This window comes from Paraburkholderia bryophila, from assembly GCF_003269035.1.
GTDB classification, from domain to species: Bacteria; Pseudomonadota; Gammaproteobacteria; order Burkholderiales; family Burkholderiaceae; genus Paraburkholderia; species Paraburkholderia bryophila.
Genome location: NZ_QLTK01000017.1, coordinates 57,245 through 154,007, shown reverse-complemented (window position 1 = coordinate 154,007; position 96,763 = coordinate 57,245). Strand labels below are relative to the sequence as shown.

The following is a 96,763-nucleotide window of genomic DNA, read 5'->3' as shown; positions in this document are numbered from 1 at the left end:
TGAACCAGTTTGCTATCCTGTTTGGCGAGCGCTTCACGCTCGCACGTGGCTAGAAATCTTTAAACCGCCTCGCACACAAAAATGCGGACAGGTTCGACGCCAGTGACACAGCAGTCATTTTTCCGACGGCGCTGCGCGCGCCGAACGGTAGGTCAAAAAACAGCGGGACCCGCCCCCGCGCATGACGGCATCTCGCCAAGGCGAAGCCGACGGCCCCACTCATTACGGCATCTCGCCGCGGCAAAGCCGACGGCCTCCGCGCGAAAACGGAGCCCCGGTTTCAATGCAGACCGTTCCGCCGAGCGCGCAGCGCGAGGCGGGATGTATGACGGCTTTGTCACGAGTGCGGAGTGTGCGAGAGCACGGATTCCAGATGCACCACTACCGCAACTGCGCGAGGAACCCACTTAAGAATTAGCGGTGTGAGCGGCTTTCTCTTGCTGACTTCTCTTTGCCGCGGCAAAGAGAAGTTAGTGCCGCCCCGCAAAGGGGCAACGCCAATAGACCACTACCAAATCAAGGAAAGGCCAACACCGACACCAACCCAAGCCCCCGGCCAGGCAAAAACCCTCACCGATCCCAACCGGAGCCCCAAACCATGCTCGACAGAATAACCGCAATGCGCACATTCATCCGAATCGTGGACACAAACAGCTTCACCCGCGCAGCCGAGTCCTTAAACATCCCACGAGCCACAGCAACAACAACAGTCCAGAACCTGGAAGCCCTACTAGGCACCGCCTTACTAGCCCGCACAACGCGGCGCCTAAGCGTGACCCCAGAAGGCGCAGCCTACTACGAACGCTGCACCCAAATCCTGGCCGACATCGACGACATGGAAGCCAGCATCCGCCATGCAACAGATAACCTCACAGGCCGCCTGCGCATCGAAATGCCCGGCGCGGTAGCCAACGCCATCGTCCTCCCCGCACTGGAAAATTTCCACGCCCGTTACCCCAATCTCGACCTGGCCATCAGCATCAGCAACCGCACCGTCGACCTGATCTCGGAAGCGATCGACTGCAGCATCCAGCTCGGCGAGTTACCCGACTCGAACCTGGTCGCGCGAAACCTGGGCACCCTCGAACACGTCACCTGCGCGAGCCCCGCCTACCTCGCCCGCTACGGCACCCCCACCGATCTCGACGATCTGCGCGGACACGTCGCGGTCAACTGCATGTCGCCGCATAACGGCCGTGAAGTGGATTTCGATTTCGAAGTGGACGGCGAAGCGCAACAGGTCAAGGTGAAAGGCTTCGTCAAAGTCAGCGACGAACAGGCCTACCTCACCTGCGGACTGCAAGGCCTAGGCCTGATTCAGCCCGCGCGGATCGCGGCGCAACCCTACCTCGACTCGGGCCTGTTGCGCGAAGTCCTGCCGCAGTGGCAACCGGTGCCGATGCCAGTCGCCGTCGCGTATGTGAAAAACCGCCGCGTGTCGCCGCGCGTGCGCGCCTTCGTCGACTGGCTCGCGGAGTTGTTCGAACAGGCCGAACACGTCGACCAGGACCTCACCCGCGTACGGCAACTGCTGCGTGGCCTGCATCCCGCCTAAGGCGGTGTCGATGCGGGTCCGCAGCGATACTGACAACACCCAACAACACCCAACAAAACCCAACAACCTCAACGATCGATCATCGATCAGTTCGGCAACGTCAGCGGCACCGGCCGCGTCAACAGATCCACGTAGAAATTGAAAAAGGCCGGATTGTCAAAGCGCTTGACGACCGTCATCTTCTGCAAACCCGCCGGCGGCGCACTCGTATAACCCGTAGCCTTGCCGTCATTGGCGCCGAAGCTCATATCCACATCCACCCATTCATCCACGGTTTGCGTGGCAAACGAAGGGTTCATCAGATACGCGAGCGTCAGCGTGTCCCAGATGTTCGTGGTGTAGTTCGGATTCGTCTCGAAGCCGTTCTTGCCATCGTAACCATAGCCGTTCAACGTCTTGAACAACTGCGTGATGATGGTCTGCTTCGCCGGATCATGCGCGACGCGATCGTATAGCGCCTTGTCCATCTTCACGGTGTTGGTCACGTCGAGCGGAATGACCACCTGTCTGATCGGCAGATGCAACACGGCCTTGGCCGCTTCCGGATCGAACCACCAGTTGAATTCCGCCGTGGGCGTGGTATTGCCCGGCACATCGATCGCACCGCCCATGTAGATGATCTGCTTGATCAACGGCACGATCTCGGGATGCTGCCGCGTGGCCAACGCGATATTGGTCAGCGGACCGATTGCCAGAATCGTCACTTCACCCGGATTCTGTTTCACCGAATCGACAATGAAATCGACCGCGCTTTTGCTCTGCACTTTGGTGTGCGTCGCGAAGCCGTCCGGCGGCGCGACGAGGTCGCTGTCCGATTTCGGCTCGGGGTTATTCCATGCGCCGAGGTAGCCGTCGCCACCGGGGAATTGCTTCTGCTCGGCCTGAATGGTCGCGAAGTCGTGCGACAGCGCGTAATTGGCGCCGGCATACACGCCGATCTGTTTCTCGACACCCAGACGCTCGACCGATTTCAAGGCGTCGGCAATGCCCTGCTTCAGCCATTGATTGCCGGACACGACCGTAATGCCCAACACGTCGAGCGAACCCTGCGCCTGCAGTTGCGCCGCCATCACGCCGAGCTGGCCGTCGTCGCTCAAGGTGTTGTAGTCGCTGTCGATAATCACTTTCGGCGCAGCGCTGGATGCATTCAGGGTGTTGCCGCCGCACGCGGAGACGGCCAGCACGGCCGTCACGCACGTCATTGCCAGAAGAAGTCTTTTCATTGATGTCTCTTATTTTTAAATCGCAGCATCGCGAGTCTCGAGAACCGGCGGCAACAAGGCCGCCCCGGCGAGGACGAACCGGTTCCCGCACGGTGACGCGCGTAGCTGGATTTTTTGTGGAAGCGCATGCGCGTCGCCTGACGCGCATGGCGGTCGATGCCGCCGCAACGGCACACACTCCGTTGCAGCGGGTAAAACTCGACGACGGGTTAGCGGCGCGTCACGATAAAGGTATGACGCGCGCGCCCCGAATTACGGCTGACGGGCTTGCGGCGCCGCACCCGGACACGCCGGGTCTTTACCCCAATGACCGTCGCACACGCGCCAGCGGCACAACTGGTCTTCAAAGAAGCCCCGCTGCCCGCACTCTTTCACGCGTTCCGCGAGTTTCGCACTGGCGGGCGCGGTGGCACTCACCTTGGTCGTGGCACTCCCGCCCGCGGCCTTGCTGTCGGCAGGCTTGGTGCGCGCAACCAGCGCCGCCAGCAGATCGGCATCCGAATCGTCTTTCGAAGCCGTGCCGCTCGCGCGCGGCTTCTTCGACTGCGCGACGGCGGTCGGCGTGCTCACATGACGGTTGCCCGCACTGGCGGTCGCGCTTTCCTTCTTGCCGTGCGCCGCTTCATGCTTGCTATTGCCGGCGAGCGCGGTTGCGCTCTTGCCGTGTTTGGCCGCGGGCACCGGCACCGCCGAAGCGGATGTCGCGGACGCCGCCGGCGTGGGTGCGCTGCTCGCCTCCGCGCCGTCGGCCAATGCACGCGACAGGCGGTCGGCGCCGCTGGCAGGTGGGGCGGCCGACGCCGCGGCGGCTTTGTTGTCGCTGTCGTCGGCAATAATGGTGGCCGCTTGCGACGAAGCCGGCACCGGCGCCGCCGGCGCTTTCGCGACGACCTGCGCGGCGCCCGGCAACGCTGCAGAGGCCGGCACGGCCGCAGTCGCGGCAGGCTTCTCCGCTTCGCCCGGGGTAGCTGACGTAGCCGATGCCAACGTCTCATCATGCTGACGCTGCTGCATATGCCACGCGCCCCAACCGCCGGCCGCGATCACCAGCAGCGCAACGAGTAAAAGTGGCGCCCTGGACCGGCGCGGTTTTTCGGTAGGCGGCGCAACGCGGCCTTCCAGGTTCGCGAGAATTCGCGAACCATTGGCATCAGCGCCTTTAGCCTTATCGGATAACAGGCTAGGCGGGGCTTTGGAATTCGAACTTTCCGGCGCACTCATTCACTGTCTCATTGAATCCTGGTTTATTTCGCCGTGATAATACCGTTCCGGCTCGTCTCCGAGCAGGCCTGATTCTAAGAGCAAGCATTACAAAATACAATTGTTTCCAATTTCCGGGGTCGCCTTTGATTGCCGTAGTACTTCTCGCCTATTTCGCCATCGCCGTCCTGATCGCCGCAATGCTGCTATTGCCGGCGGTACGCGCCTCTTTATTAGGCATTGCACTCGCCATTCATGTCCGGGTTATGCGCGGGGCATCGCTTAGTGCAACGCGTGCTCGCGGTCAATTAGCGCGCTCGGCAAAAATTTCGCAATCCACCGCAGTTGATATGCAAAAGTTACTGGTAAAGCGGCGCTTGCTGATTTTTACCACGACAGGTATTCTTGCGACGCCGCCATTGGTGGCATTGGCTTTACGCGGCCGGCAATTATTCCAATTCGATGACACTGCGCGGGTACCGGACGAGAAAATTGCTGCGTTATTGAACGGCGAACAGCTCGTGCCCCCGCCGCCGTTGCCGCCGGAGGTATTCGCCACGCAGGAAGTCGAACAGATTCGGCCCGCGCTGAAAGACGCGAGCCGCGACTGGAATTTGCTCGACGCGGACTTCAGAACACGCTTATTGCTGGTGTATAAAATCATGCACGAGCAATACGGGTATGAAATGGCTTTACTGGAAGGTTATCGCAGCCCGGAGCGGCAAAACCGGCTGGCGCAAATGGGGGGCAACGTCACCAATGCCGCAGCGTTTCAGAGCTATCACCAATACGGTCTTGCCGCGGACAACGCTTTTTTGCGCGACGGCAAGCTCGTCATTTCAGAAAAAGATCCCTGGGCCATGCGAGGCTATCAGTTATACGGTCAGACCGCCGAACAGGTCGGCCTGACCTGGGGTGGCCGCTGGAAAATGATGGATCTCGGACACGTCGAATATCACAAACCCGGCTTCGTCCTTGGGCGGGGACATTAAGGCGAAGCGGGTAATAAAGAGGTTGGCAATGGGGCGTTCAATCAATTTTTCCGGCAAAAAGCGGCAATGCCGTATGCATAGCGGTATTGCGCCACGCGCTTTTTTGTGCGCCCATCTGCGTGAATTTAACAATCCGGCCACAATCGCTTTCGCCTGAATATGCTTTCGTTTTATTTCAAACGCCGCACGCGCGCCCGGCTGACCGCCGCACCCCGCGCCACAACACACATCAACAAGACCTGACCGGCTTATGCGACGCATTCTCAACGTGTTGACCCATACACGCACGCTCTCGATCATCGGCCTGCTCGCGCTCGCCGCTGTTTTATTCGTCGGCGCGGAAACCCTGCAGGTCGACCTGATGTGGCCGGCCATCGCGTTCGGCGCGGTGCTCGCGCTGATCGTACTGGTCTGGGCGATCCGGCGCCTGCTCGCGCGGCGCGCCAACCGCAAGCTCGGCGAAATGCTCGAGCAGCAGGCGGAAAAGCAGTCCGAGACCGGTCCGGCGCCCACGCCGGCTCGCCAGGCGGAACTCGACGTGCTGCGCACGCGCCTCGTCGACGCGGTAAAAACCATCAAGACCTCGAAGATCGGCCAGGTCTCGGGCGGCTCGGCGCTGTACGAACTGCCGTGGTACATCGTGATCGGCAACCCGGCGGCCGGCAAGAGCAGCGCGGTGCTGAACTCGGGCTTGCAATTCCCCTTCGCCGACAAGAACAACGCGGTGATTCACGGCATTGGCGGCACGCGTAACTGCGACTGGTTCTTCACGACCGAAGGCATTCTGCTCGACACCGCCGGCCGCTATTCCGTGCACGACGAAGACCGCACCGAATGGCTCGGCTTTCTCGGCCTGCTCAAGCGATTCCGGCCGAAGGCGCCGATCAACGGCATCATCGTCACGGCGAGCATTGCCGAGCTGACCAGCAGCAAGCCCGAATTCGCGATCAACCTCGCGAAGAACCTGCGCCAGCGCGTGCAGGAATTGACCGAGAAGCTCGAAGTGTTCGCGCCGGTGTACGTGATGTTCACCAAGGCCGACCTGATTACCGGCTTCACCGAATTTTTCAGCGGCAGCGAGCGTCACGAATACGACCGCGTGTGGGGCGCCACCCTGCCCTACCAGTCCGATGAGAAGCGCGACGTGGTCGGCCTGTTCGACGAGCACTTCGAAGAACTATATGACGGCCTGAAAGAAATCAGCGTCGCGCAGATGTCGATCAATCGCGGCAACAAGCTGTCGCCGGGCCAGTTGAGCTTCCCGCTCGAATTCTCGACCATCAAGCCCGCGTTGCGCGCCTTCCTCGCCACGCTGTTCGAGACCAACCCGTTCCAGTACAAGCCGATTTTCCGCGGCTTCTACTTCACCAGCGCCTTGCAGGAAGGCGAAACCAACAGCGCCGCGGCCACCCGCATCGCCACCCGTTTCGGCCTGAGCGCCGACAGCCTGCCCAAGCCGCATAGCGCGTTCTCGAAGAACGGCTTCTTCCTGCGCGACCTGTTTTCGAAAGTGATCTTCGCCGACCGCCAGACGGTCCGGCAATTCGCGAGCCCCGCCAAGACGCGCCTGCGCTATGCGACGTTCTTCGGTTTCGTGGCCGTGCTGGCGCTGGCGCTCGGCGGCTGGACGTGGTCCACGGTCAACAACGAGCAGCTCACCGCGAACGTGCAGGCCGACCTCGATAACGTGGTGCGTCTGCAGCAGAACCGTAACGATCTGCAATCGCGCATGCAGGCCATGGACGTGCTCGAAGACCGCATCGACCAGCTCGAACAGTTCCGTCGCGACCGGCCGCTGGCGGTGTCGCTCGGCCTGTATCAGGGCGACCGTCTCGAACAGCGTCTGCTCACCGAGTACTACAACGGCGTGCGGCAGATCCTGCTCGACCCGGTCTCGCAGAATCTCGCGTCGTTTTTGAAGGACGTCAACGCGCATCCCGATCAGCTCGCGCCGCTGAACCGCACGCCGGACGCAGCCGCTATGCCGGTCTCCGCGCATGCGGCGATGGCCGCGAACGGCCAGGGCGGTCTGTATAGCGACGCCTCGCCGACCAATGTGGAAGACGCGTACAACGCGCTCAAGACCTACCTGATGCTGAGCGACAAGCGTCACGTGGAAACGGCTCACCTGACCGATCAGGTGGCCCGCTTCTGGCGCGGCTGGCTCGAAACGAATCGCGGCAACATGCCGCGCGACGAGATGATCCGCAGCGCCGAACGCATGATCACGTTCTACCTGTCGCGCGTGTCCGACGACGACTGGCCGATGATCGACGAGAACCTCGGTCTGGTCGACCAGACCCGTGAAAACCTGCGCCGCGTGGTGCGCGGCATGCCGGCCCGCCAGCGTGTCTACGAGGAAATCAAGGCGCGTGCCTCGACCCGTTTCGCGCCCATGACGATCGCCCGCATTGTCGGCGACAGCAACACGGCGCTGGTCGCGGGCAGCTACGCGATCCCCGGCACCTTCACGCGTGAAGCGTGGTTCCAGTACGTGCAGCCGGCGATTCGCGACGCCGCCACCAAGGAACTGCAGGCGAAGGACTGGGTGCTCAACACCTCCGCGCACGACGATCTGACGCTGGAAGGCAGCCCCGAGCAGATCCAGAAGGCGCTCGTCACGATGTACAAGACCGACTACGCCATGCACTGGCAGAAGTTCATGCAGGGCATCGCCGTGCAGAACTTCGGCAGCTTCGGCCAGGCGGTGGACGCGATGAACCGTCTCGGCGATCCGCAGGACTCGCCGATCCGCAAGGTGCTCGAAACCGCGTACGACCAGACTTCGTGGGATAACCCGTCACTGTTCAACGCGAACCTGAAGCGCGCGCAATCGGGCGCCACCAGCTGGTTCAAGAACCTGTTCTCGCGGGCCCCGACCGGTCAGCTGAACGCCAACATCGACATCAACGGCAATCCGGTCGAAATGCCGATGGGCCCGATCGGCCAGGAGTTCTCGGCGCTGGGCAGGATCGTCCAGACCGGCGACAACGGCTCGATGCTCAAGGGCTATATGGACACGCTGTCGAAGGTTCGCACGCGCTTCAACGTGATCAAGAACCAGGGCGATCCGGGACCGGGCGCGCGTCAGTTGATGCAACAGACGCTCGACGGCAGCGGCTCCGAACTGGCCGATTCGCTGAAGTACGTCGACGAGCAGATGCTCACCGGCCTCACCGACTCGCAACGCAAGGCGCTGCGTCCGCTGCTGGTGCGTCCGCTGATGGCCGCCTACGCGGTGGTGATCCAGCCCGCCAGCGTCGAAGTCAACAAGGTGTGGAACGCGCAGGTCTATCAGACCTTCCAGGGGTCGCTGGCAACCAAGTACCCGTTCGCGGGCGACGCCAAGGTCGAAGCGGGTGCGGGTGAAATCGCCCAGGTGTTCGGGCCGGACGGCGCGATCGCCAAGTTCGTCGGCACGACGCTCGGGCCGCTCGCGGTGCGCCGTGGCGACACGCTGACGGCACGCACGTGGGGCGACATGGGTCTGGCGCTGACGCCAGATTTCACCAGCGGCTTCGCGCGCTGGGTGGCGCCGCTTGCCGGCGGTGCGGCGGGTGGCGGTACGGGTGCGCAAGGTTCGGCCGAACCGCAGACCGTGTTCCAGATCCTGCCGCAGCCTAGCAGCGGCACCACGGAATACACGCTCGCGATCGACGGTCAGCAGATGCGTTACCGCAATACGCCGCCGCAGTGGACCAACTTCGTGTGGCCGAATCCGTCGGGTTCGCCGGGCGCGACACTGAACGCCACCACCTTCGACGGCCGCACGCTGCAACTGGTGAACGAGCCGGGCCGCTACGGTCTGGAGAAGCTGATCAACTCGGCGCAACGCAAGCGTCGTCCGGACGGCACCTTCGACCTGCAGTGGACCCAAGGCAACGTCACCGTGGCGGTCAGCATGCGCATCATCAGCACGTCGCAGGCGTCGAGCGCCAGCAGCGACGCGCCGCAACAACAGAGCCTGCGCGGCCTGCGTCTGCCGTCGTCGGTGGCGGACGTGAGCGCGGCGGCCAATTCGGTCAATGCAACGGCCGCGGGTGGACCGGGCGCCGCGCCCAGCCCCGCGCCCGTCAACGCGCCGGCGACCGCCGCCGCCGCGGTTTCGAATACAGGGAGTGCGCAATGACGCAGACCGTACAGGCGCAAATCGCCTATTTCGGCAAGATTCCGTCGCGCGGCGATTTCGTGAAGAGCGCGCATAACCCGCAGTTGCTGGCCACGCTCGACCGCTGGATCGCCGAAGCCATGGAACTGCTCACCGACGATCCACGCTGGAAGATCGTCTACGAAAACGCCAAGCCGATGCACTTCGCGTTCCTCGGGTCGCGCAGCAAGCTGGCGATCGCCGGCCATATGATGGCGAGCCATGACCAGTCGTCGCGGCGCTTTCCGTTTCTCGCCGCCACGGCGCTCGAAGTCGAAAAGCCGCTGACCTTCCTCGCGCACAGCCCGCTCGCCTTTGCGCGCCTCTGGTCGCGCATCGCCTCGCAAATGAAGCCGCTGCTCGGCCCTAGCGAGCCGGCCGGCGCGCTGCAGGCGCTCGGCGAAACGATGGTGCCGATCGAGATCGGCGGCGGTCCCGGCAATCCGCACGACGGCACCTTCAACGACTTCGTCGAGCATCAGACCCTTGCCGGTCTCGAACAGATGCTGCTCGCGAGCGGCCACCCGGTGCGTCTGCGCGGCGCGATGCTGGCGCTCGGCTCGCTACTGCGCCCGGTGATGCAAAGCGGCTCGTCGCATCTTGAACGCGGGCTCACGCTGCCGCTGCCGAACGACCCGTTCTACCGCAGTCTGGTGGCCGCGTTCTGGCTCGAACTGATCGCGCCGTTCGTCGCCCAGGCGGATTTCGAACTGGCCATTTTCATCGGCACGATTGCCGAGCGCGAGCGGCTCATCATCGGCTTTAACGGCGCTTCGGCCAAAACGCTGCACAGCGTGGTCGACCCGCAGTCGTATGCGGCACATAACATCGACATCGACGATCCCGAGTGGATCGACGAACATGCACAAAACGATCATGGCATCAGCAAGCTCGTCAGCTACCTCGACCAACCGCAACTGTCGCTGCGCGTCAGCATCGACACGTTCCGCGAAGCCTTCACGGGAGCGTGACACCATGCTGAATCCACGCATTCGCATGGCCGCGCTGCTCGCGGGGCTGATGCTCAGCGCCGCCGCCCAGGCCGACAACGACGGCCCGGCGCGCGTCACGCCGGTCGACAACAGCGGCATGGCGATTCACACCACGGTGCTGCCGGGCGCGGCGTCCGCGCAAACGGGCAGCGCCGGTCCCGCGGTGAACACCGCGGGCCTCGCCAGCGGCACGACCGGCGCCGGCACCGGCGCGATCACGGCCGCGCCGCCGCCCGCCAATGCCACGCCGGGCCAGGTGGTGGTCGGCGGCAAGGTGCCCGACGAAGCGACCAAAGCCGCCGTGCTCGCGAAATTGCGCGACACGTATGGCGCGGCCAACGTGGTCGATCAGATCGAAGTCGCCGACGTCGCGACGCCGCCCAACTGGTCAGCCAACGTGCAAAAGCTGATCGGCCCGCAGTTGAAGCAGATCAGCAAAGGCCAGTTGAAGATCGACGGCACGCAGATCGACGTGAAGGGCGAAGTGCATAACGAATCGCAGCGCCAGCAACTCGCGAGCGACATGGCCAATGCGCTGAACCCGACCTACACGATCAAGAACGGCCTGCGCGTGAGCGCGTCCGAACAGGGCCTGCTCGACCAGACGCTGGCCAACCGCACGATCGAATTCGAAACCGGCAGCGCGACGCTCACGCCGCAAGGCCGGCTGATTCTCGATCAGATGGCGGCGGCCATGCAGAAGATGACCACCCGGACCGTGGCGATCATCGGGCACACCGACAACTCCGGCAATCGCACGTCGAATATCGCGCTGAGCCAGGCGCGCGCGGATGCGGTGAAAGGCTATCTGGTCGCCAAGGGCATCTCTCCGCAGCAGATGACCACCACGGGTGTCGGTCCGGATCAGCCGATCGCGTCGAACGATTCGACGGATGGACGCGCACGGAACCGGCGCATCGAATTCCGCGCGGGGTCGTAATAGCGCGGAGTGGTGCGCTGACTCATTTAATCAGCGCGCCGCGCTCGCCCAGCAGTTGACGAAGTATTGTCCGGTGGCACCGGTTTTCGTCCTCGCAGTAACAGCCGACAGAAAAGTCGCTGCCTTTCGACAGGGCGGCCAGCAGGTCCAGCACCTTGCTGGCCTCGCCTTCGTTCATCTCCGCACGAAATTTGCGCTCGAAGTTTCGCCAGTCGGCCGGGCTGGTCGCCGCCTGAGCCTGCGCGACCAGTTCCGCGCTCGGCGACAGATTGGGTAGCCAGACATCGTAGAAATCGCGGCTCGCGAACTCCGCTTTAGGCACACCACGCGGTGGCCGCCTCACGGTACCGATACGCAATCCCTCATCAGCCGCGCGAGGGGAACCGAGCCGGACGATGCGGATGCTCATGGTTTGCTCCTGAGGATCGGCGGACGACGGGCTCGCCGGACCATGAAATCTTAACCGCTAGAACAGAGGTAATCCGTGGCGGCTTATCGAAATCAACACCACAGGGAGCAGAAGCACGCCACCCAGCATCAACACGCCGTCGGCGGCAACCGTGACGGGCGTGGCAAGCATCCGCACACCCTTATCGACCGGGGATAACGTCTCGGTCACTTCAACCGTATAGTTTTTATTGAGCGGTTGAGCTGTCAGTTTCTGCTCGAAGTCGGCGGCACTGTATCGTGTTCCCTGTATCTCACCCGAGAACCCCAGGTCGCCGAACGAACCGGATTCAAAGCCGTCGGCAATCGCCTGCTGCTTGTCCCCCACCGACGCGCTTTTAGGCAGAGTGAGATCGTAGCGCCCCGTTACCGCGGAATCGTTCACATGGAAGCTATAGAACGATGAATTTAGCGTCTTGCGATAGCCTGACTTGAGCACGGGCAACAGTTTGTCGGGCATGTCGAAGATGTAGTGATAGCGTTCTCCCAGCACGACCAGTTTCCTGCCATCCGCGGTAATCATGAAGCTCGATATGTGTTCGGTGTATTCCTTGTCGTTGAAAAGTTTGGGCGTGATGCACGCGCTGAGCGTGACGCAAGCAGCGGTCGCGCCGCAGATCAGGAATAGTCGTCGGTCCATGTCGTTCTTTATGAATCCCGGTGGGATCAGCTTTTCTCGTCCGGCTTCACGCCCAGCAACTCGCGAATATGGGCGAGCGAGCCGTCGTCTTTCACCACCGTCGAGAGCCATTGATGCAACGGCATATCCGCGGCCTCGGCGGCTTTCTCGGCAAAGTAGGCGGCCGGATTATGCGGCTCCGTGCCGCGAAAGAACCGGGCCACCGCGCGCAACTGCGCGACGGCTTGCGCACGGTTTTGAATTCCTGCAATCGGGCTGGTCGGCGTAGTCGTCAACACGGGTTCCTCGCGTTGCGGTGAAGTCTTGAAGGTCGGCTCGGCGCGTTCTTGCTCGCTCGGCGCGGGGGCTTTGGGTTGCGGCGTTTCCGCGCTCACGCCCAGTTCGCGTGCAAACCGTTCGACCAGGCGGAAGACGTTCTCATAGGCGTCTTTCGCCTGACGGAAACTCGGCGCGGCGTCGGCGGCGCGGCGGTCGAGTTCCTGTTCGAGCGCGAGCATGGCGGCCTCGAACGCTTTCAGATCCGCCAGCAGCGTCGTGTAGAACGCCGGCGGCGTGGCGCGCTTCGACGCTTCGATCTGCTCGATGGACGGCTTGCCACGCGCGATGTCGTCCGCGTGATCCGGGTCGCGCTTGACGGCTTGCGCGACGTGCGTGGCCACGTCCCAATCGATCGTGCTGTACGCGTTGCCTTGCGACGAGGTCAGCGGCATGGCGCGCAGCAGTTCGCCAGTGCGGCCCACGAGCCACGCCACATTGCCGAGCCGATACTCGGTGTCGTCGCCTTCCGGCAGCGGATGCACGGTGTCCCAATAGCGTTCGCACAGTCCGGTCAGCAGCGCATAGCCGTGCGTGAGACCGCTCATGCCCTCTTCGAGCGCGAGCGCCTCCGTCAGCCAGACGGCGAGCCGCAGGTCTTTGGTCTGCGTTTGCAGCAACGCGCTCGTGCGTTCCACCACGAACGGCCAGTCGGCCTCCTTGATGTCCGTAACCCACTCGCCCTGATCGAGCGAGGGATCTTCGAAACGGCGCGCGTGCTGGATTGCGTCGAAATCGGCGGAAAACAGCAGATCGTCGCCGCACGGCGAGGTTTCGCCGAGCGGCGCCAGCAGGGTGTCCAGATTAGTCGGCATGACAGAATGCAATAAGTGTCCGGTACGGCAGTTAAACAGAATGGCTAACGTGCGAGCGCGCCGCAGTGTGGCTGCGGCTCGTTACACGACGGTGTAGTCGAACTCGCCGGCTTCGCTCGCACGCACCGAAATGCGCTCGATTGCGGCGCCGTTCGCGATGCGCTCCAGCACCTGCTGCGCGACCTCGGGCAACAGCGTGCCGTTCAGAATATGGTCGACGTTGCGGGCGCCCGAATCCACCTCGGTGCAACGCGCGAGCACGGCGTCGACCAGCGACTCGTCCCACTCGAATACGGCCTTGTGATTCGCTTCGATGCGGCGGCGAATCCGCTCCAGTTTCAGCTCGATGATTTCGGCGAGCACGTCGTCGGAAATCGGGTAGTACGGCACCACTTTCATGCGGCCGAGAAAGGCCGGTTTGAACGTCTTGTACAGTTGCGGGCGCAACGTCTCGGCCAGTTCGTCGGCATCCGGCAGTTCCTCGGCGCTCTTGTTCAGGCAAGCCTGCATGACCGCCTGCGAGCCGACGTTCGAGGTCAGAATGATCAGCGTGTTGCGGAAGTCGATCTCGCGGCCTTCGGCGTCGTCCATCGTGCCTTTGTCGAACACCTGAAAGAACATTTCGAGCACGTCGGGGTGGGCCTTTTCGACTTCGTCGAGCAGCACCACCGAATACGGATTGCGCCGCACCGCTTCGGTCAGCACGCCGCCCTCGCCATAACCCACGTAGCCCGGCGGAGAGCCTTTCAGACCGGAGACGCTGTGCGCCTCCTGATACTCGCTCATGTTGATCGTGACCATCTTGCGCTCGCCGCCGTACAGCACGTCGGCCAGCGCCAGCGCGGTCTCGGTCTTGCCGACGCCCGAGGGGCCCACGAACATGAACACGCCGCGCGGCTTGTTCGGGTCTTCGAGACTGGCGCTGGCGGTACGCACACGCTGCGCGATCGCGTCGAGCGCGTGGTCCTGGCCGATCACGCGTGCGGCCAGCAGCGGCTGCAGGTTCAGCACGGTCTGGATTTCGTCCTTGATCATGCGGCCGAGCGGAATGCCGGTCCATGACGCGACGATTTCGGCGACCACGTGGCCGTCCACCTGCAGCGGCACCATCGGCTGGTTGCCTTGCAGCGCGCGCAGTTCGGCGACGCGCGCGGCGAGGGTTTCGCGTGCGGCTTGTGCCTTGCCGGCGTTATTCGTGTGTTCGGCATGTTCAGCAAGTTCGCCGTTCGCGCTGCTCGCGCGCGCCGCGTCGAGCTCGGCGCGCAAGCCGACGATCTCCGCGACCAGCGCGCGTTCCTTGTCGTAGCGGGCTTCGTCTTCCGCAAGCGCCTTGACATCTGCCTCGCGCAGTTCACGCAACTCCGCCAGCCGCTCGTCATGCACTGCGCCACTCACCACTTCGCGTTCCAGCGCGGCGATTTCGGCGTCGATCCGTTCGAGACTTTTCTTCGTGTCGTCGATCGCGGCCGGGGTCGAGCTATGCGCCAACGCCACCTTCGCGCAGGCCGTGTCGAGCACGCTGATCGCCTTGTCCGGCAGTTGCCGGCCGCTAATGTAGCGATGCGACAGGCGCACTGCCTCGGTAATCGCGTCGTCGAGCACGCGTACGTTGAAGTGCTTTTCCATCAGCGCCGCCATGCCGCGCAGCATCGCCGCGGCGAGCGTCTCGTTCGGTTCCTCGATCTTCACGACCTGGAAGCGCCGCGCGAGCGCCGCGTCTTTCTCGAAGTACTTCTTGTACTCGCTCCACGTGGTCGCCGCGATGGTACGCAATTCACCGCGCGCCAAGGCCGGCTTCAGCAGATTGGCCGCGTCGTTCTGACCGGCCTGGCCGCCGGCGCCAATAATCGTATGCGCCTCGTCGATAAACAGAATGATCGGATGCGGGCTCTTCTTGACCTCGTCGATCACGTTCTTCAGGCGGTTTTCGAACTCGCCCTTCACGCTCGCGCCGGCCTGCAGCAGACCCATGTCGAGCACGTGCAGCGCGACGCCCTTGAGCGGCGCGGGCACGTCGTCGGCGGCGATACGCAACGCGAGACCTTCCACCACGGCCGTTTTGCCGACGCCTGCCTCCCCCGTCATGATCGGGTTGTTCTGACGGCGGCGCATCAGGATGTCGATGGTCTGGCGAATTTCGGCTTCGCGGCCGATCACCGGATCGATCTTGCCGTCACGCGCGCGCTGCGTGAGGTTGCTGGTGTACGTGTCGAGCGCAGGCGTTTTCGACGGCGCGCCGGGCACGGCTTCGTTCGGCGCGGTATCGTTCGCGTCGCCACCGGCGTCACCAGCATTGCCGGCGGCGCTGCTGCGTTCCGCTTCGCGCGAGCCCGCGGTGAGTTCGTCGAACTTGTGCTTCAGGTCGGTCACGCGCACGTCGCGCAGCAACGGCGACATGCGCTCGGCAAACTGCGCGAGATCGGGCGCGCTCAACAGCGCCAGCAACAAATGCCCGGAGCGGATGCGGCCAATCTGCGAATCGAGCGACGCGATCAGCCATGCCTGCTCGAGCAGATCGATCAACTGCTTTGAAAACACCGGCGTGCGCGTATTGCCGGTTTTGAGCCGCTGCAATTCGCGTTCGAGATCCGCGCGCAACGCGTGCGGGTCGATCCGGCTCGCCCGCAGCACCAGCGCGACATCGCTCGCCGGTTCGTCCAGCAGCGCCAGCAGCAGATGCTCGAGGTCGACCTCGTAGTGACCGCGCGCGAGACAATTGTTCGCCGCCAGCAGGGCCGCCTGCCGGCAGGTCGGATTCAGTTTGGCGATCAGGGTGTTGAGGGACGTGCTCATGTCGTGCGATCCGGGTCCAGGTTCTATCGTTATGGTCAGTGAATCACGTGCAATTCGTAGCGGGCGTCCGTCCGGTCACGGTCGGCTTCCCGCGTGCACAGGAACGCGTCCCAACCGAGACGCGCGCCGTGGCTCAACTGGCTCGGCCCCACTTCCTTGCGGCGCAGCACCAGCGAGACTTCGTATTCCAGGGTGACGCCGGCCAGCAGCGTCAACATGCGCTCCAGCGCGACGGCGCGGTCGGCGCCGGGCAGGAAGGCTTCGTATTCGGCCTTGTCGAGCGGCCCGATCACGAGGCGGGCCCGCATGTCGCGCTGCCAGACGCGTTCGCCCGCCAGCGCGGTGGCGCCCAGCGTGGCGTTGACGCTGCCGAGCACGGTCAGTTGATCGGGCGGCACGTCGTACCATTTGCCGACGAACTGCTCGACCCGCACCCGCACCTTGAAGTACTCGGACAGCGTGCGCTGCAGATACGCCGCCGACACCGGCCGATGCCGCGCGGCCAGCGCGTAGCCGGCGATCGCTTCATCGAACAGCGCGCCCTCGCCGCTTTGCAGGCTGTTGCGCGTGTCGTCGTCGGCAACGCCGGCCAGCGCCAGCAACAGCGGCAGATAGCGTTCGTCACGATCCAGCTCGTAGTGAAACGGCAGGCGGTACTTCTTCCACGCCGCGTAGAACAGCGCGGTGGCGCGGTTCGAAAACACGTCGAAGAATTCACGCGCGGCGCGATCCCGCTTGATATGCTCGCGCGCCACGATCTGCTCGGTGTAATGCAGCGGCAACGCGCCCTGCCCGCCGAGCAGCCCGAAGAACGCCGGCGTGATATCCACCTTCTCCAGCGAGCCATCCGCGAGCGCCTCGCTGCGCTGCGCCTTGTCTTTCAGCGGTGCGCCTTCGCCGCCATAGGACTGCGCGTCGTGAATCTCGCTCGGCGGAAACGACATGGACAGCGTGTTGCGAAACGCAATGCGCTGCGCGACGATTTCGCCGGGACGCAGGTTGCCCGAATTTCCACTGTTTGACGGCGCTCGTTGTGCGAACCACTTCTCGAGAATCCGCACCGCCTGAAAAAATTCGAAGCGATGCGGCTCGTCGAGCAGTTGCTCGACTACGCCAGGATCGACTCGCCGCTGCGCGGTTTGCATCGCAGAATCTCCTCGCCCGTGCGCTTCGACACGACGACCAGTTGCACAAAGCTGTTCAGATGCACGTACAGCCCAAAAAACGTGTCGATGACCCGCACGAACGAAGCGAGACTCGTGCCGACGAAATGTTCTTCGTCGATCGTCAAACGAATCTCGATGCCGCGCACGAAGGTGGCGAACGGCTTGCCGGGCAGCCATTGCACGGCGGCACGCTGTTCGATGCCGACCAGTCCGTCGATATGCCGCGCCGACACCGCCGTGCGCCGCAAATCGTAGAGCACCAGCATTTCCTTCAACGCCGACAGGCCGCTATTGGCAAGCGACACATGATTCAGCGCCAGATGCGAAATCAGCCGCCAGTGCGAGGCGCGCCCGCGCTCGAAACGCACACTCGGCGTAGGCCGGCGCAGCATCGAAATGCTGCCGGTCAGCGAGCCGCCCTCGAGATACAGATCGCCGCCTTCCAGCCCCACCGCGAGGCCCGCGGGCAAGTCGCGATTCGTGCAGGTCAGATCGAGACTCAAGGTATCGGTCTGCGGCGCGGCGGGCTCGAAGTCGATATCGACGATCGAGATTTCCGTCTCGTAGCCGGGGCTTTTCTGCGCGACCCAGTCGTTGCGCCGCGCGAACCAGTAGTGGCCGGCACGCGCCGCTTCGCCGTGATGCAGCGAGTAAAACGGCCGGAACTCGATCACCGATTCCTCGTGCGCCTGCTGCCTGACGAGTTTCACCGAGTCGATCGAATAGACCTCGTAGGCGAAGGCACGGCGCGATTCCGCGATCACGGGATACGAAATCGCCTGATGGCTGATCCGGATCGGCTCGCCGTGCTGCTCGAACAGATTCACCACCGGCGAACAGAACAGCCGGAAATGATGCGCCGACAACGAATCGAGCAGGCGCGCCATGTGCGAATCGCTGCGCACTTCCTTGAGCACCACATGCAGCGTCAGACGCTGGCAGCGGCCGCTGGCGCGCGTCATCGCGGCCAGATCGAAGTCGGCGAAATTGAATTTCTCGGGGAACGCGAAGTATTCGGTCAGCAACCGGTAGGCCGGATGCGATTTGGCCGGATAGTCGATCAGCGCGTCGTCTTCGTCGAAACCGGCCTGCTCGAGCGGTGAAACGCGCAGCGGCGTCCACACGCCGCGCCGGTCGGCTTCCACGTAGGTGGCCATGGCATTGACGAACAGGCAGTCCGACAGCGCCGCGATGAACGACTGCTCGCCGTGCAGATGCGCGCGCAGCGTGCTCAGTTTCAACGCGGCCAGATCGAGCGGCGCGGTGGATTCGAAAGTGATCGACACGATCGCCGTGGCGTTGCCCGGCAGCACGGTCGCGCTCGGCGCCATGGCCACCGACGTGTACTTCGCCTCCGAGATGCGGATCGGCGCCAGCGTGACGTCGTAAGCGGTGCGGAACCGGCATTGCACGCCGCGAATGGGGCGCGACTTCAGTTCGGTGCCGCGTTCGATCAGCACCGGCTCGGTCAGATGGCTGAGTGCCGCCGAGGTGCCCAGTTGCGCGATCGAACACGACGGAAACGGCCTCAGGTAGTGGGGATACAGCACTTCCAGCAGCGCTTCGGTGAATTCGGGGTAATCGTCGTCGAGTTTCTTGTTGATACGCGCGCCCAGCAGCGCGAACGACTCGATCATCCGCTCGACGTGCGGATCCTCGCAGTGCTCGCCGGACATGGCCAGACGCGCCGCGATCTTCGGATAGCGCTCGGCGAAATCGCGCGAATAGCGCCGCAGAAATGATAATTCGCGCTCGTAATACGGCAGCAATTCTTCCATCGATCTATCCCCGGTCCTGAACCTTCCGCGCCCCGTCTCATCTCGCCGTTGCGCGTAACGGCGGCGGCGAGGCGCTACTCAAGATACTGCTAAACACTGATACGGCACACGTGCAGCCGTGCGCAGCGACTACAGCTTCGCGCGAGCGCGCGTCACCGAGTACTGCAAGGTGGACGGCTGCAACATGGCGTCGAAACTCACCGGTTCTTCCGCCGGGTGGACCACCAGCAGCGCCTGAATCGCAAAGTTCAGCGCGTTGGTGGATTGTTCATTCAACTCGAGCGTGACCGCCACCTGCTGCAGGCGCGGCTCATGCCGCGCGATGGCCTGTTGAATCGATTTGCAGATAAACGTGCGGTCGTAATGGCTCGCGAGACTCAGGCCCGCGAAATCGTTCAGCCCATACGTGAGCACCGATTGCTGACATTCCGGCAGCGCCGCGAGCTCATGCTCGGTCAGCGCGATCCGCGTATTCAGGATCGCTTCCACGTCGCGTGCAACCGTGCTCTTCAATTCTTCCAACGACAATTGCCGCATCGCCGGGGACGCCGGCAGATGCGGTTCGTCGTCGAACAGCTTGTCGAGAAAGCTGGGTTCGAAGCGTTTCATCAGAGTCCGAAGAATCCGGCCGATGCGAGGCGCGGTCGGCGCACGCCGGCGTTTTCACACCGTGCATGCCGCCCGCGCCGCGACATCAGACCGCGTACGTCTTGTCGTTCTTCGTCAGGCTCCACGCGCCTTGCGCGTTGCCGCCCTGATTGCCGCCGATCTTTTGCTGCGTGTACTTCCACTGCACGGCTGCGTACTTCAGCGAGAACTGTTCCGACGGCAGGCCTTCACCCACCACGCTCGGCGTGACGCTCGAAATGATCACGTACTTGAGTTTCACTTCCAGGTACTTGATGCGGTTGCCTTCACCATCCGAACGCATGAAGTCGATCGTGACTTCGTCGAACGTCGTGCCGCCCGATGCGTGTTGATAGATCAACGGGCTGACCACGTCGATGTCTTTCGTGAACTGCATGTCCGAATGCTCGCAACGCTCGGACGTGTGACCACCGGCCGTGGAAGCCGTTGCCGAACGCGGTTGCGTAATCGAGTGGCTCCACGAATCAATTTCGATCCAACCAGCGTGATCTTTATCGGCAGACTCGCCTTTGATCGCCGGATTGCCGAATTTTAAATAGATATCCTTCATAACTCATCGACTCCCCAAAGAGGTGGTTTTAACAGCCAACCCGTGCGGCCCGCACGGGTTTTCTGGACTTTCGTTTATGAATTTGCCGGTTTCGGCAGGTCAGCGACAAGCCGCAAAGAGATCGACAGCTCGTCCAGTTGAAAGTGCGGACGCAGGAATGCGACCGAACGATACGCACCAGGCTTGCCCGGAATCTCCGAGACCTGAATCGATGCCTCGCGCAGCGGGAACTGCGCCTTCTGTTCCTGGGTCGCGTTATCGTCGAGCAGCACGTATTGCGAGATCCAACGGTTCAGGAAAACTTCGACGTTCTGCGCCGACGCGAAACTACCGATCTTGTCGCGCATCATCGCCTTCAGGTAGTGCGCGACGCGCGACACCGAGAAGATGTATTGCAACTGCGCGGACAGCACGGCGTTCGCGTTGGCGCTGTCGGTGCTGTACTTCTTCGGCTTCTGCACCGATTGCGCGGCGAAGAACGCGGCGTAGTCCGAGTTCTTGCAGTGCACGAGCGGAATGAAGCCGAGGTCGCTCAGTTCCTTTTCGCGGCGATCGGTAATGGCGATTTCGGTCGGGCATTTCAGCGCGACTTCGCCGTCGTCGGTCTTGAACGTGTGAGTGGGCAGATCTTCGACCAGACCGCCGCCTTCCACGCCACGAATCGCCGCGCACCAGCCGAAGTCGTCGAATGCCGCGGTCAGGCGGGCAGCGAACGCCCACGCCGCGTTACACCACAGGTACTTGCTGTGATCGGTGCCGTCCACTTCCTCGACGAAGTTGAAGCCTTCCGCCGTGGCGCCGTCTTTCGGATTGAACGGCAGACGACCGAGAAAACGCGGCAACGTCAGACCGACGTAGCGCGAGTCTTCAGCGTCGCGGAACGACTTCCACTTGGCGTATTCGACCGTGTCGAACACCTTGCCGAGGTCGCGCGGCTTGCCGAGATCGGCGAAGCTTTCGAGGCCCATCAGTTCGGGCGACGCCGACGCGATGAACGGCGCATGCGCGGCGGCTGCCACGTGCGACATCTGCTCGATGAAGTACATGTCTTCCGGCTGACGCGTCACTTCGAAGTCGCCGATGATCGTGCCGAACGGCGAGCCGCCGAAGGTGCCGAATTCTTCTTCGTAGACCTTCTTGAAGAGCGCGCTCTGATCGAATTCGATCGCGGTCTTGAAGTCGCGCACCAGGTCGCGCTTGGGCGCATGCAGCGCCTTGATCTTGACCGTATTGCCGGTGTTGCTTTCCTTGCACAGGTAGTCGAGACCGCGCCACGTGCTTTCCATGCGCTGGAACTGCGGCGCGTGCATCACCGCGCTCAGTTGCGTGGAAATCAGGCGATCGAGTTCCGCGACGCGTGCGTCGATCGTGGCCGAAAGATTGTCGGACACCACCACCGTGCCGTCGAGCACTTCGCGCACGAGTTCGCCGATCAGGTCTTTCGCCCGCGCGTGCTCGGACTCGGACTTCGCCACGCGGCTTTTCTCGACGATCTGGTCGAGCAGCGTGGATTCCGTGCCGCCTTGCGCGGTGGCGAGTTGGGCTGCTGCCGTTTGCTGGTTCATCTCACACCCCGTACGTACTTATTCGCCCTGCTTGTCGTGGTCTGCCGCGTCGCCCTGGTCTTTCGCGAGGGTCTGCAACTGCTGCGTGTTGTTGAGCACTTCGCTCAGCAGGTCTTCCAGCTTGTCGTTGCCGGCCAGCTTGTTGCGCAGGTCGGCCAGCTTCGAACGTGCTTCGAGCAGGCGGCGCAGCGGCTCGATCTGCGAGACCACTTCGTCCGGATTGAAGTCGGCCATCGACTTGAAGCGCAGGTCGACGGCGAACTTGCCGCCCGCTTCGCTCAGGCGGTTTTCAACCTGGAACGCGGCGCGCGGTTCGATCGCCTTCATCACGTCGTCGAAATTATCGCGATCGATGTTGACGAACTTGCGGTCGCGCAGTTTCGGCTGCTCGACTTCCGACTGCCCGGCCAGATCGGCAACCACCCCGACGACGAACGGCAGTTCCTTGATTTCGATCGCATCGCCGCGTTCGACCTCATAGGTCAATTGAACGCGCGGCGGCCGCACTTTTTGCAAGCGTTTCTGAATGCTTTCTTTCTTCGCCATCGTCGGCTCCCGGATGCGAATGGATCAGGCTGCTACTACGCTCAACGCAACGCGCTGAACGGGTCGGACGCGCCGCCGCTTTGTGCGGCTTTGGCGGGTGCTGCCGGCGCTGCCGGAGCGGCAGGCGCCGCCGGCGTGGCGGCCGGCGCCGCGGCGCCGTTGTTCGCTTCCGCGGCGTCCGCCGGTTTGCCCTTCGGCGCATGGCGCACGTACTTTTTCTTTTTCACCACCGGCTTGTCGCTCGGGTCGGGCGGGAACAGCGTGGCTTCGCCGAGCGTGTCGCGCAGCTGCTTGGCGAGCGCCTGCGCGTCGGACTTCGCGTCACCCGCGAGCGACGCGTCCTGGCGCAATTCGCCGAGCGATTGCGTGGCGACGCGCAAGCCGGCCACCGCCAGCACGCTCTTCGCCTGACGGTCGGTCTGGTCGCGCTGGAGCGCTTCCTGGGCGGCGACGATCGCCTGGCCGTAATGGCCTTGCGTGAACTGGATCTGCGCAATGCGCGACCACGGTTCTTCACGCGTCGGATCGGATTTGGACAATTGCTGATAAAGCGAGATGGCGCGATCCTGATCGCCGCCCTTCGCGACCGTATCGGCGTCCGCGAGTTGCTTATTAAAAGCCTCGGGTGTGGTCGCCACGTTGTTGCCCTGTGTCGCGCAACCGGCCATCACGCCGCATGCCAACACAACCCCAGATAGTTTTACTAACAGACGCTCATTCATCGTTTTTCACCGACGTGCGAATTTTTTAATTCAAGGAGAAACCGGAGTTTTGCTTTGCTTCAAGTGCGCGGGTATAGTACCGGCCAATCTTCGATAATTCAACTTTCGTGTGAAGAAGCATTGCACAAAAAAAAGCATGCGGATCATTTAAACGAAACATGCAGAAATTGTTTCCTGATGCAATAGCACCATTGTTGAAAGCGGAAAAAATTTCCACTGCCCGTCGGCATGCAAGCCGCCAACCGGCAACACATGCGGTTTGCATAAAGCGGCATTGCGTGGATTTGGGTTGTTGCAAATAGCCGGATTGATTTCGTTATTGACGTATTGACGGGGGACGGCGCCAGGCCGGTCGATGTATATGAATTCGCGTTTTGTTCGCCATGCATCGTTATTGATTGCGAGCGCCGCCGTCTGCGCGCTGCTGGGCGGCTGCGCCGCGGCCGTGCCAGCGCTGGGCGCGGCCGCCAACGCGGTGCTGCAGGCCAGCGGCCTCGGCAAGCCGGAGCTGCCGGACGCGCAGAAGCCGCCGCGCAATGTCGGCCTGACCTTATACGCCGCGCCGAATCTGAATGCCGCGACCGACAACCGGCCATTGGCGCTGGTAGTGCGGCTTTACGTGCTGAAAGACCCCACCTCATTCCAGCAGGCGCCATTCGACGCATTTACCGATCCGGGTAAGGAAAAGACTACGCTGGGCGGGGATTTGCTGGGTGTGCGTGAAGTCACGCTGATCCCCGGACAGCGCTACACCGTTACCGAAAAAGTCTCGCGTGAAGCGCAGGCATTCGGTATCGTCGCGCTATTCCGCGACCCGGCCATGCAGCGCTGGAAATTCGCCTTCGATCCGGCGAAGTCGGAGAAATCCGGCATAATGATCGGCCTGCATAACTGTGCAATGACCGTGACCAACGGCACCGTGATCCCGCCGGAACAGGGATTGCCCGAGCAGCCGCTGAATATGCTTTCTTCGGTAAGCTGCGGATAAAGATGCCGCGCAAATACGATTTAACAGTTTTTAGACAATTAACAATGCGGCGCTCGAATCGGTAATGTCCGGGCGCGCCATACGCTGAACGCATATAACAGGTTTGAGATGAGTTATTCCGCAAAAGTGCTCTGGGGGGAAGGCCTGTTTCTGAGGCCTCAGCATTTTCAGCGTCAGGACGCCTATCACGAGGCGCGCCTGTTCGAATCGATCCAGGCGATCCAGCCGTACAACTGGGGCGTGCGCTCGGCGCGCTTCGACCGCGACGCGATCGGCAGCAACGTGCTGCGCCTGAGCGAACTGTCGCTGGTGTTTCCGGACGGCGCGCTCTACTCGGCGCCGCAAGCCGACGATCTGCCGCCGCCCATCGCATTGGACACCTTGCCCGACGGCATCAACGAATTCACGTTTTATCTGGCGCTGCATCCGCTGCGCGAAACCGGCGCGAACTACTCGCAGGACCGCAACGCGGGCTTCGTGTCGCGTTACGTGAGCGAGCAGACGCCGGTGGCCGATCATTTCACCGACGCCGCGGAAGCCGACATTACCTTCCTGAAGACCAGCGTCAAACTCATCGCGCATAGCGAGCCGCGCGACCAGTTGCTGTCGGTGCCGCTCGTGCGCGTGCGCCGCACGGCCACTTCGGGCTTCGAACTCGACGACAGCTTCGTGCCGCCGTGTCTTGCGATCGACGCCTCGCCGGTGCTGCATCAGCGGCTGCGGCAACTGATCGACGCGCTGCAGGCCAAGGTGAACGCGCTGTACGGCTTTCACCGCGAGCCGACCAAGAACATCATCGAATTCCGTTCCGGCGACATCGCGTCGTTCTGGCTGCTGCATACCGCGAGCGCGGCATTCGCGTCGCTCGCGCATCTGTACCAGCATTCGGCGCTGCATCCGGAGCGGCTGTTCCAGGAGTTGCTGCGCCTCGCCGGCCAGTTGATGACGTTTTCGAAGGGCTATGCGCTGTCCGATCTGCCGGCGTACCGGCATGACGATCCGGGCCCGCCGTTCGCGCGTCTCGATACGATCCTGCGCGATCTGCTCGAAACCGTGATCTCCACGCGCTACTTCGCAATCTCGCTCGAAGAAGTACGCCCGTCGTTCCATGCCGGTCGTCTCGACTCGGGCAAGATCGACGACAAGACCCAGTTCTTCATCGCCGTGTCGGCCGACATGCCGACCGCCGAACTCGTCGAAGCCGTGCCCGCGCGCTTCAAGGTCGGCGCGCCGGACGACGTCGACAAGCTGGTGCTCTCGGCCATGCCGGGCGTGCGGCTCGTCTACACGCCGCAGGTGCCACCGGCCATTCCGGTACGGCCGGGCGCTTGCTACTTCTCCTTCGAATCGCGCGGTGCGCTGTATGACCGCATGTTGCAGGCCCAATCGGCAATGATCTACGCGCCGTCGGGCATCAACGATCTTCAACTCGAACTGATCGCCGTCACATCATGAGCTACGCGCCCTCCCTGTTTGGCGGCAGCACGCCTGCCGCAACGCCCGCCCCCGCCAGCGAGCCGAGCTACCAGGTTCGCTCGCTGCTCGATCTGCTGTACGACGGCTTCTTCATGCTGTTCCTGCTGAAGAACGGCCGCGAGCCGGGCGACGCGCATGAGTTCAGTCAGCGCATCCAGCAGTTCCTCGGCGACTTCGAGCGCGGCGCGAAGAAGCTCAACGCGTCGGCGGAAGACGTCTATGCGTCGAAGTTTGCGTTCTGCGCGGCAATCGACGAATCGGTGTTGTCGTCCACCTTCAAGATCCGCACGGAGTGGGAACGCCGGCCGCTGCAATTGACGCTGTTCGGCGAACAGCTGGCCGGTGAAAAGTTCTTTCACTATCTCGAGGAATGTCGCGCGCAAGGCTTGCCACGCCTGCAATCGCTCGAAGTGTTCCACATGTGCCTGCTGCTCGGTTTCCAGGGCAAGTACCTGCTCGAAGGGCCCGAGAAGCTCGCGTATCTGACCGCCCGTATCGGCGACGAAATCGCGCACATGAAGGGCAAGCGCGCGCCGTTCGCGCCGCATTGGCCGCTGCCCGACCAGGTCGCGCACCGGCTCAAGCGTGAGGTGCCGCTGTGGTCGATCGGCGCGGTGTTCGCACTGGTGGGGTTGCTGGCTTATCTGGGGCTGAACACGTATTTGCGCGATCAGACGTTGCGTTCGCTTGCGCCGTACTCGCAGGTGGTGAAGCTCGGCCCGCAATCGGCCACGTTGACGATTTCGTTGCCTTGAGTCGTAGCGGCTGTCGTCGTAGGCGCGCACGACAGCATTCGTTTCAGGCAATAAAAAACGGCCCGCATTCATCATGCGGGCCGTTTTTCCCTGTGCTGCGTGAAACCAGAAAACCGCTTACTGCGACTCTTCCGCCCACACGCCATTTTCGCGCGCCATCAGCGCCGTCGAAGCCGACGGTCCGAACGTGCCCGCCGTATACGAGCGCGGCTTCTCGCCCGACTTGCCCCAACCTTCCAGAATCGGCTCGGCCCAGGCCCAGGCGGCTTCCAGCTCGTCGCGGCGCATGAAGTGCGTGAGGCGGCCGCGAATCACGTCGATCAGCAAACGCTCATACGCTTCCGCGCGGCGCTCGGTGAAGGCCTGCTGCAAATCCAGATTCAGATTCACCGGCAGCATGTGCATGCCGCTGCCCGGCTCTTTCGCGAGCACCTGCAACTGGATCGATTCTTCCGGCTGTAACTGGATCACGAGTTTGTTGCCGTAGTTACGCCCGCCGCTCGGAAAGATCGAGAACGGCAACTCGGAAAACTCGATGACGATCTCCGACACCTTCTTCTGCATGCGTTTGCCGGTACGCAGAAAGAACGGCACGTGAGCCCAGCGCCAGTTGTTGATATGCGCGCGCAACGCGACGAAGGTTTCGGCGCGGCTGCCAGCCGGCACGTTTTCTTCCTCGAGATAGCCCTTCACCGCCTCGCCGTCCACCGCGCCCGCGGTGTATTGGCCGCGCACCGTGTCGCGGGCGATATCCTCGGCGGTCATGGGACGCAGCGAGCGCAGCACCTTGAGTTTTTCGTCGCGGACCGCGTCCGGATCGAGCGAGACAGGCGGTTCCATGGCGACGATGCACAGCAGTTGCAGCAGGTGGTTCTGCACCATGTCGCGCAGCGCGCCGGTCTTGTCATAGAAGCCCGCGCGGGTGCCCACGCCGACCGTCTCCGCCACCGTGATCTGCACGCTCTTGATGTACGGCGCCTGCCACAGCGGCCCGAAAATCGGATTGCCGAAACGCAGCACCATCAGGTTCTGCACGGTTTCCTTGCCGAGGTAGTGGTCGATCCGGTAAATCTGCGCTTCGTTGAAATGCTTGCCGACCGCCGTGTTGATTTCCTGCGCCGACGCCAGGTCGTGGCCCAGCGGCTTTTCGAGCACGACGCGCGAATTGTCGTCGATCAGCCCGGCCGTTGCCAGGTTGTCGCAGATGTTCGTGAACAGATCGGGCGAGGTGGCGAGATAGAACACGCGGCGCACGCCTTCGCGCGAGGTTTGCTTCAGGCGCTGATAGTCGTCGGCCGAGTCCACGTCCATGCGCACGTACTCGAACAGGGCGAGGAATTTGTCCCAGGCGGCGGCGTCGAACGCTTTCTTTTCGATGAACGGCTTCGCCTTCAACTCCATGAATTCGTTGATGTACTCCTCGCGCGACCAGGGCTTGCGGCCGATCGTGAGGATGCGCGTTTCCGGCGGCAGATTGCAGTGCAGATGCGCCATGTAGAGCGCGGGCAGCAGCTTGCGGAACGACAGGTCGCCGGTGCCGCCGAAGATGATCATGTCGAGCGGCAAGTCGGGAGTGGCAGTAGCGTGGTGGGTCGTCATAGCGCGGTCGCAGCGTCGAGAGGGATGAGGCGTCGGTCAAGGGGCAGAAAAAAGCCTGAGGCGAACTGCGAGCACCGGCGGACCGGCACTTTTTTCTGGCAAACGCCTATGGTGCAACGTTTTGAGATTGTTTGCACGGCAACATCTGCCCCAGCTTGGCGCAATATGCCAACCCCACGCGTTAAAGGCCTGTTTTTCAGGCCTTTTTCGCGTTTTCAGGATTTTTGCAGCGGTGCGCGTTGGTGCTTTAAACGCCGGACAACGCCTCGCGCGCCACGCGGCAGGCCGCGAGATCCCAGGCCGCACAGCCGACCGTTTTGAAAACGACCGGCTTTTCCTTTTCCGCCGGCCGGGGCGCCGACTCGTCCACCACCGATGCGATCCCGCGCACCGTCGCCCAATCCACGCCGGCCTGGATGAAATCGCCGGCTTCGTGCTTCGCGCCGGCCGGGTCGTCGACGTAGAGTGCGCTGCCCGCCAGCGTGTGCGCGCCGATTTCGACCATGGCCGGCGTAAAGGCGCCGACGCCGATCACCAGCCGTCCAGCGCGGGCCGCTTCGTCGTAGACCGCCTGCTTGCTGGTGGTCAATGCGATCACGACGTCGATCGAAGCGGGAATCGGTGCGTCGGGTTCCAACAACGGTTGCAACTCGCGGACCTTGCCCTGCAGGTTGCCGCGCGTCGTCTCGCCATATGCGGCGCAAAACGCGGCGGCGCGCGCCGGTGCGCTGCCCTTCACCCAGACGCGCGCGTCCGGATAAAGCTGGCCGATCGCCTCCAGATGGTTGAGCGCCTGCGTGCCGGTGCCGATCAGCAGGAATTCGCGCGGCGTGTTCGCGGCGAGTGTCTCGACGCCCAGCATCGACATTGCCGCCGTGCGACGCCCGGTCACCGTCGGGCCGTCGAGAATGAACAGCGTTTCGCCGGTATCGGCGTCGAAGGCCATCACCTGGCCGTGGATCGTCGGCAACGCGCGCGCGCGGTTGCTCGCGCACACGTTGACCAGTTTATGAATCGCGAGATCGGGCGCGGTGGCCGGCATCGACAGCATGATGCCGCCTGCGTTGAGCGGCACGACGAGCCGTTCGGGGCTCGCGACCCGCTGCTGCGCGTAGTCGAGAGTCGCGCGCTTCAAGGCGTCGACGAGGCTGGCGTAAGGGATGAGTTGCGCGGTGGCGCTGGCGTCGAAAATCTGCGTGGTCGGGCGGGTCATGAGCGGGTGGTTCCAATCCTTGCGAAAGTTTGAATCGGGATTCAGCGCAACGGAAAACCGTCGATCGGTGCAGCGGGTTCAGCAACGTGTCAGTGTGCCCGGCCATAAACCTGCGCGCCGCGCGATCGCTCCGGCCGGCTAGCCGGCGGCGGCCGCTTCGCCCGGATGACGCGACGACTGGATCACCATCAGCAGGTCGCCGGCCTCGATCGGACAAGCCGCGTCTTCGTAGAACGACAACACGCGGCCGGCGCGCACCAGCCCGACCACCACCGCGCCCGGCAGCGCGTTGCTCCAGCGGCCGACTTCCTGCGCGGTCGCCTCGCGTTCGAGCAGATTGACGCGGCCGCGCGTGGACAGCAGGTCGTTGATGAACGGCACGATGTAGTTGCTGACGACCGCATCGGCCAGCAGCAGCCCGCCGATCTTGGTCGACGACACGATCACGTCCGCGCCGGCCTGGCGCAATTGACGCTGATAGGTCTGCTCCTGGATGCGCGCGACGATCTTCGTCTGCGGCGCAATGCTGCGCACGGTCAGCGTGAGCAGGATCGCGACGGCGTCGTCGGCGACGGCAATGACCACCGCCCGGGCGACCCGCACCTGCGCCTGCTGCAACAGATCCTCGCGCGACGGATCGCCGAGCAGCCCCACTACGCCCAGCGCCGTGGCCGCTTCGAGCGCCGCCTGCTGCGGATCGATCACGACGATCGATTCGGCGGCGAACCCGCTTTCCAGCAACTCGCGCACCGCAACCGAACCGCTCAATCCATAGCCGCAGATCACGACGTGGTCGTTGAGTTGTTTTTGCAGGCGTTTCATACGGAATTCCTCGACGACACGTTGAATGACGAACTGATAGGCGGTGCCGAGAAACACGAACCAGATGACGATGCGGATCGGCACGATAAAAAACGCGTCGATAAGCCGCGCGCGAGCGGTGACCGGCACGATGTCGCCATAGCCGACGGTCGCCACGGTGACCATCGTGAAGTACATCAGATCGACGATGCCGAGCACTTTGCGGTTGGCGTCGCGCAGGCCGTCGCGATCGAGATACAGCACGGCGAAGGCCAGTACGCACAGGCCGACGACGAGGTAGACACGGTGCAGCAGCACGCGCTGCGGCGACGCGGCGGGTCGCGTGAACAGCGTGCGCGCGCGCGGCGCCTGCCAGGGCGTGCGGGCACGGCGAGGCAGGCGAAAACGCGGCTGACGTGGCGGCGGGTTCGGCTGGGCGGACACGCGGCGGCTCCGGGAATCGGGAACGACGATTCTACGATGCCCCGGTGCGCGGTGGGGACGGATCGCGGGCGAGCGCGGGTGCAAGCGGCAAAGACTAGCCGCCGGAGCGCCGCGGCGTCACTACATCACTGCGTCACTGCGCGCTGTCTTTCGCGCCGCTCTTCTTGCCGCCCTTGAACATCGCGCGGCAGGCCGGGCTGAGTTCGTCGACGTGCTGCTTCATGCAGGCGGTGATCTTGTCTTCGTTGGGAATCTCGGCGGCGCAGAAATGCATGGCGTCGCCGCGACAGGCCTTGCTCTGTTCGTCGCGGCTGGCAGCGTTCGCCGGGGCGGCGGCCGCGACGGCCAGGAGTCCGGCGGCGCAGAGGGCGTAGAGTCGCAGGATGTTGATTCGCGGGGCGTGGGTTCGATTCATCATGTCAGATCCGTATCGCAAAGGTCGGTGACACGCTATCAGCAGAAAACGGGCCCGATCATGGCGCGCGCCGGTCGAGCGGCCGACCGCCGGAACGGGAAAGCAGAATGGCGGAATGGCCACACGCGCCGATTATTCGTCACGCAAATATTTGGCTTTTATTCGCCAGACAGATATTTGGCAAATATTCGTCTCACGCATATTTGCCAAATATTCGTGAGACGCATAAACTACATTTATTCGTCTCACGGATAATTTGCCATGCTCCACTTCATCGCCAAACCGGACCAGATGGCCCAACTGCTTGCCGCCAGCCGTCGGCAAGCCGGCCTCACGCAGGCCGACGCGGCGGCGCGAGTCGGCATTAGCCAGAGCCGCCTTTCGGCATTGGAAACGGACGCCGCCGCGCTCACTCTCGAACAATTGCTGGCGCTCTGCGGCGTCTATGGTCTGCAATTGCAACTCAGCGACAAAACCCCACCGGCGTTCGAGCCGGTGCCGCTGGTCGAGTGGTGAGCATGGGCCGTCGAACCTATACACGCGCGTTGTCCGTGTGGGCCAATGGCGAGCGCATCGGCGTCTGGCGCCTGCCGACACGCGGCGCGATGGAGTTCGAGTACGACCCGGCGTGGGTCGCCTCACCCTCCGGCCGCCCGTTGTCGCTGTCGTTGCTCTTCCTGCCCGGCAACCTGCCGCTCAGAGGCCCGCGCGTCCTCAACTATTTCGACAACCTGTTGCCCGATAGCGAGGCGATCAGAAAGCGCATTGCCCAGCGCTATCGAACCGACACGCTGGACGCCTTCGACCTGCTGCAAGCCATCGGCCGCGATTGCGTGGGCGCCGTGCAGTTGCTCGCCGAAGACGACACGCCCGGCGGCGTCGAGCGGATCGAGGGCACGCCGTTGTCGGACGCCGAGATCGAGGCCATGCTGGCGCGCACGGTAAGCAATACCTCAGCCGGCACCGCCGACGAAACCGACGACTTCCGCATCTCGCTCGCCGGCGCGCAGGAGAAGACCGCCCTGCTCTGGCACGACGGCAAATGGCAGCGGCCGCACGGCGCCACGCCCACCACGCATATTTTCAAGCTGCCGCTCGGATTGGTCGGCAACAAGCTTGCCGATCTCAGCACGTCGGTGGAAAACGAGTGGCTCTGTTTGCGAATTCTGCGCGCCTACGGACTGCCGGTCGCCAACGCGGACATCACGACCTTCGGCAAGCAGCGGGTACTGAGCGTCGAACGCTTCGACCGGCAGCCGCATTCGAGCGGGCAATGGCTGCTGCGCCTGCCGCAGGAGGACTTTTGCCAGGTCTACGGCTTGCCGTCGCATCGCAAGTACGAAAACGACGGCGGCCCGGGTGTACTCGACCTCGCGCGCATTCTGCAGCAATCGGTCACGCCTTCGCAGGACATCGAAACGCTGCTGGCCAGCCAGATTCTGTTCTGGATGCTGGCCGCGCCGGACGGCCACGCCAAGAACTTCAGCATTCGCCTGCTGGCAGGCGGCCAGTACCGGCTCACGCCGCTTTACGACGTGATGTCGATCTGGCCGGTGGAAGGCAACGGCCCGAACCAGTGGTCGTGGTACAAGGCCCGGCTCGCCATGGCCATGTGGTCGCGCAACAAACACGACTCGTTTCGCGACGTGCAGCGGCGCCACTTCAACACCATGGCGCTGAAATGCTCGTACGGCGCGGACGCCGAGCCGCTGATCCAGCGCCTGATCGCACAGACGCCGGAGGTGATCGAGCGGGTCTCGGCCGAGTTGCCCGAACGCTTTCCCGCCAAGGTTGCCGAGCGAATCTTCAAAGGCCTGAAAAGCTCGGCGGCCAAGCTCGAGAAGATGCCGGCGACATAAACCGGTGGGACGCTGTCCGTGCGGCGCAAGTTGGCATAAATTGGCGAGAGGTGGCGTGCGTACCGTGCCCCGCGAGTCAGACCTTGCCGCGCGCCATTTCGCGCCGTATACCCCATGCAGATCACGCCAATGCCACGCCCAAAAAGGTATCCGAGTTATTTCTCCAAGACCGCGGAACGGTTTAATCGGTAAAATGAACTTGATTCATATTGCATAAAACAGCCGTTGTACCGATCCGTTTCGATTCGCACGCAGACGGACTTTCCAGCGGCCACACAAAAACACAGACCGCGAAACTTTTTGCGGTACATTTGCTGTCCCTCGGGCGAACGGGTCCATGCACGCTGAATGTGCACGGCCACCGGGCGCCTCTCGGGCCGCACTCCACAGCACCCTTCAAGACGGGGATTCTCACGCAGTATGGCCAACGAAACACACTCACCTGACTCCATCGCAGTCGCCGAGCGCGTGCGCGAGTTGATGAGCCGTCACGGAATCGGCAAGCGCCAGCAAACCACGGAGCTGTGCCGGATTCTCGATCTGAGTTTTTCCCAGGGGCACCGCAAGCTACGCGGCAACAGTCCCTGGACCTTGTCGCAGATCAAGAAAGTCGCCGAGGTGTACGGCGAACCGGCTGCGCAACTGTTCGGCGCGCAATCGCTCGATCCGGGCATGGTCGGCGCGATCGCCCAGGAAGCCATCTTCAGCATCGGCGCGATCGAACTGGCGTGCACCGCCTGGGTGGGCGCCGCGCTCGAAGCGGGTAGCCGCCCGGAATTCGTCGCCTACTCGCGCCTGGGCCAATGGCGCGTGGCACGACACGACGGCACGCTGTATCAAAGCGCGTACGAAGTCCACAAGATCGAGATCTACCCACGCCGCGCCGAAACCGACAAACCGGCCATCGCGGTGGTCGACGACGATCAGGCCAGCGCCGACAACCTGCGCGACTATCTGGAGCGCAGCGGCTTCACGGCGGTCGCGATCTACGGACTCGCGGCGTTCAACGAACAACTGCAAACACAGGTGTTCGACGGCGTGGTGATCGACTGGCTGTTCGGCTCGCAGACTTCGGCGGCGGCGATTCGCGCGATACGCGCGTCGGAAAATCCGGACGCGCCGATCTTCGTGCTGACCGGCGAGTTGCTGACCGGCAAGGCCAGCGAGTCGGAGATCAGCCAGGTGATCCGCAATTACGACGTTGCGTGCTACGAAAAGCCCGCGCGCATGGCGATCCTGGTCGCCGACCTGTCCAAGCGGCTTAATCGGCCGTAACCGCCCGTAGCGTCGAACACGCCGCCAGTCGGCCGAAGGTGCGTACTCAGGTTGAGTCCACCTGCAATCTGAACTACGCGCGCCGGCAGCGCCGCTTCACACCGGATGCCGCGACGCCAGGGCCCGCTGCAACGCGTTGCGCAACTCTTCGTAATGTACCGGCTTTAATAACGCTTCGAAGAACGGCTGCGCGCCGGATTTTCCCTCTGCGTCTTCTCCTGCTTTTCCTGTTTCTCCCGGCTCCGGCGCATACGCGCTGACCACGATCACCGGCACCCCCGACGACGGTCCACTCCTCCCGGCAAAGTCCGCCAGAAACGTGTAGCCGTCGCGCTCCGGCATATGCAGATCGAGCAGCACCACGTCGCAGCGGCGTGCGTCGAGCCAGGCGAGCGCGGCGTCGGCGTTGCCGACCGCGTGCGCGTCGAACTCCATATGCGCGACCATTTCGCTGAGCGACTCGCGAATCAGCCGGTTGTCGTCGACGATCAGCACGCAGGGTCGCGCGCCGCCCGGCCCGGTCTGCGCCGGCGCGCCGGGCGGCTCGGCCGCGGCCACCGGCGCGACCGGAATCGTCACGGTGAAGGTGGTGCCCTCGCCGACCGTACTCGCCACGTCGACGGTGCCGCCAAACAGTTTCACCAGCCCCTGCACGATGGTCAGCCCCATGCCCGCCCCTTCGAAGCGGCGTGTGCGCGAGCCGTCCAGTTGCGTGAACTCCTGGAAGATCAGCGGAATCTGCGCATGCGGCACACCCGGCCCGGTATCGCTGACGACGAAGATCAGCACCGCCGGCCGCCGCTTCAATTGCACCCGCACCGTGCCGCTCTCGGTATAGCGGATCGCGTTGGTGACCAGGTTGTTGACGATCTGGCGGATACGATGCGGATCGGAATCGACCAGACCGCTCATGCCGCTCACCTCGCTTTCGAGCCGCAGGCCGCGCGCCTCGGCCGCCATCGCATGCTCGTCGATAATCGACGCCAGCAGGTCGCGCGGCTCGAAATGCTCGTGCCGCAATTCGAGCTTGCCGGCGCCCAGGCGCGCGTAGTCGGTGAGGTCTTTCATTTGCGCTTCGAGATGCCGTCCCGCGGTTTCGAGCCGCTGGATTACCTTACGATCGGCCTCGGAGTGATAGTTGAAACCCAGCAGTTCGATCGAGGAAACGATCGCATGCAACGGCGTGCGCAGTTCGTGGCTGATCATGCCGAGGAACGCGTCCTTGGCGAGACTCGCCTCGCGCGCCGCGCGGCTCGCCTGGTGTTCCGCCTCGAGCGCCGCGTGCTGCTGAAGCATCAGACGCGTGCGGCGCCGGCCGTTGAGCACCAGTAACAACGTTGCCGCCGCCGACAGCAACAGCAGCAACAGCCCGCCCGCGAACAGCATGCGGCGTTTGTCGATGAAGTCGCGGTTCATGGCTTCGCGATCGGCGACGTCGGCGAAGCGGCGGCTCAGTGCGAGATCGTTGACCTCGTTCCAATGCTCGCGCAATTCGGCGACGATCTGATTGGCCTGGGCGCGGTCCGTCTGCAGCGCCTCGACTTCGGGCTGGAAGTCGGCGAGCACATGATCGAGCGATCTGATTTCGTCGAGCTGGCGTTGCAGCAGCGTCAGTTGCGTGGTCAGCCTGCGCGTCGAGCCGGCCATGACGTGCAGCTTCGATTGCAGCAACTGATAACGCAGCACCAGCCGCTGATAGTCGTCGTCGACACCCGATTGATACAGCAGCAACTGATTCTCGAAACGCGCGTAGGCGATTTGCAGTTGCGCGGCGTCCCAGTAGAAACCGTCGTACGTGCCGGTCAATTGCTCGGTGGTCCGCGGGTTCAGCAGGTTCGCGTACAGCAGATAGCCGATCGCGCCGGCCGGCGCCGCGAGCGCGGTCAACCAGATCAGCACGTAAAGAACACGGCGCCACGGACGGCGCACTATTTGACGATGAGTGCCTTGATCTGCCATACGAATTTCGAATCGCCCGAGGCGCCCGTGAGTTCATCGGGAAACGCATCGCGCGGATAGATGAGAAACAGCGGCCCGAAGTCGCTGATCTTCAGGCGCCGGCCGTTCATGCTGTATGCAACGACCACGCCGTAGCGATCGCAGTCGGACACCGGCACGCTGTAGGTGTAGTCGTCGAGCGTATGGATTTCGACTTCGCTGCCGCTCGCGCCGACCGTCTTCAGAATATCCGCCAGCAACGGTCCTGTGAAGGTGGAGCGCGGCGTCCATGTGGTGGCGGTGGTGATCGAGTGGACCGGCAACGCGAGCAGTTGCGCCTCCGTGAAGTGATACACGCGGTGCGCGGCATCGGTAGTCTTGCCGATCTTGCCCGTCACGTCGAGCGCTAAAGGCACCGGCGGCGCGGATGGCGCGGACGCCGGTTGCGCGTGCACACCTGCCGCGTTCAGCGCGAACATCAAGCCGGCTGCCCAGCACGCGCCAATGCGTGCGACGCAATGTCTGTTTCCGTGGACGGCGGTTCTACCCTGCGCCGTTGCGATCGCCTTGGTCATCTGTTTTTCTATTCCGTTATCTGTTTTCTTGCGAGCGGCAGTCGGCAACCGGCCGCCCTTCTGCCCGGTGTGGCCGCACCCTCGCGACATGCCCCACCGGCGACGCGCGTCACCCCGACGCGCGATCTTTGAACCGCATGCATAATATCGCCAAAATTCTCTGTCTCAAAAACGAGGCCCCGCCGCCGCGCTCGACGCCGGATGCCGCTTCGCCTCGGAGACGCTCGTCCCACATGCGCTCGACAGCGCCCCCAGAAGAGTCATGAACAAGCCGGTTTTGCCCTTGACGTACGAACAGCTCGATCACTGGATCGAGTCGTTGCAACCCGCCTTGCTGGCGGAGCGTTTCACGCTCGCGATCGGCATTCTGCGCGGCGGCGCGCCGCTTGCATTGATGGTCTCGCATGCGATCGGCACGCCGGTGGCGTTTTTACGCTATGACCGGCAGTCGCGCACGGTGGCATGGGATTCGACGCTGCCGATCCCGTCCGCGGGTGCGCGCGTGCTGTTATGCGAGGACATCGCGGGACGCGGTTTCACGCTGACGGACTGCATCGCGTTTCTGCAGCAACATGGCCTCGACGTCAGGACCCTGACCGGCGCGGTGGACGATCTGAGCCGCGCGCGACCCGACTACGCGATCGACGCGCGCGGCTACTTCGCGCTGTTTCCGTGGGAACGCCAGGCGTACACCGAGCGTTATCGCGACGACTGGGCGCGCGTCGAAGCCGGCGCCGCGCCTGCGATGGCGCAAGACCACGAATACGCGACGTACGCGATCGACCTCGACGGCATTCTGCTGCCCGACGTCCCGCTCGCCCGCTACGATGAAGACCTGGCCGCCGCGCTTGCGGAACGCGACGCGCTGCTGCCGTTCGACGAGCTGCCGAACATCGATCTGCAACGCGTTCGCACGATCATCACCGGCCGGCCGGAACTGGACCGCGCGCGCACCGAGGTGTGGTTGAAGCGGCACGGTTTCGGGCATCTGCAACTGGTCATGCGCACGCCCGGCACGCACGACGAAAGCCCCGCCGGCGCCGCCGCGCATAAGGCGGCCGCCGCCTTGCGCGGCGGCGTCACGCATTTTGTCGAGAGCGACCCGGTGCAGGCATTGTTGATCGCACAACAAGCGCCGTTGCTGCGGGTGATCTGGTGGGACGCGCAGACGCAAACCGGCAGGCTGGTCGGTGCGCGCGCGTGGCACTGAGCTAGCTGTCTTTCGCGTCTCTCGCTTCGTCTCTCGCTTCCCTGGCGTCGCGCAACTGCAGATGCCGCGCGGCCCGCTGCGAGGCGACCACGATCAGCTTCATCGTGGCGCGTGTGGCGCCGACGAACAGCTTGCGCGCGATCCGCTCGTCGAATGTATCGAAGTCGACCTCGGTGAAAATCACGCAAGGCGCCGCCTGCCCCTTGAAGCGATAGATCGACTCGAACAGCACGTCGCCTTCGCGGTACTCCGGGTTGCCGAACAGATCGTATTTGCTGGTGAAACTGCGCAGCCGGTGCGGGCCGAGCTGATCCAGCAAGGTCATCGCCGACCCTTCGCGGCCACGAAACGACAGCACCACGATGTCCTGCTTGCGAAAGCCGAGCGACAACGCCTGCGTGATCGCGCGTTTGGTGGCGTCGATACTGGCTTCGGCGGCGTTTGCTTCGTCGTAGACCGATAGCGAAATATCGGAGCCGTCGAACGGACTGCCCGACGCGAGCGCCGCCGCGACCGGCACCGAGCCGCCCACCACCTCGCGCACGTAGTCGAGAATGTCGCGCGGGCTGCGGTAGTTGGTGGTTTCCTTCAGCGTGGTCCAACCGGGCAGCGCCACCGGTTCGCGCATGTAGAGATTCTGCAGCGGATCTTCCAGCCACCACCACGCGGCGCCGGGACGCAGCAGGCGTTCGAGCGCGGCCACCCACGGCTGCTGGAAGTCCTGGCCTTCGTCGACGATCAGCACGTCGAATTGCCAGCGTGCGTCGATCGGCGTGGCGGCGAAAATCGTTTCGAGCTGATTGAACACGTCGCCGGCCTGGAAGTCCGGCTCGCGACCCGCGTCGCGTGCAATCCAGTCGCACAACTGGTGATAGTTCGCCACCTTCGCCTCGGGCGGCGCGACCCGCACGATGTGATCCGCCAGCGGCCGGTTGAAGCACACATACAAGGGCCGCTGGCCACGGGCCACCGCGTCTTTCATGACCTGCACCGCGAGTTGCGTCTTGCCGGAACCGGCCGTGCCGATCACGCGCAGGCGGAACGGCGTGAATTCGAGCCGCCGCGCCCAGGTGGCAAGACCGCCCGCGAGGCGCGTGACGAGCGTGCCCGCCTGGCCGACCAGCGCGCTCGCGTCGGGCGTGAGCGCGAGTTCGTCGGCGAGAAAATGATGGATCTTCGGGGCGCAGGCGAGGCGCGCTTCGTCGGCCGGCAAGGCCTCGCGAATCACGGCCGCGAGTCGGTCCTTGCGCGTCGCGTCGACGATACGCGCGGGATTCACGCCGGCAATGGACGCATCCTTGACGACATGATCCGGGCAGTACAGCAGTTCCTCGACGAAATAGGTGCCCGCGCCGAACGCCGCCGTCAGACGCCGGTGCAATCCTTCGACGGTGTGGGCGAGCGCGATCGCCACATTGCGCTCGGTCTGCAGATGCACCTTGACGAGCCCCTTCGCGGTCTCGCGCAGAAACCCCGTTTTCTGTTCGACGATCATCACGCGGCCAGCCGGGCTGACGACGACGAAGTCGGCCTCGCCGAACACCGAGAAGTGCTGGTTCAGCCGCGTCCAGTGCACGCCGTGATAGACGGTGTAGTCGTCCGGGAGCGCCGTTTCCAGCAGCGCCAGCGTTTCGCGTTCGCGGGCCGCCGCGCCGGTGGCGGCGAGGCTCTTCCAGTCGTCGGGGACAATGCGGGCCATCCGGTGCCTCGTCGTATTCGGGAGCGGCCATTGTACGCAACGCGTGGGAATTGCCGAACGGCTTCGCCCGCGCCCCGCAAAGGCGCGCGCATCGTGTATCGTTACCGGCTGAACGCCGCGCAGCCGGCGCGGCTTGCCAACTTTGCCAACTTGCCAAGAAAAGGATTGACCGGATGATTACGATCTGGGGACGCACCAACTCGGTTAACGTCCAGAAGGTGTTGTGGTGCTGCGATGAGCTGGTGCTGCCGTACGAGCGCATCGACGCGGGTCTGCAATTTGGCCGCAACAACGAACCCGACTATCTCGCGATGAACCCGACCGGCAAGATTCCGACGCTGGTCGACGACGACTTCGTGCTGTGGGAATCGAACGCGATCCTGCGTTATCTGGTGCTGCAATACGGCGAGGCGAGCCTGCTGTATCCGGCCGAGCCGAGAGTGCGCGCGAGCGTCGACCGCTGGCTGGACTGGTCGCTGTCCACGCTGCAACCCGCCGAGCGTCCGGTGTTCTGGGCGCTCGTGCGCACGCCGGCGGCCGAACGCGACACCGCCAAACTCGCCACGGACTTCGCCGCGGTCACCGCGCTGTGGCGCATGCTGGACAGCCATCTGCAAGCGCGCTTTTTCCTCGAAGGCGAGAAGTTCACGCTGGCCGATATCGTGATCGGCGCATACGCGAAACGCTGGTTCGGGCTGGATGGCGTGGAGCGCCCGCCACTGCCGAATCTGGAGCGCTGGTATTCGCGTCTCGCGACGCGTACGGGGTTCAAGAAGTACATCGACTTTCCGCTGACCTGAGCTGCACGGCGTCGCGAGCACCCAGCACAGCGCGGCGCGCTGACCTTTATAATCGACGTATGAAGACCGCCAAGCCCGCCGCGCTCGCCGCCAAAGCCACCTCCGCCGCTACTGCGCATGCCCATGAGCCGGGACACACGCACGGCGTTTCGCAGGAAGCCGCGCTGACGCTCGCCGACGAATACTGCCGCGAACGCGGCGAAAAACTCACGCCGATTCGCCGCAAGGTGCTTGAATTGCTGTTGAATTCAGGCCGCGCCACCAAGGCCTATTCGTTGCTCGACGAAATGCGCCAGATCCATCCGGGCTCCGCACCGCCCACGGTGTACCGGGCGCTGGATTTCCTGCTGACCGCCGGACTCGTGCATCGGATCGAATCGATCAACGCCTTCACGGTGTGCCACGATCTGACGCAGTGCCAGCACGGCATTCTGGTGGTCTGCCAGCAGTGCGGCAACGTGACCGAACTGCATCAGCCCAAACTGCGTCAGGCGCTCGTCGCGCAGATCGAAGACGCGGGCTACCGCCTCGCCAGCGATGAAATCGAACTGAAGGGATTGTGTTCCGCATGCCAGGCGGCGGAAGCGGAAACTGCGGCGGGTTCAGCGGCGGCCGTTGCCGCTAAATAGCACGTCCTTCCCGATCCGCACGGACTTCGCGACCGTCACGGACTGGAGGCGCCGAGACGGCGCCGAAATGCCAACCGTCGATCAACCCGCCACGAACCCGCTTAGCCCGCCGCGCGCGCGTCGATCGCGTCGTGCAGCAACGTCACGAGGTCTTCAGGTAAAGCGGGTTTGGTCATGAAATGCTGGAAGCCCTCGCCGATGCTACGCAAGCGGTAGGCTTCGTCGGTGTGACCCGTGAGCGCCACCGCCACCGAAGGCGCGTGATCGCCGCGAATCTCGTGGTCGCGCAGCCGCTGGATCAGGTAGAAACCGTCCATGGCCGGTAAATCGAGGTCGCAGACCACGGCGTCGGGCAACAGCCGCAAAGCCGCTTCGACGCCCTCTTCCGCATCCGCCACGGCGCAGACCTGCGCGCCTTCCGCTTCGAGTAACAGGGTCAACGACTCCCGGCTATCCGGGTCGTCTTCGACGAGCACGATCGTGGCCTGATCGAGTCTCAATGCTCCGTTCATTTTCTGTTGTTGCTCTAAAAAACCGGTTAGACCGTCTGAAGTGGCCAATGTATCGTTCTGCTGCGTGCCGCCGATTCTCGCGGCTGCGATGTCGCTGTTCATGGTTCCGACTCGATTTCGCGCGTCGAGTTTCAGGCCGGTCGACGATTGAAACATGCCGACTGCCCAACCCGCGCGCACAGTAACGCGCCAAAATTGCACGCCAATGAAAAACCGGCCCGCGGCGCCGCGCTTCGCGCAGACCGATGCCGACCCTTCCGGTCCGCCGCGAGAACGCGTGCCCGCTCCACCGGCACGGCGTTTCAGATGCGGCGTCCGTTCCGCCATTCCTGTTCTTCCGCGACGCCCCCTGCGCTGATCGGTGCGCGACGGCGTTCACTTCCACACGACAGGTAGCACGTAGCGTGCCGCGACGGAGGCGGACAGCGAGGAACTCACTCCGCTTTCTGCGGCCCGATTCCCCGCACCAGCAGCGCGACCGCATGCCGCGCAATTTCCTCGCCGCCGATGTTGCTGCGCAAAGGATCGTTGCGCCACATCTTCGATGCGGCCAGCGGCAGAATTGTGAGTCCCAACAACGTGACGAACACGAGCGCGGGCTCCAGCCCCGGGTTCAGACGCCCCTCCGCCTGCCAGCGCGCAATCGCCGCCAGCGACGCTTTCTGATACGTGTTGCCGAACCGCTCCTGCATGCGCTGACGCAGCAGGCCGCCGTCGCTGATCACTTCTCGCACCCACAGCGACGGGAACCACGGATGATCGCTCGCCACCTGCACCATCCGCCGCGCGAGTTGCGTGATGGCGGCGACCGGGTCGTCGGGATTCTCCTGAAACGGCACGCCGAGCCCCGCGCGCAACGGCGCGAAACGTTCGTCGATAAGCACGTCGAGCAGTTGGTCGCGGGTCTTGAAGTAGTAATGCATCATGGCCGGCGTGAAACCCGCCTCGCGGGCAATTTCCCCGAGCGTGGTGTCGACGATGCCCTGTCGCGCGAACAGCGCGAGCGCGGCATCGAGCAGGCGGCTGCGCTGCTCCGGGCCGCGCGCGGCACCAGACGGACGGCCCGGACGACGCGCGGGCCGCGGCGCGCCCTTCGCTTCCTGCTCATCTGACGGAACTGACGGAATCCTTGCCATTGCATTCAATTTGACGGCTGCTATGATGTCTCCTATATTAATCTCTGAATTAATTAATTTCAATACATCCCCATGGAACAACCTGCTACCCTTCAGTCCGCAGACCGGCCGCCCAGCCCGGCCCCCGCGGGTCCGCAAGCGGCCGATCATCCGCCGATCCGCCTGCTGTTTCCCGCGTTGCTGCTGGTCATGTTGCTCGCGGCGCTCGATCAGACGATCGTCTCGACCGCGCTGCCAACCATCGTCGGCGAACTCGGCGGGCTCAACAATCTGTCGTGGGTAGTGACCGCCTACCTGCTCAGTTCGACCATCGTCGTGCCGTTGTACGGCAAATTCGGCGATCTGTTCGGCCGCAAGATCGTGCTGCAGACGGCGATCGTCGTGTTCCTGGCCGGCTCCGCATTGTGCGGCGTCGCACAGAACATGACCCAGTTGATCGTGCTGCGCGCGCTGCAGGGACTCGGCGGCGGCGGTCTGCTGGTCGTCACCATGGCCGCGATCGGCGACGTGATTCCGCCAGCCGAACGCGGCCGCTTTCAGGGCGTATTCGGCGGCGTGTTCGGCCTCGCGACCGTGATCGGGCCGCTGCTCGGCGGCTTTCTCGTCGAACATCTGTCGTGGCGCTGGATTTTTTACATCAACCTGCCGCTCGGCATCATCTCACTTGCCGTGATCGGCACGGTTTTCAAGCCGCATGTGCGCCACGTGAAGCACACGATCGACTACATGGGCGCCGCGTTTCTCGCCGGCGCGCTCACCTGCATCATTTTGTTTACGAGCCAGGGCGGCACGATTCTGCCGTGGTCGTCGCCGCAATTGTGGTTCACGCTGGGTATCGGACTGGTGTCGATCTGGGGCTTCATTCACGAAGAACGCAGCGCGGTCGAACCGATCATGCCGCTCGAACTTTTCAAACAACGTACGTTTTTACTGAGTAGCCTGATCGGCTTTGTCATCGGCGTCTCGCTGTTCGGTTCGGTGACCTTTCTGCCGCTCTATCTGCAGGTGGTCAAAAGCTCGACGCCGACGCAAGCCGGCATGCAGATGCTGCCGATGATGGGCGGCCTGTTCGTGATGTCGATGGTGACCGGCCGCATCATCAGCAAAATCGGCAAGTACCGCATCTTCCCGATCATGGGTACCCTGCTCGCGGCGATCGCGATGCTGCTGCTCGCCCGTCTGCAGATCGACACGCCGATTCGTGTGATGTATATCGACATGGGCATTCTCGGCTGCGGTCTCGGCATGGTGATGCAGGTGCTGATTCTCGCCGTGCAGAACACGGTCGAGTTCAAACACATGGGTGTGGCCACCTCCGGCGCAACCTTGTTCCGCTCGATCGGCGGCTCGATCGGGGTCGCCGCATTCGGCGCGGTGTTCTCGAACGGTCTGGCCGCGCGCCTCGAAAAGCTGATGCCGCCCGACACCGAATTGCCGCACGCACTCGGGCCCGCCGTGATCCATCAATTACCCACCGCATTACGCGAAGATTATCTGCAGGCGTTCGCCGGTGCGTTGCATACGGTGTATCTGTCGGCGGCATGCGTGATCGTGCTGGCCTTCGCGATGGCGTGGCTGCTGAAGGATCATCCGTTGCGCAAGCATTGATTTTCAGCGCGACTGAAATGAAAAAACCACGCGCCCGTTCGTCCTGCCAGCATGCACGGTATTTCGTCGTACCTACAAATGTTCGCTAGCGCACACAGGATAGGTGCGAACGTCGATTGACGTGCCATTTAAAACGCCACATATTGCGAGCAGCGGCAGCGCAAGCGCGAGTTTGCGGCCCGAGACTTTCCGGCGCATGTGGATCGTGATTTCCGCGGATCTGGCTGCCGCTTCAATACGATCCGGAGCATGCCGTAACGGCACCGTTTTTCTCAGGTGGGTCCTCAGCATGGCCACCCAGACTATCACCGGCCACAGTTTTCCAACACCGTGCAAACGCTGCGGGGGCGCACTGTACCGGCAAGTCGACTATTGCCCGTATTGCGGCGCGGTGCATCCGCTCGAAGGCGGTCCGCACAAGCGCGCCGTGATTCCCGGCAGCCGCGCGAGCGCAATGAATAAGGCGGTGCAGAAAAACGGTTTCGATCCGGCCGCGTCGGCTGAAACGGATGTCGCCGCGCACACATCGGGCGCCGGCGAATCATTGACCGGCGAAGCCGGGATGCACACGCCGGCAATCGTGGCGACGCATCCGCCGGCACCGTCGCTGACCGATTTGCCCGAGTCGAAGCGCAGCACCGCGATGCCCAATCGCAGAACCACGCTGCTGATCGTTGGCGTGCTTGTCGTCATAGGCCTGGTGGCTGGCGCGTACGCACTATTCGGCGACAATCGCGATTCGCAAAACGGCGGCAACGATCAAAGCACCGACGCGACGCAGGACGCCAGAACCACCACCGGCACGATCGCCCTTTATAAACCGCAGCAGGTCCAACCGGCCCAACCGGGCGCTGCGAACACGCCCGCCGCGCCGGGCGCCACCGCCCGATCCACTCAGCTCTTTCCCACCGCGCCGGTGGCACAGCCACCCGCCGCAACGCCGGTCAAACCGGCGCCGCAATTCCGCGACGCCACCCAGGCCTTGCAGGCGGCGCGCCTCGCCTTCCGCGCCAACGATCTGTCCATGGCTCAGGCCGCGCTCGGCGCAGCGCAAACGCTGCAACCGGGCAACGCCGACGCCCAGGATCTCGCCACCGAGCTGCGCCCGTTGACCGCACGCCGCGACGCCGCCTTGCAGGCGGCGCAAACCTGCGTCGCCCAACAGGTCTGGCCGTGCGCGCGCCAGCATGCCAATGAGGCGCTCACTATCGACACCGGTAACGACACGGCGAAGCTCATCCTGGCGCGCGTGATTCGCGAGACCGGCTGGGCGCCGCTGAATTCGCACGCTGCGACAGCCGCTCAGTAGCCGATCGTCTGGATGCCGAAAGACACGGCCAAAGACACCGCTAACCTCGCTGCCGCGATTCGACGCCACGCCGGCGCCGAATCGTGCCGCTCTGAGCGGCAACAGACGGACACGAACGCGCGATGCGGCGAGCATGCCATGGCAAACCGGCTCAATGGTGCTTCACGCGCGCCGACGCGGGAAGCGGAACGAACCTGACCGATAGGTAGAGAGACCATGCTGAAGAGACTTCTGGCGGGATGGCTGGGGCTGGCGCTGCTGGTCGCATCTTCTCTGGTTTGCGCGGAGCCGACGCACTACAAGATCGTCACCGGTCCGGAACGCGGCACGTATATCCAGATCGGCCAGGATCTGTCGAAATGGGTCGCGCAGCCGGCCGGCATCGATCTCGAAGTGATGGCCTCGAAAGGCTCGGCCGAGAACGTGCAACGCATGCGCTTCGAGTCCGGCGTAAAGCTCGCGCTGGTGCAATCCGACGTGTATCAGGCGTACATCGACATGGCCAACGCGGGCAATGCCGACGCCGGCACTGCCATCCGGCCGCTGCGCCTCATCATGCCGCTTTACGACGAAGAGATTAACGTCGTGGTGCGTGCCGATTCGCCAATGAAAACCTTCGCCGACATCAAGGACAAAACCATCAGCGTCGGCCTGCTCGGCAGCGGCACCGCGCAATCGGCCACCACGCTCTATCACCTGATGTTCGGTCAGGCGATTCCCGAGCAGAACATCCAGCACCTGAGCAACGAAGATGCGCTGGCCGCGCTGATCGTCAAGAAAGTGGACGTGGCGATCATCGTGGTCGGGCAGCCGGCGAAACTGTTCAACGACATGAATCCCGAGTTGCTGAACCAGCTTCGCCTGCTGCGGGCCGATCCCGCCGCGCCGGAAACCGCGCGCGCCAAACAGACCTATTTCCCCGCGACGATCCGCGCGACGAGCTACCCGAACTGGATCAAGGAAGACACGCCGACGCTGACCGTCAAGGCGTTTCTCGTCACCTACGATTACGGGTTGCGCGACACCGTCGTGAATCTGAACCGCTTTGCCGATTCGCTGTGTGCCAACTTCGACAATCTGCAGGAGCACGGGCATCCCAAATGGAAACAGGTGAAGCTCGAACTGCCCACCCTCGTGCGCGGATGGAAATACTACTCGCCGGTCGAGAAGCATTTGCGCGCGTGTCTCATCAACAAGAGCGCGGCGATGAACGCGGCGGCGGCCCAGGCCGTGCAGAAACCGCGGGCCACCTGCACGGATCAGGAGCGTCTGCTTCTGCTATGCAAGTAGCCTGCTGAACGGCAAGCAATGTAACGACGCGAACACAACGCAGCGCAGCGGCGCGGCGCGCGCACACACACCCACGCACGCGAGTCAGGCGTGCGCCCGCTGCCTGGCAACGGCCGTTGCTTCCATGGCCCGTTGCAATACCTCGTAGACCTTCGGACGATTGCACTGCGACACGTTAAAGCGCAGGAACCCGGCCGACGATTGCGACGCACTGAACACATTGCCCGGCGCGAACACCACGCCCTCTTCCAGCGCATGACGCGCGATCTCGGCCGCATCCAGCGCATCGGGCAGACGCGCCCACACGAACATGCCGGCGCGTGGCCGGGTCCAGATATCGAGGCCCGCGTAACCGAGCCGCCTGATCGTTTCGCCCATCGCATCGGCGAGCTTCGCGCGCATCGATTCCAGATGACGCCGGTAAGTGCCGTCCACCAGCAACCTGTGCACGACGCTCGCATTGAGCTGGCCATTGCCGAACGACGTGGCCAGTTTCAGATCGATCAACGATTCCACCCATTCGGGGCGCGCGGCGATGTAGCCGCAGCGCGCCGCCGCCGACAGCGTTTTCGAATAACTGCCGATCGACACCACGCGCGCGAGCCCGTCGAACGCGGCAAGCCGCGGCGCGGCTTCATCTTCGAAATCGGCGAAGATGTCGTCCTCGACGATCAGCAGATCGTGTTCGCCCGCCAGTTTCAGCAAGCGGTGCGCAACGGCCGGCGCCAGCGTCGCGCCGGTCGGATTGTGGATCGCGGAATTGGTCACGTAGAGCCTCGGGCGATGCTCGATCAACGCCCGCTCGAACGCCGCCAGATCGGGCCCGGACGGCGTATAGGGCACGCCGACGATCCGCGCCCGATGCGCGCGCAACAACGCCTGAAAGTTGAAGTAGCACGGGTCGTCGATCAGCACGGTGTCGCCCGGTTCGAGCAGGAACCGGCACACCAGATCGAGCGAGTGCGTGCCGCTGTCGGTCAGTACGATCTGTTCCGGCGGCGCCTCGACGCCATGCTGTCCGAACCGCCACGCCAGTTGCTGACGCAGCGCCGGCAGCCCATACGGACTGGCGTATTCGGCCAGCGGCGCCTGCGGATCGCGCGCCACGGCCCGCAACGCACGGCGCACGCCGTCTTCCGGCAACCACGACGGCGGCATCCAGCCGCAACCCGGTTTCAGCACTGTCGAATCCGCTTGCAGCGACTGACGCGTGAGCCACAGCGGATCGACCTCCCGATCGAGACGCGGCCCGAGATCGGCGAGCACGAGCGGCGGCGCGTGACCCGACACGAAAAACCCCGAGCCGCGCCGCGCGACGATCGCGCCTTCCGCGACCAGCCGGTCGTAGGCCTCCACCACCGTCGACTTCGACACGCCGAGCGTCTCCGTCATGGCGCGGATCGACGGCACGCGCGCGCCCGGCATTAGCGAGCGGCTCGCAATGCGTTCGCGCAGACTGCCCATTACCGTGCCGACACGCGTGGCCGAGGCCGCACGGTGACTATCGCTTTCCGCCATCTGTACTGCTCCACAGTAAGTACAGTTTGTACGAATTGTACTGATCCGTAGCTTACCCTTTACCGCGCAAAAGCGGATGCTATCTGCTTCATTCGCCTTTGCACGGACACTTTCGATGGACAAGACAACCAACGGCTGGCTAAGCGGCATGATCGGCGTGCTGATTTTCAGCGGCTCGCTGCCGGCCACGCGCATCGCCGTGCAAGGTCTCGACCCGGTGTTCCTCACGGTTGCCCGCGCGACCATTGCCGGTACGCTCGGTCTGCTGTTATTGCTGGTGTTCCGCGAGGCCCGCCCGGCACGTCGCGATCTGATTCCGCTGGTGATCGTCGCGCTCGGCGTGGTGGTCGGCTTTCCGTTGCTGACGGCGCTCGCGCTGCGTCATGTGAATGCGGCGCATGCGGTCGTGTTCGTCGGCCTGCTGCCGCTCGCCACCGCGATCTTCGGCGTGCTGCGCGGCGGCGAGCGCCCGCAGCCGGCGTTCTGGGTTTTCTCCGCGCTCGGCAGCAGCGCGGTGGTCGCATTCGCGTTGCGTCACGGCATCGACGCGTCGCCGGTCGGCGATGCGCTGATGCTGGCCGCGATCGTCGTCTGCGGGCTGGGCTATGCCGAAGGCGCGCGCCTGTCGCGCCACCTCGGCGGCTGGCAGGTGATCTCATGGGCGCTGGTGCTGTCGTTGCCGCTCATGCTGCCGCTCGCGTGGTGGACGCGGCCCGCGTCGTTCGACGGCGTCAGTCACGCCGCGCTGTGGGGCCTCGCGTACGTGTCGCTGTTCAGCATGCTGATCGGTTTCGTGTTCTGGTATCGCGGCCTCGCGCTCGGCGGCATTGCCGGCGTCGGTCAGTTGCAACTGCTGCAGCCGTTCTTCGGCCTGCTGCTGGCCGGCCTGCTGCTGCATGAAGAGGTGCCGCTCGCGATGATCCTCGTCACCGTCGTGGTGGTGGCCTGCGTGGCGGGCGCGCGGCGCTTCGCGCGCGCCGCGCCGGCGCGGCCGGCAGTCTGACCGGAGCCCGCGCGAATCGACGCAATGCGATGCCGCCGGCCGGTCGACTGTGTCATCATCCCGACGACCGTTCCACCACCGCCTTGCGCCGCAATCAAGATGCCGACCGCTTTTACCCAAACTGTCGAAGCCCGCTTTGCCGAACTCACGCCGACCTCCAAACGCGTCGCCAGCTACATGCTGGCCAATCTCGACCGGCTCGGTCTCGAAACCGCCGACCAGATCGCCCAGCAAGCCGGCACCAGCGGCATTTCGGTGGGACGTTTTTTGCGCAGCGTCGGCTATCAGAACCTGGACGATCTGAAACGTGAACTGCGCGGCGCGCAGGAGCGTCCGTGGCTGATCACCGACCGGCTCGACGCGTTCCGCCGCGGCGCCGGGCAACCCGGCGAAGCCGCGCCGCACGCGGGCGGCCTTGCCGCACCGAACGCCGCGCTCGCCCATTCGCTCGAACTCGAAGTCGGCGCGATCCAGCATGTCTACCAGCTCGCGCAGTCACCCGCCTTCGCGCGTGTCGCCGATCGCATCGCCACCGCGGACGCCGTCTACATTCTCGGCATTCAGTCCACCCGCGGTATCAGCAACGCGTTCTACAGCTACCTCGAATATCTTCGCCCGCGCGTGTTCTATTCCGACGGCTTGTCGGGCTCGTACGTCGATTCGCTGAACTCGGATTTCAAGTCGCCGTATCTGATCGTCACCGACACGCGCGCCTATTCGAAGGTCGCGCGCCGCTATTGCGAAGCGGCCACGCGACGCGGTTTGCCGTTCGCGCTCGTCACCGATATCTACTGTCCGTGGGCACGCGAGTTCGACGGCGACCTGCTGCAGGTGAAAACCGATGTCGGTCAATTCTGGGATTCGCTCGCGCCGCTCACCTGCCTGTTCAATCTGCTGCTCTCGGCGCTCGTCGAACGGCTCGGGGCGGATATCGACGAACGCGTGGCCCGAAACCGCGAACTGCAAAGCGAATTCGACCAGTTCGATCTTTGAAGCCTGCGGCGCACCGGCGTGCGGGCGCATCGGCGCATGCTGCACGGTCCGCTGCAAACCGGGTATCCTCTGCGGCTTCGTTCCGAAGGAGGATTCATGAAACTGTCGCTTTGTCTCGTCGCCGCGTTGACGCTGTCCGCCGGCGCGTACGCCCAAACCTCGCAAACCTTCCGCTTCGGCGAAGGTCAGAGCTCGCTCCCGTCCGGCAATGAGCATGGCGCCGCCGCGCAATCCAACACCAGTCCGACGCACAAGGCTCGACATCAAAAGCGTCACCGCGGCTACGTGAAACAGCCTGACACGTACTCGCACAACTAATGTTTTCGCCGCGCGAATAGCGGCCATATGTGTAAGCGATTTTTGACCCGCTTCAAATCCGCGCGCGCGACGGGCATAGTCAAACGTATGCATTCCAACCGGCCACGACAGGAACACGTATGAGCACCACCCGCCCCGCGCCCGCCGCACCCGATGCCACCGCCGCCTCGCCGCTGAACGTACCGCTGATTCGCGACGCCGGCGAAGCCGATCTGCCCGCGATCCAGGCGATCTACGCGCACCACGTGCTGACCGGCGTCGCCTCGTTCGAAGAAACCCCGCCTTCCGTCGACGATCTGCGCGGGCGGCTCGCGTCGGTGCGCAGCCATGGGCTGCCCTACATGGTTGCCGAGGTCGACGGCGAAATCGCCGGCTATTGCTACGCGACGCCTTACCGGCCGCGCGCCGCGTATCGCAACACGATCGAAGATTCAATCTATGTGAACGACGCGTATCGCGGCCGCGGCCTCGGACGCATCCTGCTCGAAGCGTTGATTGCGCGCTGCGAAACCGGACCGTGGCGTCAGATGGTCGCCGTGATCGCGGACGGCGGCAGCGGCGGTTCGCTGTCGCTGCATACGCAGTTGGGCTTCGAATTGACCGGCACGTTGAAGGCGGTCGGCTTCAAGCATGGCCGCTGGCTCGATACGACGCTGATGCAGCGCAAGCTCGGCGTGGGCGATGCCACGGCACCGGACGACGTCGCGCAGGCGCCTACCTGAACCGCTTGCGTCGCCTTGTCTCTGGACGCATTGGATCGCTACGCCTAATTTTGAGGTGACTCGCGGCGCCGGCGAAAAGCGGCGCGCGAGAGGGTCGATTTCCAGTTCGAAGGAGTCGACGTGACCTCGACGTTCAGGAGCGCGCCATGCACCATCTCGCCGTTTCATCTCCATACCCGATGCGCTCGACGTGCAGCGTCGACGCACCTCGTTCACGCTTCGCAGCGGCTCGCGCGACCTGGTTGCGGGTATGCCTGCTGCTGTGCCTGCTGACTGCGGCGGGAAGCAGCGTCGCCTCCACGATCATGCACTTCGACGCCGCAGTCGCTCGCGGATTGCCGACCGGGTTACGCGGCGACCTGCCGCCTCAGGACGCCGCGCGTGCCGACGCGATGCGCGCCGCTGCGATCATCCACGTCGACACGCGCATGCCGGTCAAGCTGGTTTATTCGAACGACGGCGCGGCCGCGCTGTACCGCGGCAAGGTCGACGGCTATCCGGCGATTTTTACCCGCTACGCCGACCGCCTGGATATTTTCGTCAACGCGGCGCCCCACGCCAACGCCTACAACATCTCCTACACCGCCCAACAGCCCAACCCCGAGATACGCGTTCTTACCCCGCAGGACACGAGTGAAAACATTGACCATATCGTGCTTACGCCGAGCGAAGGACCACGGGAATCGACCACTGTCGAACGTCGCAAGGCCAAGGCCGAAAGTCGCGATACCCGTGAACTGATTTTTTCCATCTTCATTCACGACGACGCAAAAAACGTCGCACTTAACGATCACCTGAGCTGGTGGATTGGCCTGATTGAAGCCTTGCTGCCCGTTGGGCGCACCATGACGGTCGATATCCACAAAGACCTTCCCGGTATAACCGACTTTGCTTATGCGGGCGGCGACGCCAACGAGAAACTTCGTCAATGGACGGCACGAGTGCGGACCCAGTTCCCGCAAGACCCATTCGACTTCGACAACAAATTCCTGCTGTTCACGGCAAACAGAATGAATAGCAGCACCGCCGGTCTCGCGCACCAGGGCGGCAACTACGGCTTTGCCAGTTCCCGCAGCCATCAAATTCTCGCCCACGAATTCGGCCACATGCTGAGCGCCACCCATGAAAACGCCGAAGTCAGATACAACGGCTGGTGGTGCGAAACGATCATGTTCGCAACGGCGCTCGATTTACGATCGAATTGCTACGACTACGCCGACGCCAATAAAAAACTGATTCGATCCTACCTGGAATAGCCCTTGCCGTAGGCGTGCGACGCCTGGTTCCATCACACGCAGCGACACCTCATGACAGGTCGTGACGCACCGCCGCGCTGGCGGTCGCGCCGACGGCCGCGTTAAAATCCGCCCATGCCCAACACGCCGCCCTCCGTCCCGCCCTCGTCCGCCGACACCAACGTCGCGGCCAGCCCAGCGCCGCGCAACGAATACACCGTCGACGAACTCGCGCGCGTCACCGACACCACCGTGCGCAACGTGCGCGCGTATCAGGATCGGGGCCTGCTCGCGCCGCCGGAAAAACGCGGCCGGGTCGGCGTGTACGACGACACCCACGTGTCGCGTCTGAAGCTGATCAATCACCTGCTCACGCGCGGCTATACGCTCGCGAACATTCAGGACCTGATCATGGCGGTCGACGAGGGCCACGATCTGCGTTCGATCCTCGGTCTGGAAACCGCCATCGGCGGGCGCTGGTCGCGTGAGCGTCCGAAGAAATACTCGCTGATCGAATTGCTGCAAATGTTCGGCGACAAAGCCACGCCGAGCGCGCTCGGTAAGGCGGTCGAGCTCGGGCTGCTGGAGCGCCACGGCCTCTCGTTCGTGTCGGGCAACCCCACGGCGCTGGCCGCCGGCGCCACCATGGCGAAGGAAGGCATTCCGCTCGCCGATCTGCTCGACGCCGTCGGCATCGCCCGGCCGCATTTTCAGGCGGTCGCCAAGGCGCTGGTGGATCTCGTCGTCCATCAACTGGATCGCTACGACGCCGACGCGCTGCCGCCGCCCGCCGACGTGCCCGCCCTGGTCGACGCGATCTGGCGCGTGCGGCCGCTCGCCATGGTGCTGGTGGAAAGCGAAATGAACCGCGCGCTCGAAGAAGCCTCCGGCGACTACCTGGGCGACCGCGTCGCGGCGATCATGGAAAAGAAACTGGGCCATTCCGCCGACGGCGCCGCGGCGGAGCGCAACGTGGCGAGAGCGGACAAGCCGAAAAAGTAGCCGCGCGCCTCACGCGGCCTGCGCTCTCGCTGCCCTCACCCGTCATATTCAAATCTCCATTGCTTCGTTGGTAGGGCGCCACGTCCATGCGACGATCCATGAACGTCGCCGCGACGGGTTTCCCGGCGTTTGCGCGTCCATGCAAGGTCACGTCACCTCCTGTCACATGACTCGCGTGCGCGCGGACCACGCCGACGAAGCACGGCCGGCGAAATCACACTCGCACGCCATGGAGATTCCCCGCATGACCCGTCACGCCCGTTTTCAGTTTCACGTCGCCGCCGCCTTGCTCACGGCCATCGCCACCTTCGCCACCGTCGACGCCAGCGCGCAATCGGGCGGCAGCGACACCGCCAGAGTCCTGCGCATCGGCTACCAGAAGTCCGGCCTGCTCGCGATACTGAAAGCCCAAGGCTCGCTCGACGAGCGGCTCAAGCCGCTCGGCTACAGCATCAAGTGGTTCGAATTCCCGGCGGGACCGCAACTGCTCGAAGCGTTGAACGCGAACAGCGTCGACTTCGGCTACACCGGCGCGCCGCCGCCGGTGTTCGCGCAGGCCGGTGGCGTGAACTTCGTTTATGTGGGCGCGGAACCGTCCGGCGAGCACGCGGAAGCGATTCTGGTGAAGAGCGACTCGACGCTGCGCAACGTCGCCGATCTCAAAGGCAAACGGGTCGCGCTGCAGAAAGGATCGAGCTCGAACTATCTGCTGCTCGAAGCGCTGAAAAAAGCCGGCCTGCGTTACGAGGACGTGCGTCCGGTCTACCTCGCCCCCGCCGACGCGCGCGCGGCGTTCGAAAGCGGCAGCGTCGATGCCTGGGTGATCTGGGACCCGTACTATGCGTCCGCGCAGCAGGCCTTGAAAGCACGCACCCTGGCGGACTATACGGGTCTCAACGGCCCTTATAACTTCTACGAAGCCACCCGCGACTTCGCCCGGCAGCATCCCGAGGTAGTCGGCGCGATTCTTGGGCAATTGCGCACGGCCGGCCTGTGGGTCAACGCGCATCCTGTGGAAACCGCCGCGCTGATCGCGCCGAAGGTCGGCCTCGATCCGAAACTGGTCGAAACGTGGGTGCGCCGCTATCCGTACGGCACCACGGCCGTGACCGACGACATCGCGCGCTCCCAGCAAGGCGTCGCGGACGCCTTCTACGGCGCTCACCTGATTCCGCAGAAAATCGCCGTAAAAGACGCCGTCTGGCAGAACCCCCTAGCCACGGCGGCGCTTGCGGCGAAATAAACCGACCGACCGTGGCGTGCGGTCAGTCCTAGAGCCGGGCATCTAACTGGCCTCTTGCGTCATCCGTTACCAGCCTCTATTGTTACATCCATCAATGTAACAGTTAAGACGGTAAAAATAGGAGCCGGATCGGATGAACGCACGCATGACGCCCCACGAAGCCGCCGCTGAGCCCACCGCGCCGGTCGACACCGACATCGCCATCATCGGCTCCGGTTTTGCGGGGCTGGGCATGGCGATCCGCCTGCGGCAAGCCGGCCTGACCGACTTCGTCATCGCGGAAAAGGCTGAATCGGTCGGCGGCACCTGGCGCGACAACCATTACCCCGGTTGCGCCTGCGACGTCCAATCGCACGTCTATTCGTTCTCCTTCGCCCCGAATCCGCACTGGACCCGCATGTTCGCGCGCCAGCCGGAAATCCGCGGTTACCTCGAGGAATGCGCACAACGTTTCGGCGTTCAGCGTCATCTGCGCTTTCGCCATGAACTGGCGAGCGCCACTTACGACGAGACGCGCCACCGCTGGCAACTGAGCTTCACGAACGGTCAGCAATGGTCGGCACGCGTGCTGATTTCGGCGATGGGCGGCCTGTCGCGCGCGGCCCTGCCGGAGATTCCGGGGATCGACACCTTCCGCGGCAAGACCTTCCATTCGCAGCAATGGGACCACGGCTATCCGCTCGACGGCAAACGCGTCGCCGTGATCGGCACCGGCGCGAGCGCGATCCAGTTCGTGCCGCAGATCGCGCCGCGCGTCGCGCATCTGGAACTGTTCCAGCGCACCCCGCCGTGGATCATGCCGAAGGCCGACCGTCCCGTGAAACCGCTCGAACAGTGGCTCTTCAGACATCTGCCCTTCACGCAGAAGATCATGCGTTCGGCGCTGTACTGCATGCTCGAATCGCGGGCACTCGGTTTCGCGATTCATCCGTCGCTGATGAAAACCGCGCAGAAGGTCGCCGAGCGGCATCTGCGCCGTCAGGTGCCCGATCCGCAGCTGCGCGCCACGCTGACGCCGAACTACACGATGGGCTGCAAGCGCGTGCTGATTTCCAACGACTACTTCCCGGCGCTATCGCGCCAGAACGTTACGGTCACCACCACCGGTATCGCCCGCATCGAGGCAGACGCGGTGATCACGACCGACGGCGCGCGCCACCCGGCCGACTGCCTGATCTTCGGTACCGGCTTCCAGGTTGCCGATCCGTTTCCGCCGGGCGTGGTGCGCGGGCGCGGCGGCGTCGATATCGTCGATACGTGGCGCGACGGCGCGCATGCCTATCTGGGCACGGCGTTGCCGGGCTATCCGAACTTCTTCATGGTCGTGGGTCCGAATACCGGCCTCGGCCACAACTCGATGGTGTTCATGATCGAGTCGCAGGTCGAGTACATCCTGCGCGCGCTGCAGACGATGAACGCCGAACGCGCCGCCGCGATCGAAGTGCGCCCGCAGGTGGAGCGCGCCTATAACGAGCGCATCCAGCAGAAGCTCGATCGCGCGATCTGGTCGACCGGCGGTTGCAAGAGCTGGTACCTCGATCCGAAGACCGGCAAGAACACCACGCTGTGGCCGGGGTTTGCGTACAAATTCCGCCAGGCCACGCGCACCTTCAGCATGGACGATTACGTCGCGTATGCGCCGGCGCAACAGCCGGTAGGTGTGGCGACGCATGGGCCGATGCAGGCGCCGATGAATGCGCCGGTCGCCGCGTCGGTGGAAGCGACCTGAACCAAAAAACGACAACGACAAACCAGCTTGCATGGGACCCGAATCAGCGCCGAAACGCCGACTCGGCCCACAGGAGATAAGCCAATGAAGCACTTCACCGACAGAGTGGCCGCCATCACCGGCGCAGGCTCGGGCATGGGCCGCTCGCTCGCGATTCAACTGGCGCGCGAAGGCTGTCATCTCGCCCTCGCCGACCGCAATGCCGCGAGCCTCGCCGAGACCGCGCAACTCGCGCAAGCGGCCGCGCCGCAGATCGTCGGCGCGCCGCTGCTCGTCACCACGCGCGTGCTCGACGTCGCGGACCGCGCCGCGATGCTCGACTGGGCTGCGGAATCGGCCGCGCGGCATCGGCGCGTCAACCTCGTATTCAATAACGCGGGCGTGGCACTATCGAGCACGATCGAAGGCATGGATTACGCCGATCTCGAGTGGATCGTCGGCGTCAACTTCTGGGGCGTGGTGCACGGCACGAAGGCGTTTCTGCCCTATCTCAAAGCCTCGGGCGCGGGTCATATCGTCAATACGTCGAGCGTGTTCGGGTTGTTCGCGCAGCCCGGCATGAGCGGCTATAACGCCACCAAATTCGCGGTGCGCGGCTTTACCGAATCGCTGCGCCAGGAACTCGATCTGATGAAGTGCGGCGTGTCGGCCACCTGCGTGCATCCCGGCGGGATTCACACGGGCATCGCGCAATCCAGCCGGATCGCGCCCAACATGGTCGGCTTCATGCTGGAAAACGAACAGCAAGGCAAGGACGACTTCGAGAAGTTCTTCATCACCACCGCCGACGAAGCCGCGCGCGTGATTCTCGACGGCGTGCGCAAGAACAAACGGCGCGTGCTGATAGGACGCGACGCACGCGCCGCCGACTGGCTCGCGCGTACCTTGCCGGCGGCCTATCAGGCGCTGGTCGTGATGCAGGCGCGGCGCATGAAGCGCATTGCGGAAAAGCGCGCGCGCCGCGCCGCGCAGATCGACGGCCGGCGCGTATGACACGCCTCGCTCAAGCCGCCGCTTCCACAGACAACCCAGGATCACAAGGAGAAAGGCCATGATGCCGGTTCGCCGCGACCTCCGTTTCAATCTGCCGCCGGAACGTGCCTGCGACTGGCATGTGCAAGGCTCGCATGTCACGCACTTCTTCAACGCGCTGTCGCTGCTATTTCCAGCGGGCGAGCGCTTCTTCATGGATAGCGTGCGCAACTATCGCGACCAGATCGACGACCCCGTGCTGAAAAAACAGGTGCTCGGCTTCATTGGCCAGGAAGCCATGCATACGCGCGAGCACATCGAATACAACGACCTGCTGCAGGAAGCCGGGCTGCCGGCGCACAAGCTCGACAAGCGGCTGTGGGCGATCCTCAACTTCGGTCGCAAGGTGCTGCCGCATTCGTATCAGCTCGCGGTCACCGTCTGCCTCGAACACTACACCGCGATGCTGGCGGCCCTGCTGCTGGAAGACGCGACGCGCGTCGGCGGCTCGGTGGAAGGCTACGCCCAGATGTGGACCTGGCACGCGCTGGAAGAGACCGAGCACAAGGCCGTTTCGTACGACGTGTGGAACACCGTGCTGAAGCCCGGCCTCGGCCGTTACCTGCTGCGCACCGGCACCATGCTGGCGACCACCTTCACGTTCTGGCTGATCGTGTTCGATTTCCACCTGCGCCTGCTGATCGCCGACCGCAAACGCGGCGGCCACATGCGCGGCATGTGGCGCGTCGTCAAATATCTGTACGGTCCGCGTCATGGCGTGTTTCCACGGATTGCCGGTGAATGGCTGAGCTTTTTCCGGCCCGGCTTCCATCCGTGGGATCACGACAATCGCGCGCAACTGGCGCGGATCGACGGTCTCGTCGCCGCCGTCGACGCCACCAACGCGAATGTCCCCAGCACGCGTAAGGCCGCGCGACGCGGCGCGCAGGCAGCCGCGTGATACGCGACACGCTGTCGGTCGTGGCCGGCGACGTGCGGCTCGCGGTCTATGTCAGCGGGCCGCGCGACGCGCCGCCCATCCTGCTGGTACACGGTTATCCCGATTCGGCCGCCGTGTGGGAACCGGTGCGCGCGCAACTGGATCAGCGCTACCGCGTCATCAGCTACGACGTGCGCGGCGCCGGCGCGTCCGAAGCGCCGGCCACGCGCAGCGCTTACCGGCTCGAACGCCTCGCCGCGGATCTCGCGGCGGTTGCCGACGCAACCTGCGGCACGCGGCCGTTTCATCTGGTCGGCCATGACTGGGGGTCGATTCAATGCTGGGAGGCGGTGACCGATCCTGCGTTTAAAGGACGTATCGCGTCATATACGTCGATTTCCGGGCCGTGCCTCGATCACGCGTCGCTTGGGCTGCGTGGGGGCGATGGTGTGCAGTTGGGGCAGCAACCGGCGTCCCGACCCGCGTATGAACCCGTCAAGCGACCGTTCGGCAGCGGTCTGCGGCAGACGCTCAAGTCCTGGTACATTGTCTTTTTCCATCTGCCGTGGCTGCCGGAACTGGTGTGGCGCGCCGGCGGCGCACGCTGCTGGCCGCTGTGGCTGCGCGTGACCGAACGCGTGCGCCCTGAGCCAGATCCCGCGCAAAGGCGCAACGCGCTCAACGGCTTGAATCTGTACCGCGCGAATTTCATCGACAGACTGCTGCGGCCGCGCTCGCGTCACGCGCATGCGCCGGTGCATTTCATCGTGCCGCTGCGCGACCGCTATGTCGGGCCGGCGCTATCGCTCGGGCTGGAGGGATGGCTCGGGGCGTATCGGCGCACGGAGATCGATGCGGGCCATTGGGTCGTGCTGCGCGAACCCGAGCGGATTGCCGCACTGATCGAAAGCTTCGTCGCGCAGCAGCGTGTTGGCCTTGAGCCGGCCGCCGGCGCGACGATCAGCGCTCGCGCGGCAGGCGTGTGAACAGCGTCGGATAGTCGATCACGAGACCGTCTTCGTCCACCGTCAGGTTCGCCGTGAAGTTGCGGAACAGGCCTTCGTAGCGATACTCCTTATTAAGCGCGATGCACGAATACGCCTGCTCCGCGCGCGTCACCTGCAAATCCGGCGTCGAGATATACGCCACTGAAATCGGCTGACGCTCGCCTTGCGTCAGCTTCAGACGGCGGATCGGCAGCGTGTTGGTATAGGGTGTCGCGGCAATGTCGATGTCGATGCAACCATCGAGCGCGCTCAACTCGACGCCGCGACCATCGCGCCAATGGCCCTCACCGTCGCCGTGCAATTCGAGCTCGCCGCCGCCGACGATCTTCAGCCAGGCCTGCGTGGTACGCCATTGCGCATCGCAACGCACCGTGTAGTGCAACCCATAGGCCTTGCCGTAGCGCTGTCCGACCACCACGCTTTCCACCGTGAAGCCGTCGTCGCGAGCGTCGAACGTTAGATGTTCGATGCCTTCGCCTTCTTCCGACGTCCATCGTAATTCACGCATTGCCTGTCTCCTCGTGAAACGGCGCGGCCCGAATCGGGTACTCGCCGGGTTCCGCGGTTGCTTATCCTGACGCGAAAGCTTTCGGTTCGCCGACACAGCGCGCCACGCGTCCATGCACCGGGCGAGGTGTCGCAAATAGCCACTATCAAAGCCTCGCAATGCCCGCAGCGGTGTTGCTAGCCTATGCTCGCGGTTCCGTTCCTTGCCGACCTGATCCGCCGCCCGACATTACGTGCCGACGTGTCGTATCGCGCGCGTCGTCGAACTCACACCACCCAAACCATGCACGCCGCCTCGACTCAAGCTGAATCCGCCGCCTTGCGCACGCTATTGCGCAGTTTAGGCCAGATCGTGCTGCAGCCGAATGCGTTCACCGGCGCGTGCCTGCTGGCCGGATGGCTGCTGGCCGACCCGCGCCTCGCGTGCGCGGCGCTGATGGGCGCGACCGCGGCCAACGTGAGCGCCGTGCTGGCCGGTTATCTTGAAGCCGATACGCGCGACGGTCTGCACGGTTTCAACGGCGCGCTGGCGGGTCTGGCCGCGTTCAATGTCATCGCCGACAACGCGACCGCCGCGGCCGTGGCGATTCTCGCCGCGACGGCGACAGCCTGGTTTCTCGAACCATGGTCGCGCCGGTTACGCGCGAACGGATTGGGCGTATTTTCCAGCCCGTTCCTGATCGTCACATGGCTTTGGCTGCCGATGATAACGACTGCCGCGCCGGTGACGGCCGCGGCGGCACCGCAACCGTTCACTGCAATGCAATGGGTGAACGGCATACTCGGCGCGCTCGCACAACCCGGCTTCGCATCCGGCGCATTGCCGGGCCTGCTCGTACTGCTCGGGATCGCCGCGGCTTCACGCAGGCATGCGCTGTGGGCGCTGATCGGCGCGGCTCTCGCCAACGTGGCGCATGTACTGCTCGGCGCCACGGCAAGTTCGCTCGACGCGGGCCTGTTAGGATTCAACGGCGCGCTGAGCGCGATCGCGCTGGCCGATTGCGGCGCTGCGGCGACACTCGGCGGCATAAGCGTTGCGGTCGTGTTGCAAGCGGTAGCGAGCTACTTCGGCTGGCCGGCCATGACGGCGCCGTTCGTGCTCGCGAGTTGGAGCGTGCAATGGTGCCGGCATCGCTTCGCACGTGGTGCCGCCGCACGAGAATCGATGAAACGCATCGATCCCTCGCGGCAACTCTCTTAATGGGACTGGAGACAAACATGTCTTTCACGCACGCCCCTGCCGGCCGTGTCGCCGAAACAGGGCCGCTGTCCGACGCGGAGCGGCAGACTCGCGTCGACCTCGCCGCCGCCTATCGTCTCGCGGCCCTCAACGGCTGGGACGATCTGGTCTACACGCATATCTCGGCCAGCGTGCCCGGCGAACCGGGCCACTTTCTGATCAACCCGTTCGGCCTTGCGTTCGACGAAGTCTGCGCGTCGAACCTCGTGAAAATCGATATCGACGGCAACATTATCGGCAAGAGCGAGCATCCGGTGAATGCGACCGGCTTCGCGCTGCACGCCGCCGTGCACGCGGCGCGCGCCGACGCGTTCTGCGTGATGCATCTGCACAATACGGCTGGCGTGGCGGTGTCGGCGCAACCGGCCGGTTTGCTGCCCGCATCGCAGCATGCGCTGCGCTTTTACGGTCAGCTCGCTTACCACGACTACGAGGGCCTTGCGTTCTCACCGGCCGAGGGTGAGCGTCTCGTTGCGCATCTCGCGGACAAACCCGCCATGCTGTTGCGCAACCACGGCACGCTGACCGCCGGCCGCACCGTGGCCGAAGCTTATGTGCTGATGGCGACGCTGCTCAAGGCATGCGAAATCCAGTTGCAGGCGCAAGCGTGCGGCGCGGAACTCGTGGTGCCGAGCGATGCCGTAGCCGCGCGTACGGCCGAGCAACTTTACGACGGCGGCGCGATTGAAGGCGCGCTCGAATGGCCTGCGTTGCTGCGCAAGCTCGACCGGATCGATCGCGCTTATCGTCATTGAAGCGGCCACGAAAGTCGCCACGAAAATAGCGCCACGCCGCCCGCGTCACCTCAATTCTTTAACGGAGTCATGTCATGCCCACGTTTCATATCGAACTCTTCGAAGGCCGCACGGTGGAACAGAAACGCCAGTTCGTCGAAGCCATCACGAAAGCGACCTGCGAATCGCTCAACGTCGAGCCGAATTCGGTGGACATTATTCTCACCGACGTGAAACGCGAAAACTGGGCAACGGGGGGACGTTTGTGGTCGGACGCGGATGCGTAAGGGTTGCCTTAAGGTTGCACGAACACCTGATCCGCCATCCAGAATTGCGCGCGCATTGCACGCGCGGTAAATACAGCGCAGCGACGCGTGTCTGAAACGCGTCGCTGCCACGGCGCAAGGCGCAAAATCATTGCGCGCTACACCGCCATTCAAAACACCGCTTTAGAACTTGTGGATGATACCCACACCCGCGGCGAACTGGCTGCGTGACGACGACGGCGCGCTGTTCTGACCGTCGCCGATATCGGCCGTTGCGTTGATGATGCTGGTGCCGTTCGTCGCCAGCGTCTGACCGCCCGCGCGCTGATACGCCTCGAGCGCGTACAGGCCGGTGCGCTTGGAGAGGCTGTAGTACTGCGACAGGTTGAACTGCTGATAACGCGCCGAACTCGTAATGCCGTTCGCCTGCGTGGCACGCGTGTAGCTATAGCCAGCAGCCAGATCGAGCGCCGTCACCGGACGGTAGTGCAGCACCGCGCCACCCGTATTGAAGATCGCGGTGGTGTGGAACGGCGAGTTGATGCCCGCAACATATTGCACGTTCGAATACGAGAACGACACGTCCCACGACGAGCTGAACGCGTAACCCCCGGTCACGGCCACGCGTTGCTGCGCCGCCGATTTCTGGTAACCGTTGTTGATGCCCGACACACCCGCCTGCGCGCCCGCATTCGACGTCGTGGAGTCGGCGCCCCACGCGCCGCCGCCCGGCGTCGAGTTGTTGATGCGCTGGAAGCCCACCGCGATACCGAACGGACCGGTAATGTATTGCAACGCCGCGCTCCACGTCGAGCCAGCATTCAGACTACCCGCCACACCGCCTACCGAATACGAACCGCTCGCCGTGAAGCCATAGAAATTCGGCGACGTGTACACCAACGAGTTGTTCGCGCGATACAGCGTGTCGAGCGAATCGATATCGCCCGGATGCGCGCCGTAGGCACCGGTCAGCCAGGTGGTCGGGCTGTACGGCGACAGCAGCGTGTAGTACGAGGTGTACTGGCGGCCGGCCGTGAACGTACCGTACGTGGTGTTGGTGACGCCCACATAAGCCTGGCGATTGAACGCCAGGCCGGAAACGCTCTGCGCACCGGTCGCGCTGTTGAAGCCCTCTTCCAGCTGGAAGATCGCCTTGGTGCCGCCACCCAGATCCTCGCCGCCCTTCAAACCGAAGCGGCTGCCCGCCCAGATGCCGTTGACCATCTTGACCGCCGAGCGGCCGCCCGAGGTCGAACCAAGCGACGTCTGACTGCTCTGATAGCCGATACCGGTATCGACGATCCCGTACAACGTCACGCTGCTCTGAGCGTGCGCGCCAAGGGCGACCAACCCAAGCGCAGAAGTTGCTAGTGCCTTTTTCATGTGTGCTCCTCTGTTGAAAATTATTCTTTGATTGGCGGCGCCGCGCGAGCGCCGCTGAGTGTGAATGCAAGTCCGCTCAGAACACCGGGTGGCCATTGATCAGGCTTGGCAGCCAGGTGGAAAACATCGGTACGTAGGTGACAATGTTGATCGCGCTGAAGATGGCCAGGTAGTACGGCCACGCCACCTTGGTGGTCTCGCCGATCGACACGTTGCCGATCGCGCAGCCGATAAACTGCACCGAGCCGATCGGCGGATGCACGAGACCCAGCGCGCAATTCAGCAGAATCATGATGCCGAACTGCACCGGACCCACGCCGGCATGCATCGCCATCGGCAGGAACAGCGGCGTGGTGATCAGAATGTGCGCCGCCATGTCGACGAACGTGCCGAGGAAAATCTGCAGCAGGTTGATGTACAGCAGCATCAGCCACGGCATGCTGGTCGCACCGTCGAGCATGCGTTCGATCGCGTCCGGAATCTCCAGATACGCCATCTGGTAACGCAGCATGTTCGACACGCCGATCAGCAGCAGCACCACGCCGGTCGTCTTCGCCGCTTTCGAGAGTGCGTGGAAGAGCTTCTTCATCGTCATCGAGCGATACACGACGACCGTCAGCACCAGCGAATAGAACACGGCGATCGCGGCGGCTTCGGTCGCGGTGGCAATGCCCTTGGCGACGCAGAACAGAATGATCGCGATCACCATCAAGCCGGGTACGGCGCCGACGAAGGTTCGCGCCACCGCGTACCAGCCGGGGAATTTCTGCAGTTCGGTCGAACCGTCGGGACGGCGCGGATAACCGTATTTGACCGCTTGCCAGTACGCGGCGAGCAGCACGAAACCCATCACCCACAGCACCGGCAGCAGACCCGAGAACAGCAGATCGCCAATCGACACGCCGCTCATCTGATGGCCGTTCAACGTGCCCGTAATGCCCTGGGCCGCGAACGCATAGATGATCATGTTCGTCGAGGTCGGCATCAGCGCACCCGCCAGCGACGAATGGGTCGTCACGTTGACCGCGTACGCCGCGCTATAACCTTCGCGCTTCATCAACGGAATCACCACGCCGCCCATCGCCGACGTATCCGCCGACGGCGAGCCGGAAACACCGCCGAACAGCGTGCAGGCGACGACGTTGGCCATGCCGAGGCCACCGCGGAAATGCCCGACCGTGGCTTGCGCAAAACGCAGGATGCGATCCGCGATACCGCCGTGCAGCATCAGTTCGCCGGACAGGATGAAGAACGGCACCGCAAGAAACGAAAAGCCGTTGATGCCTGAAATCATCGCCTGCATGGCGGTGGCGGCGGGCAGGCCTTCGTACAGATAGGTCAGGACGCACGACAGTCCCAACGCGAACGAAACAGGAACCCCGAGAACGAGAAAGACGAGGAAACTGAGGGCGAGAATGGCAAGTTCCATGATTGCTCTAGTTGTGTTTCTTGACGAAAAGCGCGAGCAGGTTCTCGAGCGAGAACAAGGCAATGCAAACGCTGGCAACGACCGGAATGCAATAGCGCACACCCTCGGGCAAACCGAGAATCGGAATGCGGTCTTCCATGGTGGCTTCCGCCATTTGCAGGCAGCCGAAGAAAATCGCGACGGCCAGCGCGATCAGACACAGATGTTGAAACGCCGCCGCGACCAGCTGGCCTTTCGGCGGCAGTTTCTTGACCAGTGAATCGAGCCCGATATGACCGCCCTCGCGCACTTTCAGCGCGGCGCCGAACATGGCGATGACGATCACCAGCAGGAGCGCGATGGGTTCGACGAAATCGGGCGCGTCGTTGAATACGTAACGCAATACGACGCTATAGATCACGAGCAGGCTGAGCACGGCGAGGCTCGCCGACGCCACGAACACCAGCGCGTGAAACAGAAAATCATTTGGGCGCTTTATGAATCTCATTGACCCCATCCTTTTACCGCGGACCTGTCTTTAATAAATCAGCCATTCATGTCGACTTCTTTCAAGCGTCGCGGCGCGATGTGCGCAGACGGTGGAAAAGCCCAGCAGGTTCTTCTGCCGGGCTTTTCCCACCGTGACCGTCAGGCGCCGCGCAACCTGCGACACGCAAGCCTTACTTGATGGCCTGAATCTCGTCGACGATCTGCTTCATCTGCGGGGTCTTTTCGTACTTGGTCCAGACTGGTTGCATCACCTTCACGAACGCCGCGCGATCGATCTGCGCCGCCGGGATGATGGTCGCGCCGCCCTTGGTGACTGTCTTCGCGGCATCGTTCTCACGCGCGGTCCACAGCTTCTGGTAGTACGGCACCGAGTCGGCCGCGGCCTTCTTGATGATGTCCTGCTCTTGCGGCGTCAGCGTGTCCCAGACTTTCTTGGAGAACACCAGCACTTCCGGCGTCATGGAATGCTGGGTTTCGGAATAGACGTTCGCGACTTCGAAGTGCTTGGTCTCGTCGTACGACGGCAGGTTGTTTTCCGCGGCGTCCACGAGACCCGTCTTGAGGCCCGTATAGACCTCGGCGAACGGCATCGGCGTGGGCGTGCCGCCCATCGCGCGAATCTCGTCGACCATCAGGTCGGACGGTTGCACGCGCACCTTCAGCCCTTTCATATCGGCCGGCGAATGGATCGCCTTCTTCGCGTAGATCGAACGCGCGCCGCTCTCGTAGAACGTCAGCGCGATCATGCCCTTCGCCTTGAAGGCGTCGAGAATCTTCTGGCCTTCCGGGCCGTACATCACTTTGCGGAAATGGTCGATGTCGCGAAACAGGAACGGCAGCGACGGAATCATCGACTCGGGAACGATCTCGTTGAACGCGGCGCCGTTCGCGCGCGCCATGTCGAGCGCGCCGATGCGCACCTGATCGACCGTGTCGTTTTCGGAGCCCAGCGCGCTGTTGCCGAACACCTTGACGGTGTCCTTGCCGCCCGTGGCCTTGCTGATCTCGTCACCCATGTATTTCACGGCCATGTTGGTCGGATAGGTGTCGCCGTGCACGTCCGACACACGGAACACGCGCGCTTCAGCCGACGCGGCACTGAAGGCCAGCACCGACGCGGCAACGATCATCGAAACGCGGGAAGAGGCGAACTTCTTGTTCATCGTGACATTCCTTGTAAATGGACCATCCAATCGATTGGCCGATTGCGGAGGGCTGCTAGCGGAAGGCCAGGTCGAATGCGATATGGCTTTACTGCGTCTCCCGGCTCCGCGTTCGCTCACCCGTGCGGGCCGCGGACGCTTCGCCGTGCTGGTCGGTGCATTGTCCCCGGCACCGATCCCAGCACTCCTGTCAGACAACTCGACATCTTTTACTTTTGCTTCGACTGCCTCGGCGGGCCGCGGGTAACACGACGAATCGTCCACGCTGCAACCGCCTTGTTCTGGTGTTGTCCTTAAATTCGAGAAAGGAATTTGTTTGGACTCGTATGTTGTACGACGACATACGAAGTCTATAAAACACGGTTTGAGTTGTACAGACGGTATTTACCCGCAGAATTGAGATAGCCGGTATAGATGACTCAGGCGTCGCAACGCCAAGGCCTTATGGGAGCTGGAGCCGAGCTGGCAAGGACATGAAGGCGTCTCGGGACGCGCTGTTTCTTCGTAGGGAAATGCTCGGCGAAGATGGCGTGAATGTGACCGTTATGCCACACAGTCATACGACGAGTGATGAATTGAAGTGTGTACAGAGAAGTGCGCCGGCCATGGAATGCATGGCCGGCGCGTCACGCCAACAGTAGTCGCTTACAGGACGCCTGCGTATTCGGGTTCCGGCAGACCGGTGACGCCGGGGCGCACGGCGAACAGGTGGCCGTCGTGCTCGCTCGCGCCCGTTGCGGGCCGGATCGAGGTCACGAACAGCGTATCGAGATCGCGCCCGCCGAATGCGCACATGGCCGGCTTGACGGCCGGCACGACGATCTCGCGATCCAGCTTGCCTTGCGGCGTGAAGCGCAACAAGCGGCCCGCGTCGTTGGCGCAGATCCAGTAGCAGCCGTCGGCGTCGACCGCCGCGCCGTCGGGACGGCCCACGTGGTGATTCAGATCGGCGAACACGCGCCGGTTGCGCGGCGCGCCAGCGTCGATGTCGTAGTCGAATGCCCAGATCTGGCGGCGCAGCGGATGCGAGTCCGACAGGTACATCGTGGCGCCGTCCGGCGACCACGCCAGACCGTTTTGCGTGATCAGCACATCGATCACCGGCGCGGACAACACGCCACGTTCGTCGAAGCGATACAGCGCGCCGGCCGGATTCGCCAGCGACATGTCCTGCACCATCGTGCCCGACCAGAAGCGTCCCTGGCGATCACAACGGCCGTCGTTGAAGCGCATGTCCTCGCAGGCGAAGGACGGCGCGGCGAGCTTGCGCGCCTCGGCCTGAAGCGATTGACCGTCGGCCGTTGCGGTTTCGCTCAGCGTGACGGCAAACAACCCCGTCTCGCAACCGGCCAGCACGGTACCGTGACGATCGAACGCGATGCAGGCCACCCTCTCCGGCAAGCGCCATTCGGAGCGCTGGCCCGCCTCCACCGCCAGGCGCACGATCTTTTGCGCGGGAATATCGACCCAGTAAAGCGCCTGCTCCGCCGCGCGCCACACCGGACTTTCGCCGACCATCGCGGGCGCCTCGCCCGCTGCCTCGACACGCTCCACCTTGGGATGGGCCGCCGCGGCGCTCATCGCTTCGGCTCCATCGGGCCGGCCAGCACGAACGCGCCGCCCTGGAAACGCTGGGTCGGATCGTCGAGATCGGCGGTCGGCGCGCTGACGGGGAATAGATGCTCGAACTCGACCGAGCTGTCTTGCGGACGAAAACCGAGGAACGCGGCCTTCGTGTTGTCGACCCATTTGGTGCGGTTATCCGACACGCCGTAGACGATCGCATGACCCACGCGATTGGTGAACAGCGAGCAGCGCACCAGTTCGATAAAGTCGCGGAAGCTCAGGAACGTAACGAGCATGCGCGGATTCTTCGGCTGCTCGAACGACGAACCGATCCGCAGACACACGGTCTCGAGCCCGAAGCGATCGAAGTAGTAGCGCGACAGCGATTCGCCGAAGCACTTCGTTACACCATACAGGCTGTCGGGACGCAACGGCGCGTCGATATCCACCACCTCGGTCACCGGATGAAACCCCACCGCATGATTCGAGCTTGCATAAACAACGCGCTTCACGCCCTGCTTCTGCGCCGCCGAATACAGGTTGTAGAGGCCGCGAATATTCGCTTCGAGCAGGTCTTCGAAAGGCGCTTCGACGGAAATGCCACCGAGATGAATCACCGCATCGACGCCTTCCAGCAGCGTGTGAACCGCGGCTTCGTCGGCGAGATCGACGATCGACGCTTCTTCGTGCGCCGCCACCTCGCCGAGCGGCGCGATGTCGGTGACGCGCACGATATCGGCCCATGCGGCGAGCGCGCCGCGCAATTGCTGGCCGAGGTTGCCGGCGGCGCCGGTCAACAGCAGACGGCGGAAGGGTTTCGCCGCCGCGTTGTGAACAGGATTCGAATCGGTCATGTCTTTTTAGGAGTGTGATTGCGCTGAAGCCAGCACGCCACTCAGGTCACCGGCGCCGGATTGAACAGCGTCAACGCATTGTGGAGCTTGAGTTTTTCCGCGCAGGTCTGCTTGCGTCCGCTGGCGACGTCGAGCATCAGGCGGAACAGTTCCCAGCCCACGTCTTCGATACTTGCCGCCCCGGTGGCGATCGTGCCGGCGTTGATGTCCATCAGATCGTGCCAGCGGCGCGCCAGATCGGAGCGCGTCGCGACCTTGATCACGGGCACTTCGGCAAGGCTGTACGGCGTGCCGCGGCCCGTGGTGAACACGTGCAGATTGATACCGGCAGCCACCTGCAGCGTGCCGCAGATAAAGTCGCTGGCCGGCGTGGCCGCATAAATCAGGCCTTTCTGGCGGACCTTTTCGCCCGGCGACAACACGCCGGAGATCGCCGAGTTGCCCGACTTGATGATCGAGCCCATCGCCTTTTCGACGATGTTCGACAGCCCGCCCTTCTTGTTGCCGGGCGTGGTGTTGGCGCTGCGGTCCGCGCCGCCGCGCTTCAGATAATCGTCGTACCACTGCATTTCGCGGATGATCGCCGCGGCTACCTCGGCGTTGGCCGCCCGCGCCGTCAGTTGATCGACGCCGTCGCGCACTTCGGTCACTTCGGAGAACATCACGGTCGCGCCGGCCCGCACCAGCAGGTCGGTCGCGAAGCCCACGGCGGGATTCGCGGTCAGCCCGGAGAACGCGTCGCTGCCGCCGCACTGCACGCCGATCACCAGATCCGCCGCGGGGCACGTCTCGCGACGGCGATTGTTGAGGCGCTTCAGGTGCCCCTCGGCCATGCGCATGATCGACTCGATCATCGACTGGAAGCCGACGTGCGCGTCGTCCTGCAGCACCACGACGTCGCCGTTCAGATCGGCCTCGACGTCGCCGATGTCGGCGATTTCCGCGACGTTGGCGGCCGCCGCGATCGGGATCGTGCCGGGCGGCATCAGGCGCTCGGGCTGCAACTTCTCGCAACCGAGGCTGACCATCATCACCTCGCCGCCGAAGTTCGGGTTCAGACTGATGTTGCGCACGGTGCGGATCGGCACCATCGCGTCGGGCGCGTCGATCGCGACGCCGCAACCGTAGGTATGGCCGAGGCTGACGACGTCGTCGACATTCGGATAGCGCGGCAGCAATTCGGCCTTGATGCGGGTGACTGCGTGCTGCACCACGTCGGCCACGCATTGCACGGTGGTCGTGATCGCCAGAATGTTGCGCGAGCCGACCGAACCGTCGGCATTGCGGTAGCCCTCGAACGTGAAGCCTTCGAGCGGCGGCATTTCCGGCGCCCTGATGGTGGCGATCGGCAGGTCTTCGAGTCCGGGTGGGCTCGGCATGCGGATCACGTGCTCGTTGATCCAGCTACCTTTGGGCAACGCCTTCAGCGCATAACCGATCACCACGTTATAGCGGATTACCTCGTCGCCTTCGGCCAGATCGGCCAGCGCGACCTTATGGCCTTGCGGCACGCGTTCGCGCAGCGCGATGCCATCGGGGAAAACCGCGCCCTCGCCCAGACCGCCGTCGTTGACGACGATCGCGACATTGTCATTGGGGTGAACGCGTATGTAGAGCGGAGATTGTTCCATTGCCTCGATCCTCATGGCGCTGCACGCGCACTGCGCCAGCTATTCATACGTCATCCTACAACACGAAAGATTGCGTGGATGTTCCGTATTTACCCTATGGCGTGCATTATGCCGCGAAAACCCCGTTGAGTTAGACGATTTGTTGTTGTACGATGACGTATAAGAAATCTCCATTTCGACAAACAACCCCATACCGCCGCCCTGGATACTCATCATGACGACACCGCAGGAACTCAAGCAGATCGTTTCGGAAGGCCTTCTCTCCTTCCCCGTCACCGACTTCGACGAACAAGGCGATTTCCGCGCCGACACCTATGCCGAGCGCCTCGAATGGCTCGCGCCGTACGGCGCGTCGGCGCTGTTCGTGGCGGGCGGCACGGGTGAGTTCTTCTCGCTCACGCACGACGATTACTCGAACGTGGTGCGCACCGCCGCCAAAGTCTGCAAAGGCAAGGTGCCGATTCTCGCCGGCGCGGGCGGCCCGACGCGCGTTGCGATCGCCTATGCGAAAGAAGCCGAGCGTCACGGCGCGAACGGCATTCTGCTGATGCCGCACTACCTGACCGAAGCCTGTCAGGAAGGCATCGCCGCGCACGCCGAAGAGGTCTGCAAGGCCGTGCCGAACATGGGCGTGATCATTTACAACCGCGCCAATTCCAAGCTTAACGCCGACATGCTCGAAGGGCTGGCCGAGCGCTGCCCCAACCTGATCGGCTTCAAGGACGGCGTGGGTGAGATCGAAAACATGGTGACGATCCGCCGCCGTCTCGGCGACCGTTTCTCGTACCTCGGCGGCCTGCCGACCGCCGAAGTCTATGCGGCGGCGTATAAGGCGCTGGGCGTGCCGGTGTATTCGTCGGCGGTGTTCAACTTCATTCCGAAGACCGCGATGGACTTCTACCGCGCGATCGCCGCGGACGACCACGCCACCGTCGGCAAGCTGATCGACGAATTCTTCCTGCCGTATCTGGCGATCCGCAACCGTCGCGCGGGCTACGCGGTCAGCATCGTGAAGGCGGGCGCGAAGCTCGTCGGCCACAGCGCCGGCCCGGTGCGCGCGCCGTTGACCGATCTGACCGAAGAAGAAATGGCGAAGCTCGACGCGCTGATCAAGACGCTCGGCCCGCAGTAATTGCGTGGTTGATGGTTGATGGCCAGAAGCGCCCGGGACGGTAACGTCGCCGGGCGTTTTTTATAGCGCGGCAGCGCGCCGCCCGCATAACGATTCAGGAGATGACGATGGAAATAAGCCGGATGGCGAGTTCCGCCCACGCCGCGAAACGCACGAAGGTCCGCTACGCGATCCTGCTGCTGATCTTTCTGATCACCACCTTCAACTACGCGGACCGCGCGACGCTGTCGATCACCGGTTCGGCGATGCGCGGCGAATTCGGTCTCGACGCGATCCGCATGGGTTACATCTTCTCCGCCTTCAGTTGGGCCTATGTGTTGTCGCAACTGCCGGCCGGCTGGCTGCTGGATCGCTTCGGCGCCCGCCGCGTCTACGCGGCGAGCATTTTCTTCTGGTCGCTCTTCACGCTGCTGCAAGGCACGATCGGCTTGCTGGGCAGCGCGGCCGCCGCCATTACCGCGCTGTTCGTGCTGCGCTTCGCGATGGGCGTGGCGGAATCGCCGGCGTTTCCGGCCAATGCCAAGGTGGTGGCGAGCTGGTTCCCCACCACGGAACGCGGCACGGCGTCGGCCATTTTCAATTCGGCGCAATATTTCGCGGCGGTCGTGTTCACGCCGCTGATGGCGTGGCTCACCCACGCGTTCGGCTGGCACACCGTGTACCTCGTGATGGGCGTGACCGGGCTGCTGCTCGCCCTCACGTGGCTGAAGGTGATGAAGAACCCGGCCGACCATCCGCGTGTTTCGCGTGCCGAGCTGGACTATATCGAGCAAGGCGGGGGCGTGGTCAACGGTCACAAAAAAGCGCAGACCGGCGATATAGCACAGGCCGGCGGCTGGTTCCTGGTGCGCCAACTACTCGGCAACCGCATGCTGCTCGGCGTGTATCTCGCGCAGTACTGCATCAACGTGCTGACCTACTTTTTCCTGACGTGGTTTCCGATCTACCTCGTGCAGGCGCGCGGCATGACGATTCTGCATGCGGGTCTGGTCGCGTCGTTACCGGCGATCTGCGGTTTCTCCGGCGGCGTGCTGGGCGGCATTCTGTCGGACGGGTTGATCCGCCGCGGCCATTCGCTGACCGTCGCGCGCAAGGTGCCGATCGTGGGTGGCATGCTGCTGTCGGTGTGCATCATCGGCTGCAACTATGTGTCGACCGACTGGATCGTGGTTGCGCTGATGTCGCTGGCGTTTTTCGGCAAAGGCATCGGCGCGCTTGGCTGGGCGGTGGTCGCGGATACGTCGCCGAAGGAAGCGCTCGGGTTGTCGGGCGCGATCTTCAATATGTTCGGCAACGTGGCCGGCATCGTCACGCCGATCGTGATCGGCTATCTCGTGGCGAAAACCGGCTCGTTCAATGGCGCGCTGGTGTTCGTCGGCGTGAACGCGTTACTGACCGTGTTCAGCTACCTCGTGATCGTCAAAGATATCCGGCGGGTCGAGTTGAGCCGGGGTTAGCCTGCCGGGCGGTTATCGTACTTCCGAGGCGGTGGCGTCCTACGCGCCGACGCCCCGCCAGGCTTGAGAGCGCGAGCGCCGACGGCAGCGATGGCGAGGTCGCCGAAAATGATCTGGTGTTTATATAATCAGTCGTCAGACGACGGTATAATGAGCCGTACGAGTATCTGCAACTATCTGATTCAAGGGGCGTTTTCGATGGCTACACCACTGGCATCCGCGGCACCGCCGCGACGCGCTCGCAATCTGGCCGAGTTCGTCGTCAGCTACGTCACCGAGCAGATCGCGTCCAACGCCTTGAAGCCCGGCGACAAACTGCCGACCGAATCGCAATTGATGGTCACGCTGAGCGTGAGCCGCACCGTGATTCGCGAGGCGATTTCCCGTCTGCAGGCGGGCAAGGTCATCGAAACGCGTCACGGCATCGGCAGCTTCGTGCTGGAGCCGCAGCGCGAAAAACTGGGTATCGACATGGTGCCCGCCACCACGTTGCGCGATGTGCTGTCGATTCTGGAACTGCGTATCAGCCTGGAGACGGAATGCGCCGGGCTGGCCGCGCAACGCGCCAAAGCGGACGACCTCGCGCGCATGCGCACCGCGCTCGACGCAATCGAGGCCACGCGCCACAACGGGCTGGACAGCGTCGACGCCGACTTGCAGTTCCATATCTCGGTGGCGCGCGCCACCGGCAACCGCTACTTCGTCGACATCCTGACGCAGATGGGCAGCGCGCTGATTCCGCGCAACCGGCTCGACTCGGCGGGTATCGCGCGCGCGGAACCGGACGCGTATCTGTCGCTGGTCAATCTCGAACACGAGAGCATTCTCGAGGCAATCACCCGGCACGACGCGGAAGGCGCGCGCGCGGCCATGCGCATGCATCTGTCGAATAGCCGCGAGCGGCTGCGGCGGGCGAATGAGACGGCCGAGGCGAATAGCTGAGGCGTTCGCTCTGGTGGTGACGAGGAAGCCCGTGATTTCGTTGTTGAAATCACGGGCTTTTTGTTTGGCGGAGCGGTGCGGGTGTCATCCGCCCCATGCACGCAAAGTTCGCTGCGAGGAAAGCTTCTCAAGTCGGATTGGGTCATTGATAGGATTAGCCGCAATCTTATCAATCGAGCTTAATCTTATCAGTCGAGTGATAAGCTTTTGAGAAGCTTATCACTCGCATTCGCCGCTCAGCTCCGCGTGATCTCCCCATCGCGGCGACGCCACAAATCCAGCGGATTCGCGTCGGCCAACGCCTCCGGCAGCAATTCCGCCGGAAAATCCTGGTAGCACACCGGCCGCAGGAACCGCTCGATCGACGTCGTGCCCACCGACGTCGCGCGACTGTCCGAGGTCGCCGGGAACGGGCCACCGTGCACCATGGCATGCGAGACTTCGACGCCGGTCGGGAAACCGTTCACCAGAATTCGCCCGGCCTTGCGCTCCAGAACCGGCACCAGCTTGTGCGCCACCGCGAGATCCGCGCGATCCATCTGCAGCGTGGCCGTCAGTTGTCCTTCCACATGCTCGGCCACGGCGAGCATCTCCTGCTCGTCCTTGCAACGCACGATCGTCGAGGTGGGTCCGAATACTTCGTCTTCCAGCGCCGGGGTGGCGAGGAACGTCTGCGCGTCGGTCACGAACAACGCGGCGCACGCCTGCGTCGGACCGGTTGCGTCGACGCCATGCGCCACGGCCTCCACGCCCTGGATTCCCGCCAGCTTGCCCGCGCCTGCTTCATAGGCCGCATGAATGCCCGACGTGAGCATGGTCTGCGCCGGCTTGCCGCTCAAGGCGCTGGACGCCGTGGCGATAAAGCCCTTGAGCGCGTCGCCGTCGACGGCAATCGCGAGGCCCGGGTTGGTACAGAACTGCCCGGCGCCGAGCACCAGCGAATCGACGAAACCGCGCGCGATGCTCTCGCCGCGCTCAGCCAGCGCGTTCGACAGCAGAAACACCGGGTTGATGCTGCTCATTTCGGCGTAGACCGGAATCGGCTCAGCGCGCGCCGCCGCGATACGCATCAGCGCCACACCGCCCGCGCGCGAACCGGTGAAGCCCACCGCCTTGATCGCCGGATGCGCCACCAGCGCTTCGCCGATCGCGTTACCCGCGCCGACCACCAGCGAAAACACGCCCTCCGGCAAGTCCATCTCCTGCGCGACGCGCTGGATCACCCGGCCGACCATCTCCGAGGTGCCCAGATGCGCCGGATGCGCCTTCACCACCACCGGGCAACCCGCCGCGAGCGCCGCCGCGGTATCGCCGCCCGCCACCGAAAACGCCAACGGGAAATTGCTGGCGCCGAACACCGCGACCGGACCGAGCGCGATCTTCTGCATCCGCAGATCGGAGCGCGGCAGCGGCTTGCGCTCGGGCAGCGGCGAATCGAGCGTGGCGGCAAGCCACTGCCCGGCGCGCACCACTTGCGCGAACAGCTTGAGCTGACCCGTCGTGCGGCCGCGCTCGCCTTCGAGACGCGCCTTCGGCAACCCCGACTCCTGCTGCGCGCGCTCGATCAGCGCGTCGCCCAGTGCCGTGATGCCGTCGGCGATGCGCTCCAGAAACTCGGCGCGCACCGTCAGCGGCAGGTGCCGGTACGGCTCGAACGCCTGTTGCGCGAGGTCGCAAGCTCGTCCGACATCGGCCACCGAGCCGCCGCCGAAAACCGGCTCCGCGATGTCGGCACCCGTGGCAGGATTGAACGCATGCAAGGATTTTTCCGCGCCGCGTACGGCTTGGCGACCGATCAGCATTTCGCCGGTAATGGACATTTCGCTTTCCTTAAAAGACTGCCGTAGATATAAGTTATCCTACAACATGGAGAGGGTGCCATGCAACCGGAACGACCATCACTACGGAAAGTTCGGGTATACGTGGCCGTTACAACGCTGGGTCCGAATGCTAATCTGTTTTTAGACATACGACGACCTATAACTCAAGCGGCATCGCTCGAATGCCGCGTCGAGGGCGGGCCGTCGGCCGGAGCTTGCCCGATCCATCGCCGTTCGAGGAGATATCCATGCCCGCCGTCGCGCCCTACCAGGCCCTACCCAACAGTTTCCGCCGCGCCGTTCGCGCCGGCGACACCCTGATCGGCTGCTGGGCGTCGCTGGCGAGTCCGGCCGCCACGGAATTGCTCGGCATCGTCGGTTTCGACTGGATGCTGCTGGACGCCGAGCACGCGCCCAACGACGTCCTCACGCTGATCCCTCAACTGATGTCGCTCAAGGACAGCGCAAGCGCGCCGGTCGTGCGCCCGCCGGCCAACGACAGCGTGTTCATCAAGCGGCTGCTCGACAGCGGCTTTTCGAACTTCCTCGTGCCGTTCGTCGAAAGCGCCGACGACGCGGCCCACGCCGTGGCCGCGACGCGTTATCCGCCGCAGGGCATTCGCGGCGTGTCGGTGAGCCATCGCGGCAATCGCTACGCGACCGTGCCCGACTACTTCCAGATCGCCAACGACAACGTCTGCGTGGTCGTGCAGATCGAAAGCCGCACAGCCGTCGACGCGATCGACGAGATTCTCGCGGTCGACGGCATCGACGCCGTATTCGTCGGCCCATCCGATCTCGCGGCCGCCTACGGCCACCTCGGCAATCCGAACCATCCGGACGTGCAGCAGGCGATCGCGCACGTGTTCGAACGCGCGCAGGCCGCCGGTAAAGCCAGCGGCATCCTCGCGCCGGCCCAGGCCGACGCCGAGCGCTATCTCGCGATGGGCTGCCGCGTGATCGCGGTCTGCGCGGACATCGGGCTGCTGAAAAACGCCGCGCAGACGGTTCAACAACACTTCATGCAGAAACAGGCAGGCCAGGCATAAGCGCGGCCGCCATGACCTCTTGGGAGCACTCCATGCAAAAAGCAGGCTTTATCGGACTCGGCATCATGGGCAAGCCCATGGCCGCCAACCTTCTCAAGAACGGCGTGCCGCTCGCCGCATTCACGCGCAGCGGCGTGCCCGACGAGCTCATCCAGGCGGGCGCCGTCGCGTGCGACAGCCCGGCCGCCGTCGCCGCGCATGCCGACGTGATCTTCATCATGGTGCCCGACACGCCGGACGTCGAACGCGTGCTGTTTGGCGAACAGGGTCTCGCCGACGCGTTGCGCGCGGGCCAGACGGTGGTCGACATGAGCTCGATTTCGCCGATGGCCACGCGCGAGTTCGCGGCCCGCGTGCGCGAGCGCGGCGCGGAGTATCTGGACGCGCCGGTGTCGGGCGGTGAAGTCGGCGCCAAGGCCGGTTCGCTGACCATCATGGTGGGCGGCGAAAGCGCGAGCTTCGACAGCGTCAAGCCGCTGTTCGACATGATGGGCAAGAACGTCACGCTGATCGGCGCGGTCGGCGCCGGCCAGGTGTGCAAGGTGGCGAATCAGGTGATCGTTGCCGCGACTATCGAAGCGGTCGGCGAAGCGCTGCTGCTCGCCTCGAAAGCCGGCGTCGATCCGGCGCGCGTGCGTGAGGCGCTGATGGGCGGCTTCGCGTCGTCGCGCATTCTCGAAGTACACGGCGAACGCATGACCAAACGCACTTTCGACCCGGGCTTCCGGATCGAACTGCACCAGAAGGATCTGAACCTCGCACTCTCGACCGCCCAGGCGCTCGGTGTGTCGCTGCCGAACACCGCCACCTGCCAGGCGTTGTTCAACGCCTGCGCGGCGCACGGCGGCAAAGCGTGGGACCACTCCGCGATGGTGCGCGCGCTGGAAATTCTGGCCAATCACGAAATCGGCCAGCCGGTCGCTTAAGCCGCAAGTCCCGACCCGTGGCACCGCTCCCCCTGCTCTATGCCAATAGACAGGATGGACCGGTGCGTGCGCTTCATTTCACTGCTCGAGTTTTCTTACAACAATTCAGGATCACTGATAACCAGAAAACGCTTCCGCCGAAGCAACGGTCCTCATCCCCTCAAACATGACTAGCAGATGCCCGCACAGGGCAAGGAGACATCCGTGGCTATCCACGATAAAAACAGCGGCGATCCGGCGACATCGAAAATCCGCGCACAAGACACACCGAATTCCCCCAAACGGCGTTCCTTTCTCGTGTTCGCGGGAACCTCGGCGGGCGCGGGCCTGTTCGCCACCCTGCCCGGATGCGGCGGCGGCAGCGGTTCGTTAGGCTCCACGACACCCACGCCGAGCGCACCGGCCGCGGCGGCGGACCCGATCTGGGGCCGACCGGCCAGGCCACGGTGATCATCAACAAGCTCGCCAACCTCACACCGTCGATGTTCCCGGCGGTCGATTTCCAGGTGACGAGCTACGGCGCGCGCACGCTGCAGGCGTCCGCGTTGATTCAGGCCAGCGCATGGCCGGGCGGCACGATTCCCTGGGTGACCGGCTCGCAGGCCGCGGCATCGCCGCAAAGCCCGGGCTCGACGATCATGGTGCCTTACGACATGACGGACACGGTCTACGATTCGTACGCCGCCTTCAATGCCGCGATTCAGGCGGCGCATGCGGCTGGCGGCGGTCGCGTCGTGGTGCCGGCCGGCAACTGGTATTGCGGTGGCCCGATCGTGCTGCTGAGCAACGTGAATTTTCATCTCAGCTCGGGTTGCACGATCTATTTCAGCCCGAACCCGGTCGACTACGCGAAGAACGGTCCCTACACGACGGCGAACGGCAACCTGTACTGGTCGCGCTGGCAAGCCAACGACTGCCTGAACTTCGGCGCACCGATCTACGCGTACCAGCAGACCAACATCGCGCTGACCGCCGACGACAACACCTGCGTACTCAACGGTCAATCCATGACGCCGATGCAGTTGAGCACAAAAGCGCCGACCTCGTGCTGGTGGACCTTCAAAGGCACGAGCGGCGAATACGGTTACGTGAAACCGGCTTCGGGTGGCGCGCCGGTTTCGCAAGCCGATGCGAACACGGGCACCACCGCCTACTCGGCCAACGGCGCCACCTACCCGGGCAACACCGCGCTGACGAGTCTGCCCGCCGCGCAGGTGACGAACCCGCAGGCCAACGTCTCGTTCACGAATCAGGACGGCACCACGACGACGCTGATGACGCTGCTCACGGCGTCGGGCTGGAATCAGGATCAGAACTATTTGCCGGCGCTGTCGGAGCTCGGCGTGCCGGTGCTGAATCGCGTCTTCGGTCTCGGCCATTTTCTGCGGCCGTGCATGGTCGAGTTCATCGGTTGCACGAACGTGTTGCTGCAAAACTATCACACGCAGAACACGCCGTTCTGGCAGCATCACCCGACCGATTGCACCAACGTGCTGATCGACGGCGTGTTCGCGGACAGTATCGGCCCGAACAACGACGGCTTCGACCCGGACGCCTGCAACTACGTGGTGGTGCAGAACGTCCAGTTCAATACCGGCGACGACTGCATCGCGATCAAGTCCGGCAAGTGTCTCGACACGCAGTACGGGCCGATGCAGAACATCGTGGTCCAGAACTGCACGATGCAAAGCGGTCACGGCGGCCTGACGATCGGCAGCGAAATGAGCGCAGGCGTGCAAAACGTCTACGCTCGCAATCTGACCATGCAGAACGCGAACTGGGCGACCAATCCGCTGAATATCGCGCTGCGCTTCAAGACCAACATGAACCGTGGCGGGTTTATCGACAACGTGTGGATCAACGGCGTCACGCTGCCCAACGGCGTGAATCTGACCGGCAAATACGGCGGCGGCGCGCTGGGTGCTGCGTTCCCGGGCTCGGTCGCCGGCACCGGCACGGTCGGTCTCGCGGCCAACCCGTCGACGGGCCAGGGCGGTCTGATCACGTTCGACTGCGACTACAGTCCCTCGGGCGATGCGGTGCGCTGGAATCCGGCGACCATCAACAACGTCAACATCTCGAACGTGAACGCGACCAACACCTCGGGCGCGGTGAGCTACGCGTTGACGTCCGGCTTCACGGCGACGTCGGGTTCGTGCTTCCAGGCCATCGTCGCGCAGGGTCCGGTGGCCGCCGACTACAACGGTCCGCTGCCCGTCCCCACGGTGCCGCCGATCACCGGCGTGACGATCTCGAACTGCAACCTGGGTACGCCGATCTGCACAGGACCGGCATCGGCCACCGTGCCGGGCCCGCTGTTCGTCGACAGCGTGAAATCCATCACGTTGAGCAACGTGGTGATCGCCGGCGTGGCCTATAACGGCGCGCTGACGGGCTGACGATGACGCGGTCCGCGGCGTGCATGTGCCGCTGACCGCGTGTCGTTTCGATGCGTACGCAACGGGCGGCTCTCTCGCTAAACCGCTTCAGCCGGGCTCGGTGGCAAAAAAAATGGGACGCCCTGGCGTCCCATTTTTACTTCCGCTACGTTCGCACTACTTCCGTCACGTCCATCACTTCGCCACCGCCCCTACAGGCAACCAATGCGGCTCGGGCGGCGCCTTTTCGGGGCTCTTCGCCAGCAGGCAAACCACCCCGGCGGCCACGATATCGAACACCGCCAGCACCACGAACAGCGGGCTATAACCGATCCGCGTCACCAGCACGCCGAACAGCGCCGTGAACGCGGCAGCGCCCAGGTAGCCCGCCATGCCGCCCATGCCGGTTGCGGTAGCCACTTCGTTCTTGCCGAACATGTCCGACGTGATCGCATACAGCGCACCCGACAAGGTCTGATGCGCGAAGCCACCGACGCACAGCAACGCCACCGCCGCATAAGGACTCGCCACCAGGCCCACGCACGCCGGTCCGATCATGCACAGCGCGCCGACCACGAACACCAGCTTGCGCGACGTGAACAGCGAGACCTTCGCGTACTTGTGAAACAGCGGGCTGAGGTAACCGCCGAGCACGCAACCGATATCCGCGGCGAGAAACGGCATCCACGCATACAGGGCGACGTCTTTCAGATTCATGTGACGCTCGGTCATCATGTACAGCGGAATCCACGCGTTGAAGGTCTGCCACGCCGGCTCGGACAGAATGCGCGGAATGCCGATCGCCCAGAAGTCGCGACTGCCGAGCATCGCGAAGCGGCTGCGCTTTACGGCACCGGCGTCGTCGCTATGCTTCGCTTCCTGGCCGCTCAGAATGTAGTCGCGTTCGGCGTCGCCCAGCAGCTTCTGCTGGCGCGGATGCTTGTACAGCACCATCCACAGCACGCTCCAGACGATCCCCGCCACCCCGACGATCACGAACGCCAGTTGCCATTCGCCGTGCAGCAAGGCCCACACCACCAGCGGCGGCGCCAGCAACGCGCCGATCGACGAGCCGATGTTGAACCAGCCGATCGCGACCGAGCGCTCCCTGGCCGGAAACCATTCGCTGGTCGCCTTGACGCCGGCCGGAATGCCGGCCGCTTCGGCAATGCCGAGCACGCCGCGGAAGAACGCCAGGCTACGCCAGCCGGTCGACCACGCCGCCGCCGCGCACGCCAGCGACCACGCCAGCGCGAACACCGCGAAGCCGAGCTTGGTGCCGACGGTATCGAGCACGAAGCCCGCGACCGGTTGCATGAACGCATAGCAGAGCTGCCACGCGACGACCACGTTCGCGTACTGCCCGGTGGTGATGTTGAGATCCTTCATCAACGTCGGCGCCGCGACCGACAACGTATTGCGCGCGAGGTAATTGATGATGAGCCCGGCCGCGACCAGGCTGACCATCCACCAGCGGATGCCCTTGATTTTCATGACTACGTCTCCTCGAATCTCTGACCGGTCAAACGGGTCGGGCTGCCGGCGCGGCCGAACCCGAACGGTCGGGACCGGCGCCCTCGTCCTGACGCGAATAGTCGATGCCGACGAAGCTGCCGCCCTGGAAGCGCTGACCCAACGCATCGAGCGGATTCGGACGCGCGAGAATCTCTTCAGCGAAGGCTTCGGCGTCCTGCGTCGGCCGATAGCCCAGACGCTCGGCACCACTGTTGTCCCACCAGCTGCGGGTATTGGCGGACACACCCCAGATCGTGAGGAAGCCGACGTCGTCCGCTTCGACGCAGCGATCGAGAAAATGCAGCAGATCGCGATGACCGAACCAGGTGCTCAGATGGCGCGGCTCGGTCGGCCGTTCGAGGCAACTACCGATCCGCACGCAGATGCTCTCGATACCGTGCTTGTCCCAGTACATGCGCGCCAGCGCTTCGCCCCACACCTTGCTCAGGCCGTAGAAACCGTCCGGACGCAACGCGCAGTCGAGTTCGAGATGCTCGGTGACCGGGTACATGCCGATCGCGTGATTCGAACTGGCAAACACGATGCGCCGCACGCCTTGCCGGCGCGCGCCTTCGTAGACTTCGACCAGGGCGCGCAGATTGTTGTCGATGATCTCGGGCAGCGGTCGCTCCACGCTCGTCCCGGCGAAATGAATCAGCACGTCCACGCCGTCCAGCAGACGATCGACGATCGCCGGATCGCGCAGGTCGCCGTGCATCAAATCCTCACCCTCCACCAGCGGCGTGAGCGCCTTCGAGCCCGCGGCCGAACGCAACGGCGTGCCGCGGGCGACCAACGCCGCGCGCACCACGGCGCCTAGCTGGCCACCGGCGCCACTCAGGGCAATCTTTTTCATGGGGTTCCTTTCCCGCGCCGTGCGCGATCTGACTGGAGGACAACCTGCGGGAGACACGTCGGCCGTTCGCCTACGAATCCCCTTAGTTGTACGATAACGTACTATTAACGAAGGACGGCCGGATTTCAACTAGGCATTTACCCGTATCTCATTGCATAATGCAAGAATTTTCACTGGATAAACAAGGACATACGCCCAATCAATTTATGTGACGTCATATAACTAGATTGAGTAATTCCACGTGAAAAAAGGCCGCCAACCGCCGGGCTTATGTCGTTCCGGTTCAAGGCGGCGGCAGCCGGCGCGAGTAGACTAGGTGCGCTCAGACAAAACCGCACGGTGTCGCGCAATGCGCAATCCCGCGCCGACTGAGCGAACGCGCCCTCCGCGCCCGACTCCTTTCAAGCGCAGCACGTCACCATGCCCAACGCCTCCAGCTCTGTGCTCTCCGTTGCCCTGCCGGCGGAATCCGCCGTCAGCGGCCTGTACCACGCGCCGGACCTCGCCGACGCCTTCGCGGTCCGCCTGCCGGACAACACCATCGACGATCCGGAATTGCTCGCGCGCTTTGTGTTCGCGCACCAGGCCCGCTGGGTAGGCAGGTTGACGAGCCTGCGCGATACGATCGTCGGCCGCTTCGGGCTCAAGACGACGCAGCAGTTGCGCACGCAAACCTCGCCGGGCTCGCGCGATCACATCGAATTTTTCAGAATTTATACGCGTAGCGCGCGCGAGATCATTCTCGGCGAGAACGACAGTCATCTGGATTTCCGGCTGTCCGTGCTGCAGCAAATCCGCGAGTCGGAGGACGGCCGCTCGCGCTATCTGATCCTCTCGACCGTCGTGCATTGCCATAACGCGCTCGGGCGTTTTTATATTCTCGCGATCGCACCGTTTCACCGCCTGGTGGTGCGCTCTTCGCTGCGCAGCGCGGCGCGTGCGGGCTGGCCGACGGAACCGGCTAAACCGGCCTAACCGGTGTAACCGGCACGATCCGCGAGCGCGGCCTGCACAACGCCGCGCCCGCTTTACGTCCGCTTCACGCGCTTTTATGGCCTTTACGTCCTTTGCGTCTTTTAAGCGCCGATAAACTCCAGCAAATCGGCATTCACCTTGTCGGCCTCGACGACACACATCCCGTGTTGGCCGCCCGGATACACCTTCAGCGTGGCGTGCTTCACGATCTTCGCCGTCTGCCGTCCCGCTGCGTCGATCGGCACGATCTGGTCGTCGTCGCCATGTAGCACCAGCGTCGGCACATCGATCTTTTTCAGGTCTTCCGTGTAATCGACTTCGGAAAATTGCTTGATGCAGTCGTACAGGCCTTTGATCGAACCGGCCATGCCCTGCCGCCAGAACGAATCGATCACGCCCTGCGAAACCTTCGCGTTCGGACGGTTATAGCCGTGGAACGGCACCGCCAGATCCTTGAAAAACTGCGAGCGATCGTCCATCACGCCTTTGCGAATGCCGTCGAATACGTCGATCGGCAGGCCGATGGGATTGCCCTCGGTCTTCAGCATCAGCGGCGGCACCGCGCCGATCAGCACGGCCTTAGCCACCCGCTGCGTGCCATGCCGGCCGATGTAATGCGCCACCTCCCCGCCGCCGGTCGAATGGCCGACGAGCGTGGCGTCCTGCAGGTCGAGATGCTCGATCAGCGCGGCGAGGTCGTCGGCGTAGGTGTCCATGTCGTTGCCGTCCCACGGCTGCGCCGAACGGCCATGACCGCGGCGGTCGTGCGCGATCACGCGGAAGCCCTTGCTGCCGAGAAACAGCATTTGCGCGTCCCACGCGTCCGCCGTCAACGGCCAGCCGTGCGAGAACACCACCGGGCGGCCCTTGCCCCAATCCTTGTAGAAAATGTCCGTACCGTCTTTCGTCGTGATCGTGCTCATCTGCTGACTCCTTCGGGTGAGTCTGCCGTTGCCGGCAGGGGGATGAAGCGTGCCCGGTCAAACCGTTCGTACGGCGCGCGGACGCGATGCCTTTATCGGCATCATCTGCCTCGCACCCTACTGTTCAGTGACGGATTCGCGAAGCGCGGATGAATCTCACCGGCACCTCGATATGACGGGTCGAAACGAATAACGGAATCGATGCTGGAATCGCCACGGCGTCGCGCTCATCAAGTCCTGAGCGTGCGTTCACCGGAGGAACGCTGCCGTTTGGCTGCTTGCATGGTAGAGGCAAACGGGCGCGTTGACCACCTCGCGGGCTAGCAGAAAGTCGGTTCGGTGGGCGTTATTGTCGGCTGGAGACGAAAGACCCTGCGAGAGGCCGCGCCATGAATTCGTGCGCACCGTCCAAACAGGTCGACGCCTCCCCAGCTACGGCTGCTGCAGCGCGGTCGATTGCCGCAGTCTCACGGTGCCGCGTCAAAACGCGCCCCCAAAGACAGTCAGAAAAACTTGATACCTATCAATAACTTGCCGTCTCAAAATTGAAAACCGCCGTAAAACAAGGTGGTTTTTTGACGCATGTCGCATCGCAGCACGAAATCCGCCGATCCCCTACGCTTCGCCCATCTGCCCAGCAGTGCGCACCGACAACGGTCGACGCGCGTAGTCCGCCTCGGCGGTCCTCACGCCCTTCACACTCATGAACTCCGCACCATCGGCATTCGATCTCGCCCGCATCCAGTTTGCGTTTACCGTTTCGTTTCACATCGTGTTCCCGGCGCTCAGCATCGGCCTCGCCAGCTTCATTGCCGTGCTCGAATGGCGCTGGCTCAAGACCGGCAAGGCGTACTACAAAGATCTTTGCCTGTTCTGGTCGAAGATCTTCGCAGTCGCCTTCGGCATGGGCGTCGTCTCCGGCGTGGTGATGAGCTATCAGTTCGGCACCAACTGGTCGGGCTTCTCCAGTTTCGCCGGCCCCGTCACCGGACCGCTGCTGATGTACGAGGTGATGACCGCGTTTTTTCTCGAAGCGGGCTTCCTCGGCATCATGCTGTTCGGCTGGCAGCGCGTGAGTCCGCGCGCCCACTTCGGCGCCACGCTGATGGTGGCGATCGGCACGCTGATCTCGACCTTCTGGATTCTCGCGTCCAATAGCTGGATGCAAACGCCGCAAGGCTTCGAAGTCGTCGACGGCCGCGTCGTGCCGCTCGACTGGTTCAAGATCATTTTCAATCCGTCGTTCCCGTACCGGCTCGCGCATATGGCGCTCGCCGCGTTCATCGTCGCCGGCCTGGTGGTGGCGGCCGTGGGTGCCTGGCACCTGCTGCGCGGACGGCGCGATCCGGCCGTCAGGAAGATGTTCTCGATGGCGCTGTGGCTGCTGCTGATCCTCACGCCGATCCAGGCGGTGGTCGGCGATCAGCACGGTTTGAATACGCGCAAGTATCAGCCGGCCAAGATCGCCGCGATCGAAGGTCTGTGGGAAACGGAGAAAGGCGGCACCCCGCTGAACCTGTTCGGCATTCCCGACATGCAGGCAGAAACCACGCGCTACGCGGTGTCGATTCCGCACCTGGGCAGCCTGATCCTCACGCATAGCTGGGACGGCGAGATTCGCGGCCTCAAGGAATTTCCGCCGCAAGACCGGCCGAACTCCACGGTGGTGTTCTGGAGTTTCCGGATCATGGCCGGCCTCGGCACGCTGATGATCCTGATGTCGATCGCCGCGTGGGTGCTGCGTCGCCGCGAACGCCTGTTCGAATCGAAGTGGTTCCAGCGCTTCGTGCTCGCGATGGGCCCGACCGGCTTCATTTCGCTGCTGGCCGGCTGGGTCACCACCGAAGCCGGACGTCAGCCGTGGGTCGTGTACGGCGTGATGCGCACGTCGCAGGCCGTCTCGCCGTTGACCACCCAGCAGGTCGGCATTTCGCTGATGACCTTCGTGGTCGTGTACTTCCTCGTGTTCGGCACCGGCGTCTACTACATGCTCAAGCTGATGCGCTCGGGTCCGGCATTGCCGGGCCAGACGCCGAACGGCGTGCCGCATCCCACGCCGGATCAGACCGCGCGCCGCCCGCTCTCCGCCGTCGATCAACTGATCGACGCCGCCTGAGCCCGACCTTCACGCATAGCCTGCGACACCAAAAGCGAGCAAGACAATGGACGTAACCGTAGTGTGGGCCGCGATCATCGCGCTGGGCCTTTTCATGTATGTGGTGCTGGACGGCTTCGATCTGGGGATCGGCATCGTCTTCCCGTTCTTCCCCGACGAGAAGGAGCGCGACCTGATGATGAACACCGTCGCGCCGGTGTGGGACGGCAACGAAACCTGGCTGGTGCTCGGCGGCGCCGGTTTGTTCGCGGTGTTTCCGGCCGTGTATTCGACCGTGCTGTCCGCGCTCTACCTGCCGCTGATCTTCATGCTGGTGTGCCTGATCTTCCGTGGCGTCTCGTTCGAGATCCGCGCCAAGGCGAATCGCACCAGGCACCTGTGGGATCTGGCGTTCATCGGCGGCTCGGCGGGCGCGACGTTCTTCCAGGGCATCGCGCTGGGCGCATTCCTGCAAGGCATTCCGGTGATCGACGGCGCTTATGCCGGCGACGCCTTCGGCTGGCTCACGCCGTTCAGCCTGCTGACGGGTCTCGGGCTGGTGGTCACCTATGCGCTGCTCGGCTGCTGCTGGCTGGTGGCGAAGACCGAAGGCGATCTGCAACGCCGCCTGCATCGCGTGGTATGGCCGCTGACGCTGGTGCTGCTCGGCTTCATCGCGATGGTCAGCCTGTGGACGCCGCTGCAGGACCCGAACATCGCGCAGCGCTGGTTCCACGACAACCTGTTCTACCGTCTGCTGCCGGTGCCGTTCCTCGTGGCGGTGTGCGCGTTCTTCATGTATCGCGCGGTGCGTGACCGGCATCACAACACGCCGTTCGTGCTGGCGCTGCTGCTGGTGCTGCTCGGCTACGTGGGGCTGCTGGTGAGCCTGTGGCCGTATGCGATTCCGTCGAGCATGACCTTGTGGGAAGCGGCCGCCCCGCGTTCGAGCCAGATGTTCACGCTGGTCGGCGCGGCGGTGATTCTGCCGATCATCCTCGGCTATACGACGCTGGGTTACTGGGTATTTCGCGGCAAGGTGAGTCATGGCGACCAACATCACTATCACTAAGCCGCTGCGGGCCGACAACGCGATCGACAACGACAGCGGCGTCGCCACGCGCCGTCGGCCGGTGGCGCGCAAACTACCCGGCTGGCTATGGTTCGTCGCGCTGTGGTGCTTCGGCGTGGGCTCGGCGATGTCGCTCGGTTTCGCGTTCAAGTTGCTGATGAATGCGACGTTGTTCGCGGTCAGATAGACGGAAGGCTCAGCACCGCGAACGTAAAACTGGAGGCGAAGCCAGTGACGAGTACCGCGGCATGTGTGGCGGTTCTTCTTGAAGTCTTTGAAAGAAACCGAATGGCGTCAAAAAATGATATCGAAAGCCTCTCCACCCCGGTTTGTTCTTCGATTCGTGATGGTGCCATTCGCGTTGGCCGGTGCATTCGGCGCTCTGCGCGGCTGGCTTAAAGGAGCAAATGGCAAGGTCTGCCCGAGCGGGCCCTGAGTGGTGGGATGCGTTACGGTAAAAGGTCTGCTCATATCCAGCGCGGTGTATGTTCCTGGCGCATGGCGAGCGTTGTAATTCTGAAAGACATCAATGCCGCGTCCCGTGGTGGTGACGCCAGGGCCCAACCCAACGGCGCTCGCTGCATGCGGGGCCATCCAGCCGGGGACACTCGACATTGCGGACGCTCGTTGGCGTGCATTCCCGGTCATCACATAATCCCAGTCACTGCCTGCGTGGGCGGATCCGTCTGCCCTCGAGCCCACCACGTAAATGGATTGCCGAGTACGGGTCGAGGCATTTTGCAGTCGGGTTGTCTGCATCGGGCTAAGACCGGCTTCTTGAGGTGAATTTCTAGGCATCGACATCCCCTTCGGTCAGTATTTGGAGCAAGCGGCAATCGGTGCTGGGAGAGCCCGATTTTTTGTGCTTGATCATATTGGACTGATTAAAGACTGGCAATTAAAACGTGTGAGTGTGAAGCACCCGTACGGAATCAATTTGTTTGTTAAAGAGATTTCGAGCCGATTGGCATAACCTTCGGCTTCCCGCATGCGTCGCTTCAAAAATGGCGCAATCTGCTCGTCTACCTAGCAAGCCGTAAGCACTGCGCGGGAGACCAGCCTGACAGGTAACGCGGTGCCAGGGAGCACCCGGCGAGCGGACTGATAAAGGCCTACGGTGCGCGCCGCCGGCGGGCTTATGATCGCGGGATAGCCGGCAATGATGCGATTCACGACAATAGAAGTAAAACGACACCCGACAACGGCGGTAGTCCATCACGCGCAGGCCCGACTCGCGGAGACATCATGAAGTTTCTTCTGGCCGACGACCATGAACTGATCAGGGAAGGTGTCAAAGGCATGCTGCGCGGGCTCGACCCCGACGCCCAGTTCGACGAAGCCGATAACTGGGAGACCCTCGCCGCCGCCGCGCGTCCCGACGCCGACCACGATCTGGCGATCGTCGATCTGCATATGCCCGGCATGAGCGGCGCGTCGTCGCTCGAAGTGCTGTTGAAGGCCAACCCCGCGCTGCCGGTGGTCGTGCTCTCCGCCGAAGAATCGCCCGACGAAATGCGCGCGGTGCTGGCCGCCGGCGCGCTCGGCTTCGTGCCGAAACGGCAGCCTGCCAGCGTGATGCTGAAAGCGATCGAGCTGGTGCTGTCGGGCGGCGCGTACGTGCCGATGGAAGCGCTGAGCCTGCTCGGTTCGCGCGAGACCAGGGCGAGTCCCGTGCATGCCGATGCGGCGGCTGAGATGGCAATGCAAGGCGCGGCTGCGTCGGCGGTCGCGCGCGCTGGCGCAGGGACCGCCAGCGTCACGGGTGCGACGGAGCCGATCACGCAGATTCAGTCGCTCCAGCCGCATCAACAGCATTTGCTGGAGAACCTGTCGCCGCGCCAACAGGACATCATGCGGCTCGTGCATCGCGGCTGGACCAACAAGATGATCGCGCGCGATCTGGGTGTCGCCGAAGGCACGGTGAAGGTGCACCTGTCGGTGATCTTCCGGGCGCTCGGCGTGCACAACCGGTCGACGGCGATCGCGGTAATCAACGGCTGGCTGGAAGCGGGGAAGACGTTGTAGCGGGGTAGCGGGAAAAAACCCATGACGGGCGGCGCTTGCGCCGCCCGTTTGATTGTGCGGCAACGGGTTATACGGCGTTGCGCTTTGCGCAACACGGTACAGGCCTTCAAATTCTCGCTTCGCCCGGCGGCCCGTTCATCGCCTCTCGAATCACCCCGTTCGTGCTCCAGTTCTGCGCGCCTCCGTCCACGCCATTCACGCCGTCCACGCCGTCCACGCCGTTCAGCCCATCCACGCGCAACGCCAACGCGGCCGTCGCCCGCCCCTTATCCAGTTCCGCCTGCTGCCAAAGCATTTCGAGCGTGCGTCGCAGGCGCGCCGGCGTGACCGGCTTGTGCAACACCGGAATCCCCTGCAGCGCCAACGCCGCCAGTTCCGCCGACGCCATATCTCCCGTGATCAGCAAGGTCACGGTATTTTCATGCCCTGCCCGCGCCAGCACCTGGCGCGCGGCGGTCAACGCCTGCGCGCCGGTGCGATGATTCGCCAACTGGTAGTCGCACAGCACGGCATCCGGCACAAAGCCCGCTTCGAGCACCGCGAGCGCGTCGCGTTCGTCGCGGGCGCCGCGCACGTCGCAACCCCAGCGCGCGAGCAGACTGGCCAAGCCTTCGAGTATCGACGGTTCGTCGTCGATGCACAGCACGCGCCGCCCTTGCGCCGACGGCCCGCCCGCCACCGTCTCGTTCAGACTCGCGACGATCCCGCCCGCTTCGCCCGCCTGCACCGAAAAACGAAACACCGAGCCGCGCCCCGGTGCCGACCGCAAACGCAGTTCGCCACCGAGCATGCCGACCAGCCGCTTCACCGTCGGCAAGCCGAGTCCATGCCCCTGGCGCGCGTCGCGCTGCGGATTGGCCGCCTGGTAGAACTCTTCGAACACCCGCTCGTGTTCCTCGGCCGGAATGCCGATACCCGAATCGCGCACCTCGACAAAGCCGCCCGACTCGCGCCCCGCGCGCCGAAAGCCCAACCAGATCGCGCCGTCCTCGGTATAGCGCACCGCGTTCGACAGCAGATTGCTCAGCACACGCTCCAGCAGCACCGGATCGTCGTGGACGATCATCGTGGTCGGCGCGATCCGCAGCGCGAGACCCTTGGCCGCCGCCTGCGGACGATATTGGCTGCCGACCCGCTCGAACAGTTCGGCCAGCCGGAAATGCAGCCGGATCACCTGCGTCACGCCGCTTTCGAGCCGCGCGAGATCGAGCACCTGATTGAACAGCTGATTCAACGCCTCGACGTTGTAGACGATATGTTCGGCGGTTTTCGCGTGCTGCACGGGGGTCGCCGCCGTGTCGTTGAGCGACGCCGCGAGCAGCCCGATCGCATGCAGAGGCTGCCGCAAATCGTGGCTGGCAGCCGCGAAAAAGCGCGTTTTCGCGAGACTCGCTTCTTCGGCGACATGCTTCTGCACGGCGAGCGACTCCGCCAGGTATTGCTGATCGACCCTCGCCTGCACGACCTGGCGAAACAGCTTGCGGTAACTCATCGCGTAGACGTTGATCGCGCAGAAGAAGAACGCGAGGACGATCGCGAGAATGGTGCGGTCGAATGTATGCGTGCCGAAATGCAGCACGATCGACGGAAACAGCAGGAACGGAATCGCCGTGGAAAAGTTGAGCAGATCGAAGCCGTTCGACATGAACACGCCGGCCGCCAGCGTCACGAGCATCACCGTGTGCAGCAGCGGCAAATCCATTTGCGGGCTTTGGAACGCGAACCAGATCGCCAGACCCGGTGCGCTGTACAGCAGCATGCCGCGCACCGCGTGCAGCACGATCCAGCCGCGCGGCGACACGAGTTGCGGATAGCGGCGATGGCAGATCCATAACGCGAGGCTGCCGCAATTGGCCGCCGCATAAAACCCGAAACACGCGACGAACAGCGGCGGCGAAGGAATCGCCGGCCAGTAAACCGCCACCAGAACCGCAATCGAAAACCAGTGCGTGAAAAAGGCGATCGGGTCCTGCGCGTAAAGCACGCGCACAAGGTCTTCGTCGATCGCCCGCTGGATAGGGTCGGCCCGCATCGTGCGGCCTCCGTTTCTTCAGATGAATGACGAGCGTGTCATGCCGAATCGCGTATTTATGCCGGATGGTTTACCCGGCAGTTTACCCATCAGCTACCACTTAATCCATATAGGCGAAGCCGTTGCCGGAAACCATACTGGCTTCACATTCCCGCGCGGCTTCAGTTTCCCGGTTTTCGCTTCGGCGCCTGTTGTCAGGGCTCACCGCGCTCCTTGCCTTACCCCCTATGGAGGTTGTTATGGGCGTAGTTCCGAGCCACGCGTTCGTCCGCACACTAGACGACGCGGTCCTGCCCGATCTGTGGCGCCGGCGCACCCAGTTGTCCGCCGACGAAATGGTGTCGATGGTCGAACTGGTCAAGCGGGCTTTGCGGACCTATCATCCGCTGGAGTTGCAGGCGCTCGGCGACGATAAGGAAGAACTGGTGGCCCAGTTCATTTACGCCAAGGTGCTGCGGCTCGCGCCGGGCCATACGGAAACCAACGCATGTGCCGAGAGCGCGCCGTCCAACGGTTACGCATTGTGCGCGTATTTCCGCCGGTACCTGATCGATTGCCTGCGCAGCGCCGGCCATCAGCGCAATGTATCGATGGAAAACGAAGGCATGGCGCACGAAATCGATCTGCACGCGCAGGCGCTGGAAGACCCGGTGGACAGCGTGCTGCTGCAATACGGCCTCGACGAGCAACGCGTGCGTGCCGCCGCGCGCGCGTTTATCGAGGGGCTCGACGAGCCCGAGCGGATCGTGCTGGCCGGCAGTCTCGGCTGGTGCTCGGAAGGCAAAGGCGGTTTGTCGGCGGTTGCGGCTCAGCATCGGGTGCCCTCTTATCACTATCGCGCCGTCAAACTCGGCGTCACCATGAAAAAGACGGCCGGCGCCGACGAATTTTCCAATACCAAGATCGGCCGCTGGTTGACGGACGATCTCGGCATCGAGATCGAGATCGAGAACCGCTCGGCGATTCTGCTTGCACTGAACCTGCTCGCAGCCGAATCGAGCGACAGCGAAATGAACGAAGCAGCCGCGTAATTGCACACGCTGCCCGCCCTTCCCCGCATTCCGTTCCTGACGAGGTGGTCTTGATGAATCGCTTATCGAGCGCCGTAACGGCGATGAAAGCGCATTACGACGTCGTGGTGGTGGGTTCGGGCTACGGCGGCGCGATCGCCGCGAGCCGCATGGCGCGCGCCGGACTCAGCGTCTGCGTGCTGGAACGCGGGCGCGAATTCATGGCGGGCGAGTACCCGCGCACCCCGTTTCAGGGCGCCGAAGAGGTGCAGTACAACACCGCCCTCGCGCACGTCGGCTCGCCGCTCGCGCTGCTTGAAGTTCACGTGAACGACGATGTCAACGCGGTGGTCGGCTGCGGTCTGGGCGGCACCTCGCTGATCAACGCCAACGTCGCGCTCGAAGCCGATCCGCGCTTGTGGGACGATCCGCGCTGGCCGCAAGCGCTGCGCGACGATGCGGCGGGCCGCGAACGCGGCTATGCGCTCGCGCGAGCGATGCTGCAGCCGTCGCCGGTGCCCGACGGTTATCCGGCCTTGCCGAAACTGCAGGCGCTCGAAAAATCGGCTCAGGCGCTCGGCATGGCGGACTGCTTCAGCCGGCCGCCGATCACCGTCACGTTCGAGGATCGCGTGAACGCCGCGGGCGTCGACCAGAAGGCCTGTGTCGGCTGCGGCGATTGCAATTCGGGCTGCAATTACGACGCGAAAAATTCGACGCATATGAACTATCTGCCCGATGCCGTTGCGCACGGCGCGCAGATTTTCACGGGCGCCGCGGTGCATTCGGTGTTGCGCGACGCGGCCACGCGGCAATGGACGGTGCGCTATCAACTGGTAAGTCTCGGCCGCGAAAGCTACGGTGCGCCCGATCTGTTCCTCAGCGCCGATCTCGTCATCGTGTCGGCCGGCACGATCGGTTCGACCGCGCTGCTGTTGCGCTCGCGCGAAGCGGGCTTGAGCGTCTCGGCCATGCTTGGCGAACACTTCACCGGCAACGGCGACGTCCTTTCCTTCGCGTACAACACCGACGACACCATCAACGGCGTCGGCTGGGGCACGCACACGCCGGGGCAAATTCCGCCGGTCGGCCCGACCATTACCGGCCTGATCGATCACCGCGACACCGCGAACGTAAAAGACGGTTTCGTGATCGAGGAAGGCTCGCTCGCCGGACCGGTCGGCGCGGCGCTCGTCGGCCTGCTCGGCGCCGCCGCGCCGCTCGAAGGCGTGGAGGTGGGCGGCGCGCCGAGCGCCGAACGGCAACTCGCGTACGACGCCCGCGTGCTCGAAAGCTTTCTGCGCGGTCCCTATCGCGGCGCGCTGAATCACACGCAAAGCTATCTCGTGATGGCCCACGACGACGAAAGCGGCCAGATCCACGTCGACGACAAAGGCCAGCCGCGCATCGTATGGAAAAACGCCGGCAAGCAGCCGATCTTTGCAACGGTCGAGCACACCCTCGAACAGGCGACGGTGCCGCTCGGCGGCAAATATCTGCGCAATCCGATTTCCACCGACCTTGCGGGCAATCGCACCGTCACCGTGCATCCGCTCGGCGGCTGCGGGATGGGCGAGGACGCGGAGCACGGCGTGGTCGATCACCTGGGCCGCGTGTTCGACGGCGCGGCGGGCACGGCGGTACACGAGGGCCTCTATGTGATGGACGGCGCCGTCATGCCGATGTCGCTCGGCGTCAATCCGTTGCTGACCATTTCCGCGCTGGCCGAGCGCAACTGCGCGCTGCTCGCCGCGTCGCGCGACCGGCAGATCGACTACACGGCCAAAGGTACGGCCGCCACGCCGCCCGCACCAAAGATCGGCTTGCATTTCACGGAGACGATGATCGGCACGTACACGCCCGCGGTTGCGGGCGAAGCCGCTACGAGTCCGATCGAATTCACGCTGACCGTCGAATCCGACGATCTCGCCGACATGCTGGGCAACCCTCAGCATCTGGCTCACACCGCCGGCACGCTGACCTGTCCCGCGCTCTCCGCGCAGCCGCTGACAATCGTCGACGGCACGTTCAATCTGTTCGTGGTCAGCGAGTCCGATGTGGACGAGCGCAACATGAATTACCGCATGACGCTCGCTTCCACCGAAGGCAACACGTACTGTCTGACCGGGCAAAAGATCATCACGCGCACCTCGCCGATCAATCTGTGGGCGCAGACCAACACGCTGTACGCCGAGATTCGCGCGGGCGCGCACACCACCGGCCCGGTGCTCGGCAAAGCCACGCTGATCATCACGCCCGAGAACTTCCTCAAGCAGCAACGCACGCTCGAAGTGACCAATGCGCCCGACCTGAAAACGCGCCTCGAGTGGACGCTGAAGTTCGGCAAGTTTTTTGCGGGCGTGCTGTTCACCGAATACGGCGGCGTGGCTGCGCCGCTGGCATTCTTCGACACCCAGGCCGCGCCGCGTCTGAAGCGGGCCTTGCGCGCGCCCGCGCCGCAAATCATGTACTTCGATACGCCCGACGGCACGACCTTGCGGCTAACCCGCTACTTCGATCCGGCGAATAAAATCTTGCGCCCGTTGCTGCTGATTCACGGCTCGGGCGTGTCCAGCCGGATCTTTTCGACCGACCTGATCGCGACCAACCTCGTCGAATATCTGTGCGCTTGCGGGTATGACGTGTGGCTCGTCGATCTGCGCGTCAGCATCGAGTTGCCGAGCGTGCTGGTGCCGACCAATGTCGACAAGGTCGCACGTGAAGACATTCCGGCCGCCGTCGCCAGAATCCGCGAAGTGAGCGGCGCGCCGCAGATTCAGGTGCTTGGCCACTGCATGGGTGGCCTGGCGTTGAGCATGTCGTTGTTATATGGCCTCGAAGGCGTGCGTTCGGCGGTGATTTCCCAGGTGTCGACGCATCCGGTGCCGGGCACGCTGCAGAAGATCAAGGCCGGCCTGCATATTCCAGGCATCATGCAGCATCTCGGCGTGCGCGATCTGACGGCCTACACGCAGCACCGTTCCTGGCCGAAGAACCTGTTCGACGAAGCGCTCAAATTCTATCCGCTCGATCACGACGAAGGCTGCGGCAACCCGATCTGCCATCGCGCGACGTTCCTCTATGGCTTGCTCTACGAACACGCACAACTTAACGAAACGCTGCATGAAAATCTGCAGGAACTGTTCGGCATTCACGACATGGAGGTGTTCACGCATCTCGCCGCGATGGTCCGGGCAGGCCACGTGGTCGACGCCGAAGGCCGCGATGTTTATCTGCGCGGAACGGACGGCATGAAGGGCCTGGCAGGGATGCGTCTGCCAATCGGTTTCATTCACGGCGAGCGCAACGAAACCTATCTGCCCGAAAGTACCCAGCTCACGTTCGACATGCTGACGCGCGCCTTCCCCGAGCAGCCTTACGAACGGCATCTGATTCCCGACTACGGGCATATCGACTGCATTTTCGGCAAGGATGCCGTGGTGGATGTGTACCCGGTGATCGCGAAGTACCTCGACGCGCATTGACAGTGTTCAGCGCGGCACGACGGCGGCTGGTTCAGGTATGGTACGGATGACGGGGCGATGACACGCCTCACCCCGTCATCCTCCCAACACAGCACACTGTCTTTTCAATGCCGATGCCGATGCCGATGAAATCCTTCTTTCTCGCGATGTTCACCGCCGGGCTGCTGGGCGGCACCGTGGCCGCCGCCAACGTCCAGGCGGCCGAGCTCAAGGTCATGAGTTCCGGCGGCTTCACCGCTGCCTACAAGCTGCTCGGTCCCAAGTTCACCGAGTCGACCGGCAATACGCTCGACACGATCCTCGGACCGTCCATGGGTCAGTCGCCCGAAGCCATTCCCAACCGCCTCGCGCGCGGCGAATCCGCCGACGTGGTCATCATGGTCGGCTACGCGCTCGACGATCTGATCAAACAAGGCAAGGTGATACCCGGCTCGCGTGTCGAACTGGCGGACTCGCGGATCGGCATGGCCGTGCGCGACGGCGCGCCCAGGCCGGATATCGGCTCGGTCGACGCGCTCAAAGCCACCTTGCTGCACGCAAAGTCGATTGCCTATTCGGATAG

The 96,763-nt window shown here is 63.7% G+C and carries 81 protein-coding genes and 1 pseudogene (1 of these 82 only partly in view); 45 read left to right on the top strand and 37 right to left on the bottom strand.

The annotated features are described in order from the left end of the window. The first annotated feature begins 598 nt into the window (after positions 1–598). Positions 599–1,555: a LysR family transcriptional regulator gene (locus BX591_RS23040; protein ID WP_111933609.1), complete on the top strand. Its 957-nt coding sequence runs from the start codon at positions 599–601 to the stop codon at positions 1,553–1,555. An 86-nt stretch (positions 1,556–1,641) separates the two neighbouring features. Here the strand turns inward: BX591_RS23040 and BX591_RS23035 are convergent, their stop codons facing one another. Further along, positions 1,642–2,778, bottom strand: a complete 1,137-nt coding sequence (locus BX591_RS23035) for a nucleoside hydrolase (RefSeq protein ID WP_111933608.1) — start codon at positions 2,776–2,778, stop codon at positions 1,642–1,644. Positions 2,779–3,030: 252 nt separating this feature from the next. Beyond that, complete coding sequence (locus tag BX591_RS23030) at positions 3,031–3,999, bottom strand: hypothetical protein (protein ID WP_111933607.1); 969 nt, start codon at positions 3,997–3,999, stop codon at positions 3,031–3,033. A gap of 125 nt (positions 4,000–4,124) precedes the next feature. Between BX591_RS23030 and BX591_RS23025 the strand changes: the two genes are divergently transcribed. The 4 genes from BX591_RS23025 to BX591_RS23010 all read left to right on the top strand — a co-directional run bounded on the left by BX591_RS23025 (position 4,125) and on the right by BX591_RS23010 (position 11,049). Continuing rightward, the gene (locus BX591_RS23025; protein WP_167444594.1) at positions 4,125–4,970 is read left to right on the top strand and encodes a M15 family metallopeptidase; all 846 of its coding nucleotides are present in this window, start codon (positions 4,125–4,127) and stop codon (positions 4,968–4,970) included. A 250-nt stretch (positions 4,971–5,220) separates the two neighbouring features. Next, positions 5,221–9,099, top strand: a complete 3,879-nt coding sequence (gene tssM / locus BX591_RS23020) for a type VI secretion system membrane subunit TssM (RefSeq protein WP_111933605.1) — start codon at positions 5,221–5,223, stop codon at positions 9,097–9,099. Further along, positions 9,096–10,088 (top strand): type VI secretion system-associated protein TagF, encoded by a 993-nt coding sequence (gene tagF, locus BX591_RS23015; protein WP_111933604.1) that lies wholly within the window; start codon positions 9,096–9,098, stop codon positions 10,086–10,088. The genes tssM and tagF overlap by 4 nt, the downstream gene beginning before the upstream one ends. Before the next feature lie 4 nt (positions 10,089–10,092). Further along, positions 10,093–11,049 (top strand): OmpA family protein, encoded by a 957-nt coding sequence (locus tag BX591_RS23010; protein ID WP_111933603.1) that lies wholly within the window; start codon positions 10,093–10,095, stop codon positions 11,047–11,049. Between the two features lie 22 nt (positions 11,050–11,071). Here BX591_RS23010 and BX591_RS23005 read toward each other — a convergent pair whose 3' ends face one another. From BX591_RS23005 to BX591_RS22955, 11 genes are all read right to left on the bottom strand, one after another. Continuing rightward, positions 11,072–11,458 (bottom strand): DUF488 domain-containing protein, encoded by a 387-nt coding sequence (locus BX591_RS23005; RefSeq protein WP_111933602.1) that lies wholly within the window; start codon positions 11,456–11,458, stop codon positions 11,072–11,074. 57 nt (positions 11,459–11,515) lie between these two features. Next, positions 11,516–12,136: a hypothetical protein gene (locus BX591_RS23000; RefSeq protein ID WP_111933601.1), complete on the bottom strand. Its 621-nt coding sequence runs from the start codon at positions 12,134–12,136 to the stop codon at positions 11,516–11,518. A gap of 26 nt (positions 12,137–12,162) precedes the next feature. Beyond that, positions 12,163–13,266, bottom strand: coding sequence for a type VI secretion system protein TssA (tssA, locus tag BX591_RS22995; protein WP_111933600.1), 1,104 nt, complete (start codon positions 13,264–13,266; stop codon positions 12,163–12,165). Between the two features lie 81 nt (positions 13,267–13,347). Beyond that, positions 13,348–16,059 carry a type VI secretion system ATPase TssH gene (tssH, locus tag BX591_RS22990; protein ID WP_111933599.1) on the bottom strand — a complete coding sequence of 904 codons (2,712 nt, stop codon included), beginning with the start codon at positions 16,057–16,059 and terminating at the stop codon, positions 13,348–13,350. 35 nt (positions 16,060–16,094) lie between these two features. Next, a complete protein-coding gene (tssG, locus tag BX591_RS22985; RefSeq protein ID WP_111933598.1) occupies positions 16,095–17,204 on the bottom strand; it encodes a type VI secretion system baseplate subunit TssG in 1,110 nt (369 codons plus the stop codon). After that, positions 17,168–19,003 (bottom strand): type VI secretion system baseplate subunit TssF, encoded by a 1,836-nt coding sequence (gene tssF, locus BX591_RS22980; protein ID WP_111933597.1) that lies wholly within the window; start codon positions 19,001–19,003, stop codon positions 17,168–17,170. Before tssF ends, tssG begins: the two co-directional genes overlap by 37 nt. Before the next feature lie 129 nt (positions 19,004–19,132). Continuing rightward, positions 19,133–19,612 carry a type VI secretion system baseplate subunit TssE gene (gene tssE / locus BX591_RS22975; protein WP_105509672.1) on the bottom strand — a complete coding sequence of 160 codons (480 nt, stop codon included), beginning with the start codon at positions 19,610–19,612 and terminating at the stop codon, positions 19,133–19,135. Between the two features lie 85 nt (positions 19,613–19,697). After that, positions 19,698–20,201, bottom strand: a complete 504-nt coding sequence (locus BX591_RS22970) for an Hcp family type VI secretion system effector (protein WP_111933596.1) — start codon at positions 20,199–20,201, stop codon at positions 19,698–19,700. 74 nt (positions 20,202–20,275) lie between these two features. Continuing rightward, positions 20,276–21,766: a type VI secretion system contractile sheath large subunit gene (gene tssC, locus BX591_RS22965; RefSeq protein ID WP_105509671.1), complete on the bottom strand. Its 1,491-nt coding sequence runs from the start codon at positions 21,764–21,766 to the stop codon at positions 20,276–20,278. An 18-nt stretch (positions 21,767–21,784) separates the two neighbouring features. Continuing rightward, entirely contained in the window at positions 21,785–22,312 is a 528-nt protein-coding gene (gene tssB, locus BX591_RS22960) for a type VI secretion system contractile sheath small subunit (RefSeq protein WP_105509670.1), read from the bottom strand. A 41-nt stretch (positions 22,313–22,353) separates the two neighbouring features. Beyond that, positions 22,354–23,034 carry a tetratricopeptide repeat protein gene (locus BX591_RS22955; protein ID WP_111933595.1) on the bottom strand — a complete coding sequence of 227 codons (681 nt, stop codon included), beginning with the start codon at positions 23,032–23,034 and terminating at the stop codon, positions 22,354–22,356. A gap of 361 nt (positions 23,035–23,395) precedes the next feature. Here BX591_RS22955 and tssJ point away from each other — a divergent pair, with 361 nt between their 5' ends. From tssJ to BX591_RS22940, 3 genes are all read left to right on the top strand, one after another. Continuing rightward, positions 23,396–24,022, top strand: a complete 627-nt coding sequence (gene tssJ / locus BX591_RS22950; RefSeq protein ID WP_111933619.1) for a type VI secretion system lipoprotein TssJ — start codon at positions 23,396–23,398, stop codon at positions 24,020–24,022. Between the two features lie 108 nt (positions 24,023–24,130). Further along, positions 24,131–25,477, top strand: a complete 1,347-nt coding sequence (gene tssK, locus BX591_RS22945) for a type VI secretion system baseplate subunit TssK (RefSeq protein WP_111933594.1) — start codon at positions 24,131–24,133, stop codon at positions 25,475–25,477. Then, on the top strand, positions 25,474–26,253 hold the full coding sequence (locus BX591_RS22940) for a DotU family type IV/VI secretion system protein (protein ID WP_111933593.1): 780 nt from the start codon (positions 25,474–25,476) through the stop codon (positions 26,251–26,253). The genes tssK and BX591_RS22940 overlap by 4 nt, the downstream gene beginning before the upstream one ends. Before the next feature lie 117 nt (positions 26,254–26,370). Here BX591_RS22940 and zwf read toward each other — a convergent pair whose 3' ends face one another. The 4 genes from zwf to BX591_RS22920 all read right to left on the bottom strand — a co-directional run bounded on the left by zwf (position 26,371) and on the right by BX591_RS22920 (position 30,728). After that, the gene (gene zwf, locus BX591_RS22935; protein WP_111933592.1) at positions 26,371–27,852 is read right to left on the bottom strand and encodes a glucose-6-phosphate dehydrogenase; all 1,482 of its coding nucleotides are present in this window, start codon (positions 27,850–27,852) and stop codon (positions 26,371–26,373) included. 247 nt (positions 27,853–28,099) lie between these two features. Further along, entirely contained in the window at positions 28,100–29,065 is a 966-nt protein-coding gene (gene lhpI, locus BX591_RS22930; RefSeq protein ID WP_111933591.1) for a bifunctional Delta(1)-pyrroline-2-carboxylate/Delta(1)-piperideine-2-carboxylate reductase, read from the bottom strand. A 138-nt stretch (positions 29,066–29,203) separates the two neighbouring features. Then, complete coding sequence (locus tag BX591_RS22925; RefSeq protein ID WP_111933590.1) at positions 29,204–30,310, bottom strand: potassium channel family protein; 1,107 nt, start codon at positions 30,308–30,310, stop codon at positions 29,204–29,206. 133 nt (positions 30,311–30,443) lie between these two features. Next, a complete protein-coding gene (locus tag BX591_RS22920) occupies positions 30,444–30,728 on the bottom strand; it encodes a hypothetical protein (RefSeq protein ID WP_420849405.1) in 285 nt (94 codons plus the stop codon). A 258-nt stretch (positions 30,729–30,986) separates the two neighbouring features. Here BX591_RS22920 and BX591_RS22915 point away from each other — a divergent pair, with 258 nt between their 5' ends. The 3 genes from BX591_RS22915 (at position 30,987) to BX591_RS22905 (ending at position 33,859) form a co-directional block, all read left to right on the top strand. Then, on the top strand, positions 30,987–31,241 hold the full coding sequence (locus BX591_RS22915; protein WP_111933589.1) for a helix-turn-helix domain-containing protein: 255 nt from the start codon (positions 30,987–30,989) through the stop codon (positions 31,239–31,241). Positions 31,242–31,243: 2 nt separating this feature from the next. Continuing rightward, complete coding sequence (locus BX591_RS22910) at positions 31,244–32,584, top strand: type II toxin-antitoxin system HipA family toxin (protein ID WP_111933588.1); 1,341 nt, start codon at positions 31,244–31,246, stop codon at positions 32,582–32,584. A gap of 420 nt (positions 32,585–33,004) precedes the next feature. Beyond that, positions 33,005–33,859 (top strand): helix-turn-helix domain-containing protein, encoded by an 855-nt coding sequence (locus BX591_RS22905; RefSeq protein WP_111933587.1) that lies wholly within the window; start codon positions 33,005–33,007, stop codon positions 33,857–33,859. A 96-nt stretch (positions 33,860–33,955) separates the two neighbouring features. Here the strand turns inward: BX591_RS22905 and BX591_RS22900 are convergent, their stop codons facing one another. Both BX591_RS22900 and BX591_RS22895 read right to left on the bottom strand, forming a co-directional pair. Continuing rightward, complete coding sequence (locus tag BX591_RS22900; protein WP_111933586.1) at positions 33,956–35,818, bottom strand: ATP-binding response regulator; 1,863 nt, start codon at positions 35,816–35,818, stop codon at positions 33,956–33,958. Further along, positions 35,788–36,372, bottom strand: a complete 585-nt coding sequence (locus tag BX591_RS22895; protein ID WP_420849404.1) for a putative pterin-binding protein — start codon at positions 36,370–36,372, stop codon at positions 35,788–35,790. The genes BX591_RS22900 and BX591_RS22895 overlap by 31 nt, the downstream gene beginning before the upstream one ends. Positions 36,373–36,634: 262 nt before the next feature. On the opposite strand from BX591_RS22895, the gene BX591_RS22890 reads away from it, so the two are divergent. Next, positions 36,635–37,582, top strand: a complete 948-nt coding sequence (locus tag BX591_RS22890) for a phosphoribosyltransferase (protein ID WP_111933585.1) — start codon at positions 36,635–36,637, stop codon at positions 37,580–37,582. Between the two features lies 1 nt (position 37,583). Here the strand turns inward: BX591_RS22890 and BX591_RS22885 are convergent, their stop codons facing one another. Next, entirely contained in the window at positions 37,584–39,281 is a 1,698-nt protein-coding gene (locus BX591_RS22885; RefSeq protein ID WP_111933584.1) for an ATP-binding domain-containing protein, read from the bottom strand. Positions 39,282–39,454: 173 nt separating this feature from the next. Between BX591_RS22885 and BX591_RS22880 the strand changes: the two genes are divergently transcribed. Together BX591_RS22880 and BX591_RS22875 are read left to right on the top strand one after the other, a co-directional pair. Then, complete coding sequence (locus tag BX591_RS22880) at positions 39,455–40,081, top strand: glutathione S-transferase family protein (protein ID WP_111933583.1); 627 nt, start codon at positions 39,455–39,457, stop codon at positions 40,079–40,081. 59 nt (positions 40,082–40,140) lie between these two features. Further along, entirely contained in the window at positions 40,141–40,710 is a 570-nt protein-coding gene (locus tag BX591_RS22875; RefSeq protein ID WP_111933582.1) for a Fur family transcriptional regulator, read from the top strand. 101 nt (positions 40,711–40,811) lie between these two features. Here the strand turns inward: BX591_RS22875 and BX591_RS22870 are convergent, their stop codons facing one another. Then, entirely contained in the window at positions 40,812–41,324 is a 513-nt protein-coding gene (locus tag BX591_RS22870; protein WP_111933616.1) for a response regulator, read from the bottom strand. Positions 41,325–41,656: 332 nt separating this feature from the next. Then, positions 41,657–42,358, bottom strand: coding sequence for a TetR/AcrR family transcriptional regulator (locus BX591_RS22865; RefSeq protein ID WP_111933581.1), 702 nt, complete (start codon positions 42,356–42,358; stop codon positions 41,657–41,659). A gap of 72 nt (positions 42,359–42,430) precedes the next feature. Here BX591_RS22865 and BX591_RS22860 point away from each other — a divergent pair, with 72 nt between their 5' ends. The 3 genes from BX591_RS22860 (at position 42,431) to BX591_RS22850 (ending at position 46,565) form a co-directional block, all read left to right on the top strand. Then, positions 42,431–43,966 carry an MDR family MFS transporter gene (locus BX591_RS22860; protein ID WP_176343113.1) on the top strand — a complete coding sequence of 512 codons (1,536 nt, stop codon included), beginning with the start codon at positions 42,431–42,433 and terminating at the stop codon, positions 43,964–43,966. A 289-nt stretch (positions 43,967–44,255) separates the two neighbouring features. Beyond that, entirely contained in the window at positions 44,256–45,275 is a 1,020-nt protein-coding gene (locus BX591_RS22855; protein WP_111933580.1) for a hypothetical protein, read from the top strand. Between the two features lie 216 nt (positions 45,276–45,491). Continuing rightward, entirely contained in the window at positions 45,492–46,565 is a 1,074-nt protein-coding gene (locus BX591_RS22850; protein ID WP_111933579.1) for a TAXI family TRAP transporter solute-binding subunit, read from the top strand. An 84-nt stretch (positions 46,566–46,649) separates the two neighbouring features. Here BX591_RS22850 and BX591_RS22845 read toward each other — a convergent pair whose 3' ends face one another. Then, entirely contained in the window at positions 46,650–48,083 is a 1,434-nt protein-coding gene (locus tag BX591_RS22845) for an aminotransferase-like domain-containing protein (protein ID WP_111933578.1), read from the bottom strand. Between the two features lie 115 nt (positions 48,084–48,198). Here BX591_RS22845 and BX591_RS22840 point away from each other — a divergent pair, with 115 nt between their 5' ends. The 11 genes from BX591_RS22840 (at position 48,199) to BX591_RS22790 (ending at position 59,226) form a co-directional block, all read left to right on the top strand. Further along, a complete protein-coding gene (locus BX591_RS22840; protein ID WP_111933577.1) occupies positions 48,199–49,086 on the top strand; it encodes a DMT family transporter in 888 nt (295 codons plus the stop codon). Positions 49,087–49,185: 99 nt separating this feature from the next. Continuing rightward, complete coding sequence (sapR, locus tag BX591_RS22835; RefSeq protein ID WP_111933576.1) at positions 49,186–50,079, top strand: sap1 transcriptional regulator SapR; 894 nt, start codon at positions 49,186–49,188, stop codon at positions 50,077–50,079. 96 nt (positions 50,080–50,175) lie between these two features. Continuing rightward, positions 50,176–50,397: a hypothetical protein gene (locus tag BX591_RS22830; RefSeq protein WP_111933575.1), complete on the top strand. Its 222-nt coding sequence runs from the start codon at positions 50,176–50,178 to the stop codon at positions 50,395–50,397. 119 nt (positions 50,398–50,516) lie between these two features. Continuing rightward, positions 50,517–51,119, top strand: coding sequence for a GNAT family N-acetyltransferase (locus BX591_RS22825; RefSeq protein WP_111933574.1), 603 nt, complete (start codon positions 50,517–50,519; stop codon positions 51,117–51,119). A 146-nt stretch (positions 51,120–51,265) separates the two neighbouring features. After that, complete coding sequence (locus tag BX591_RS22820) at positions 51,266–52,375, top strand: hypothetical protein (RefSeq protein WP_146749811.1); 1,110 nt, start codon at positions 51,266–51,268, stop codon at positions 52,373–52,375. Positions 52,376–52,489: 114 nt separating this feature from the next. After that, positions 52,490–53,356 carry a MerR family transcriptional regulator gene (locus BX591_RS22815; protein WP_111933572.1) on the top strand — a complete coding sequence of 289 codons (867 nt, stop codon included), beginning with the start codon at positions 52,490–52,492 and terminating at the stop codon, positions 53,354–53,356. Positions 53,357–53,600: 244 nt separating this feature from the next. Continuing rightward, positions 53,601–54,599 carry a sulfonate ABC transporter substrate-binding protein gene (locus tag BX591_RS22810; protein ID WP_111933571.1) on the top strand — a complete coding sequence of 333 codons (999 nt, stop codon included), beginning with the start codon at positions 53,601–53,603 and terminating at the stop codon, positions 54,597–54,599. A 133-nt stretch (positions 54,600–54,732) separates the two neighbouring features. Further along, a complete protein-coding gene (locus tag BX591_RS22805; RefSeq protein WP_111933570.1) occupies positions 54,733–56,328 on the top strand; it encodes a flavin-containing monooxygenase in 1,596 nt (531 codons plus the stop codon). Positions 56,329–56,412: 84 nt separating this feature from the next. Beyond that, on the top strand, positions 56,413–57,321 hold the full coding sequence (locus tag BX591_RS22800) for an SDR family NAD(P)-dependent oxidoreductase (RefSeq protein ID WP_111933569.1): 909 nt from the start codon (positions 56,413–56,415) through the stop codon (positions 57,319–57,321). Positions 57,322–57,379: 58 nt separating this feature from the next. Continuing rightward, the gene (locus BX591_RS22795) at positions 57,380–58,261 is read left to right on the top strand and encodes a metal-dependent hydrolase (protein WP_111933568.1); all 882 of its coding nucleotides are present in this window, start codon (positions 57,380–57,382) and stop codon (positions 58,259–58,261) included. Beyond that, a complete protein-coding gene (locus BX591_RS22790) occupies positions 58,258–59,226 on the top strand; it encodes an alpha/beta fold hydrolase (protein ID WP_111933567.1) in 969 nt (322 codons plus the stop codon). Before BX591_RS22795 ends, BX591_RS22790 begins: the two co-directional genes overlap by 4 nt. Here BX591_RS22790 and BX591_RS22785 read toward each other — a convergent pair. Further along, the gene (locus BX591_RS22785) at positions 59,201–59,755 is read right to left on the bottom strand and encodes a putative glycolipid-binding domain-containing protein (RefSeq protein WP_111933566.1); all 555 of its coding nucleotides are present in this window, start codon (positions 59,753–59,755) and stop codon (positions 59,201–59,203) included. The genes BX591_RS22790 and BX591_RS22785 overlap by 26 nt on opposite strands. 282 nt (positions 59,756–60,037) lie before the next feature. On the opposite strand from BX591_RS22785, the gene BX591_RS22780 reads away from it, so the two are divergent. The 3 genes from BX591_RS22780 to BX591_RS22770 all read left to right on the top strand — a co-directional run bounded on the left by BX591_RS22780 (position 60,038) and on the right by BX591_RS22770 (position 62,015). Further along, a complete protein-coding gene (locus BX591_RS22780; protein WP_111933565.1) occupies positions 60,038–60,955 on the top strand; it encodes an urea transporter in 918 nt (305 codons plus the stop codon). Positions 60,956–60,972: 17 nt separating this feature from the next. Next, positions 60,973–61,749 carry a class II aldolase/adducin family protein gene (locus BX591_RS22775; RefSeq protein WP_111933564.1) on the top strand — a complete coding sequence of 259 codons (777 nt, stop codon included), beginning with the start codon at positions 60,973–60,975 and terminating at the stop codon, positions 61,747–61,749. 74 nt (positions 61,750–61,823) lie between these two features. Continuing rightward, a complete protein-coding gene (locus BX591_RS22770; protein ID WP_035556550.1) occupies positions 61,824–62,015 on the top strand; it encodes a 4-oxalocrotonate tautomerase in 192 nt (63 codons plus the stop codon). Positions 62,016–62,177: 162 nt separating this feature from the next. Here BX591_RS22770 and BX591_RS22765 read toward each other — a convergent pair whose 3' ends face one another. The 7 genes from BX591_RS22765 to garD all read right to left on the bottom strand — a co-directional run bounded on the left by BX591_RS22765 (position 62,178) and on the right by garD (position 70,509). Continuing rightward, positions 62,178–63,377: a porin gene (locus BX591_RS22765; RefSeq protein WP_111933563.1), complete on the bottom strand. Its 1,200-nt coding sequence runs from the start codon at positions 63,375–63,377 to the stop codon at positions 62,178–62,180. Between the two features lie 76 nt (positions 63,378–63,453). Beyond that, on the bottom strand, positions 63,454–64,806 hold the full coding sequence (locus BX591_RS22760; RefSeq protein ID WP_111933562.1) for a TRAP transporter large permease: 1,353 nt from the start codon (positions 64,804–64,806) through the stop codon (positions 63,454–63,456). Positions 64,807–64,813: 7 nt separating this feature from the next. Next, complete coding sequence (locus BX591_RS22755) at positions 64,814–65,293, bottom strand: TRAP transporter small permease (RefSeq protein ID WP_111933561.1); 480 nt, start codon at positions 65,291–65,293, stop codon at positions 64,814–64,816. A gap of 172 nt (positions 65,294–65,465) precedes the next feature. Further along, positions 65,466–66,458 carry a TRAP transporter substrate-binding protein gene (locus BX591_RS22750; protein ID WP_111933560.1) on the bottom strand — a complete coding sequence of 331 codons (993 nt, stop codon included), beginning with the start codon at positions 66,456–66,458 and terminating at the stop codon, positions 65,466–65,468. A gap of 645 nt (positions 66,459–67,103) precedes the next feature. Next, on the bottom strand, positions 67,104–68,039 hold the full coding sequence (locus BX591_RS22745; protein ID WP_111933559.1) for an SMP-30/gluconolactonase/LRE family protein: 936 nt from the start codon (positions 68,037–68,039) through the stop codon (positions 67,104–67,106). Beyond that, complete coding sequence (locus tag BX591_RS22740; RefSeq protein WP_111933558.1) at positions 68,036–68,878, bottom strand: NAD-dependent epimerase/dehydratase family protein; 843 nt, start codon at positions 68,876–68,878, stop codon at positions 68,036–68,038. Before BX591_RS22740 ends, BX591_RS22745 begins: the two co-directional genes overlap by 4 nt. A gap of 41 nt (positions 68,879–68,919) precedes the next feature. Then, the gene (gene garD, locus BX591_RS22735) at positions 68,920–70,509 is read right to left on the bottom strand and encodes a galactarate dehydratase (protein WP_111933557.1); all 1,590 of its coding nucleotides are present in this window, start codon (positions 70,507–70,509) and stop codon (positions 68,920–68,922) included. A gap of 214 nt (positions 70,510–70,723) precedes the next feature. Here garD and kdgD point away from each other — a divergent pair, with 214 nt between their 5' ends. The 3 genes from kdgD (at position 70,724) to BX591_RS22720 (ending at position 74,040) form a co-directional block, all read left to right on the top strand. After that, on the top strand, positions 70,724–71,641 hold the full coding sequence (gene kdgD, locus BX591_RS22730) for a 5-dehydro-4-deoxyglucarate dehydratase (protein ID WP_111933556.1): 918 nt from the start codon (positions 70,724–70,726) through the stop codon (positions 71,639–71,641). 107 nt (positions 71,642–71,748) lie between these two features. Continuing rightward, positions 71,749–73,098, top strand: a complete 1,350-nt coding sequence (locus tag BX591_RS22725; protein ID WP_111933555.1) for an MFS transporter — start codon at positions 71,749–71,751, stop codon at positions 73,096–73,098. A gap of 198 nt (positions 73,099–73,296) precedes the next feature. After that, entirely contained in the window at positions 73,297–74,040 is a 744-nt protein-coding gene (locus tag BX591_RS22720) for a FadR/GntR family transcriptional regulator (protein WP_111933614.1), read from the top strand. Between the two features lie 236 nt (positions 74,041–74,276). On the opposite strand, the gene BX591_RS22715 is transcribed toward BX591_RS22720, so the two are convergent. Further along, positions 74,277–75,860: an aldehyde dehydrogenase (NADP(+)) gene (locus tag BX591_RS22715; RefSeq protein ID WP_111933554.1), complete on the bottom strand. Its 1,584-nt coding sequence runs from the start codon at positions 75,858–75,860 to the stop codon at positions 74,277–74,279. Between the two features lie 248 nt (positions 75,861–76,108). Between BX591_RS22715 and garL the strand changes: the two genes are divergently transcribed. From garL to BX591_RS22700, 3 genes and pseudogenes are all read left to right on the top strand, one after another. Then, positions 76,109–76,909, top strand: a complete 801-nt coding sequence (gene garL / locus BX591_RS22710; RefSeq protein ID WP_111933553.1) for a 2-dehydro-3-deoxyglucarate aldolase — start codon at positions 76,109–76,111, stop codon at positions 76,907–76,909. Positions 76,910–76,920: 11 nt separating this feature from the next. After that, the gene (locus tag BX591_RS22705; protein ID WP_111933552.1) at positions 76,921–77,835 is read left to right on the top strand and encodes a 2-hydroxy-3-oxopropionate reductase; all 915 of its coding nucleotides are present in this window, start codon (positions 76,921–76,923) and stop codon (positions 77,833–77,835) included. A 177-nt stretch (positions 77,836–78,012) separates the two neighbouring features. Continuing rightward, positions 78,013–80,234: pseudogene (locus tag BX591_RS22700) on the top strand (glycoside hydrolase family 28 protein). A 174-nt stretch (positions 80,235–80,408) separates the two neighbouring features. Here the strand turns inward: BX591_RS22700 and BX591_RS22695 are convergent. Together BX591_RS22695 and BX591_RS22690 are read right to left on the bottom strand one after the other, a co-directional pair. Next, positions 80,409–81,707 (bottom strand): MFS transporter, encoded by a 1,299-nt coding sequence (locus BX591_RS22695; protein WP_111933551.1) that lies wholly within the window; start codon positions 81,705–81,707, stop codon positions 80,409–80,411. A 28-nt stretch (positions 81,708–81,735) separates the two neighbouring features. Further along, on the bottom strand, positions 81,736–82,584 hold the full coding sequence (locus BX591_RS22690; RefSeq protein ID WP_111933550.1) for an NAD-dependent epimerase/dehydratase family protein: 849 nt from the start codon (positions 82,582–82,584) through the stop codon (positions 81,736–81,738). Positions 82,585–83,004: 420 nt separating this feature from the next. Here BX591_RS22690 and BX591_RS22685 point away from each other — a divergent pair, with 420 nt between their 5' ends. Beyond that, positions 83,005–83,559 carry a DUF2867 domain-containing protein gene (locus BX591_RS22685; RefSeq protein ID WP_111933549.1) on the top strand — a complete coding sequence of 185 codons (555 nt, stop codon included), beginning with the start codon at positions 83,005–83,007 and terminating at the stop codon, positions 83,557–83,559. Between the two features lie 101 nt (positions 83,560–83,660). Here the strand turns inward: BX591_RS22685 and BX591_RS22680 are convergent, their stop codons facing one another. Continuing rightward, positions 83,661–84,482, bottom strand: coding sequence for an alpha/beta fold hydrolase (locus BX591_RS22680; protein WP_111933548.1), 822 nt, complete (start codon positions 84,480–84,482; stop codon positions 83,661–83,663). A 703-nt stretch (positions 84,483–85,185) separates the two neighbouring features. Here BX591_RS22680 and BX591_RS22675 point away from each other — a divergent pair. From BX591_RS22675 to BX591_RS22665, 3 genes are read left to right on the top strand one after another with little or no spacing between them, the layout of a single operon-like run. Next, a complete protein-coding gene (locus tag BX591_RS22675; RefSeq protein WP_111933547.1) occupies positions 85,186–86,598 on the top strand; it encodes a cytochrome ubiquinol oxidase subunit I in 1,413 nt (470 codons plus the stop codon). Positions 86,599–86,644: 46 nt separating this feature from the next. Further along, positions 86,645–87,649: a cytochrome d ubiquinol oxidase subunit II gene (gene cydB / locus BX591_RS22670; protein ID WP_111933546.1), complete on the top strand. Its 1,005-nt coding sequence runs from the start codon at positions 86,645–86,647 to the stop codon at positions 87,647–87,649. Then, positions 87,624–87,836, top strand: coding sequence for a hypothetical protein (locus tag BX591_RS22665; RefSeq protein ID WP_111933545.1), 213 nt, complete (start codon positions 87,624–87,626; stop codon positions 87,834–87,836). The genes cydB and BX591_RS22665 overlap by 26 nt, the downstream gene beginning before the upstream one ends. Positions 87,837–87,943: 107 nt before the next feature. Here BX591_RS22665 and BX591_RS36195 read toward each other — a convergent pair whose 3' ends face one another. After that, complete coding sequence (locus BX591_RS36195; protein WP_146749810.1) at positions 87,944–88,264, bottom strand: hypothetical protein; 321 nt, start codon at positions 88,262–88,264, stop codon at positions 87,944–87,946. 630 nt (positions 88,265–88,894) lie between these two features. On the opposite strand from BX591_RS36195, the gene BX591_RS22660 reads away from it, so the two are divergent. Then, positions 88,895–89,674 (top strand): response regulator transcription factor, encoded by a 780-nt coding sequence (locus BX591_RS22660; RefSeq protein ID WP_111933544.1) that lies wholly within the window; start codon positions 88,895–88,897, stop codon positions 89,672–89,674. Between the two features lie 106 nt (positions 89,675–89,780). Here BX591_RS22660 and BX591_RS22655 read toward each other — a convergent pair whose 3' ends face one another. Beyond that, positions 89,781–91,706, bottom strand: a complete 1,926-nt coding sequence (locus BX591_RS22655) for an ATP-binding response regulator (RefSeq protein ID WP_244147092.1) — start codon at positions 91,704–91,706, stop codon at positions 89,781–89,783. A gap of 239 nt (positions 91,707–91,945) precedes the next feature. On the opposite strand from BX591_RS22655, the gene BX591_RS22650 reads away from it, so the two are divergent. The 3 genes from BX591_RS22650 to BX591_RS22640 all read left to right on the top strand — a co-directional run. Then, positions 91,946–92,737, top strand: a complete 792-nt coding sequence (locus tag BX591_RS22650; RefSeq protein WP_111933543.1) for a hypothetical protein — start codon at positions 91,946–91,948, stop codon at positions 92,735–92,737. A gap of 53 nt (positions 92,738–92,790) precedes the next feature. After that, the gene (locus tag BX591_RS22645; protein WP_111933542.1) at positions 92,791–96,201 is read left to right on the top strand and encodes an alpha/beta fold hydrolase; all 3,411 of its coding nucleotides are present in this window, start codon (positions 92,791–92,793) and stop codon (positions 96,199–96,201) included. A gap of 125 nt (positions 96,202–96,326) precedes the next feature. After that, positions 96,327–96,763 carry the 5' portion of a substrate-binding domain-containing protein gene (locus BX591_RS22640; RefSeq protein ID WP_111933613.1) on the top strand. The gene runs 346 nt beyond the window's last position, so 437 of the gene's 783 nt are visible here — the first part of the coding sequence; its start codon is at positions 96,327–96,329; the stop codon falls past the right edge of the window.

Bases quoted from the DNA above. Each gene is read 5' to 3' on its own strand.
- BX591_RS23040 (WP_111933609.1), top strand. From the start codon at position 599: ATGCTCGACAGAATAACCGCAATGCGCACATTCATCCGAATCGTGGAC.
- BX591_RS23035 (WP_111933608.1), bottom strand. From the start codon at position 2,778: ATGAAAAGACTTCTTCTGGCAATGACGTGCGTGACGGCCGTGCTGGCC.
- BX591_RS23030 (WP_111933607.1), bottom strand. From the start codon at position 3,999: ATGAGTGCGCCGGAAAGTTCGAATTCCAAAGCCCCGCCTAGCCTGTTA.
- tssM (WP_111933605.1), top strand. From the start codon at position 5,221: ATGCGACGCATTCTCAACGTGTTGACCCATACACGCACGCTCTCGATC.
- tagF (WP_111933604.1), top strand. From the start codon at position 9,096: ATGACGCAGACCGTACAGGCGCAAATCGCCTATTTCGGCAAGATTCCG.
- BX591_RS23010 (WP_111933603.1), top strand. From the start codon at position 10,093: ATGCTGAATCCACGCATTCGCATGGCCGCGCTGCTCGCGGGGCTGATG.
- BX591_RS23005 (WP_111933602.1), bottom strand. From the start codon at position 11,458: ATGAGCATCCGCATCGTCCGGCTCGGTTCCCCTCGCGCGGCTGATGAG.
- BX591_RS23000 (WP_111933601.1), bottom strand. From the start codon at position 12,136: ATGGACCGACGACTATTCCTGATCTGCGGCGCGACCGCTGCTTGCGTC.
- tssA (WP_111933600.1), bottom strand. From the start codon at position 13,266: ATGCCGACTAATCTGGACACCCTGCTGGCGCCGCTCGGCGAAACCTCG.
- tssH (WP_111933599.1), bottom strand. From the start codon at position 16,059: ATGAGCACGTCCCTCAACACCCTGATCGCCAAACTGAATCCGACCTGC.
- tssG (WP_111933598.1), bottom strand. From the start codon at position 17,204: ATGCAAACCGCGCAGCGGCGAGTCGATCCTGGCGTAGTCGAGCAACTG.
- tssF (WP_111933597.1), bottom strand. From the start codon at position 19,003: ATGGAAGAATTGCTGCCGTATTACGAGCGCGAATTATCATTTCTGCGG.
- tssE (WP_105509672.1), bottom strand. From the start codon at position 19,612: ATGAAACGCTTCGAACCCAGCTTTCTCGACAAGCTGTTCGACGACGAA.
- BX591_RS22970 (WP_111933596.1), bottom strand. From the start codon at position 20,201: ATGAAGGATATCTATTTAAAATTCGGCAATCCGGCGATCAAAGGCGAG.
- tssC (WP_105509671.1), bottom strand. From the start codon at position 21,766: ATGAACCAGCAAACGGCAGCAGCCCAACTCGCCACCGCGCAAGGCGGC.
- tssB (WP_105509670.1), bottom strand. From the start codon at position 22,312: ATGGCGAAGAAAGAAAGCATTCAGAAACGCTTGCAAAAAGTGCGGCCG.
- BX591_RS22955 (WP_111933595.1), bottom strand. From the start codon at position 23,034: ATGAATGAGCGTCTGTTAGTAAAACTATCTGGGGTTGTGTTGGCATGC.
- tssJ (WP_111933619.1), top strand. From the start codon at position 23,396: ATGAATTCGCGTTTTGTTCGCCATGCATCGTTATTGATTGCGAGCGCC.
- tssK (WP_111933594.1), top strand. From the start codon at position 24,131: ATGAGTTATTCCGCAAAAGTGCTCTGGGGGGAAGGCCTGTTTCTGAGG.
- BX591_RS22940 (WP_111933593.1), top strand. From the start codon at position 25,474: ATGAGCTACGCGCCCTCCCTGTTTGGCGGCAGCACGCCTGCCGCAACG.
- zwf (WP_111933592.1), bottom strand. From the start codon at position 27,852: ATGACGACCCACCACGCTACTGCCACTCCCGACTTGCCGCTCGACATG.
- lhpI (WP_111933591.1), bottom strand. From the start codon at position 29,065: ATGACCCGCCCGACCACGCAGATTTTCGACGCCAGCGCCACCGCGCAA.
- BX591_RS22920 (WP_420849405.1), bottom strand. From the start codon at position 30,728: ATGATGAATCGAACCCACGCCCCGCGAATCAACATCCTGCGACTCTAC.
- BX591_RS22915 (WP_111933589.1), top strand. From the start codon at position 30,987: ATGCTCCACTTCATCGCCAAACCGGACCAGATGGCCCAACTGCTTGCC.
- BX591_RS22910 (WP_111933588.1), top strand. From the start codon at position 31,244: ATGGGCCGTCGAACCTATACACGCGCGTTGTCCGTGTGGGCCAATGGC.
- BX591_RS22905 (WP_111933587.1), top strand. From the start codon at position 33,005: ATGGCCAACGAAACACACTCACCTGACTCCATCGCAGTCGCCGAGCGC.
- BX591_RS22900 (WP_111933586.1), bottom strand. From the start codon at position 35,818: ATGGCAGATCAAGGCACTCATCGTCAAATAGTGCGCCGTCCGTGGCGC.
- BX591_RS22895 (WP_420849404.1), bottom strand. From the start codon at position 36,372: ATGACCAAGGCGATCGCAACGGCGCAGGGTAGAACCGCCGTCCACGGA.
- BX591_RS22890 (WP_111933585.1), top strand. From the start codon at position 36,635: ATGAACAAGCCGGTTTTGCCCTTGACGTACGAACAGCTCGATCACTGG.
- BX591_RS22885 (WP_111933584.1), bottom strand. From the start codon at position 39,281: ATGGCCCGCATTGTCCCCGACGACTGGAAGAGCCTCGCCGCCACCGGC.
- BX591_RS22880 (WP_111933583.1), top strand. From the start codon at position 39,455: ATGATTACGATCTGGGGACGCACCAACTCGGTTAACGTCCAGAAGGTG.
- BX591_RS22875 (WP_111933582.1), top strand. From the start codon at position 40,141: ATGAAGACCGCCAAGCCCGCCGCGCTCGCCGCCAAAGCCACCTCCGCC.
- BX591_RS22870 (WP_111933616.1), bottom strand. From the start codon at position 41,324: ATGAACAGCGACATCGCAGCCGCGAGAATCGGCGGCACGCAGCAGAAC.
- BX591_RS22865 (WP_111933581.1), bottom strand. From the start codon at position 42,358: ATGGCAAGGATTCCGTCAGTTCCGTCAGATGAGCAGGAAGCGAAGGGC.
- BX591_RS22860 (WP_176343113.1), top strand. From the start codon at position 42,431: ATGGAACAACCTGCTACCCTTCAGTCCGCAGACCGGCCGCCCAGCCCG.
- BX591_RS22855 (WP_111933580.1), top strand. From the start codon at position 44,256: ATGGCCACCCAGACTATCACCGGCCACAGTTTTCCAACACCGTGCAAA.
- BX591_RS22850 (WP_111933579.1), top strand. From the start codon at position 45,492: ATGCTGAAGAGACTTCTGGCGGGATGGCTGGGGCTGGCGCTGCTGGTC.
- BX591_RS22845 (WP_111933578.1), bottom strand. From the start codon at position 48,083: ATGGCGGAAAGCGATAGTCACCGTGCGGCCTCGGCCACGCGTGTCGGC.
- BX591_RS22840 (WP_111933577.1), top strand. From the start codon at position 48,199: ATGGACAAGACAACCAACGGCTGGCTAAGCGGCATGATCGGCGTGCTG.
- sapR (WP_111933576.1), top strand. From the start codon at position 49,186: ATGCCGACCGCTTTTACCCAAACTGTCGAAGCCCGCTTTGCCGAACTC.
- BX591_RS22830 (WP_111933575.1), top strand. From the start codon at position 50,176: ATGAAACTGTCGCTTTGTCTCGTCGCCGCGTTGACGCTGTCCGCCGGC.
- BX591_RS22825 (WP_111933574.1), top strand. From the start codon at position 50,517: ATGAGCACCACCCGCCCCGCGCCCGCCGCACCCGATGCCACCGCCGCC.
- BX591_RS22820 (WP_146749811.1), top strand. From the start codon at position 51,266: ATGCACCATCTCGCCGTTTCATCTCCATACCCGATGCGCTCGACGTGC.
- BX591_RS22815 (WP_111933572.1), top strand. From the start codon at position 52,490: ATGCCCAACACGCCGCCCTCCGTCCCGCCCTCGTCCGCCGACACCAAC.
- BX591_RS22810 (WP_111933571.1), top strand. From the start codon at position 53,601: ATGACCCGTCACGCCCGTTTTCAGTTTCACGTCGCCGCCGCCTTGCTC.
- BX591_RS22805 (WP_111933570.1), top strand. From the start codon at position 54,733: ATGAACGCACGCATGACGCCCCACGAAGCCGCCGCTGAGCCCACCGCG.
- BX591_RS22800 (WP_111933569.1), top strand. From the start codon at position 56,413: ATGAAGCACTTCACCGACAGAGTGGCCGCCATCACCGGCGCAGGCTCG.
- BX591_RS22795 (WP_111933568.1), top strand. From the start codon at position 57,380: ATGATGCCGGTTCGCCGCGACCTCCGTTTCAATCTGCCGCCGGAACGT.
- BX591_RS22785 (WP_111933566.1), bottom strand. From the start codon at position 59,755: ATGCGTGAATTACGATGGACGTCGGAAGAAGGCGAAGGCATCGAACAT.
- BX591_RS22780 (WP_111933565.1), top strand. From the start codon at position 60,038: ATGCACGCCGCCTCGACTCAAGCTGAATCCGCCGCCTTGCGCACGCTA.
- BX591_RS22775 (WP_111933564.1), top strand. From the start codon at position 60,973: ATGTCTTTCACGCACGCCCCTGCCGGCCGTGTCGCCGAAACAGGGCCG.
- BX591_RS22770 (WP_035556550.1), top strand. From the start codon at position 61,824: ATGCCCACGTTTCATATCGAACTCTTCGAAGGCCGCACGGTGGAACAG.
- BX591_RS22765 (WP_111933563.1), bottom strand. From the start codon at position 63,377: ATGAAAAAGGCACTAGCAACTTCTGCGCTTGGGTTGGTCGCCCTTGGC.
- BX591_RS22760 (WP_111933562.1), bottom strand. From the start codon at position 64,806: ATGGAACTTGCCATTCTCGCCCTCAGTTTCCTCGTCTTTCTCGTTCTC.
- BX591_RS22755 (WP_111933561.1), bottom strand. From the start codon at position 65,293: ATGAGATTCATAAAGCGCCCAAATGATTTTCTGTTTCACGCGCTGGTG.
- BX591_RS22750 (WP_111933560.1), bottom strand. From the start codon at position 66,458: ATGAACAAGAAGTTCGCCTCTTCCCGCGTTTCGATGATCGTTGCCGCG.
- BX591_RS22745 (WP_111933559.1), bottom strand. From the start codon at position 68,039: ATGAGCGCCGCGGCGGCCCATCCCAAGGTGGAGCGTGTCGAGGCAGCG.
- BX591_RS22740 (WP_111933558.1), bottom strand. From the start codon at position 68,878: ATGACCGATTCGAATCCTGTTCACAACGCGGCGGCGAAACCCTTCCGC.
- garD (WP_111933557.1), bottom strand. From the start codon at position 70,509: ATGGAACAATCTCCGCTCTACATACGCGTTCACCCCAATGACAATGTC.
- kdgD (WP_111933556.1), top strand. From the start codon at position 70,724: ATGACGACACCGCAGGAACTCAAGCAGATCGTTTCGGAAGGCCTTCTC.
- BX591_RS22725 (WP_111933555.1), top strand. From the start codon at position 71,749: ATGGAAATAAGCCGGATGGCGAGTTCCGCCCACGCCGCGAAACGCACG.
- BX591_RS22720 (WP_111933614.1), top strand. From the start codon at position 73,297: ATGGCTACACCACTGGCATCCGCGGCACCGCCGCGACGCGCTCGCAAT.
- BX591_RS22715 (WP_111933554.1), bottom strand. From the start codon at position 75,860: ATGTCCATTACCGGCGAAATGCTGATCGGTCGCCAAGCCGTACGCGGC.
- garL (WP_111933553.1), top strand. From the start codon at position 76,109: ATGCCCGCCGTCGCGCCCTACCAGGCCCTACCCAACAGTTTCCGCCGC.
- BX591_RS22705 (WP_111933552.1), top strand. From the start codon at position 76,921: ATGACCTCTTGGGAGCACTCCATGCAAAAAGCAGGCTTTATCGGACTC.
- BX591_RS22695 (WP_111933551.1), bottom strand. From the start codon at position 81,707: ATGAAAATCAAGGGCATCCGCTGGTGGATGGTCAGCCTGGTCGCGGCC.
- BX591_RS22690 (WP_111933550.1), bottom strand. From the start codon at position 82,584: ATGAAAAAGATTGCCCTGAGTGGCGCCGGTGGCCAGCTAGGCGCCGTG.
- BX591_RS22685 (WP_111933549.1), top strand. From the start codon at position 83,005: ATGCCCAACGCCTCCAGCTCTGTGCTCTCCGTTGCCCTGCCGGCGGAA.
- BX591_RS22680 (WP_111933548.1), bottom strand. From the start codon at position 84,482: ATGAGCACGATCACGACGAAAGACGGTACGGACATTTTCTACAAGGAT.
- BX591_RS22675 (WP_111933547.1), top strand. From the start codon at position 85,186: ATGAACTCCGCACCATCGGCATTCGATCTCGCCCGCATCCAGTTTGCG.
- cydB (WP_111933546.1), top strand. From the start codon at position 86,645: ATGGACGTAACCGTAGTGTGGGCCGCGATCATCGCGCTGGGCCTTTTC.
- BX591_RS22665 (WP_111933545.1), top strand. From the start codon at position 87,624: ATGGCGACCAACATCACTATCACTAAGCCGCTGCGGGCCGACAACGCG.
- BX591_RS36195 (WP_146749810.1), bottom strand. From the start codon at position 88,264: ATGTCGAGTGTCCCCGGCTGGATGGCCCCGCATGCAGCGAGCGCCGTT.
- BX591_RS22660 (WP_111933544.1), top strand. From the start codon at position 88,895: ATGAAGTTTCTTCTGGCCGACGACCATGAACTGATCAGGGAAGGTGTC.
- BX591_RS22655 (WP_244147092.1), bottom strand. From the start codon at position 91,706: ATGCGGGCCGACCCTATCCAGCGGGCGATCGACGAAGACCTTGTGCGC.
- BX591_RS22650 (WP_111933543.1), top strand. From the start codon at position 91,946: ATGGGCGTAGTTCCGAGCCACGCGTTCGTCCGCACACTAGACGACGCG.
- BX591_RS22645 (WP_111933542.1), top strand. From the start codon at position 92,791: ATGAATCGCTTATCGAGCGCCGTAACGGCGATGAAAGCGCATTACGAC.